General features: G+C 64.6%; 100 protein-coding genes. 35 read left to right on the forward strand and 65 right to left on the reverse strand.

Features of this window, described 5'->3' with window-relative positions:
- The first annotated feature begins 365 nt into the window (after positions 1–365).
- Positions 366–1,382, forward strand: coding sequence for an epimerase (locus BI49514_RS08510; protein WP_101546072.1), 1,017 nt, complete (start codon positions 366–368; stop codon positions 1,380–1,382).
- A gap of 72 nt (positions 1,383–1,454) precedes the next feature.
- On the opposite strand, the gene trhO is transcribed toward BI49514_RS08510, so the two are convergent.
- Entirely contained in the window at positions 1,455–2,366 is a 912-nt protein-coding gene (trhO, locus tag BI49514_RS08515) for an oxygen-dependent tRNA uridine(34) hydroxylase TrhO (protein ID WP_101546074.1), read from the reverse strand.
- A gap of 231 nt (positions 2,367–2,597) precedes the next feature.
- On the opposite strand from trhO, the gene purL reads away from it, so the two are divergent.
- Positions 2,598–4,982, forward strand: a complete 2,385-nt coding sequence (gene purL, locus BI49514_RS08520; protein ID WP_101546076.1) for a phosphoribosylformylglycinamidine synthase subunit PurL — start codon at positions 2,598–2,600, stop codon at positions 4,980–4,982.
- Positions 4,983–5,113: 131 nt separating this feature from the next.
- Here the strand turns inward: purL and BI49514_RS08525 are convergent, their stop codons facing one another.
- Complete coding sequence (locus BI49514_RS08525) at positions 5,114–5,659, reverse strand: hypothetical protein (RefSeq protein WP_101546078.1); 546 nt, start codon at positions 5,657–5,659, stop codon at positions 5,114–5,116.
- A gap of 86 nt (positions 5,660–5,745) precedes the next feature.
- Between BI49514_RS08525 and BI49514_RS08530 the strand changes: the two genes are divergently transcribed.
- The gene (locus BI49514_RS08530) at positions 5,746–6,324 is read left to right on the forward strand and encodes a TetR/AcrR family transcriptional regulator (RefSeq protein WP_101546080.1); all 579 of its coding nucleotides are present in this window, start codon (positions 5,746–5,748) and stop codon (positions 6,322–6,324) included.
- Here BI49514_RS08530 and BI49514_RS08535 read toward each other — a convergent pair.
- Positions 6,318–7,064: a hypothetical protein gene (locus BI49514_RS08535; RefSeq protein WP_101546082.1), complete on the reverse strand. Its 747-nt coding sequence runs from the start codon at positions 7,062–7,064 to the stop codon at positions 6,318–6,320. The genes BI49514_RS08530 and BI49514_RS08535 overlap by 7 nt on opposite strands.
- A gap of 147 nt (positions 7,065–7,211) precedes the next feature.
- On the opposite strand from BI49514_RS08535, the gene BI49514_RS08540 reads away from it, so the two are divergent.
- Positions 7,212–8,441: a cobalamin-independent methionine synthase II family protein gene (locus BI49514_RS08540; RefSeq protein ID WP_101546084.1), complete on the forward strand. Its 1,230-nt coding sequence runs from the start codon at positions 7,212–7,214 to the stop codon at positions 8,439–8,441.
- Positions 8,442–8,526: 85 nt separating this feature from the next.
- Here BI49514_RS08540 and BI49514_RS08545 read toward each other — a convergent pair whose 3' ends face one another.
- The 10 genes from BI49514_RS08545 to BI49514_RS08590 form a co-directional block, all read right to left on the reverse strand.
- Positions 8,527–9,927: a TIGR01777 family oxidoreductase gene (locus BI49514_RS08545; protein WP_101546086.1), complete on the reverse strand. Its 1,401-nt coding sequence runs from the start codon at positions 9,925–9,927 to the stop codon at positions 8,527–8,529.
- A 240-nt stretch (positions 9,928–10,167) separates the two neighbouring features.
- Positions 10,168–11,772: a choline-sulfatase gene (gene betC / locus BI49514_RS08550; RefSeq protein ID WP_101546088.1), complete on the reverse strand. Its 1,605-nt coding sequence runs from the start codon at positions 11,770–11,772 to the stop codon at positions 10,168–10,170.
- Positions 11,769–13,979, reverse strand: coding sequence for a BCCT family transporter (locus BI49514_RS08555; RefSeq protein WP_208634966.1), 2,211 nt, complete (start codon positions 13,977–13,979; stop codon positions 11,769–11,771). Before BI49514_RS08555 ends, betC begins: the two co-directional genes overlap by 4 nt.
- Before the next feature lie 443 nt (positions 13,980–14,422).
- The gene (locus BI49514_RS08560; RefSeq protein ID WP_062239032.1) at positions 14,423–14,737 is read right to left on the reverse strand and encodes a DMT family transporter; all 315 of its coding nucleotides are present in this window, start codon (positions 14,735–14,737) and stop codon (positions 14,423–14,425) included.
- The gene (locus BI49514_RS08565) at positions 14,734–15,093 is read right to left on the reverse strand and encodes a DMT family transporter (RefSeq protein WP_101546090.1); all 360 of its coding nucleotides are present in this window, start codon (positions 15,091–15,093) and stop codon (positions 14,734–14,736) included. The genes BI49514_RS08560 and BI49514_RS08565 overlap by 4 nt, the downstream gene beginning before the upstream one ends.
- Positions 15,090–15,731 (reverse strand): TetR/AcrR family transcriptional regulator, encoded by a 642-nt coding sequence (locus BI49514_RS08570; protein ID WP_101546091.1) that lies wholly within the window; start codon positions 15,729–15,731, stop codon positions 15,090–15,092. The genes BI49514_RS08565 and BI49514_RS08570 overlap by 4 nt, the downstream gene beginning before the upstream one ends.
- 168 nt (positions 15,732–15,899) lie before the next feature.
- On the reverse strand, positions 15,900–16,691 hold the full coding sequence (locus BI49514_RS08575; protein WP_101546093.1) for an ABC transporter ATP-binding protein: 792 nt from the start codon (positions 16,689–16,691) through the stop codon (positions 15,900–15,902).
- Between the two features lie 5 nt (positions 16,692–16,696).
- Positions 16,697–17,680, reverse strand: a complete 984-nt coding sequence (locus tag BI49514_RS08580) for an ABC transporter permease (RefSeq protein ID WP_101546095.1) — start codon at positions 17,678–17,680, stop codon at positions 16,697–16,699.
- Positions 17,681–17,825: 145 nt separating this feature from the next.
- Positions 17,826–18,803, reverse strand: a complete 978-nt coding sequence (locus BI49514_RS08585) for an ABC transporter substrate-binding protein (RefSeq protein WP_101546097.1) — start codon at positions 18,801–18,803, stop codon at positions 17,826–17,828.
- 265 nt (positions 18,804–19,068) lie between these two features.
- On the reverse strand, positions 19,069–21,345 hold the full coding sequence (locus tag BI49514_RS08590) for a S9 family peptidase (protein ID WP_101546099.1): 2,277 nt from the start codon (positions 21,343–21,345) through the stop codon (positions 19,069–19,071).
- A gap of 193 nt (positions 21,346–21,538) precedes the next feature.
- Between BI49514_RS08590 and BI49514_RS08595 the strand changes: the two genes are divergently transcribed.
- From BI49514_RS08595 to BI49514_RS08605, 3 genes are read left to right on the forward strand one after another with little or no spacing between them, the layout of a single operon-like run.
- Positions 21,539–22,576, forward strand: a complete 1,038-nt coding sequence (locus tag BI49514_RS08595; protein ID WP_101546101.1) for a Bug family tripartite tricarboxylate transporter substrate binding protein — start codon at positions 21,539–21,541, stop codon at positions 22,574–22,576.
- The gene (locus BI49514_RS08600; protein WP_101546103.1) at positions 22,573–23,247 is read left to right on the forward strand and encodes a tripartite tricarboxylate transporter TctB family protein; all 675 of its coding nucleotides are present in this window, start codon (positions 22,573–22,575) and stop codon (positions 23,245–23,247) included. The genes BI49514_RS08595 and BI49514_RS08600 overlap by 4 nt, the downstream gene beginning before the upstream one ends.
- 1 nt (position 23,248) lies before the next feature.
- Complete coding sequence (locus BI49514_RS08605; RefSeq protein ID WP_101546105.1) at positions 23,249–24,796, forward strand: tripartite tricarboxylate transporter permease; 1,548 nt, start codon at positions 23,249–23,251, stop codon at positions 24,794–24,796.
- A 163-nt stretch (positions 24,797–24,959) separates the two neighbouring features.
- On the opposite strand, the gene BI49514_RS08610 is transcribed toward BI49514_RS08605, so the two are convergent.
- From BI49514_RS08610 to BI49514_RS08625, 4 genes are all read right to left on the reverse strand, one after another.
- On the reverse strand, positions 24,960–26,504 hold the full coding sequence (locus BI49514_RS08610; RefSeq protein WP_101546107.1) for an MFS transporter: 1,545 nt from the start codon (positions 26,502–26,504) through the stop codon (positions 24,960–24,962).
- A gap of 53 nt (positions 26,505–26,557) precedes the next feature.
- Positions 26,558–29,866 (reverse strand): acetyl-CoA carboxylase family protein, encoded by a 3,309-nt coding sequence (locus BI49514_RS08615; RefSeq protein ID WP_101546109.1) that lies wholly within the window; start codon positions 29,864–29,866, stop codon positions 26,558–26,560.
- On the reverse strand, positions 29,863–31,638 hold the full coding sequence (locus BI49514_RS08620) for an AMP-binding protein (RefSeq protein ID WP_101546110.1): 1,776 nt from the start codon (positions 31,636–31,638) through the stop codon (positions 29,863–29,865). Before BI49514_RS08620 ends, BI49514_RS08615 begins: the two co-directional genes overlap by 4 nt.
- Before the next feature lie 135 nt (positions 31,639–31,773).
- Positions 31,774–32,430 carry a TetR/AcrR family transcriptional regulator gene (locus BI49514_RS08625; RefSeq protein WP_101546112.1) on the reverse strand — a complete coding sequence of 219 codons (657 nt, stop codon included), beginning with the start codon at positions 32,428–32,430 and terminating at the stop codon, positions 31,774–31,776.
- A 162-nt stretch (positions 32,431–32,592) separates the two neighbouring features.
- On the opposite strand from BI49514_RS08625, the gene BI49514_RS08630 reads away from it, so the two are divergent.
- The gene (locus BI49514_RS08630) at positions 32,593–33,114 is read left to right on the forward strand and encodes a TetR/AcrR family transcriptional regulator (RefSeq protein WP_101546114.1); all 522 of its coding nucleotides are present in this window, start codon (positions 32,593–32,595) and stop codon (positions 33,112–33,114) included.
- Between the two features lie 639 nt (positions 33,115–33,753).
- On the forward strand, positions 33,754–34,341 hold the full coding sequence (locus tag BI49514_RS08635; protein WP_101546115.1) for an endonuclease domain-containing protein: 588 nt from the start codon (positions 33,754–33,756) through the stop codon (positions 34,339–34,341).
- Between the two features lie 171 nt (positions 34,342–34,512).
- Here the strand turns inward: BI49514_RS08635 and BI49514_RS08640 are convergent, their stop codons facing one another.
- The gene (locus BI49514_RS08640) at positions 34,513–36,333 is read right to left on the reverse strand and encodes a flavin-containing monooxygenase (RefSeq protein WP_101546117.1); all 1,821 of its coding nucleotides are present in this window, start codon (positions 36,331–36,333) and stop codon (positions 34,513–34,515) included.
- Positions 36,334–36,489: 156 nt separating this feature from the next.
- On the opposite strand from BI49514_RS08640, the gene BI49514_RS08645 reads away from it, so the two are divergent.
- Positions 36,490–37,650 (forward strand): GAF domain-containing protein, encoded by a 1,161-nt coding sequence (locus BI49514_RS08645; protein WP_167443909.1) that lies wholly within the window; start codon positions 36,490–36,492, stop codon positions 37,648–37,650.
- Between the two features lie 3 nt (positions 37,651–37,653).
- On the opposite strand, the gene BI49514_RS08650 is transcribed toward BI49514_RS08645, so the two are convergent.
- From BI49514_RS08650 to BI49514_RS08665, 5 genes are all read right to left on the reverse strand, one after another.
- Complete coding sequence (locus tag BI49514_RS08650; RefSeq protein ID WP_101546121.1) at positions 37,654–38,700, reverse strand: NAD(P)-dependent alcohol dehydrogenase; 1,047 nt, start codon at positions 38,698–38,700, stop codon at positions 37,654–37,656.
- A 124-nt stretch (positions 38,701–38,824) separates the two neighbouring features.
- On the reverse strand, positions 38,825–39,061 hold the full coding sequence (locus tag BI49514_RS16920) for a VOC family protein (RefSeq protein ID WP_244195002.1): 237 nt from the start codon (positions 39,059–39,061) through the stop codon (positions 38,825–38,827).
- Positions 39,061–39,240: a VOC family protein gene (locus tag BI49514_RS16925; RefSeq protein ID WP_244195001.1), complete on the reverse strand. Its 180-nt coding sequence runs from the start codon at positions 39,238–39,240 to the stop codon at positions 39,061–39,063. The genes BI49514_RS16920 and BI49514_RS16925 overlap by 1 nt, the downstream gene beginning before the upstream one ends.
- Positions 39,241–39,447: 207 nt before the next feature.
- Positions 39,448–39,672, reverse strand: a complete 225-nt coding sequence (locus BI49514_RS08660) for a hypothetical protein (protein WP_101546123.1) — start codon at positions 39,670–39,672, stop codon at positions 39,448–39,450.
- Between the two features lie 28 nt (positions 39,673–39,700).
- On the reverse strand, positions 39,701–40,540 hold the full coding sequence (locus BI49514_RS08665) for an urea carboxylase-associated family protein (RefSeq protein ID WP_101546125.1): 840 nt from the start codon (positions 40,538–40,540) through the stop codon (positions 39,701–39,703).
- 166 nt (positions 40,541–40,706) lie between these two features.
- Here BI49514_RS08665 and BI49514_RS08670 point away from each other — a divergent pair, with 166 nt between their 5' ends.
- Positions 40,707–40,946, forward strand: a complete 240-nt coding sequence (locus tag BI49514_RS08670; RefSeq protein WP_101546127.1) for a hypothetical protein — start codon at positions 40,707–40,709, stop codon at positions 40,944–40,946.
- 41 nt (positions 40,947–40,987) lie between these two features.
- Here BI49514_RS08670 and BI49514_RS08675 read toward each other — a convergent pair whose 3' ends face one another.
- From BI49514_RS08675 to BI49514_RS08710, 8 genes are all read right to left on the reverse strand, one after another.
- Positions 40,988–42,517 carry a tripartite tricarboxylate transporter permease gene (locus BI49514_RS08675; RefSeq protein WP_167443908.1) on the reverse strand — a complete coding sequence of 510 codons (1,530 nt, stop codon included), beginning with the start codon at positions 42,515–42,517 and terminating at the stop codon, positions 40,988–40,990.
- Positions 42,514–43,068 carry a tripartite tricarboxylate transporter TctB family protein gene (locus tag BI49514_RS08680; RefSeq protein WP_167443907.1) on the reverse strand — a complete coding sequence of 185 codons (555 nt, stop codon included), beginning with the start codon at positions 43,066–43,068 and terminating at the stop codon, positions 42,514–42,516. Before BI49514_RS08680 ends, BI49514_RS08675 begins: the two co-directional genes overlap by 4 nt.
- A complete protein-coding gene (locus BI49514_RS08685) occupies positions 43,065–43,853 on the reverse strand; it encodes a Bug family tripartite tricarboxylate transporter substrate binding protein (protein WP_180954368.1) in 789 nt (262 codons plus the stop codon). The genes BI49514_RS08680 and BI49514_RS08685 overlap by 4 nt, the downstream gene beginning before the upstream one ends.
- A gap of 413 nt (positions 43,854–44,266) precedes the next feature.
- Positions 44,267–45,553 (reverse strand): adenylosuccinate synthase, encoded by a 1,287-nt coding sequence (locus BI49514_RS08690; protein ID WP_101546134.1) that lies wholly within the window; start codon positions 45,551–45,553, stop codon positions 44,267–44,269.
- 117 nt (positions 45,554–45,670) lie between these two features.
- Entirely contained in the window at positions 45,671–48,220 is a 2,550-nt protein-coding gene (locus BI49514_RS08695; protein WP_101546136.1) for an FtsX-like permease family protein, read from the reverse strand.
- Complete coding sequence (locus tag BI49514_RS08700) at positions 48,217–49,092, reverse strand: ABC transporter ATP-binding protein (RefSeq protein ID WP_101546137.1); 876 nt, start codon at positions 49,090–49,092, stop codon at positions 48,217–48,219. The genes BI49514_RS08695 and BI49514_RS08700 overlap by 4 nt, the downstream gene beginning before the upstream one ends.
- Positions 49,093–49,204: 112 nt before the next feature.
- Positions 49,205–50,020 carry a response regulator transcription factor gene (locus BI49514_RS08705; RefSeq protein WP_101546139.1) on the reverse strand — a complete coding sequence of 272 codons (816 nt, stop codon included), beginning with the start codon at positions 50,018–50,020 and terminating at the stop codon, positions 49,205–49,207.
- Positions 50,017–51,618 (reverse strand): sensor histidine kinase, encoded by a 1,602-nt coding sequence (locus BI49514_RS08710; RefSeq protein ID WP_167443905.1) that lies wholly within the window; start codon positions 51,616–51,618, stop codon positions 50,017–50,019. Before BI49514_RS08710 ends, BI49514_RS08705 begins: the two co-directional genes overlap by 4 nt.
- 198 nt (positions 51,619–51,816) lie before the next feature.
- Here BI49514_RS08710 and BI49514_RS08715 point away from each other — a divergent pair, with 198 nt between their 5' ends.
- The 3 genes from BI49514_RS08715 (at position 51,817) to crcB (ending at position 54,234) form a co-directional block, all read left to right on the forward strand.
- Complete coding sequence (locus tag BI49514_RS08715) at positions 51,817–53,097, forward strand: aminotransferase-like domain-containing protein (protein WP_244195000.1); 1,281 nt, start codon at positions 51,817–51,819, stop codon at positions 53,095–53,097.
- A 337-nt stretch (positions 53,098–53,434) separates the two neighbouring features.
- Positions 53,435–53,860: a fluoride efflux transporter FluC gene (locus tag BI49514_RS08720; protein WP_101546144.1), complete on the forward strand. Its 426-nt coding sequence runs from the start codon at positions 53,435–53,437 to the stop codon at positions 53,858–53,860.
- On the forward strand, positions 53,857–54,234 hold the full coding sequence (gene crcB, locus BI49514_RS08725) for a fluoride efflux transporter CrcB (protein WP_101546146.1): 378 nt from the start codon (positions 53,857–53,859) through the stop codon (positions 54,232–54,234). The genes BI49514_RS08720 and crcB overlap by 4 nt, the downstream gene beginning before the upstream one ends.
- Positions 54,235–54,277: 43 nt before the next feature.
- On the opposite strand, the gene BI49514_RS08730 is transcribed toward crcB, so the two are convergent.
- A complete protein-coding gene (locus BI49514_RS08730; RefSeq protein WP_101546148.1) occupies positions 54,278–55,354 on the reverse strand; it encodes an NADH:flavin oxidoreductase/NADH oxidase in 1,077 nt (358 codons plus the stop codon).
- Positions 55,355–55,496: 142 nt separating this feature from the next.
- On the opposite strand from BI49514_RS08730, the gene BI49514_RS08735 reads away from it, so the two are divergent.
- The gene (locus BI49514_RS08735; protein ID WP_101546150.1) at positions 55,497–55,820 is read left to right on the forward strand and encodes an ArsR/SmtB family transcription factor; all 324 of its coding nucleotides are present in this window, start codon (positions 55,497–55,499) and stop codon (positions 55,818–55,820) included.
- A 251-nt stretch (positions 55,821–56,071) separates the two neighbouring features.
- Here the strand turns inward: BI49514_RS08735 and BI49514_RS08740 are convergent, their stop codons facing one another.
- The 5 genes from BI49514_RS08740 to BI49514_RS08760 form a co-directional block, all read right to left on the reverse strand.
- Positions 56,072–56,533: a DUF3151 domain-containing protein gene (locus BI49514_RS08740; RefSeq protein WP_101546152.1), complete on the reverse strand. Its 462-nt coding sequence runs from the start codon at positions 56,531–56,533 to the stop codon at positions 56,072–56,074.
- Positions 56,534–56,555: 22 nt separating this feature from the next.
- A complete protein-coding gene (locus tag BI49514_RS08745; protein WP_244194999.1) occupies positions 56,556–57,473 on the reverse strand; it encodes a hypothetical protein in 918 nt (305 codons plus the stop codon).
- Positions 57,470–58,549: a glycosyltransferase family 2 protein gene (locus BI49514_RS08750; RefSeq protein ID WP_101546154.1), complete on the reverse strand. Its 1,080-nt coding sequence runs from the start codon at positions 58,547–58,549 to the stop codon at positions 57,470–57,472. Before BI49514_RS08750 ends, BI49514_RS08745 begins: the two co-directional genes overlap by 4 nt.
- A 117-nt stretch (positions 58,550–58,666) precedes the next feature.
- Entirely contained in the window at positions 58,667–59,821 is a 1,155-nt protein-coding gene (locus tag BI49514_RS08755) for an acyl-CoA dehydrogenase family protein (RefSeq protein WP_101546156.1), read from the reverse strand.
- 137 nt (positions 59,822–59,958) lie between these two features.
- On the reverse strand, positions 59,959–60,831 hold the full coding sequence (locus BI49514_RS08760; RefSeq protein ID WP_101546158.1) for a CoA transferase: 873 nt from the start codon (positions 60,829–60,831) through the stop codon (positions 59,959–59,961).
- 202 nt (positions 60,832–61,033) lie between these two features.
- Here BI49514_RS08760 and BI49514_RS08765 point away from each other — a divergent pair, with 202 nt between their 5' ends.
- Entirely contained in the window at positions 61,034–61,660 is a 627-nt protein-coding gene (locus BI49514_RS08765) for a TetR/AcrR family transcriptional regulator (protein ID WP_101546219.1), read from the forward strand.
- Between the two features lie 231 nt (positions 61,661–61,891).
- Here the strand turns inward: BI49514_RS08765 and nagB are convergent, their stop codons facing one another.
- A complete protein-coding gene (gene nagB, locus BI49514_RS08770; protein ID WP_101546160.1) occupies positions 61,892–62,674 on the reverse strand; it encodes a glucosamine-6-phosphate deaminase in 783 nt (260 codons plus the stop codon).
- Positions 62,675–63,137: 463 nt separating this feature from the next.
- On the opposite strand from nagB, the gene BI49514_RS08775 reads away from it, so the two are divergent.
- From BI49514_RS08775 to BI49514_RS08785, 3 genes are all read left to right on the forward strand, one after another.
- Positions 63,138–64,379: an SPFH domain-containing protein gene (locus tag BI49514_RS08775; RefSeq protein WP_244194998.1), complete on the forward strand. Its 1,242-nt coding sequence runs from the start codon at positions 63,138–63,140 to the stop codon at positions 64,377–64,379.
- Positions 64,380–64,546: 167 nt separating this feature from the next.
- Complete coding sequence (locus BI49514_RS08780; RefSeq protein WP_101546162.1) at positions 64,547–65,026, forward strand: MarR family winged helix-turn-helix transcriptional regulator; 480 nt, start codon at positions 64,547–64,549, stop codon at positions 65,024–65,026.
- Between the two features lie 147 nt (positions 65,027–65,173).
- Positions 65,174–65,596, forward strand: coding sequence for an organic hydroperoxide resistance protein (locus tag BI49514_RS08785; protein WP_101546164.1), 423 nt, complete (start codon positions 65,174–65,176; stop codon positions 65,594–65,596).
- Positions 65,597–65,859: 263 nt separating this feature from the next.
- Here BI49514_RS08785 and BI49514_RS08790 read toward each other — a convergent pair whose 3' ends face one another.
- Positions 65,860–67,065 carry an NAD(P)-dependent malic enzyme gene (locus BI49514_RS08790; protein ID WP_101546220.1) on the reverse strand — a complete coding sequence of 402 codons (1,206 nt, stop codon included), beginning with the start codon at positions 67,063–67,065 and terminating at the stop codon, positions 65,860–65,862.
- 797 nt (positions 67,066–67,862) lie between these two features.
- On the opposite strand from BI49514_RS08790, the gene BI49514_RS08795 reads away from it, so the two are divergent.
- Positions 67,863–70,406: an HNH endonuclease signature motif containing protein gene (locus tag BI49514_RS08795; protein ID WP_101546166.1), complete on the forward strand. Its 2,544-nt coding sequence runs from the start codon at positions 67,863–67,865 to the stop codon at positions 70,404–70,406.
- 279 nt (positions 70,407–70,685) lie between these two features.
- Here the strand turns inward: BI49514_RS08795 and BI49514_RS08800 are convergent, their stop codons facing one another.
- The 3 genes from BI49514_RS08800 to BI49514_RS08810 form a co-directional block, all read right to left on the reverse strand.
- Positions 70,686–72,065 carry an MFS transporter gene (locus tag BI49514_RS08800; RefSeq protein ID WP_101546168.1) on the reverse strand — a complete coding sequence of 460 codons (1,380 nt, stop codon included), beginning with the start codon at positions 72,063–72,065 and terminating at the stop codon, positions 70,686–70,688.
- A gap of 142 nt (positions 72,066–72,207) precedes the next feature.
- Entirely contained in the window at positions 72,208–73,056 is an 849-nt protein-coding gene (locus BI49514_RS08805) for a CoA-transferase subunit beta (protein WP_101546171.1), read from the reverse strand.
- Positions 73,053–73,967 (reverse strand): CoA transferase subunit A, encoded by a 915-nt coding sequence (locus BI49514_RS08810; protein WP_101546173.1) that lies wholly within the window; start codon positions 73,965–73,967, stop codon positions 73,053–73,055. The genes BI49514_RS08805 and BI49514_RS08810 overlap by 4 nt, the downstream gene beginning before the upstream one ends.
- Positions 73,968–74,125: 158 nt before the next feature.
- On the opposite strand from BI49514_RS08810, the gene BI49514_RS08815 reads away from it, so the two are divergent.
- Together BI49514_RS08815 and BI49514_RS08820 are read left to right on the forward strand one after the other, a co-directional pair.
- Positions 74,126–75,025 (forward strand): LysR substrate-binding domain-containing protein, encoded by a 900-nt coding sequence (locus tag BI49514_RS08815; protein ID WP_101546175.1) that lies wholly within the window; start codon positions 74,126–74,128, stop codon positions 75,023–75,025.
- 64 nt (positions 75,026–75,089) lie between these two features.
- Positions 75,090–75,743, forward strand: a complete 654-nt coding sequence (locus BI49514_RS08820) for a histidine phosphatase family protein (protein ID WP_101546177.1) — start codon at positions 75,090–75,092, stop codon at positions 75,741–75,743.
- Positions 75,744–75,803: 60 nt separating this feature from the next.
- Here the strand turns inward: BI49514_RS08820 and BI49514_RS08825 are convergent, their stop codons facing one another.
- Genes BI49514_RS08825 through arsB form a run of 3 tightly spaced genes read right to left on the reverse strand, consistent with a single transcriptional unit; the run spans position 75,804 to position 78,689 of the window.
- Complete coding sequence (locus tag BI49514_RS08825) at positions 75,804–77,168, reverse strand: NAD(P)-binding domain-containing protein (protein WP_101546179.1); 1,365 nt, start codon at positions 77,166–77,168, stop codon at positions 75,804–75,806.
- Positions 77,161–77,643 (reverse strand): arsenate reductase ArsC, encoded by a 483-nt coding sequence (locus BI49514_RS08830; protein WP_101546181.1) that lies wholly within the window; start codon positions 77,641–77,643, stop codon positions 77,161–77,163. The genes BI49514_RS08825 and BI49514_RS08830 overlap by 8 nt, the downstream gene beginning before the upstream one ends.
- Positions 77,640–78,689, reverse strand: coding sequence for an ACR3 family arsenite efflux transporter (gene arsB / locus BI49514_RS08835; RefSeq protein ID WP_276526848.1), 1,050 nt, complete (start codon positions 78,687–78,689; stop codon positions 77,640–77,642). Before arsB ends, BI49514_RS08830 begins: the two co-directional genes overlap by 4 nt.
- A gap of 168 nt (positions 78,690–78,857) precedes the next feature.
- Between arsB and BI49514_RS08840 the strand changes: the two genes are divergently transcribed.
- Positions 78,858–79,208 carry an ArsR/SmtB family transcription factor gene (locus BI49514_RS08840; RefSeq protein ID WP_244194996.1) on the forward strand — a complete coding sequence of 117 codons (351 nt, stop codon included), beginning with the start codon at positions 78,858–78,860 and terminating at the stop codon, positions 79,206–79,208.
- A 256-nt stretch (positions 79,209–79,464) separates the two neighbouring features.
- Here the strand turns inward: BI49514_RS08840 and BI49514_RS08845 are convergent, their stop codons facing one another.
- From BI49514_RS08845 to BI49514_RS08860, 4 genes are all read right to left on the reverse strand, one after another.
- The gene (locus tag BI49514_RS08845; protein WP_101546185.1) at positions 79,465–80,208 is read right to left on the reverse strand and encodes a response regulator; all 744 of its coding nucleotides are present in this window, start codon (positions 80,206–80,208) and stop codon (positions 79,465–79,467) included.
- The gene (locus BI49514_RS08850) at positions 80,156–81,889 is read right to left on the reverse strand and encodes a sensor histidine kinase (protein WP_101546187.1); all 1,734 of its coding nucleotides are present in this window, start codon (positions 81,887–81,889) and stop codon (positions 80,156–80,158) included. Before BI49514_RS08850 ends, BI49514_RS08845 begins: the two co-directional genes overlap by 53 nt.
- Positions 81,889–82,317, reverse strand: a complete 429-nt coding sequence (locus tag BI49514_RS08855) for a hypothetical protein (protein WP_101546189.1) — start codon at positions 82,315–82,317, stop codon at positions 81,889–81,891. The genes BI49514_RS08850 and BI49514_RS08855 overlap by 1 nt, the downstream gene beginning before the upstream one ends.
- 112 nt (positions 82,318–82,429) lie before the next feature.
- Positions 82,430–83,056 (reverse strand): TetR/AcrR family transcriptional regulator, encoded by a 627-nt coding sequence (locus BI49514_RS08860; RefSeq protein WP_244194995.1) that lies wholly within the window; start codon positions 83,054–83,056, stop codon positions 82,430–82,432.
- A gap of 372 nt (positions 83,057–83,428) precedes the next feature.
- Here BI49514_RS08860 and BI49514_RS08865 point away from each other — a divergent pair, with 372 nt between their 5' ends.
- From BI49514_RS08865 to BI49514_RS08880, 4 genes are all read left to right on the forward strand, one after another.
- Positions 83,429–83,644 carry a CsbD family protein gene (locus BI49514_RS08865; RefSeq protein ID WP_101546191.1) on the forward strand — a complete coding sequence of 72 codons (216 nt, stop codon included), beginning with the start codon at positions 83,429–83,431 and terminating at the stop codon, positions 83,642–83,644.
- A gap of 125 nt (positions 83,645–83,769) precedes the next feature.
- On the forward strand, positions 83,770–85,173 hold the full coding sequence (locus tag BI49514_RS08870; protein ID WP_101546223.1) for an alpha,alpha-trehalose-phosphate synthase (UDP-forming): 1,404 nt from the start codon (positions 83,770–83,772) through the stop codon (positions 85,171–85,173).
- 23 nt (positions 85,174–85,196) lie between these two features.
- Positions 85,197–85,502: a hypothetical protein gene (locus BI49514_RS08875; RefSeq protein ID WP_101546193.1), complete on the forward strand. Its 306-nt coding sequence runs from the start codon at positions 85,197–85,199 to the stop codon at positions 85,500–85,502.
- Between the two features lie 329 nt (positions 85,503–85,831).
- Positions 85,832–87,118 carry a cation:dicarboxylate symporter family transporter gene (locus tag BI49514_RS08880; RefSeq protein ID WP_244195321.1) on the forward strand — a complete coding sequence of 429 codons (1,287 nt, stop codon included), beginning with the start codon at positions 85,832–85,834 and terminating at the stop codon, positions 87,116–87,118.
- A 162-nt stretch (positions 87,119–87,280) separates the two neighbouring features.
- Here the strand turns inward: BI49514_RS08880 and BI49514_RS08885 are convergent, their stop codons facing one another.
- The 7 genes from BI49514_RS08885 to BI49514_RS08915 form a co-directional block, all read right to left on the reverse strand.
- A complete protein-coding gene (locus BI49514_RS08885; protein WP_101546195.1) occupies positions 87,281–88,234 on the reverse strand; it encodes an alpha/beta fold hydrolase in 954 nt (317 codons plus the stop codon).
- A 92-nt stretch (positions 88,235–88,326) separates the two neighbouring features.
- A complete protein-coding gene (locus BI49514_RS08890) occupies positions 88,327–89,013 on the reverse strand; it encodes a TetR/AcrR family transcriptional regulator (RefSeq protein ID WP_101546196.1) in 687 nt (228 codons plus the stop codon).
- A 48-nt stretch (positions 89,014–89,061) separates the two neighbouring features.
- Entirely contained in the window at positions 89,062–90,084 is a 1,023-nt protein-coding gene (locus tag BI49514_RS08895) for a phosphotransferase family protein (RefSeq protein ID WP_101546197.1), read from the reverse strand.
- Positions 90,081–91,304, reverse strand: a complete 1,224-nt coding sequence (locus BI49514_RS08900; protein WP_101546198.1) for an acyl-CoA dehydrogenase family protein — start codon at positions 91,302–91,304, stop codon at positions 90,081–90,083. The genes BI49514_RS08895 and BI49514_RS08900 overlap by 4 nt, the downstream gene beginning before the upstream one ends.
- Before the next feature lie 36 nt (positions 91,305–91,340).
- Complete coding sequence (locus BI49514_RS08905) at positions 91,341–92,348, reverse strand: NADPH:quinone oxidoreductase family protein (protein ID WP_101546199.1); 1,008 nt, start codon at positions 92,346–92,348, stop codon at positions 91,341–91,343.
- 68 nt (positions 92,349–92,416) lie between these two features.
- Positions 92,417–93,199, reverse strand: coding sequence for an SDR family oxidoreductase (locus BI49514_RS08910; RefSeq protein ID WP_101546200.1), 783 nt, complete (start codon positions 93,197–93,199; stop codon positions 92,417–92,419).
- 14 nt (positions 93,200–93,213) lie between these two features.
- Positions 93,214–93,693, reverse strand: coding sequence for a MaoC family dehydratase (locus tag BI49514_RS08915; RefSeq protein WP_101546201.1), 480 nt, complete (start codon positions 93,691–93,693; stop codon positions 93,214–93,216).
- 178 nt (positions 93,694–93,871) lie between these two features.
- Here BI49514_RS08915 and BI49514_RS08920 point away from each other — a divergent pair, with 178 nt between their 5' ends.
- Together BI49514_RS08920 and BI49514_RS08925 are read left to right on the forward strand one after the other, a co-directional pair.
- Complete coding sequence (locus tag BI49514_RS08920; protein WP_101546202.1) at positions 93,872–94,831, forward strand: phosphotriesterase family protein; 960 nt, start codon at positions 93,872–93,874, stop codon at positions 94,829–94,831.
- Positions 94,832–94,940: 109 nt separating this feature from the next.
- Positions 94,941–96,269 carry an MFS transporter gene (locus BI49514_RS08925; RefSeq protein WP_101546203.1) on the forward strand — a complete coding sequence of 443 codons (1,329 nt, stop codon included), beginning with the start codon at positions 94,941–94,943 and terminating at the stop codon, positions 96,267–96,269.
- 23 nt (positions 96,270–96,292) lie between these two features.
- Here BI49514_RS08925 and BI49514_RS08930 read toward each other — a convergent pair whose 3' ends face one another.
- Positions 96,293–97,099 (reverse strand): SDR family oxidoreductase, encoded by an 807-nt coding sequence (locus BI49514_RS08930; protein ID WP_101546204.1) that lies wholly within the window; start codon positions 97,097–97,099, stop codon positions 96,293–96,295.
- A gap of 148 nt (positions 97,100–97,247) precedes the next feature.
- Between BI49514_RS08930 and BI49514_RS08935 the strand changes: the two genes are divergently transcribed.
- Positions 97,248–98,786: an AMP-binding protein gene (locus tag BI49514_RS08935; RefSeq protein ID WP_101546205.1), complete on the forward strand. Its 1,539-nt coding sequence runs from the start codon at positions 97,248–97,250 to the stop codon at positions 98,784–98,786.
- Positions 98,787–99,135: 349 nt separating this feature from the next.
- Here BI49514_RS08935 and BI49514_RS08945 read toward each other — a convergent pair whose 3' ends face one another.
- Genes BI49514_RS08945 through BI49514_RS08960 form a run of 4 tightly spaced genes read right to left on the reverse strand, consistent with a single transcriptional unit; the run spans position 99,136 to position 102,966 of the window.
- Positions 99,136–99,729, reverse strand: a complete 594-nt coding sequence (locus tag BI49514_RS08945) for a hypothetical protein (RefSeq protein WP_101546207.1) — start codon at positions 99,727–99,729, stop codon at positions 99,136–99,138.
- A 52-nt stretch (positions 99,730–99,781) separates the two neighbouring features.
- Positions 99,782–100,714, reverse strand: coding sequence for a formyltetrahydrofolate deformylase (gene purU / locus BI49514_RS08950; RefSeq protein ID WP_420808551.1), 933 nt, complete (start codon positions 100,712–100,714; stop codon positions 99,782–99,784).
- Positions 100,698–101,606: a methylenetetrahydrofolate reductase gene (locus BI49514_RS08955; protein ID WP_101546208.1), complete on the reverse strand. Its 909-nt coding sequence runs from the start codon at positions 101,604–101,606 to the stop codon at positions 100,698–100,700. Before BI49514_RS08955 ends, purU begins: the two co-directional genes overlap by 17 nt.
- A 4-nt stretch (positions 101,607–101,610) precedes the next feature.
- A complete protein-coding gene (locus tag BI49514_RS08960; RefSeq protein ID WP_101546209.1) occupies positions 101,611–102,966 on the reverse strand; it encodes an aminomethyltransferase family protein in 1,356 nt (451 codons plus the stop codon).
- Positions 102,967–103,079: 113 nt separating this feature from the next.
- Here BI49514_RS08960 and BI49514_RS08965 point away from each other — a divergent pair, with 113 nt between their 5' ends.
- On the forward strand, positions 103,080–104,012 hold the full coding sequence (locus BI49514_RS08965) for a LysR family transcriptional regulator (RefSeq protein ID WP_167443904.1): 933 nt from the start codon (positions 103,080–103,082) through the stop codon (positions 104,010–104,012).
- A gap of 40 nt (positions 104,013–104,052) precedes the next feature.
- Here BI49514_RS08965 and BI49514_RS08970 read toward each other — a convergent pair whose 3' ends face one another.
- The 4 genes from BI49514_RS08970 to BI49514_RS08985 all read right to left on the reverse strand — a co-directional run bounded on the left by BI49514_RS08970 (position 104,053) and on the right by BI49514_RS08985 (position 108,068).
- Positions 104,053–105,063: a VOC family protein gene (locus BI49514_RS08970; protein ID WP_101546211.1), complete on the reverse strand. Its 1,011-nt coding sequence runs from the start codon at positions 105,061–105,063 to the stop codon at positions 104,053–104,055.
- An 18-nt stretch (positions 105,064–105,081) separates the two neighbouring features.
- A complete protein-coding gene (gene ligK / locus BI49514_RS08975) occupies positions 105,082–105,765 on the reverse strand; it encodes a 4-carboxy-4-hydroxy-2-oxoadipate aldolase/oxaloacetate decarboxylase (protein WP_101546212.1) in 684 nt (227 codons plus the stop codon).
- A 72-nt stretch (positions 105,766–105,837) separates the two neighbouring features.
- Positions 105,838–106,860 carry an amidohydrolase family protein gene (locus BI49514_RS08980; RefSeq protein WP_101546213.1) on the reverse strand — a complete coding sequence of 341 codons (1,023 nt, stop codon included), beginning with the start codon at positions 106,858–106,860 and terminating at the stop codon, positions 105,838–105,840.
- Positions 106,857–108,068, reverse strand: coding sequence for a 4-oxalomesaconate tautomerase (locus BI49514_RS08985; RefSeq protein ID WP_244194993.1), 1,212 nt, complete (start codon positions 108,066–108,068; stop codon positions 106,857–106,859). Before BI49514_RS08985 ends, BI49514_RS08980 begins: the two co-directional genes overlap by 4 nt.
- A gap of 214 nt (positions 108,069–108,282) precedes the next feature.
- Here BI49514_RS08985 and BI49514_RS08990 point away from each other — a divergent pair, with 214 nt between their 5' ends.
- From BI49514_RS08990 to BI49514_RS16545, 4 genes are all read left to right on the forward strand, one after another.
- Positions 108,283–108,915 (forward strand): GntR family transcriptional regulator, encoded by a 633-nt coding sequence (locus BI49514_RS08990; RefSeq protein ID WP_101546214.1) that lies wholly within the window; start codon positions 108,283–108,285, stop codon positions 108,913–108,915.
- A gap of 179 nt (positions 108,916–109,094) precedes the next feature.
- Complete coding sequence (locus tag BI49514_RS08995) at positions 109,095–110,444, forward strand: MFS transporter (RefSeq protein ID WP_101546215.1); 1,350 nt, start codon at positions 109,095–109,097, stop codon at positions 110,442–110,444.
- Positions 110,445–110,553: 109 nt separating this feature from the next.
- Positions 110,554–111,783: an MFS transporter gene (locus BI49514_RS09000; protein ID WP_101546227.1), complete on the forward strand. Its 1,230-nt coding sequence runs from the start codon at positions 110,554–110,556 to the stop codon at positions 111,781–111,783.
- A 12-nt stretch (positions 111,784–111,795) separates the two neighbouring features.
- Entirely contained in the window at positions 111,796–112,089 is a 294-nt protein-coding gene (locus tag BI49514_RS16545) for a hypothetical protein (RefSeq protein ID WP_180954369.1), read from the forward strand.
- Positions 112,090–112,400: the final 311 nt, after the last annotated feature.

Genomic DNA, 112,400 nt, shown 5'->3' on the forward strand with positions numbered 1-112,400 from the left:
AGAAAATAAAATGTTCTGGCATCACAACTTGTTCAAACAAACACGCTATTGGATTCTCAAACCACAAACACACACCCATCACCACACCACACAAATACGCAGCATGTTCACTGGGGGTATCAGTTTCATTTTGTGTTACCCACCCGGTGCCCTGACCCTTGGATCAAACCGTGTTTGTCCTGGTCAGACCCGGTGGAAACTTTGTCTCAGTGACCGTGTTTCCGGCGGGGCAACGAGATATAACTCTAGACCACCCCATCCACACCGTGCAAATCCAAAACCGACTTTCTCCACGTGACACCCACCACACAGCCCTCCGTGCCGCATCAACAGCCCCGCCAGTGCGGGGTGCTAACGTCCTGAGTATGAGCACGGAACCCACAGACACATCGCTGAGACGCGCCCAGGCCCCGATCGCCGTCGTCGCCGGAGCATCGGGGTTCCTCGGCGGAGAGGTGCTCGATGCGCTCAGCGCTTGGGGGTACGCGACGCGGACGATCGGCCGCTCCCCAGTCTCCGCCGACGCCACCTGGGACCGTCCCGACCGAATCGCCGAACTCATCGACGGTACCGACCTGCTCATCAACCTCGCCGGCCGCAGCGTCGGATGTCGGTACACGGATGCCAATCGACAGGCCATCTGGGATTCCCGAGTCGATACGACCCGCGCTCTCAATACGGCAGTGGCAGCCGCCTCGGTGCCGCCGCGTCTGTGGATCAACTCGAGCACGGCCACCATCTACCGTCATGCGATGGACCGACCGCAGACCGAGGAGAACGGCGACATCGGCGAAGGGTTCTCAGTCGACATCGCCAAAGCCTGGGAGAAGGAGTTCTTCGCCGGGGACCTGCCCGCGACCAGACGAGTCGCGCTGCGGATGGCGATCGTCCTCGGTGACGGCGCGGCGTTGAACATGTTGGCCACCGCAGCCAGACTCGGCGCGGGAGGAGCTCAGCATGAAGGGCGCTGGTTCCCGCACCGGCGCTATCGCGGGATCGGCCCGGCGGCTTCCGGGCCGACGGTCTGGCGAGGGCACCCGCCGACTCACGGACGACAGCGGTTCAGCTGGGTCCATATCGACGACGTGCTTCGGGCAATCCGGTTCATCGACGAACATGACGAGCTCAGTGGTCCGATCAACGTCTCGAACCCACAGGTCGCGGACAATCGCTCACTGATGAAAGCGCTGCGCAAGGCAGTGCGTATGCCCGTGGGGATTCCTGCACCTAGGTGGCTGCTCGAGATCGGGATGACCGTCCTGCGTCAGGAGTCGGAACTCGTGCTCAAGAGTCGGTGGGTGCTGCCGGCACGACTCGAAGCGGCCGGGTTCGACTTCAAGTGGACCGACATCGAGGCGGCGACGAAGCACCTGCTGCGCTGAAGTGCAGGTACTGCTCTCCCCCGTCTCCGGAAAACGCCTCCCCGGTTTCCGAGGAACGGCAGGATCACACGCTCAGCCGACGGACGCCTCGGCGGAGATTCCCTGCTCGACGCAGTCGGCGCAATAGGGCTGCAGACCCCTGTCCGTGCAATCGGCGCACCGCAGGTACTGTCTGCGGCACTCGAGGTTCGCACAGTTGACGAACTCCGGCGTCTTCCTGTCGCAGGACACGCAATGCCCGATGGATTCGACATTGTCACCGAACTCGACGTGCATGCGCTTGTCGAAGACGTACAGCGAACCGTCCCAGTAGCCGGAGCTGCCGAAGGTCTCGCCGTAGCGGACGATGCCGCCGTCGAGCTGATAGACCTCTTCGAACCCGCGGTTCTTCATGAGCACGGACAGGACCTCGCAGCGGATTCCGCCGGTGCAGTAGGTGACGACGGGCTTGTCCTTGAGGTCGTCGTATTTGCCGGATTCGATCTCGGCGATGAAGTCACGCGTGGTGTCGGTGTCGGGAACGATCGCGTCCCGGAACTTCCCGATCTGCGCCTCCATCGCATTGCGGCCGTCGAAGAAGACGACCTCTTCGCCGCGTTCGTCGAGGAGTTTGTGCAGGGCTCCGGGCTTGAGATGCTGGCCGCCGCCTTGGACTCCGTCTTCGGTGACCGTGACCTCATCAGGAGTGCCGAAGGTGACGAGTTCCTCGCGGACCTTCACGCTCAGTCGCGGGAAGTCATCGCCCTGACCGTTCGACCATTTGATGTCCGCGCCTTTGAACGGGGCGTAGGACTTCGTTGCCCGCACGTACTGCTTCACCCCGAAGATGTCCCCGCCGACTGTGGCGTTGATCCCGTCCTTCGACACGATGATCCGCCCCTTGAGCCCGAGACTCTCGGCCAGGGTGTGCTGCCACAGCTTGACCGCTTCGGGATCGGGCAGCGGGGTGAAGACGTAGAACAGGACGATTTTCGGGGTTGCCATATCCCCCATTCTAAGACGGCGCACGCCAGCGACCTCACCGAGGCGGCCCACCGTGCCGAGCCCCATCATCCGACGGGCCGAGGTCGCGCCATTCGCCGAGGCGGCCCACCGGAACGCTCGCCCAGCACTCACCGAGGCGGTCCGCCCGTGGACGCGCTTCGCCCCCGCGGTGAGGACACGGCTAAGATTGGCCGTGAGTGCCGTGTCGTATGAAAGGGCCCCGAAGAGGACATGACGTCTAACCTCAGCTCTGCGGATTCCACGCAGGTCGATTCCCCGCAGAATGCATCGAAGAAGGTCAAGGAGACGGTCGAGTTCGCAGCGGCGAACCCCGACGTCGAGCAGCCTTTCGCCGATCTCGGTCTCACGGCCGACGAATACGAGAAGATCAAGGCGATCCTCGGACGTCGCCCCACCTCGGCGGAATTGGCCATGTATTCGGTGATGTGGTCCGAGCACTGCTCGTACAAGTCCTCGAAGGTCCACCTGTCCAAGTTCGGTGACAAGGTCACCGAGGACATGAAGAAGCACCTGCTCGTGGGCATCGGCGAGAACGCCGGCGTCGTCGACATCGGGAACGGCTGGGCGGTGACCTTCAAGGTCGAATCGCACAACCACCCCAGCTACGTCGAACCCCACCAGGGTGCGGCCACGGGAGTCGGCGGCATCGTGCGCGACATCATCTCCATGGGTGCGCGCCCGGTCGCCGTGATGGATCAGCTGCGGTTCGGAGCCATCGACCATCCGGACACCGCCCGCGTCGTCCACGGCGTGGTCGCCGGCATCAGCAACTACGGCAATTCCCTGGGCCTGCCGAACATCGGCGGCGAGACCGTCTTCGATTCCGTCTATCAGGGAAATCCGCTGGTCAACGCCCTGGCCGTGGGTGTCATGCGGCATGAGGACATTCGTCTGGCCAACGCCTCGGGACTGGGCAACAAGGTCGTGCTCTTCGGTGCGCGCACCGGTGGCGACGGCATCGGCGGGGCTTCGATCCTCGCTTCCGAGTCCTTCGACGATTCGAAACCCTCGAAGCGCCCCGCCGTGCAGGTCGGCGACCCGTTCGCCGAGAAGGTGCTCATCGAATGCTGCCTCGAGCTCTTCGACGCCGGAGTCGTCGAAGGCATTCAGGACCTCGGCGCTGCAGGCATCTCCTGTGCGACCTCGGAACTGGCCTCCAACGGTGACGGCGGAATGCACATCGCGCTCGACGATGTGCTGCTGCGCGATGAGACCCTCACCCCTGAGGAGATTCTCATGTCGGAGTCGCAGGAGCGGATGATGGCCGTCGTCCGTCCCGACCGCCTCGACGAATTCTTGCGCATCGTCGGCAAATGGGAGGTCGAGACCTCTGTGCTCGGCGAGGTCACTGATTCCGATCGTCTCGTCATCGAATGGCACGGCGACGTCATCGTCGATGTGCCCCCGCGCTCGGTCGCCCACGACGGACCCGTGTACAACCGTCCGTTCACCGCACCGTCATGGACCGCCGAGGTGGCTGCGAACACCGTTGAGGCCGCTGGTTTGGCGAAACCCGAGTCCGATGATGAGCTGCGGTCGACGATGCTGCAGCTCTCGGGGTCGCCGAACCTCGCCTCGAAGTCGTGGATCACCTCGCAGTACGACAAGTACGTCCAGGGCAATACCGCACTGGCATACCCGGATGATGCCGGTGTCGTCCGCGTCGACGAGGAGTCCGGTCTCGGCGTGGCCATCGCCACCGACGCCAACGGCCGCTACAGCTTCCTCGACCCGGCGCGCGGTGCCCAGTTGGCTCTGGCCGAGGCCTACCGCAATGTCTCGACCTCAGGTGCCATTCCGCGTGCGGTCACCGACTGCCTGAACTTCGGATCGCCCGAGGATCCGGAGATCATGTGGCAGTTCGCGCAGGCCGTCGAAGGCCTCGCCGACGCTTGCCAGGACATGGGAATCCCGGTCACCGGCGGCAATGTGTCCCTGTACAACCAGACCGGCGGAGTGGCCATCCACCCGACTCCGGTCGTCGGTGTGCTCGGTGTCTTCGACGACGTCACCCGCGCCACCCCGAGTGGGTGGCAGGAACCGGGCCAGACCATCTATCTGCTCGGCACCACCGACGCGGAGCTCGACGGATCGGCGTGGGCCGACGTCACGGCCGACCACCTCGGCGGGGTTCCTCCGCAGTACAAGCCGGCGGCGGAGAAAGAACTCGGCGAGATCCTCATCAACTGCTCGCGCGACGGCATGATCGATGCCGCGCACGATCTGTCAGAGGGCGGACTGTCGCAGGCGCTCGTCGAATCGTCGCTGCGCTATGGCATGGGTGCCCGGATCTGGCTCGACGAGGTCTGCGAGCGTGACGGCGTCGACGTGTTCACCGCACTGTTCTCCGAGTCGACGGCTCGCGCGATCGTTGCCGTGCCGCGCTCGGAAGAGGTCCGCTTCAAGGACATGTGCACGGCACGCCGGTTCCCGTTCGTGCGCATCGGCATGACCGATGCCGGTGACGGAGCTCCTGCGCTCGAGGTCGTCGACCACTTCTCGATCGGACTCGACGAACTCGGCCAGTCCCACGAGGGTACGCTGGCTGATCGCTTCGGCGGCAGCGTCGCGGCGGTGACCGAAACCGCGGTCTGAGCCACGACCGGCGAGGACTGACATGAGACGGCCTCTCGGCCTCGACAAGACCAGCTGCGGTTGGTCCTCTCGAGGCCGAGAGGCCGTTTCGCTGTCGCGCTGTGTCCGAATCGCCCCGGTGGGCGTGACGGTCACGAAAGCGAGTCGGCAGACTTTTCACCTTGGCGCTTGCTGCGGCGCCAGCGGTCGCGCAGCGGTCCGATTACGCCCCAGGCGAGAGCAGTGAAGACGGCGACGATCGCCCAATAGATCAGCCAGAAGGAATCAGCCAAGCCCGCGATCGCGAACCCCACGACCAGCAGCGCGATGGAGATCGTCGAAGCGGTCAGGCAGCGCAGCCAGTACTCGAGACTGGTGCGGGTCGGCACGGCAGGCAGTTCAGCTTCGTTGAGATCCATATGGCGACGGGCGAACCGACGGTCGACGCGGGCGATGGCCTCCGGACCGAAGACGACGGAGAAGCCGACGTAGAACGCGGCCATACCGTGGCTGAAGTCCGATGCCGCTCCCCTGTTCAGATCGATGTAAGTCAGGACGATGATGACGATGTCGATGAGCGGGGTGGATACGAGGAGAACCGTCGAAACCGTTCTCCAGTGCAGCAGATACCTCGCGCATACTCCGGCGAGCAGAAAGATCCAGAACAGCACTTCACCGGCGATGATGAACAACAGCATCGAGCGACACACCCATTTGAATCGGTGACATACTTTTCTCGCTCGACTGTACCAAAATAGAGTTCGAGGAGGAGAGGAGGAACAGGATGCCGAAAGTCGTGGACCATGACCAGCGCCGCGCCGACATCGGGTGGGCAGTGGCACGGCTCATCGCGACCGAGGGGATCCAGGCCGTGTCGGTTCGCGCAGTCGCCGCCGAATCGGGGTATCAGCCCTCGACCCTGCGGCACTATTTCCCTCTGGCAGACGAGATGACAGCGCATGCTCTAGCCCTCATCAGTCGGCGGCAGCAGCAACGACTGTCGGCGAAGAGATGGCCGGAGGACCCACGTCTGGCAATTCGCGAAGCTTGGTGCGAAGCTCTGCCACTCGATGACGATCGCCGTCTCGAGGCACACGTCTGGTTGGCCTCCAGCATCACCGCGCGATCGGTTTCAGCACGACAGGCACTGGGGTCGATCAACGAAGGACTCGACAGGCTCTGCGCCAACACCATCGAGGTCTATACCGGGCGGGTCGGCGATGCCTCGGCCCGTACAGCTCTTCGCGCCTTCACCGACGGACTCGCTCTGAACGGAATCGTCGATCCGGAACGCTTCACCCCGTCCGTCGTCGAATCGAGCCTAGATCTCTATCTCGACCAGCTGCAGCGACCTGATCAGTAAGCAGGCTGTGCTGGCGCCGGGGCAGTCCTGCCGTTGGCACGGGCGAGCAGGTGGAAGAGTCCGAGGCTCGCAAAGATGAGCGCAAGCCACACGGCTTGAACGAGGACTACGATCATGACGCCGGTCGTGGCGTTTTCGGCCAGTGGTTTGGCAACCGTCATGTTGAGGACGGCGAGGATCGCACCGATGACGACTGCGATGACGAGGATCCACCACCGACGATTGCGGGCGATGCTCCACCCGCAGAATACCGTGGCCAGGAAGAACGCATTGAGCACGCCTTGGATGATGTTCATGGTGAGCAGTGAGCTGCCGTCTTCCGTCCCGACCGAAGTGAGAAGGATCCCTGTCAGGGGCGTGAGGATCAGCAGGGCTGCGCATCCGAGGAAGAAGATTCCGGCACCGATGAGTCGCCGCGCCCAGCTGGTGTTCTTCACCAGCAGGATGGCTGCAGTGCCGAGAACCAGCCGCAGACATGCGCAGATGATCGATCCGAGACTGAAGAGAACAACTGCGCTCGTGCCACCTGTCGTCGCCAGCGGCGTCAGCACCAGGACGGGCAGCATGCCGATGATGAGGGCCGCCCAGAACAGCGAGCGCGCGAGCCATCCGGGATGCTGCGATTCCTGCGCTTTGCGGGGTGCCAGTGCATGCGGTGGGGCCGACGGGTAAGGCGGCGATCCTGCCGCCGGCTGACTCTGCCAAGGGCCGTTGCTGTGACTGCTCTGTCCGTAGCTCATGGTCCTACCCTACGATTCGACCGCCGACATACGTGACCCAAGATGACAGCGAACACACATGCGCAGTCACGAATGTGATTGCCTGAAGGGGACTGCTGCGGCACAACCGTCGCGGCCACACCGCACAATCAACCAGAGGAGCCAACCATGGCAACGATTCGCACATCCCACGCGGGATCCTTACCCCGCACTCCCGAACTCATCGAAGCCAACAAGGTCAAACAGGCGCAGAACACCGCCCGTCTGGCCGGTGAGTCCGTGTCGCAGGAACAGGAGCAGGAATTCGACGAGCTCCTCGCCGCCAGCGTGACCGACCTCGTCAAACGTCAGAAGAATCTGGGCATCTCGCTGCCCAACGACGGCGAATACGGACACGCCATGGCCGCCGAGTTCGACTACGGGGCCTGGTGGCACTACTCGTTCGCCCGCACCGGCGGACTCGAACTCCACGACATCGACCTCTGGGAGATCCCGGCGAACCGTTCGACGCCGGGCAATATCGTGCTCACGAGCATGCCTGACCGTCGCGACCGCAATCTCTTCCCGAACGTCTACACGGACCCGAAGGCCGGAACCGACACCGGGCAGCAGCCCCAGTTCCCGAAGGCCACCGGCCCGATCAGCTACATCGGCCAGGACCAGGTCAACCGCGATGTCGCGAACCTCAAGGCCGGTCTGGCCGCCGCAGGCTACGACGAGCGCGCCGGCTACATCAACGCCCTGTCGCCCGGTTCGGCCTCCCGCATCGCCAACGAGTACTACTCAAGCGATGAGGAGTTCATCTGGGCGTGGGCCGATGTGCTGCGGGAGGAATATCTCGCCATCACCGAGGCGGGGCTGACCGTCCAGATCGACGATCCGTCCCTCGCGGAGAACTTCGACCAGATCAACCCGGAACCGTCCTTCGATGACTACCGCGCGTTCATCCAGGTCCGCATCGATGCACTCAACCATGCGCTGCGCGGAATCGACCCGGCGCAGGTGCGCGTGCACACCTGTTGGGGCTCGTGGCACGGACCGCACGTCACCGACCTGCCGTTCGTCGAGATCGTCGACCAGGTGCTTTCGATCAACGCCGCAGGCATCACTTTCGAAGCCGCGAACGTCCGCCACGAACACGAATGGCGGATCTGGGAAGAGAAGAAGCTGCCCGAGGGCAAGTACATCATCCCAGGAATCGTCTCTCATTCGACCAATGTCGTCGAGCATCCCGAGCTCGTCGCCGAACGCATCGGCCGGTTCGCCAAGCTCGTCGGACCCGAGAACGTCGTCGCCTCCACCGACTGCGGCCTGGGCGGCCGCGTCCACCCGGACATCGCCGTCGCGAAGCTGCAGTCCCTGACCGAAGGTGCGGAGATCGCCTCGAAGCGCTTCTGACCCAGCACTGCAGAAACAGATAGCAACAGCAGAAACACCGGTCCCCTCCGCTCGGCTCACATGCCGAACGGAGGGGACTTCTGTATCACGCCCCGCCGCCGAGCTCCTCATCGAAGCAGTCGCTCAAAGTCGGGTGGGCGAACTGGTATCCGGTCTCCTGCAGCTTCTCCGGCACCACTCTCTGATCCGCCAACGCGAGCTCCTTCGCCCCGTCACGTCCGAGCATGATCTCCGTGATGAAACCGGGCGTCGGGATCCACGCGGGCCTGCGCAGGTGACCGGCGAGAGCCTCGGCGAATTCCGCCTGCGTGACGAGCTCCGGGGCAACGGCATTGACCGGCCCACGCACGTAGTCATAGAGGACGGCGTGCACATACGACCGTGCAACATCGTCCAGGGAGATCCACGCCAAGGCCTGCTCCCCGCTGCCCAAGCGACCGCCGGCGCCGGCGAGGAACAGCGGCGCCTGCAGTTTGAGCAGACCACCCAAGGTGCTCAGGACGACTCCGGTTCGAATCGACACTCGTCTGATCCCGGCATCCTCGACACCGGCCGCAGTCTCCTCCCATTTCTGGCATACCTCGGCGAGGAATCCCTCACCGGCCGGTCCGGATTCGTCGACGGGTTCGTCTGCTTTCGCCCCGTAATAGCCGACCGCGGAGGCGCAGACGAAGACGGACGGACGTTTCGCCTCGGGCAGACCGCGCATCGTTTCGACGAGCAGCCTCGTCGAGTCGATGCGCGACGACCAGATCTCATCCTTCGCGTGCTTGGTGAACCGAGTGGCGATTGGTCGTCCGCCGAGGTGGACCACCGCATCCGCCCATGCGAGATCCCGTGGGTTGAGGATTCCCAGATCCGGATTCCAGTGCACCTCGTACTCAAATTTCGGAGTTTCGCGGACGAGGAGCCGCACGAAATGACCGGCAGTGGAGAACACGGCAGCGACCTGGCGCCCGATCATTCCGCTGCCGCCGGCGATGAGGATGTGCTTGCCCTTCTTCCGCGTCAGCAGGGGCGCGTTCGTGGATTCGAGGAAGTCGATGTCCATGAGCATCCGCTTGCGGCGGGCGTCGAAGGTGGCCTCAAGGTAGTGAGTGAGCCCCCGGTCGATGACGTCGAAGCCCTGCGGAGCCATGGAGAATTCGATGTGGTCGTCGATCTTCGTCCCGCCGGCGACCGAGGTGAACTCGTGCGTGTGCTTCCACTGGCTCAGCGGACCCTTCTTCAGCTCATCGACGAAGGAGAAACGCGACGGCCCCTCCGAGTGCACGGAGCTGAATGGTCGTCGCACGAGACCGTAGGTGCCGGGCACGCTCGTCTTCACCTGCGCCACCGAGCCCGGGGCGATCGGAGGATAGCTCTCTTCAACGATCTCCTGCGCCCAGTGAGGCGAGAGCCGGGTCAGCGCTCCCGGCCGAGCATGCCAATCGAATGTGGTCTCCGCGCCGAGCGGAACTTCAGATGTCGACTCAAAGATGGTCATGGCATCCCTCCTACCTCGAATGATGCCACCGGTTTCTGAGAATGTGATCCGCAACTCACCTAAGTCCACATGAATTGTTCTCGCCGAGGCGGCTCACCCTCCCAGCCGACCTGCCGGGGCCGCCCGGCGGAGTCCGCATTCCGCTTCCGCGGGTTAGAAGTGTGGGCGCCCTGATCGAAATCAGGACGCCCACACTTTGAACCAGCGAGTGCAGCGCGATCCGCTGCAGAAGCCGACGAGTCAGTCGGCGGTTGGGATCTTGCCGAAGCGGAACGCCGACCAGAAGTCACCGCGCACATAGCCGTGCTCGGGCTCCGGATCGAAGTCCCAATGGCGGACCCGGCCGACCTTGAGCGCATCGGCGACGAGCTGACGGCTGCGTTGCGACGCGAGCACATGCTCCTCGAGGTGCTCGAGGTCGTAGCGGGATTCGAGCTCGGCGCGCATCTTCTCCAGCCTTCTGGCGAAGGCCGGGTCTTCGGCGCGGTTGGTCAGCTCGTCCGGGTCGTTGGCGAGGTCGAACAGGAGCACCGGATCCCCAGGGCACAGCGTGAGTTTGAGATCGCCTCGGACCAGAGTGACCTGCGGCTTGTACGTGCCCTCGGCGAAGTATTCGATGACGACATCCCGGTTCTCAGACCCGAGTTCGCCGGCATTCTCCCGCCGCGCAGTCTCCAGCAGGGACGTTCCGACCAGTCCTACCTCGATCTCCGAGACGGGCTCGGAGTCCGCACGACGCACCGGCAGAAGCTTCGCCAACTTGGATTTCGCGTCCTCCGGCTTCGGTCCCTGGGCGATCTCCACCAGTGTCGGCGCAAGGTCGACGAGGCTGACGGGGTTCGCATACCGGCCGGGGGTGACGACCTCGGCGGGTCCGTTGATGATGAGCGGCACCCGGGAGGACTGCTCGTAGGGGGACATCTTGAACCACAGCCCCTTCTCCCCCAACATGTCGCCGTGGTCGCTCGTGACGATGATGACCGTATTGTCGGCCAGGTCGAGCTCCTCGAGCTTGCGCCGAATCGCCCCGACGTGATCGTCGATGTAGTTCACGGCCGCATAGTAGGCCCGGCGGGCCCGACGCACGTCCTCGATTCCGGGTTCGCGCTCATCGAAGCCGCACATCGTGCGCAGACGGTGGCTGTGCGGATCCACGGCCGGGTCGGGAACCTCGGGGTGGGCTGGGTCCGGGATGGCCACCTCGGCGAATCGGTCCCAGTTGGCCTTCGGCGGCTCATACGGGTCGTGCGGGTGGATGAACGAAGTGACCATGAGGAACGGCTGATCGGACCCGGCGGCCTGGTTCGCGCGCTTGCGGTCGTTGAGGTGGCGCAGGGTCTTGAAGATCACCTCGTCGTCGAAGTCCTGCTGGACGTTCGCGGTCGCGGCACCGGCGGTGAACACCGGATCGGCTTCGTGGTACCACTGCAGCTTCTGCTCCAGGGGACGCTTCCAGTCCGGGACCATATCGAGGTCGGCCGGGTACACATCCGTGGTCAGCCGCTCCTCGAATCCATGGTGCTGATCAGGGCCGATGAAGTGCATCCGCCCGATCAGCGCAGTGTGGTACCCGAGCTTGCGCAGTCGGTGCGCGAACGTCGGCACGGAGGCTGCGAAGTCATCGCCGTTGTCGAGGACATCGATGTCCGAAGGCATCCGCCCGGTCATCATCGACGCCCGCGACGGCGAGCACAGCGGAGTGTTGCAGTACGCGCGGTCGAACACGGCACCGTCGGCCGCCAGAGCATCCATGTTCGGCGTCAGCGCGGCCGCATCCCCATAGGCGCCCAGGGCCTGGGCGGCCATCTGATCGGCTTGGATGACGATGATGTTCGGGGCGATCATGAGCGGTCCTCTCTGCTGTCGGGGCCGGAGTCTGCTTCGGAATCGGTCGCTGAATCCGGGTCGGATTCGCTCGCCGAGGCGGTCCCGGAATCCGCATCGGTCGGGGAGGCGGCTGCCACCTCGGCGGCAGCGGACTCCTCAGTCGATGCGGAGTCTGCGGGGTTCGCGGAATCGTCGTCCGCTGTCCACCCGTCGGCCCATTCGCCGGTCTCGTAGTCGAAGCCGACGGGATCACCGTTCTCGTCCGTGCGCTGGTACCAGTCGGTGTAGTCCCCGTGCTCGGAGTCGATTCCGCCGTTCGCACCGTCACCGGGGTCGGTGGGCACGACCTGCAGGGCGAAGTCGTCACCGAAGGCATCGGCACCAGCGACCACGGCGTTGTCGACCGCGTTGAGCGCGTACTGACGGCGCAGGGCCAGCGGATCCGTGCGCAGCTCCTTGAACCAGGCGACGATGATGAAGAGCATGACGAGAGCAAACGGCACCGCGGTGACGATGACGAGCTGTTGGAGTCCCTCGAGTGCGCTGGCGTCGCCGAGGAGGAGCATCACCACGGCGATTCCGGACATCACCAGACCCCAGAACACGACGACCCACTTCTTCGGCTCCTGATCGCCGCGGCTGGTGAGCATGCCCATGACCACCGAGGCGGAGTCCGCGGAGGTGATGAAGAAGATCGCCAGGACGATGATGACGACGAACGGCAGCCATTCGACATAGGGCAGATTGTCGATGAGGGTGAAGAACACTTCGGGGGCCTCCATGCTGTCGGTGAAGCCCGATGCTCCGGACCTGTACATCCAGATCGAGGTTCCGCCCATGATTCCGTAGGCGACGAAGAGCAGAGTCGAGGGGATGAAGATCGTGCCGAGGATGAACTGGCGGATCGAACGGCCGCGGGAGATGCGAGCGATGAAGGTGCCGACGAACGGCGACCAGGAGATCCACCACGCCCAGTAGTAGACGGTCCACAGGGACTGGAATTCCTGGGTCTCGGCGCCCCAGGACAGGGACCGGCCCATCATGTCGAACATCGAACCGAGATATTCCATGAACGCCGAAGGCAGCAGGTTGAGCAGGTAGAGGGTGGGTCCGAGGAACAGCACGAGCGCGACGATGCCGACGGTCAGCACGATGTTGATCGACGACAGGTAGCGGATTCCGCGCGATACGCCGGAGACCGCGGAGATGATGAAGCCGAGGGTGAGGACGAGGATGATGACGACGAGCATATTGTTCGTCATCGGTCCCGCACCGGCGACGATGCTGACACCGGTGCCGATCTGCATGGCCGCGATGCCCAGGGCTGCGGCCGTGCCGAAGAGAGTGGCGACGATCGCGAAGATGTCGACGACCTTTCCGGCGAATCCCTCGGTCTGGCGTTTGCCGAACAGAGTCTGGAAGATCGAAGACAGCAGCAGCGAACGACCGCGACGATAGGCGGCATAGGCGATGGCACCGCCGACGAGCGCGTACATCGCCCAGGCGTGGAAGCCCCAGTGGAAATAGGTCTGCGCCATCGACCCGTGGAGCGCCTCGGTCGTCTCCGGATCATTCGTCAGCGGAGGCGGCGAGATGAAGTAGGTCAGGGGCTCGGAGGGCCCGAAGAAGAGGACGCCGATGCCGATGCCCGCCGCGAAGAGCATAGCGACCCAGGAGAAGGTGCTGAATTCTGCCTTCTCCCCATCCTTGCCCAAGGGGATCTTGCCGTAGGAGGAGAACGCGAGGATGAGCAGGGAGACGAGGATGATGATCGCGACGAGGTTGAACAGCCATCCGACGTTGAGCGTCGCCCAGTCATACGCCGCCTGAGCGACGCTGGCGACGCTGGACGGACTGGAGATCCCCCAGATGACGAAGGCGACGGTGAGGCCGCCGGCGATGGCGAAGATGATCTTGTCCAGCGAGTACTTGCGCCGCTGTTCGTCGATGGCGATTCCAGGCACGAGGATGGGATGGGTGTCGTGCGGATAATGTCCGTGCGTATCTTCGAGATCGGCCTTCACGGGGCCGCGCGGGCGGCGGTAGTCGAACTGGCCGAGGTTGCGTCCGGTCTCGCGCCCCACGCGTTTGGCATCGTCCCGCACCCTGCGGGCATCGGCCATGATCCGTTCGCGAGGTGCACGGCGAGCCGCCTCGGTGGTGGCAGCGGGCTGCTGGTCCGGTCCCGGATCCTGTTCATCGTTACGGGTGGGGTCATCTGTCATGTGTCGGTTCACACTCTTTCGATTGTTGCGGAAACTGCCGTAATCGATCGGTGCCGTGCACGGAGGCAAACGCATCATGGCCCGATGGCGTGAACGCACATCGGGTACTCGTCGGAAATCAGGTGATGCGACCGGCCGGCGGTCGTCGATCAGGCAGGAGGTCTGCGGATCGGCGATCAGTGACTAGGGCTCGCCGCCCCACCAGCCGATGGCCACGGGTTCCCAGGAATCATTGGCGAAGCCGCAGCTTGGGCGCTCTCGATTCGGGGTCGACCATCCACAGCGGTGGTGGTCGTCGAATCCGAGAGGGGTCATGTCTTCGGACGATAACAGCTTCCTTGACGCTTCACAATAAATTCTCAGCACGAGCAGGCGAACCGCTGATCGTGCCGCGCCCTCTCGGATTGGCTTCGTCGGGGACGTGTCAGACTCGTATCGCCGGGTCAGCCGATTTCGACGAGGATGACTCCGACGGTGATGAAGCCGATGCCCAGCAGCGCCTTCCGTGTGAGCGGATCCTTCCAGATCACGCGGGAGAGCAAGCAGACCAGGGCGACTCCGCAGGCCGCCCACAGACCATAGGCGACGCCGAGCGGCATCCCCTCAGCCAGGGTGCGGCCGAGGAAGAAGAAGGCCGCGGTGTAGCTGATCGCCACAGGGATGAACCAGATCTTGCGCTGCAGTCCGGCGCTTGCACGCAGGCACAGGGTGCCGGCGACTTCGCTGAGGATCGACAGGGCCAACCACAGCCAGCTCATTCGGTCACCTCCGCACCGACGGTCTCGGACTCTTCGGGAGTGCCGGACTCGACGAGGATGACGCCGGTGATGATGAGGGCGATCCCGATGATGGCGCCGATGCTCAGGAGCTCACCGAAGAACACGACGCCGAGCACGGCGACGAGCGCGACCCCGCTGGCAGACCAGGTGGCGTAGACGGCACCGAGCGGCATGCCCAGACGCTGGGTGAGGCCGAGAATGAAGAAGGCTGTGGCGTAGAGGACGACGACACCGGGAATCCACACGGGATCGGACACCGATGCGCGCAGCATCAGGGTGGCGGCCACCTCGGCGAGGATGGCTGTGACGAGCAGCAGCAGACGTTTCGAGTTCATTCGCTCACCTCCGTTTCGGTGACATTCGACGTTCCCTCCGCGGCATCGCTGGTTGTTTCGGCCGGAGCGCCGGCCACTTCAGCGGCATCGCTGGTCGCCTCGGCGGCATCGATGAGCGCGAGGGCGTGTCGGCACACGGCCGCGAGATCATCGGAGGGGAACACTCCGGTGGCTTCGGACATCCACGCACCGTCGGCGCAGAACCGGGCCGCGGTCAGCAGAGACACCGCGCGTGGGTCGAGTCCGGCGGTGTCGAACCACGGGCCGAGGTGCTCGCTCCACGCCCGCGACAGCTTCGGGTGGTAGAGCGCATCCGAGAAGATCCAGTAGTCAGCGCGGGAGACCTCGGCGGTGGTGGCCACGGTGACGTAGGCGCGGTACCGTTCGAAGCTCGTCAGATCCTCACTCGCGCGGCCGGTGTGTGCGCGCAGTCGCTGCGCCCAGTCTTCGGCTGCGTGGCCGACGAGCCCGAGCATGAGGGCTTCCTTGGACGGGAAGTGATACATCAGTCCCGGCTTCGTCAGACCCGCCTGCTGCGCGACCGACCCCAGCGAGATCGTCACGCCCTGCACCGAATCATGGGATTCGGCCAGAGCCTTCGCCGCCTTGAGAATCCGCGTCCGTCCATCATTCGTCATACCTTCACTTTACCAACCGGTTGGTAAAGTACGCCAGTGCGGAAGAGAGGGCGGTCCGCACCCTGTCGGTGCGGACCGCCCTCCCATCCCGGTCTGCAGACCGTCGACCTGCCTGCAGACCGTCGGCCTGCCTGCGAGCCGTCGCCCGGCTTCCGGCGAAGTCGCGGTTCAGTTCAGCAGTGCCCGGTCGCCCAGGGTCGCTCCCTTGAGTTTCGAGAATTCGCCGAGCAGCGCCTCGACGGTCAGATCCTTCTTCTCCTCGGCCGAGGCCTGGTAGATGATCCGCCCCTCGTGCATCATGATCAGCCGATTGCCCAACGCGATCGCCTGCTCCATATTGTGGGTGACCATGAGCGTGGTCAGCCCGTCGGCCTCGACGATCTTCTTCGTCAGGGCCGACACCAGGGCTGCGCGCTGCGGGTCGAGGGCGGCGGTGTGCTCGTCAAGCAGGAGGATCCGCGGCTGGGTGAATCCGGCCATGAGCAGGCTGAGCGCCTGCCGCTGACCGCCGGAGAGCAGCCCGACCTTCGTCTTCAGCCGGTTCTCGAGACCGAGTTCGAGCGTGGCGAGCTCCTCCTTGAAGTGCTCGCGTCGCTCCGAGGTCGTCCCCCGCCCCAGCCCACGCGGGTTTCCGCGCTTGAGCGCGAGCGAAAGGTTCTGCTCGATCGTGAGGTCCGGAGCGGTGCCGGCCATCGGATCCTGGAAGACGCGGCCCAGGTATCTCGCCCGTTTGTACTCGGGCATCCGCGACACTTCGGCGCCGTCGATGGTGATCGAACCGGAGTCGATGGGCAGACGGCCGGAGATGGTGTTGAGCAGCGTCGACTTTCCGGCTCCGTTGGAGCCGATGACGGTGACGAAGTCGGATTCGTCGAGTTCGAGCGAGAGCCCTTGGAGCGCCTTGCGTTCGTTGACGGTGCCTGGGAAGAAGGTCTTGGAGATGTTGTCGATCTTGAGCATGGGTCTCAGATCTCCTTCCCGGTTCGGGCGCCGGTCGCACCGGCGGGGATGTCGGCGATCTCGGCGGGGTCTTTCATATCGGTCGTTCCTGCCGGCACCGAGGCGACCGCGCGGTTTCCGCGTCCGCGCAGTGAGGGGATCCGTTTGAGGAAGCCCCACCTTGGCAGCAGCAGTGCGATGACGACGAGCAGCGCGGTCGTCAGCTTCATATCGTTCGTATCCAGGCCCGCACGCAGGGCGAGGAAGATGATGAGTCGGTAGACGACCGATCCGAGGAGTGCACCGAGGCTGGCCATGAAGATGTTACGGCTGCCGAACACTGCCTGACCGAGGATCACCGAGGCGAGTCCGACGAGGATGAGGCCGATGCCCATGCTGATATCGGAGAACCCCTGGTACTGGGCGACGAGTGCGCCGCAGAGTGCGACAAAGCCGTTCGACAGCGCCAGGGTGAGCATCGTCGAGTTGTCGGTGTTGACGCCGAGGCTGCGGATCATCTCCTTGTTGTTGCCGGTGGCCTGGATGGCCAGCCCGAGATCAGTGGTGAGGAACCAGTCGATGGCGAACTTGAGGATGAGGGCGAACACAAGCAGGATCGCGATCGATGCCCAGGTGCCCATGAGCATGTTCTCCCGCAGCGGGGTGAATACGGTGTCTTCTCGCAGGAGCGGCAGGTTCGCCTTCCCCATGATCCGCAGGTTGATCGACCACAGGCCGATCATGGTGAGGATTCCGGCGAGCAGTCCGTCGATGCCGCCCTTCGTGTGGAGCAGACCGGTGATGTAGCCGGCGATGAGTCCGGCGCCGATCGCCGCGAGGGTGGCCAGGAAGGGGTTGACCCCGGCGATGATGAGGGAGGCTGCGGTGGCACCGCCCGTGGTGAAGCTTCCGTCCACGGTGAGGTCGGGGAAGTTGAGGACCTTGAAGGTCAGATAGACCCCGAGCGCCATCGCGCCGTAGATGAGCCCGAGCTCCAATGCTCCGAACATGGGTTTCCGTTCATTTCTGGTGTGTGGTTCTTGGTGGCCCCAAGGCCGTCGGTTTCAGTGCCGACGGCCTCGGGGCCGGTGACGTCGGTGCGATGGGAGAATTCAGGACTCCGCGCACCTGGTCACAGGGTGTTACAGGCGCCGATCACTCGATGACTTTGTCGGCCTCGTCGACGAGCTTCTTCGGAATCTCGACACCCTGGGCCTTGGCGGCCTTCGGGTTGACGACGAGCTCGAGGTTCGAGCTGGTCTCGACGGGCATCTCGGCGGGCTTCTTTCCGTCCTGGAGGATCTGCAGAGCCATTTCGCCGGTCTGTTCGCCGAGCTTCGTGTAGTCGATGCCGCGGGTGATCGCCGCACCGGATTCGACCTGGCCGGCTTCCGACCCGACGAGCAGGGCCTTGTTCTTCTCTGCCGCCTGGACCATGGTCGACACTGCCGAGACGACGTTGTTGTCGGTGGGCACATAGTAGGCGTCGACCTTGCCGAGCGAGTCCACGGCCTGAGCGAGCTCGCCCGAGTTCGCGATCGTCGCTTCCTTGATCTTCACATCGAGGTCCTTGGCGGCCTTCTTCGCGAGATCGACCTGGACCTGCGAGTTGACCTCACCGGAGCTGTAGACGATGCCGACGGTCTTCGCATCGGGCTTGACGTCCTTGACCAGCTTGAGCTGCTCTTCGACCGGGTTGAGGTCGGAAGTGCCGGTGACGTTGCCGCCGGGCTTGTCATTGCTGTCGACGAGGCCGGCCTCTTCGGCGTCGGTGACGGCTGTGAAGAGCACGGGCTTGTCGGTGATCGCCTGGGCTGCGGCCTGAGCGGCCGGGGTGGCAACGGCGAGCACGAGGTCGAGGTCGTCGTTGGCGAACTGCTGGGCGATCGAGGTTGCATTGGCCTGTTCTCCCTGGGCGTTCTGCACATCCCATTCGACGTCGACGCCTGCATCTTCGAATGACTCCTTGAAGCCTTCGGTCGCGGCGTCGAGTGCCGGGTGCTGCACGAGCTGGGAGACGCCGATGGAGAACGAATCGCCCTCACCGCCACCGCCTTCGCCGCCTCCGCAGGCCGAAACCGCAAGAATCGAACCGACTGCCACCATCGCTGTGGCCACTTTCCTGAGACGCATTCTTCTCCCTTTCGGAATTTCGGTCCGCCGGTGCGGATCCGTCACGATTTCTGCATTCGACCCCGTCGTTTCCTCGCGCGCAAGGAAACGACGGCAATGCAGAAGAATGATGCGCCGCCGTCACTCAGACCGTTCTGAGATCATGACGCGCATCACGTCGAATGTGATGATATCCACTGTATGGCCCGGCACTGACGCCGGGTGCCGAATCCGGGTTTTGGAGACAATCGTCCCAGTATCGTTATCTGCGGCGACAGCCGTCCCCTCAGGGCTCTATTTCGACATCCGATCGTCCCAGCACATCGAGGATCCACGCGTACTCGAACGCGATCTCCTTCCACGCGTCATAGCGCCCCGATGCTCCGCCGTGCCCGGCGAGCATTTCGGTCTTGAGCAGGGCGTTCGCACCGACTTCGCGGAGTCGGGCGACCCATTTCGCGGGTTCGACGTAGAGGACTCGCGTGTCATTGAGCGAGGTCACGGCCAAGATCTGCGGGTAGGCCGCCTCGGTGACGTTTTCGTAGGGAGAGTACGAGCGCATGTACTCGTAGACTTCCGGATCATGGAGCGGGTCGCCCCACTCCTCCCATTCGATGACGGTCAGCGGCAGCTCGGGCATGAGGATCGAGGTCAGGGCGTCGACGAACGGCACTTCGGCGCTGATTCCGGCGAAGAGCTCGGGTGCCATGTTCGCAATTGCGCCCATGAGCAGACCGCCGGCCGATCCGCCGCTGGCGACGAGCCGATCCGGACTCGTCCACCCGGTGTCGATGAGGTGGCGGGCGACATCGATGAAGTCGGTGAAGGTGTTCTTCTTCGCCGTCGTCTTGCCCTGGTCGTACCAGTGTCGGCCCATTTCGCCGCCGCCGCGCACGTGGGCGATGGCGAAGACGACGCCGCGGTCGAGCAGGGACAGCCGGGAGACCGAGAAGTACGGGTCCATGCTCGCTTCGTAGGAGCCGTATCCGTAGAGGAGCAGCGGTGCCGGCTCTCCCTTCGCCGAGGCAGCCCCGCCGTTCATCTCGTCCGCACCGTCGCCTGTCCCCGCCGTCGCCGAGGCAGTGCCGCCGTCGAATCGGTGAAGATCCTTGCGGAATACGACCGAGACCGGGATATCGGTGCCGTCTGCGGCCTTCGCCCATAGGAGGGTTTCGGTGTAGTCGTCCAGATCGACCGATCCGAGAACTGACTGACGCTTGAGAACCGTGTCAGTGCCGTCTGCGACCCTGTGGGAATAGATCACGGCGGGTGTGGACATGGAGGTGAAATGCAGTCGGATGCTCGCCTGCTCGAACTCGGGGTTGTTGCCCACATAGAGTGACCCGGTCTCCCGGCCGAAGAGCAGCTCCTGCAGCGGAGCGAACGGAGAGGAGGAGTCCCCCAAGCGAATGATGCCGACGCGTGCGAAGCCGCCGCGACGGTAGCTGAGCACGATGAAGTCGGCGAAGGCGTCGACGTCTTCGATCCGCAGGTCGTCGATGCGCAGCTCGCCGTCAGTGCCTGCACCGGATTCGGTGACGATGACGTCGCGGCCGGGTGCGGTCGGGTCGGCGACGGGAACGTCGACGAGGTCGAAGTCGGCGCGGTTGCGATTGTGGGTGATGAAGAATCGGTCTTCACCGCCGATGACGGCGTGCTCGACGTTGTATTCGACTCCGTCGACCCGGGGCCAGATCTCCTGCGGTTCGGCTTCAAGATCGTCGGCGCTGATGCTCCAGTATCCGGTGGTCGTCTTCGATCCGGTGACGACGAACATCATCCGGCCCGAGCGCGAGAAGCCCGATCCGACGAAGAAGCGCTCATCGGGTTCGTGGAAGATGCACACATCGTCGCTGCTGTCGGTGCCGACGACGTGGCGCCACACTTTCTCCGGTCGCCAAGCGTCGTCAACGGTGGTGTAGAAGACATAGCGTCCGCTCGGGTCGAGCGAGGCTCCGGCGAAGGTGCCGTCGATCGTGTCGGCGAGATCGTCTCCCGTGATGAGGTCGCGGACATGGAGGGTGTAGCGTTCGTCGCCGGTGGTGTCGACGCCGTAGAGGAGTCGGCTGCCGTCGTCGGAGAGTGAGAAGGAGCCGAGGGAGAAGAACTCCTGACCTTCGGCGGCGATGTTCGAGTCGAAGACGACTTCCTCTCCGGGCAGAGGCTCTTCGCCGACCTCCGGCGGGGTCCAGTCGTCGGGGTCCGAGATGGGGATCCGGACGCTGATGCCGTAGTCGAGTCCGGCCTTCGTGCGGGAGAAGTACCAATAGTTCCCGCGCCGGTTGGGCACGGACATGTCGGTCTCTTTGATGCGCGTTTTGATCTCGGTGAAGATCGAGTTCTGGAGGCCTTCGAGGTGAGCGGTCTGCGCGCTGGTCCAGGCGTTCTCCGCTTCGAGGTGGGCGATGACCTCGGGCGATTCCTTCTCACGCATCCACTCGTAGTCGTCGATGAAAGTGTGGCCGTGATGAGTGCGCTCGAACGGGACCTTCTTCGCCACCGGCGCCGATGTCGGAGTCGCGGTCGTCGAGGTTGCGGAGTCGTTGCCGGAAGTTTCGCTCATGACGCCAGCCTATCCGCCGTCCCACGAACACCCGCACCTCGTCACTGCCTCACCCCTCGACACCACCAGGTGAGCAGAATGCACTCAACGCGCGCAATGCGCAGAAAGCGCAGAGTGAGCACAAACACGCCGTTGACACTCAGCAACCTCTAAGGTGAGTCTCACATCACACCTGCCTTCAAAGGAGAAGTCCGTGCCAAAGGCGCCACCTCCCGAAGATTCCGTGTCGGAATCCTCTCATCCTTCGCGACGAACCTTCGGTCGCATCGCCTACGGGGCGATCGCCTTGGCGGCGATCGGAACGGCGACGACCTATTCGGTCAAGGCCGCCTCGGCGAAGGGTGACCTGTCATCGAATCTCACCCTCATCGCTCCGGCCGGCGCCGGCGGCGGCTGGGACGGGTTCGCTCGCGAGACCCAGCAGGCCATGCGCGTCGAGCGGCTCGCGAACAACGCCCAGGTCGTCAACATCCCGGGTGCCGGCGGCACCATCGGGCTCGGCAAATTCTCGACCATGCACGGTCAGGCGGACACGATCCTGGCCACCGGCACCGCCATGGTCGGCGGAATCGCCCTGAACAAGTCACCGGTCGGCTTCGACAACACGACTCTGCTCGCCCGAGTGGCCGAGGACTATGACGTACTCATCGCCGCCGCCGATTCTCCGCACAACACGATCGACGATGTCATCGGTGCGTGGAAGAAGGATCCGAAGGGATTCGTGTGGACGGGCGGTTCGGCCGGCTCGGTCGACCATCTGACCATCGCTCAGCTGGCGCTGCTCGGCGGGATCTCCGCCTCGGACATCACCTACATTCCGAAGTCCGGCGGCGGTGAAGCCATCCAGACTCTGCTTTCGGGCACCACCGATTTCGCCTCCTGCGGTTTCAACGAGGTCTCCGACCAGATCGATGCCGGACGCGTCAAGGCCATCGGCGTCGCCGCCCCGAAGCGGATCAAGGGCTTCGAGGATGTGCCGACCATGTCCGAACAGGGCTACGAGGTCACGCTGACGAACTGGCGCGGCTGGCTCGGAGCGCCGGACATCACCGGCGACGAATCCGCTCAGCTGCTCGACGTGCTGACGAAGACCCGCGACAGCGCCGCATGGAAGGACGCCCTCGGTCGGAACAAGTGGACCGACGTGTGGCAGACCGGCGAGGAATTCGCGGAGTTCATCAAGGAGGACACCTCACGGGTGGAGAAGCTGCTGAAGGAGTTGGGACTGTGAGCGCACAGACGACGGCGAAGACGGAGCGGACGGGCCACCTCGGCGCGGGCACCTGGTGGCAGGGACGGTCAGGGCTCATCGTCCCCCTCATCATGGGGGCGTTCTCGACCTATCTGCTCATCGGCATCCTCACCATGGAGGTGCCTGCGGATGCGGACAAACCTGGCCCGCAGTTCTTCCCGACGATCATCATGCTCGTCGGCTACGCGCTGACGATTCTGCTGGTCATCGCCTATATCCGCAATCCCGAACCCGTCGATGTCGACGATGAGCTGCCGGCCGCGGCCGAGGAGGACAAGGCGTTCTCGACTCCGGTCACGTCGGCGGTCTCGGCCTCTCGACTCTCTCCTCACGAAGAAGACGAGCCGGAAAAGGATCGAGCAGCTCTGGCCGCGGCGCGCAAAGCAGATGCGAAGCATCGCACGCACAGTGACTTCGTGTCCCTGGCCTGGGGCGCCGGCGGGTTCGCGGCGTTCGCGCTCCTCCTCGAATTCGCCGGATGGATCATCGCCGCAGCCCTGCTGTTCTGGTGCGTGGCCCGGTCGATGGGCTCAAAGAAGCCGCTGTTCGACCTCACTCTGGCACTGACGTTCTCGTCCCTGGTCTACATCGCCTTCGCGGTGCTGCTGGGGCTCAATCTTCCTTCGGGAATTCTGGGAGGTGGCTTCTGATATGGACGCCCTCATGTCCCTCTTCGAAGGGTTCACACACGCTCTGACGCCGATGAACCTGCTGTGGGTCCTCGTCGGCTGCTTCCTCGGCACCGCCGTCGGTGTGCTGCCGGGCCTCGGGTCGTCGATGGCCGTGGCACTGCTGCTTCCGATGACCTTCGCTCTGGATCCCACGGGTGCGTTCATCATGTTCGCCGGCGTCTACTTCGGTGGGCTCTTCGGCGACTCGACGATGGCCATCCTCATGAACACACCGGGCCAGGCCTCTGCGATCGCCTCGACGTTCGAAGGCCACAAGATGGCCAAGTCAGGGCGCGCCCCACAGGCTCTGGCTACGGCCGCGATCGGCGCGTTCATCGGCGGGTTCATCTCCTGCTTCCTCGTCGTCTTCGTCGCACCGGCTCTGGCCGACCTGTCGACGAGCTTCGGCCCGGCCGAGTTCTTCGCCCTCGCGCTCTTCGCCTTCGTCGCCACCTCCTCGGTGGTCGCCGATTCGGTGCTCAAGGGGCTCACGGCTCTGGTGCTGGGCATCGGCATCACCGTCATCGGCATCGACTCGGTCTCGGGCACGGAGCGGTTCACGCTCGGCGTCCCCGAGCTCTTCGACGGCGTCTCCCTGGTCACGGTGACCGTGGGTGTGCTCGCCCTCGGCGAGGTGTTCTTCATCGCCTCTCGCATCCGCCGTCAGACCAAGGACAACACGATCAACTCCTCGGGTCGTCCGTTCCTCTCGCGCAAGGAGGTCGGCGAGGCGCTGCCGGCATGGCTGCGCGGAACCGCGATCGGTCTGCCCTTCGGCGTCATCCCCGTCGGCGGTGCCGATGTGCCGACGTTCATGGCCTACGGTCTGGAGCGCAAGCTCGATTCCCGCCGGAAGGATCCGCAGTTCGGCAAGGGTGCGATCCGCGGTCTCGCCGCCCCCGAGGCGGCCGGATCGGCGACGACGGGCATTGCCATGGGAGCCCTGCTGGCTCTGGGGCTGCCGATCTCGGCGACGGCGGCGATCATGCTCGCGGCGTTCCGTCAGTACGGCATCCAGCCCGGTCCGCTGCTCTTCGACCGCTCACCCGAACTCGTGTGGGGTCTGCTGGCGAGCTTCTTCGTTGCGATGATCGTGCTGCTCATCATCAACCTGCCGTTCGCTCCTTTGTGGGCGAAGCTGCTGAAGATCCCGGACCCGTACCTCTACGGCGGCATCGCGGTCTTCTGCGGACTGGGCATCTATGCGACGTCCGCCTCGACGTTTGAGCTGCTCATCCTGCTGGGCATCGGCGTGCTGAGCTTCGTGCTCAAGCGCTACGGTGTGCCACTGGCTCCGCTGATGATCGGCATGGTGCTCGGCCCCCTGGCCGAGTCGAACCTGCGCGACTCCCTGCTGGCCTCCGGCGGTGATGCGTCGACTCTGGTGTCGTCGCCGATCACGATCGTCATCTACCTCGTGCTCATCGCCGCTCTCGTCTACACCGGCATCGGCCGAGTGCTGGCCCGCAGGCGGCAGAAGCAGACGACGCAGGAGATGCTCTCCCCGGCGAACTCGTCGCAGGGCTGATCCCGGGGTCGCTCAAGCCCAAGCGGGGTTCGCCAGCCACCGAGCCGTCGTTCAAGCCCAAGCGCGGATATCGAGACGTCTACGTCCCGATATCCGCGCTTCTGCTTGATCGAGGGTTGTCGGGCCAGCCACCAGCCGCCCGAGGGCTCGCTGAGCAGCCCAGTCAGCGGTCGGAGTCAGCACCGGCGGCAGCTCCCGGCAGCAGTCGCCCGGCGCCCTTGAGACCGAAGCTGGTGAGCACGGCGGCCACGAGGACGAGGACGACGGCCGCACCGGCGGCCCACTGCACGCCGAAGTCGAAGGCTGACACCGCCGCCTCGGTGATTCGTTCGCCGGCTGCACCACTCAGCCCGGACGCGTATTCGAGCGCGGAGCCGAGCGTATCGAACTGAGCTCTGTCCGCTTTGTCCCCGATCGCGGACTGCAGCGCGGATCCGTACATGAAGGTCGAGAGTCCACCGAGCACGGTCGTTCCCATGACGGAACCGAATTCGTACGCGGTTTCCGATATCGCCGAGGCGGCTCCGGCCTTATGTGCGGGGACCGCAGCGAGGATGAGGTCGTTCGTGATGACCTCGGCGGTGCCGAGTCCGATTCCGAGGATGAGGAAGGCCAGCAGCATTCCCATCACGGAGTGTTCGGAGGTGAAGGCGATGATGCCCATGCCGATGGCGTTGAGCACGAGCGCACAGGGCACGACGACGCGAGGTTCGAAGCGGGCGATGAGCGGCACTGCCAGGTAGCCGGCCGCGACCGAGGTGATCAGTCCCGGGATGAGCACGAGGGCGGCGTCGATCGGAGAGAGTCCGAGCACGAGCTGGAGCAGCTGGGTGCCGAAGTAGAGGAACCCGGCCAGCCCCATGACGCTCAGCAGGTTCGACACCACCGCCGAGGTGAACACGGAGTTCGCGAACAGACGGACGTCGAGCATCGGGTTCGGTGTGGCGAGCTGGCGGAGGACGAAGCTGGCACCGGCGACGGTTGCCACGGACAGGGTGAACCAGAAGAGGAGGTCGGCGCCAGAGGCCATGCTGTGTTTGATGGCGAAGACGAGCGGGGCCAGTGCGAGCATCGACAGGATGATGGAGAGCGGGTCGAAGCGGCCGGGGTTCGGATCGCGCGATTCGGGCAGCAGGATGGCGGCCGCGGGGATGAAGAGCACGATGAGCGGCAGGTTGATGAAGAAGACCGAGCTCCAGTGGAAGTGCTCGAGCAGAAAGCCGCCGACGATCGGACCCAGAGCGGCACCGCCGGAGAACATCGCGGCCCAGGTGGCGATCGCGATGCGGCGATCTTTGTCATGATCGAAGATGTTGCGGATGAGCGACAGCGTCGAGGGCATGAGGGTGGCGCCGAAGAGGCCCAACAGTGCGCGGGCGAGGATGAGCATCTCGGCTGAGGTGGAGAACGCTGCGAGCAGCGAGGCCGCGCCGAAGCCGACGGACCCGATGATCAGCAGCTTGCGACGTCCGACCCGATCACCGAGGCTGCCCATGGCCACCAGCAGACCGGCAAGCATGAGCGCGTAGATGTCGACGATCCACAGCAGCTGCGTGCCCGTCGGATGCAGGCCGGTGCTGATGGCAGGGATCGCGAATCCGAGGACCGTGTTGTCGATCGAGATCAGCAGCACGGGGATCATGAGCACCGCGAGTCCGGCCCATTCGCGCCGGCCGGCACGCAGCTGTGGAGTCAGTGTCGTCGCCATGCCCACTACTGTACCGTCTGGACGGTACAGTTGAAAAGCGGGGAGTGGAATGCTCAGCGATGGGTCAGGGTACGTACCCACTCTCGCGTCACAGCCGGGTCGATGACGTCGTCGATGTCGAAGATCATCGCCGCACTCATCGCCTTGCCCTGCTCGTATTCGGCCGCGATGAGCTCCTCTTCGCGTGAGGCTCGTTCGTCCTCGTCCGCGATGGCCGCGAGCTCCTTCGCGTAGCCCAGACGCACCGAGCCTTCGAGCCCCATCGGACCGATCTCGCCGCTGGGCCAGGCGATCGTGAATGCGGTGGAGTCGAATCCGCCGGTCGCCATGGCCATCGCTCCCAGGCCGTAGCCTTTGCGGATGATCACGGCCCCTACCGGCACGCTCAGCGCTGCGCCGGCGACGAAGAGGTCGCCGAAGGCTCGCACTCCGGGTTCGCGCTCCGCTTCGGGACCGACCATGAAGCCGGGGGTGTCGATGAGCGAGAGCACCGGGATCCCGTGATCCTCAGCCAGCCGCAGATGCTGGGTGAAAGAGCGTGCAGCATCGACATCGATAGCCCCGCCGAGGTGGTGGTTGTCGTTGGCGATGACGGCGAAGGCCACGCCGTCGACGCGGATGAAACCGGTGACGGCGCCGGGCGCGAACCGCTCGCGCAGTTCCGTGAACGTCCCCTCGTCGGCGATCGCCGCGATGACGTCGCGGATGGCGAAGGTCCGCAGTCTGTCGGCCGGGACGATGGTCCGGACGCGCTCGGCCCGGTCGTCGTCAGTTGCGCTCTTACCCGTCGGCTCGGGAACCGCACTCCTGGCGGTCGGCGTCGTGCCAGACAGGATGCTGAGCACTTCTTTGGCGTGATCGACGGCGTCGGCCTCGTCTGCGGCGACGATGTCGATGACTCCGTTGGCCGTGTGCACCGGGACCGGGCCGATGTCCTCGGGCCGGTACTTTCCGAGGCCCCCGCTTTCGATCATGGCCGGACCGCCCATGCCGATGTTCGCCTCCGGGGTGGCGAGGATGACATCGCAGACTCCCGCCAGAGCGGCGTTGCCGGCGAAGCTGCGGCCGGACACGACGGCGATGAGCGGCAGCTTCCCCCGCAGTCTGGCCAAGGAGGCGAACGTCGGCACCTGCAGACCTGAGGTCGGTCCTCGGTCGGTGTCTCCGGGCCGACCTCCCCCGCCTTCGGCGAAGAGGATGATCGGCACCTGTTTGGTCTCAGCGAACTGGATGAGCCGGTCGGTCTTGGCGTGGTTGCGGGTGCCCTGCGTTCCGGCGAGCACTGAGTAGTCGTAGCTGATGACGACGACGTCATGGCCGTCGACCCGGGCGGGCCCGCCGATGAGTCCGTCGCCTGAAGTCTTCGCGATGAGGTCCTCGAGGCTGCGCCTACGGGTCTGGGCGGCGATCGCCAACGGCCCGTATTCGACGAAGCTGCCCACGTCGACGAGGTCGGCGATGTTCTCGCGTGCCGTGCGGCGTCCGCGTGCGCGGATCTTCGCCACCGCGGATTCACGTGCCTCATCGCTGATGGCGGCATGTCGCGCCTGGACTTCGGCGACTCCCGGGTGCGGTTCGACGGTGTCAGCCACCTCGGCCTCGGCGTCATCGGATCCGCTGAGCACGGCGATCGGCTGACCGGCCGTGACTTGGTCTCCTTGCTCGACGAGGTGTCTGATTCCCGTGGAGGCTGGTCCGGCGACGGGATGGTGCATCTTCATCGCCTCGATGACCACGTACTCGCGCGGATCCTCACCAACGGACACGACGGCGCCCGATACGGTGGCACGCAGCAGCGACTCCCCCGGTTCGAGGTCGCCCTCGTCCACGGTCGCTCGGCTATCAGCTGCCGGGCTGCCGCTCTGTCCACCGCCACCGCCGATAGTGTCGTCGGCACGAGCACGGTCGGCGCGGATCCCTTCTGCTCGGCGCGCGAGCTCTCCCGCGTGGTCGTCGAATGACTCGGTCGTCGCTGCACCCGGTTCGAGGATCTCGATGATGGCCTCCAGCAGCGCCGTATTGGTCTGCACTCCGTTCACTGTGGTCTCGGCGAGTGCCTGTGATGCGGCGGCCACTGCCGCCTCGAGGCTCGAGGCGCTGACGGTGATCTTTCCGAGCAGTGGGTCGAAGGATCCCGTCACCTCGATGCCGGCGGCCACCCAGGTGTCGATGCGCACACCTGGTCCTGTCGGCCAGGTGAGTGCGTCGATCCGACCGGTGCTCGGGGCGGGTTCGCCGGAGTCGAGCATCGTTTCGGCCGAGACGCGCAGTTCGATCGCCGTACCGGCAGGCGACGCGACGCCCCCAGATGGAGCCGTGCCGCCAGTCGCCGCGGTGCCGATACCCTCGGGCACATGACCAGCGGCGACGTCGAGCTGAGCGGCGACGAGGTCAAGGCCGGTGACCGCCTCGGTGACGGTGTGTTCGACCTGGACCCGCGGATTGACCTCGAGGAGGTAGTAGTCATCCTGTGTGACGAGGAATTCGACGGTCGCCAGCGACGAATACCCTACCGACTCGGTCAGTCGGGCGGCATCGGCATGCAGGCGAACGCGCATCTCGTCCGACAGACCGGGCGCGGGGGCGATTTCGATGAGCTTCTGCCGGCGGCGCTGGATCGAGCAATCGCGATCGCCGAGGACCGCGATGCCTTCGGCAGTGCCGATGACCTGGACTTCGATGTGCCGGGGTCCGGTCACTAGCGCCTCGGCGAAGATGCGGTCATCACCGAAGCCCGCGGCTGCCTCGGCCGAGCACGCCCGCAGTGCCGGCCCGAGCTCAGCCTGATCGGTGACGATGCGGATCCCGCGTCCGCCGCCTCCGGCCAAGGCCTTGACGGCGATGCCGGCGGGGTTGGCGGTCAGCAACGAGCGCGCGCTCTCGAGCGCGGCAGCGGAGGCGGTCTCATCGGTGAGCTCGAGCAGCTCGGTCGCAGGCGGGGTCGGGATGCCGAGCTCGTCCGCGCGCAGCCGTGTCGCACGTTTGTCACCGAAGAGCTCAAGCGCTTGGGGATCGGGACCGATCCAGGTCAGCCCCGCCTCGGCGCAGACCCGTGCGAGCCGCGATGACTCGGAGAGGAACCCGTACCCGGGGTGGACGAACGTCGCCTGCGCGGACGTCGCCGCCGCGATGATCGCATCAGGTTCGAGATAGGCCGAAGCGCCCGCGCCGGGCAGGGTGACGACCTCGTCGGCGAAGCGCAGGTGCAGCCCCGCGGCAACGCCGAGGCTCTCCTCGCTCTGCGATCTCACCGCGATGGTCCGCAGCCCGCGAGCCTTGGCCGTGCGGATGATCCGGCAGGCGATCTCACCACGATTGGCGATGAGGACCGCAGGAGACTCCGGGAGGGAACGCGCGCTCACTGATCGCCCTCCAACAGCTCCTCGAGGAGGACGGTCTTGCGGATCTTTCCGGTCGCGGTCATCGGCATGCCGTCGACGATGACGAACTCGGGGATTTTGTACACGGCCATGTTCTCTTTCGCCCAGGCGGTCAGGGAGCCTCTATCGACGTCGGCGCCTTCGGTGGTCGTGATGAAGGCCACCGGGACCTGTCCGCGGTCGACGTCATCGCGCGGGGCGACGGCGACCGTGTCGATGCCGGGGTGGGAGCGCAGCAGGGATTCCACCTCGGCGGGGAAGACGCTCATGCCGTTGACCTTGATCATCTCCTTGGTGCGGGCGAGGTAGGTCAGCGCTCCCTGATCGTCGAAGCGGCCGGTGTCACCGGTGCGCAGCCACCCGTCGATGAGGGTGTCCGCGGTGGCTTTCGCGTTCTTCCAATAACCGGTGGTCACCGAGGGCGAGCGCACGAGGATCTCGCCGATCTCGCCGACAGGAACCGGGTTGAGATCGATGTCGACGATGACGATGTCGGTGCCGGGCACCGGGAAGCCGCAATAGACGGGTTCGGCTTGGAGGTCTCGGTCGCCGCCCTGCAGGCCGAGGGTGAACGAGTCAGAGGTGTGCGTTTCGGTCATTCCGTACGAGGCTTCACGCAGAATGGTGCCGGTCGCCTCTCGCCACTGGCTTCGCAGTTCGGTGTCGAGTTTGCGCACGAAGGACACGGCTTGGCAGACCTCGAGGGAGGACAGGTCGGTGTCGACGAATTCGTCGGTCTTGAGCAGGTCGATGAGTTCGACGTATCCGTCGGCCGGGGACACGATCTGGGTGACGCCGCGGTCGGCAATGGTGCGCAGTGCGGCCTGCGGGTGCCACCTGGCCATGATGGCGACTTCCCCGCCCGCGTAGATCGGCAGCAGGAGGCCGAAGTTCTCACCAGCGACCCAGAACATCGGGAGGAAGCCCAGGCACACGGTCCGGTCGCGGCCCGGGGCGGTGGCGAGTCCGGCCATCGCGGAGACCGCTGTGTACGCGAGGTGGCCAAGGGTGTGTTCGCAGCCCTTCGGCAGGCCGGTGGTCCCACCGGTGTAGTTGAGGGAGGCGAGCCGGTCGGGATCGGCGGGGACCGATTCCAGCGGCTCCGAGGCGAGCACGCGCTCCCAGTCCCCCGCTTCCTCGGGCGCGGGGACCGGATGGGGCAGGTCCTCCGAGGAGGTGACCGCCGGCTTGGATGCATCGTCGGACACGGCATTCGACGTCGGTGCGGCGAAGACCGCAGCCGGATCGGTCCACGTGACATCGATGGTGTCGTCGATCTGTGATAGGGCGGCCTCGACGAGGCTGCGCGACTGAGGATGGGCGATGAGGTGGGAGGCGCCGGAGTCGGCGAGCTGATGCCGCAGCTCCTCGGTGCGGTACATCGGATTGACGGGGACGTAGACCGCCCCGAGCCACGCGATCGCCAGAAACGCCTGCACGAACTGCGGGCAGTTGCCCATGAAGACGCCGACCCGCGAGCCCTTGCGGACTCCGCGACCGGCCAGCCACCCGGCGGTCGAGGCGACATCACGTTCGAGCTGCGCCCACGACGAGGTCCACCCGTAGTAGCTCATAGCGGTGGAATCGGGGCGGGTCGCTGCCCAGTGGGAGAGAGTCTCGGCGAGTCCGGGCCCGGCTGCGGGGTCAGGTGCCTGGTGCGGAACTTCCTTCGGCCAGAGTGTTCGCAGGCTCGCGAGCTCTGCGGCGGCATCGTCCCATGAGGCAGGTGCGGAGTCTGTGGCAGTACCGGACATGAATGCTCCTTCTCAGCGGTCTGCGATGACCACCGACTGATTGACGACCGTGTCAATCACAGTTCTATTCGACTTGAGCCTCTTGTGCAAGTGGTGAAAACGGTCGCAGCGGACCGCTCGAGCGCGAGCAATCTGTCACTGGTCAGTGAGAACGTCGAGCGACCTATGGAACCCGATGATGGCGAAGTAGACGCGGGTGGCTTGCTCGACGTAGAAGTTCAAGCTCTCCGGATCCTTGCGGATTTGCGTGGCGGCGTCGACGATCACCGTGTCCATGAGTCGTGCAGCATACTCTTCATCCACCAAGGGAGCAGCCAGTCCCGCATTGCGCACCTCAGTGATCTGACGCAGAATCCGCCGTCGCGGCCTGCCGACGATGACAGCGTGGAGCTCGGCCACCTGCACATCGGTCGCCGCCCGCTTCTCGATGACGGCGAGGAGTTCGAGGCTGTCGACGTAGATATCGATGAATGCTTCGATCGACGCCCGTGCCACCAGCACCGGATCATCGGCGAGCGGCTTCTGGTAGTGGTGCGCTTCGAGGATTTCGTCTTTGAGCACTGTGGCAACGGCGAGGAATACTTCGGCCTTCGTCGCGAAGTAGACGTAGAAGGTGGGGCGCGAGACCTGCGCCGCCGAGGTGATGTCGCCGATGGTCGCGGAGTCGAATCCCTTGACCGAGAAGACGCTTCGGGCAGCGGCGATGAGGGCGTCCTTCGTCTCCGACTCGAGCTCGCGCCGGACGTCTCGGGCGCGCGTCCACTCCAAATCGCGAATCGGCTGCTGGTCCATCAACGCTCTCCTCGACGATTGGACTCGTGACACCCTGAGGGGAGCACCGCACCGATGGCCCCGTGTCCGAGCATTGCGTTCATCCTATCGGCGAGTCACACCTCGCAGGCGAGTCGCGTCCTATCGGCCGGTCACCCAGCGACGTCGACTAGGCTCGACGTCATGGCACGCAATCCGACCGCAACCAAGGAGAAGCTGCTCGACGCTTTCGATACGCTCCTCGACGAGCACGGCACAGCGGGAGCTACTCTGGACGCAGTGGCTGCGAAAGCGGGTGTCTCCAAGGGCGGCCTGCTATACCACTTCGGCTCGAAGGCAGCACTTATTGAGGGAAGCCTGGAGCGCCTGAGCCGACTCGTGGCCGAGGACGTCGAGGAGATGAAGGCCGCCGGCGAACGCCTCCACTACTACTACCTTGAGACCTCAGCCGAGGTCGGCACTCCCTTGGACCGCAGCCTCATCGCCGCCGGCTGTCTCGCGCTCGAGAACAAGAATGCCAAGGCAGCACTGCGCAAGACCCGGGAAGCTTGGTTCAACGTGCTCAACGACCACCTCGGCGATGCTGATCTGGCGATGATGATCCAGCTCATCGGCGACGGAATGTACTTCAACCAGAACTTCGGTCTCTCGCAGGACGAAGCCCTCGACCACGTCAAGCGGGTCTTGGAGCGCCTGGGGCTCTAGAACTCCTGCCCTAAAGCTAGGGCCTCCGGGCGGAGAATCTCGCCTTGCCTGCAGCTCCTCGATTCGCCCGAGAAGTCTCCTACGAACCTAAAGCTCCGGACATCTCGTGCGGGATCTTGCGTCAGTCTCCCGCACAGATCATCCGGAAGTCGGCGCGCCGCCGCAGTTCCACTCGCACGTAGGTGACTGTGGATAGCGATTCTTTATCCACACGCCGGTTTCTCGCCATTCCCTTTCCGTGACGAGCGGACGAGGCTGGCACCTATGTACGCTGACACCCGCTGGGTGATGCACGATTTTCCTGAGGTCTTCCGAACCCGGGACTACATCGAACGAGGCATCACAAGGCACAGCCTCTATCATTCGAAGCGCTATAAGCAGGTGCTCCCCGGCGTACGGATGGACCGCGAACGGTTCGACCGTCGTCCGGTACCTGCATAGGCTGATACCAGCTGGCTGTTTGATGCGCAGAGGCTCCGAGCCGCACTCCTTCTCTACCCAGACATTGCTGCTGGCCACGCCCTTGCCGCGCGGCTCTATGGCTGGCCTCTTCCGTCCAACTGGATGACGTCGCAGCTCCATGTCTCAGTCACAAATCCCAATTCCCGGATCAGACTCCCTGGAATCACACTGCGCCGAATGACGAATATGACGGTCACACAATGGTTCGAGTTGCCCGTTCTCGCTCCTGCAGAGGTCGTCATCGGCATCGCAGGCGACCTGCTGCAACGCGACCTCGTGAAACTCTGCGACGCGGCCGTTGGTAACTGGCACGGACCGCCGCAGATCGGTCTCGACGAACTGCGTGACTGCGTTCGCACACGTCCTTTCATCCGGGGTCGAGAACACCTCTCCGAGGCGGTCGGTCTTGCCCGTCAAACTGTCGACTCACCACCGGAGACAGACCTGCGGCTATGGGCCGTCGAGGTCGATCTCCCTGAACCCGTCGTTCACCCTCAGATCCTCAGCCGCATCCTTGGGCGCATAGTCGAACCTGACCTCGGCTATCCCGACGCGCGGCTCGCGCTGGAGTACGAAGGCGGTCACCATTTCGAGTCGAAACGCCAGAGAGAAAGCGATCTCAGACGCGACGAAGCGCTTCGGGCTGAGGGATGGACGGTCCTCCACGTGACGAGCAACACCAACTACATCTTGTTAGAGGCACAGATTCGTGATCACTTGGGACTCGAACCTCGCCCGGGACATCACAGCCGCTATCGAAGATGACGATTGCCTACGACCGACTCCGCTTGGGACTGTGAGTTCCGGACTATCCGTGCTGAGTACCGAGGTCTGAGTCAGCACGGATCGTCCGAAAGTCCCAGAGCTTCCCGCGATGAAAGCAACAACCAAGCGCGGGCCACCCCGAAACCTGAGAACTTCTCAGGCTTCTCAAGCTCACCTCAGGTGATGAACCTCCTGCAGCCCGTACACCGGAGTCTCGATGCCTTCGTGCCGGGCCTTGAGCTGCAGCGCCAGGTACAGCGAGTAGTGACGGGCCTGGTGGAGGTTGCCGCCCATGAACCACAGGTTCTCCTGCTGGGTGGGCTTCCACATATTGCGCTGCTCGCCTTCCCACGGGCCTGGGTCCTTGGTCGTCTCCGACCCCAGTCCCCAGCATTTGCCGACTTTGTCTGCGGTCTCCTGGTCGACGAGGTCCGCGACCCAGCCGTTCATCGAACCGTAGCCGGTGGCATAGACTACGAGGTCGGCTGGCAGCTCCGTGCCGTCCGCCAAAACAACCGAGTCAGAAGTCAGGTGGTCGACCTGGCCTTTGGCCAGCTTCACTTTGCCGTCGGCGACGAGCTCGGCGGCTCCGACGTCGATGTAGTAGCCCGAGCCGCGGCGCAGGTACTTGAGGAACAAGCCGGACTCATCGTCGCCGAAGTCGAGGTCGAACCCGGCATCTTCCATGCGCTGGTAGAAGTCCTTATCTGCGTCCTTGATCTGGTCGTAGAGCGGGATCTGGAACTCGTGCATGATCCGGTACGGCAGCGACGCGAAGATGAGATCCGCCTTCTCCGTCGTCACCCCGCTCTCCAGAGCGCGTTCGGAGTACAGGTCCCCCAACGCGATCTCCACGAGCGAGTCGCTCTTGACGATGTGCGTGCTCGAGCGCTGCACCATGGTGACGTCGGCGCCGTGCTCGTACAGAGCTCCGCAGATGTCGAAGGCCGAGTTGTTGCTGCCGATGACGACGACCTTCTTACCTGCATAGGCATCGGGACCCGGGTGCTGCGAGGAGTGCTGCTGCTCACCTTCGAAGATGTCCGAGCCCGGGAACGTGGGGATGTTCGGCTTGCCCGACATGCCCGTGGCCATCACCAGATGGGTCGGGTGCAGAGTGACTTTCTCTCCGTTCCGGTCGACCTCGACCGTCCACCGGCCTTCTGCTTCGTCATAGGTCGCCGAGGCAGCGGTCGTCGATGACCAGTACGGAATCTCCATCACCTTCGTGTAGAACTCCAACCAGTCAGCGATCTTGTCCTTCGGTGCGAACACCGGCCAATTGTCGGGGAACTTCAGGTACGGCAGGTGGTCGTACCAGACCGGATCGTGCAGGCACAGCGACTTGTACCGCGACCGCCACTGGTCACCCGGCCGCTCCCACCGATCGATGACCAGGGAGGGCACCCCGAGTTGGCGGAGGCGAGCGCCGAGGGCGATCCCGCCCTGCCCGCCACCGACGACGAGGATGTACGGGTCGGCGGTCTTACCCCAGGCGGCGTCCTCCTCGGCGAGTTTCTCCGACCAGCTCTTCCGCTCGGGATCGACGCCGTGTTCTGCACCCTTGACCCGGCGATTGCCGCGCGGCTCCTCGTGTCCGGCGATCTCCTGCAGCGAGGTGAGCATGGTCCAGGCCTTGATGCCGTCTTCGTCGATGAGGCGGACCAGCCCTTTGCCGCGCCCCACCGAGGTGGTGAAAGTGAACCATGCTTCCGTCACTCCGTCGGCGGTTGCCGCCGGTTCGGCCAGTTCGAAGTCTTCCGGTGAGACCCGGTCGAGATTGTGGGTGAGCAGGTCGGTGACTCCGTCGGGGTTCTCCACCGTTTTGAGATTCCAGGTGAAGGATACGAGGTCCCTCCAATAGCTGTCGGTGGCGAACAGTCCGGCTGCGGCAGGGATGTCCCGGCGGCTGAGCGCCGATTCAAAGTCCTGCAGCCACCTCATCGCGATGTCGTCGGCGGTCAGCTGGGGACGGTCGAGCGTCGTTGTCATGTCACTCCTCCTCATTGAGTTCAGTGACTCCAAACTAAGCCGGGCACTCCCCGCTCGGAAGAGTTGCATCGGATTGCATGGTCCACGCCGTGCCGGGATTCTCACCGACGCCTCGCCCCCATGGTCAGGGGTGCGTTCCCGTCTTATACTCAAGGCATGCTTCAGCCGGATCTGGCGCATCTCGCCAGAGACCTGACACGCATTCACGATGCTGTGATCACCGGGGCTTCGCCGCCGGTGCAACCGCGCGCGCTGGTCAGGCGCTCGTGGGATCGGATGCTGCGCTTGGGGCTGGACCCGGATGGCGCGAATGCGCGGATCGTCGCCGATGAGGCTGAACTGGAGACTCGACGCCGGAAGTCCCAGTTGCGACTGGTCGTCGATGAGATGCGCTCAGTACTGTTGCGGGCTCCCGACGCCGCGCCGTTCATCCTCGTCGTCACCGATGCCGACGGCGTCATTCTGTGGCGAGACGGTGCGGCATCGGCCAGACGGCAAGCCGATGAGCTCGGATTCGTCGAAGGAGCGCATTGGTCCGAAGTCAAGGTCGGCACGAATGCCATCGGCACGGCGCTGACCGAGGAGGCACCCGTCCAGCTCTTCTCCGCCGAGCACTTCGAAGCCTCGCAGCATCCCTGGTACTGCAGCGCCATGCCCGTCCACGACCCGCACGATGGGGCCCTGTTGGGCGTCGTCGACATCAGCGGCCCGGCGATGACTCTTCACCCGGCCGTGCAGTCCTTGGTGATGACGGCGGTGCGGCTGGCCGAGGCGCGGCTGATGATCGCGCAGCAGGAAGCGCTGAACACTCTGCGCGATCGGATGTCGGCGATGCTCGCCGGCACGTCCGGCCCGGCCCTCGTCGTCGACGAGGCCGGATGGGTGGCCTACCAGCAGGGAGTGCGCAGCCGCGACCGCATCGAGGCCCCCGCTGCCGACCGTTCGATCCTCATTCCCGGTGCTGGTCTGTGCCTGCCGGAGAAGATCACCGGCGGCTGGCTGCTGCGGCCCACCGGCGACCGTCGAGCCTCGGTGACTCTGCGCATGAGGCAGGATCCGCCCGTGCTCGATGTCCATTCCGGCACCGAGCCCCTGGTCGTTCCGCTCACGCCACGGCGGGCGCAGATTCTGGCGGCGGTCACCTCGGCGGGTGTTGCAGGGATCAGTGCCGCCGATCTCAGCCAGCGCCTCTACGGGGACGGTGACCATGTGGTCACCGTCCGCGCTGAGGTCTCGCGTCTGCGCCGATCCGTCGGTGCGCTGCTCGCCACCCGCCCCTACCGGTGGGCCGAAGGAGTCGACGCGCGGGTGGACTAGGTGTCAGCTGCCGTGCGGAACGACGACCGCTCGGCCGGAGAGCTCACCGGCCTGCAGCTTCCGATAGGCTTCCAGTCCGTCGTCGATGCTGTAGCGTTCGACTTCCGGCATGATCTGACCAGCCCGGTACATGTCGACGACCTCATGGAGGTCCTCGATCGTTCCCCAGTAGGTGTTCGTCAGCGTCGCTTCGTAGGGATTGGTGAAGAAGGACCATTCAAACGTTCCGCCGGCAATGCCGACGATTGTGCAACGACCCATGCGGGCCATTGATTGCGCGGCGACCTTGACTGTCGAGGAGGCACCGACGAAGTCGAACGCGGCATCGACGCCCTTGCCACCAGTGATCTCACGGATTCGTTCGACCTGACCTTCTCCTCCACCCACGGTGATAGCCCCGGCCGCTTCGGCCTTCGCCATCGCCTCGGGCTTCATATCCGTGGCGATGACCGTCGCACCGGTGAGAGCCTTCAAGATCTGCACTCCGATTTGGCCCAGCCCGCCGAGACCGATGACCAGCGCGTAGCGTCCGCCTCCCGCGAGATTCGGCAGCGAGTTCTTGATTGCGTGGTAAGGGGTCAGGCCTGCGTCGGAGAGCGGTGCTGCCGCAATTGGGTCGGCATCGCCAAGCGGGACGAGGTTCCGTGCGGGAACGGTGACGTATTCGGCCATCCCGCCGTCGCGTCCCAGCCCGACTCCGAGATAGGGGTTGGTCGCGGCGTTCTCACAATAGGTGTCCTGCCCACGTGAGCAGGCTCGGCAACGACCGCATCCGATCGGGCCGTAGACGAGGTAGGCGTCACCCTTTTTGATTCCTGACACGCCGGGGCCAAGGTCTTCGGCCCACCCCGAGTTCTCGTGTCCGAGGACGAATGGCGGCGGTACTGCTCCGGGGGTGCCCTCTTCGAATTCGTTGTACACGGCAACATCCGAGTGGCAGGCTCCTGCTCCGGCAACCTTGAGCAGAACCTCACCTGGTCCTGGTATGGGCTTCTCAACGTCTTTGAGCGTGGGAAAGGTCTTGAAGTCTTCGAATACGATCGCCTTCATGGTGCGAGTTCCTTTCGAATAGATTGGGACGGTGATCTCCGCTCCGAAGCCCACGTTAGGCCCGCGCAACAGATAATTACCCCTTGTACCACCTGGTGAAACCCTATTTTCCACAAACGATCAGCTACTTCGGGCCGGCCCCGCGGTAGCTCCCGACCGACCACAGCACACCCTCGGGGTCGTGGATGGCGAAGTCGAGCGATCCATAGTCCTGCTCGGTCAGTCCCATGACCTCGGTGGCGCCCGCAGCGAGCGTACGCTGGTGGAGCTCACGGACGTTGCCGGAGGCCAGATACACCGACCCCGAGGCGACTCCCGTCTTGGTCAGGACCCCGCCGTCATCGCGGACGGACCCGAGCATCACTCCCCCCCCCCGCCCTCGGGCCAGTCGAGTTCGGCATGATCGACGCGATCCGGATCGTCGGCGTTCGTGTATTCGGCGATGACGTCGAAGCCGAGCGCCTCCTGCAGGAAGGCGCTCGCGGCTTTGGCATCGCGGTAGCGGGAGGTGGGCCAGACGTTGGCATGGTTCTCGGACATGGTCACTCCTGAGTTCGTCGCAGTTGGAATTCCATCATCGACGCATACCCACCATCAGGTCTTGGACAAATGGGAACAGGTCATCCCCTCGCCGAGGCGGCCCCCCACCGAATCTGTTCCCTCAGTCCGGGTGCGGGCCACGGCATCGGCGGCAAGCCGCGTGTTCATGGCAGCCGCCGCCGCGGCCGGCCTCCAAGAGCTTCGTCGTCAGTGAGTCGAGGTCGGTGGGAAAGCCCCTCGACTCCCTGCCGCGCGTGCGGCGATGACGTCGAGGCTCTCGAAGCAGATGGACCTGACATGTGCGACCAGCAGCTCATCGATGAGGTTGATGACCTCGTCGGTCGTCCGCTGTACCCGACGTTGCAGCTCATTCTCCGAGTTTTCGAGGCCAAGCCGGTCGGCGTACCGTGTCACGAGCGTTGACGCTGCCATTGCAGGTCCTTTCCGCTCTGGTGCTTGCTTACGCCCACGGTTGGGGTCGGAGTCCGTGGGCTCCTCGATACCTCGGTGAGCTCGGCTGCTCCCACTCGCCGAGGAGGTCCTCGGGGAGGCGATAGACCGTGACCTTGAGAGGGTGGCAGTTCTCCACCGGATCGGACGAGCCGTCACCGAACATCGGTGCGGACAGATCTCCGCCCGGGCAGGTGGACAGGGCCGCGAGCAGGTCCTGCTCGGCGAAGAATTCGAAGTGGTCGCCCGGGCGTGCCGGGCAGGTCTTCATGAAGTATTCGTCGTTGTCATTCAGCCCCGTGCATTGGAAGACGTTGAGCACATCGTGGACGTCGAATTCGGTGAGGCCGTAGGGCAGGATCGCGCGGACGAGGTTCGAATGGCAGTGGTAGTCGAAGTCGACGCCGCTGAGCATCCGTGACACGTATGGGTCGCATCGGGTGCCCAAGGTGTCGTGCACGCGGCCGCCCTCCGGGTCGGTGCCGTAGTCGGACAGTGTGTCGCCGACGATGGTAGCCATCGGCCGCAGAAACGGAAGCGTCGACCACAGGCGGTCGAATGTGGACACGTGCGCGGCCTGGAGTTGTCGGGTCCGTGCCGCCCAGAATCGCTCCCTGGGGTCGTGGCGATTCCACAGATTGAGGTCGCCGACCTGCGGGCCGTCGACCGTGGAGATACGGCAGATATGACCGGCAGGGATGTCCCAGGCCTGTCCGGAGCGAATGGGGATGGTGAATTCGTCGATGACTTCCCGAGAGCGCACGTCTTCGCCGATCCGTGAGTAGAAGTCTCTGTCGACCTCGAGCGCAGGTCCCTGATAGGCGGCTTCCTGCAGGCGGCTCTGAGCCATTGGACGCATCCTCCTCCATAGTCGGGTTGCCTGCAACGATGCCAGCTTCGGACCGGATGTCCAAGCGGGTGTTCGTCGGGTCTATGCTGAAATCACAGAGCCGACGCAGGTAAATCAGCGTCGTCGTATGCGCCGAACCGCGTGGACCGAGCAGTGGGAGGTTGGAATGGCTGCAGAGAGGATCGACGTCGAGATGCAGGACACGGGCGAGTTCTTGGCCGGCATCCACACGGCGACGGGAACAGATGAGATCGTTCTGAAGTTCGACGACGCCGAACAGGTCTCCGACCGGGTTTTGGACAATGACGAGGCCACTGCCCGCGCGACCGTGGAATTCCTCCTCAGCCATCAGCCTCCCGGGGACCTGCCGGACCGAATCGACCTCGTTGACATCGCCGTTGCCTAAGACGACGCGATCAAGTCCGTCCGGAAGCTGCGGGGTTAGCACTACCTGGGCTGAGCGCCTCCGGCACCGACTTCTGCGTCAGCGTTCTCCTTCCCTACCCAACGCTTCCAAGGCAGTGCCGACACGAGGGCCAGCAGTGCGATGATCAGAAACACCATGGCCAGTGGGTCGGTAGCGACCGCCCAGAAGTCTCCGCTGGTCAGGCCCAGTGCCTGCTGGAGGTTCCGTTCGAGCATCTCTCCCAGCACAAGACCGATCACCAGCAGGGCCGGTGCCATCCCGACCAGGCGCATCACGTAGCCGAGTACGCCGAATGCCAGTGCGATGTATACATCGGTCACCGAGTTGTGGATGCTGTAACAGGAGATGAGTGCGAGAATGAGAATGACCGGGGCCATGAACGGCATCGGAATGGCCAGGATCTTCGCGAGCAGTGGAGAGGCGCCGATGTTGATGACGACGCCGAGGATCGCGCTGAATAGCAGTGCCCCGATGATCGTCCACCCGAGTTCTGGGTTCGCATCGAAGAAACCGGGGCCGGGGTTGAGGCCGTACATCATCAGGTAGGCGAGCAGAACTGCCGTCGTGCCTGATCCCGGGATTCCCAGGGTCAGAAGAGGCACCATCGAACCCGACACTGCAGCATTGTTCGCGGACTCCGGCGCGACCAGTCCACGGACAGCGCCCTTGCCCATACCCGCAGACGCCGGAGCGAGTCGCTTCTCCAATCCATATGAGAAGAAGGCGGCGATCGTCGTTCCTGCGCCCGGGAGCACTCCGGCAACGAATCCGATGACCGATCCTCGCAGGCTGGGGAGGGTCCCCTGCTTGAGGTCGGACTTTGTCGGAAGAAATCGTCCCGACAACTTCGACATCACCTGGGAGTCCTTGCCCATCGTGGTGCTGGCCAAGATCTCACCGACGCCGAAGACGCCGATGATCGCGACGATCGAGTCGACCCCCTCCAACAGGGTGAAGCTGCCGAAGGTGAAGCGAGGAAGCCCCGACTGAAGTTCGATGCCGACGGTCGAAACAGCCACTCCGATGGCGACTGCTGTCAGCCCCAGCATCGGTGCCGAACCGACGAGGGTGGCACTGAGCACCAGCGCCATGACGACGACCGCGAAATAGGCGCCGGGCCCGAACGCAAGTCCGAGTTCCGACATCGGCCCGGCAATGAAGGCCAGTCCAAGGAACGCGAGCACACTGCCGACGAATGATGCGAGAGCAGAGATGGAAAGCGCGGTGGCCGCCTTGCCTTTCAATGCCATCGGGTGGCCGTCGAGTGTGGTCATGATGGCGCCAGGGTCACCCGGGATGTTCAGCAGGATCGCTGAGATCCTCCCGCCGTATTCTGCACCGAGATATAACGAGACCATCAGTGGAAGCGATATCTCGGCCGGAACCGTGATCGCGACCGGAAGGAGGAGCGCAATGGCAGTCGACGGACCGATGCCGGGCAGCAGACCGGCGATGGTTCCGAGGACGACTCCGCCCAAGATGACCAGCAGCAGAGTCGGCGATGCCGCGATACCGTCGAGAGCCGAGAGGAGATCGTTGATAGTGCTCACAGCTGCAGACCTCCGAATACCAGGTACTCCAGCCAGCCGACAGGCAGAAGCACATTGAGCCAGATGTCGAACACGAGGAAGAGGATCATCGCGATCGCAATGTTGATGACGAAGAGCCCGAGGGCTCGTGCCACGCTGAGTCGGATTCCAAACACCGTCATTGAGACCAACATCGAGAAGATGACTGAGGCTTCGACAAATCCGATGAGGAAGATCGAGGCCGCATACAGACCGAAGAGGACGATGCACCAGACTACCCGCAGAAACTCCCGTCCTTCGATCGGCCGGACGTCGACATAGCCGCGCAGAATCGCGATGATTCCGAGAGCGGTTGTGCAGAACAGGACGATGCCGACGACCAGCGGGAACGTCTTCGGACCGATTCCATCTTCTCCGGCTGCATCCGGCAGAAGAAAGGCATTGATGAGGTAGAAGATCGCGAGGAAGCCGAGCACAATGCTCGACAGCATCGCCGAGGTGGTCCGACTTCCGGGTTCTTGGTGTCGTTCGTCGGCCGATCGAGGTGCGGCCGGATCTGTGTCCGCGCTCATTTCACCAACCCCACTTTCTCCAGCACTTCGGTCGATTCCTCTTGTTCGGGGCGTATCACTGTGTCGAGCCATTCGTCACCGGCGACGTATTCTGGGTTGATCCCGAGTGCCTCTGCCTGCTTTTCGAACTCTTCAGTCTCCACGGCTTTCTTCAATGATTCACGCCACCAGTCGACCGAATCCTGAGGCATATCCTTTGGACCGAATACTCCCCTCCAGTGGTTGATCGTGATGTCCATTCCGAGGTCGTGCCATGTCGGAACACCTGGCGCCGAATCGACCGGCTCCGGAGCCGAGACTGCGATGATTTCGACGTCACCGCTGTCGACGAGTTCCATCGCTTCCGACATTCCCGTCGACGCCACATCGATACGTCCGCCCAAAAGTTCGTTGTTGAGATCGCCGCCATCGGAGAACGCGACAAGATTGATCTTGGACAGATCGTCCACTCCGTATTCGCTGGCAGGACGAAGCACGTTGAGCTGGTCGTCGCTGGGAACGGTGCCGATTCCGAAGTTGACCGAACCCGCATTCGCCTTGATGTCTTCGAGCACCTTTTCTGCGGAGTCGTACTTCGACCCGGATTTCACGATCCACACTTCATAGTCGGTTGTCAGCTGAGCCAGCGGTGTGAAGTCGTCCAGGGACATATCGGTGGTTCCCGTGACATTGGAGAGGAAGATTCGGTTGGACTCGAATACGACGGAGGTTCCGTCGTTTTCTCGTTGGAGGACGGCGGCACGAGCCGGATTGCCTCCGCCGCCTCCCATATTCTCGATCGACATGAAGGTGTCGATACCCGCGGCTTCGAAGCCATCGTTCGTAATGCGAGTCGTCAGGTCGAGCCCACCACCCGGGGAGCCTGCAGCGATCGCGGTGACCCGCGGAGGGGGGAAGCCATCGTTTCGTTGAATGTCGGGCATACATGCTGTCGTGGACGCTGCAAGTGAAAGGCCGGCAGACGCTGCGGCGACCCACAGAAGAGTTCGCATCAGGGAGGATTTTCTCGCCGCTGGGAAGCCGAAGTGAAGCATGACCGGCACGTTACCCGCCGGAGCCTTCAAACCTCAACAAATCCTGCAAGAATGAGACAAGACGCCTGGGTACTTTCCCTTGTGTCCCGGATGGCGGGCCCATGCCGAATGGCGGAACCGACGCACTGTCGGTTCCGCCCTCAGCTATTCAGTTCTGGTGGATCTCAGTCCAGCAGGTCGTGACGCACGATCGACTGTTCGCGATCGGGGCCGACGCCGAGGACCGACATCCGGCAACCCGAGAGCTCCTCGAGTGCGAGCACGTACTTCTGCGCGTTCTCCGGCAGATCGTCGAAGGTCCGAGCCTTCGTGATGTCCTCGGTCCAGCCGTCGAAGTACTCGAAGATCGGCTTCGCATGGTGGAACTCGGTCTGCGACACCGGCATCTCGTCATGACGCTCGCCATCGACCTCGTAGGCCACGCACACGGGGATCCGGTCGATGCCGGTGAGCACGTCGAGCTTCGTCAGCACATAGTCGGTGAAGCCGTTGGTGCGAGCGGCGTAGCGAGCGATGACAGCGTCGTACCAGCCGCAGCGGCGCGGACGACCGGTATTGACACCGAATTCTCCACCGGCCTTCTGCAGGTATTCGCCCATCTCATCGAAGAGCTCGGTCGGGAACGGGCCGGCGCCCACACGCGTGGTATACGCCTTGACGATGCCGACGACGCGGTTGATCCGGGTCGGGCCGATGCCCGTGCCCACGCAGGATCCGCCGGCAGTCGGGTTCGACGAGGTGACGAACGGGTAGGTGCCGTGGTCGACGTCGAGCATGGTCGCCTGACCACCCTCCATGACGACGACCTCGCCACGGTCGAGCGCCTCGTTGAGCATGAGCTCGGTCTCGGCGACATAGGGGCGCAGTCGCTCGATGAAGGGCTCGAAGTATTCGACGATCTCCTCGACCGAAACGGCCCGACGGTTGTAGACCTTGACGAGCAGTTCGTTCTTCTGCCGCAGCGATCCTTCGATCTTCTGACGCAGGATGGACTCGTCGAAGACGTCCTGGACTCGGATGCCCAAGCGCCCGATCTTGTCCATGTAGGCCGGTCCGATGCCGCGGCCGGTGGTGCCGATGGCCCGCTTGCCGAGGAATCGCTCGGTCACCTTGTCCAGGGTCTGGTGGTACGGAGCCACGAGGTGGGCATTCGCCGAGATCCGCAGCTTCGACGTGTCTGCGCCGCGGGATTCGAGGGCGTCGATCTCCTCAAAGAGCGCCTCGAGGTTGACGACGACGCCGTTGCCGATGACCGGGGTGACATTCGGTGAGAGGATGCCCGCCGGCAGAAGCTTGAGTTCGTACTTCTCTCCTCCGACGACAACCGTGTGGCCGGCGTTGTTCCCACCATTGGGCTTGACCACGTAGTCGACGCTGGTGCCGAGGATATCGGTGGTCTTACCTTTACCTTCGTCGCCCCACTGAGCGCCGACGACAACGATTGCTGGCATGAGAGTGCTTCACCTCGAAGTGAAAAGGGGATGTCATTACTCGCTAAGTCTACTGGGTCACACCGACACGGCCGCGAACGGGAGGCCTCAACCTCCCGCCCGCGGCCGAATCAAGCCTCACTCCATGCTCATCCCCTTTGCCGGGGCGATCCGAGACATCGACCTCGCCGGAATCGCCGAGGCGAGCACCGCAGCCAGCACCGCGGCGACGCCGATCAGCCCGATCTGCGCCCACGGCACCGACAGCACGGGATCCGCGGATGCCGGCATCAGCGACGCCGTTCCGACCCATCCGTAGAATGTGCCCACCCCGGCGCCGGCGACCAGGGCGATGAGTGTCATGAGCAGCGATTCGATTGTGATCATCCGCGACATCGCCGACCGCGTGAAGCCCAGCGCCCGCAGCAGCGCACCTTCCCGGCGCCGGTCAATGACCGAGAGCGTGAGCGTATTGCTCACTCCGATCACCGCGATGACCACCGCGGCCGCCAGCAGTCCGAGCACCACAGTCAGAGCGACCTGGAACATCGAGGCGAACTCCGCCCGAGTCTGCGCCGCCGAAGCGTCGCTCGTCGCCCCCGAGGCACCGAGTTCGGAGGTCAGCGCTTCGATCTGCGAGGTCGAGGCGTCGTCGGCGACCTTCGTCCAGGTCTGTTCCTGGACCTTCCCGCCGGCGGCCGCATCAATGGTCTTTGCATCCGCTCCGCTGACCAGTGCCGTCCCCGCGGGGACGTCGTAGGACGCCTGGATCGTCAGGTCGATGTCCTGCCCGCCGAGGCGGATCAACGCAGTCTTGCTGTCGACGTCCGAATCGTCGTCGACTCCCACCGAACTCGGGTCGACCAGGATCGTGCCTTCATCGACGTCGTATCCGTCGCTGCGCATGACCGGGGAGTCGGCGGCCGCCTCGGCGCTGGCGATCGCAAGATCACCGGAGCTCTTCGTTCCCTCGACCGTCACCGAGGCGGTGGGCGCGGGAACGCTCACCCGATCCTCGACGATGGGCGAGTCATCGAGCACGGATCCGATCCCCTCGGCGCTGCTCTCCCCTGCCGAACCGCTTCCAGCTGCGGAGACGACGAGATCGACGGGGGTGTCCGCGGCGGTGGCGAGTTCGAGGGTCCGCTGCAAGCTTGCCGACCCGACGACGACGGCTGTGACAAGGGTGACGCCGATGAGCAGCGCCCCCGTCGTCGAGGCGGTGCGTCGGCCTGCCGTGCTCGCCGATCGTCCGGCCAGCTTCACCGCGGGCGAGCGCCGGGTGAACAGGCCGACCAGCCCGGCCAGCAGCGCCACCAGCGGCGGGACGAAGACGCGGGCGCCGATGAGGAGGGCGACGAAGAGGGCGAAGCAGCCGGCGATGCCCGCCAGCACGTTATGGCTGGTGGTGCCGAGCAGGCACAGGCCGATTCCGGCGATGCCGAGCACGAGCGCCAGAGTGAGTCGCACCCAGCGGATTCGCGGTGCGGCGGCAGGCACGTCGACCGGGCGCATGGCCTCGATCGGTGAGACCCGGGAGGCGCGGATGGCGGGAATCAATCCCGCCGCGAGGGTGACGAGGATGCCGACGACCGGACCGACGATGAACGCCGCAGGGGTCAGGGACATCTGGGCGAATTCCGGCATCCACAGGGCTCGGACAAGGGTAGACAGTCCCCAGCCGATGAGGAGGCCGAGCCCGACGCCGAGTACGGAGCCGACGATTCCGAGGCTGAGGCTCTCGACCACGGCGGCTCCGCGCACCTGTCGGCGGGAGGCGCCGACGGCGCGGAAGAGCGCGAGCACACGGATGCGGGAGGCGACGAGGACGTTGAAGGTGTTCGAGATGACCAGGGCTGCGACTCCGGCGGCCAGCAGTCCGAAGGCGATGCCGATCGTTGAGAGGATGTCCGAGCCGTCGGAGAGCGATTCCATCTGCTCGTCGACGACCTGGTCGACGGTCTGGACCGTCACGTCCTGCTCATCTCCGGTGTCGGCGAGCGCCGATTCGACCGCCTCGGCGAGTGCCGTGCGATCGCTGCCGTCGTCGGCGACGATCCGGATGGAATCGGCCATGAGCTCACCCGGTGCGGTCTTCAGCCCGCCGTCGGTGAGGTAGAGGTTCATTCCTGCGGCCGAGGAGCCGGGCATGATGCCGGAGACGGTATAGCTCGGCCCGTCGCCGGACGGGCGACCGGCCCCGTCGATTTCGTCGAGGCTGATGGTGTCGCCGACTCCGGCCCCGAGGGTCTTCGCGTCGGCTTCTCGCAGCATGAGTTCGTCAGCCGCGGTCGGGACTGCGCCCCCGATGGTCTCGACGTGTCCCTGCGGGAGGTTCGTCGCCGATCCCGTCACCGAGGTGGCCCCCGAGGAGACCGAGACGAAGGACGATTGCGTGAGCTGGGCGGATTCGACCCCGTCGACCTCGGCCACCGTCTTCGTCAGGGACTCCGTGAGAGGTGAGGAGGCAGAGTCGTCGGCGGCTGCTGGGTCGTCGGGACCAGTCGCGGTGACGGCGACGTCTGCTCCGGCCCATTCGGCGCGGACCTGGTTGCGCAGGGTGTCGCCGAAGGCTTGGGAGAACAGGAGGGCCGCGACGATGAAGGCCACGGATACGGCGATGGCGATCATCGCCGCACTCAGGCGCCCGGAGGCGCTGCGGAGGTTGGACCAGGCGATGCGGATCATCGGGCACCTCCGTGAGACTGTGCAGCGGTGTTCCCAGCATTGCCCGGCGATGCCGTGACGTTCATCAGTGCGGCGGCCACGGATTCCGGGTTCGGCTGAGTGAGTTCACCGGCGAGGCGACCGTCGGCGAGCAGGACGACTCGGTCCGCGCGGGCTGCTGCGCGGGGGTCGTGGGTGACCATGACGACGGTCTGGCCGAGTTCGTCGACGGAGGCGCGCAGGATGTTGAGGACCTCTTCGCCGGCGTTCGAGTCGAGGTTGCCGGTGGGTTCGTCGGCGACGAGCACATCGGGTTGGGACACGAGGGCGCGGGCGACGGCGACTCGCTGCTGCTGTCCGCCGGAGAGTTCGTGGGGTCGGTGTTTGAGGCGTCCGCGCAGTCCGAGCAGGTCGACCATGCGGTCGAATACCCGGCGGTCGGGCTTCTGCCCCGACAGCTGCGAGGGCAGCAGGATGTTCTCCTCGGCGTTCATCGCGGGCACGAGGTTGAAGGACTGGAAGACGAATCCGATGCGGTCGCGGCGCAGCGCCGTGAGTTTGCGATCGCTGAGGCGCGAGATCGCCGTGGAACCGATGTAGACCTCACCGGAGTCCGGGGTGTCGAGTCCGGCGAGCATGTTGAGAAGCGTCGATTTGCCCGAGCCGGAGGGTCCCATGATGGCGGTGAAGCGCTCGGCTCCGACGTCGAGGCTGAGATCGTCGAGCGGCCTGACCTGCGCGTCCCCTTTTCCGTAGGTCTTGCGCAGTCCGATGGCCTGGATGGCCAGCCTCGGTGCGGGGTTCGAACCCTGCCCGCGGGTCGAGCCCTGTGTGGGGTTCGGCGAGTAGTTCGGGGACGGATGGGCGTCGGTGTGCGTCGCTGATGTGTTCATGCCTCCAGCTTCACCGCCGACCCCACCCTCGCACATCGGACCTGAGGATGGTCTTGTTCCCCAGCGCCGAGGCGGCCGTGACCCGGCCGTCATACCTGAGGATGATCTCGGTTCAGCGTCCGTGCCCGACGAGGCCTGCTTCGTAGGCGAGCACGACGGCCTGCACGCGATCACGGGCCTCGAGCTTCATGAGGATGCGTCCGACGTGGGTCTTCACCGTCGGCTGCGCGAGGAAGAGCCGTTCGCCGATCTCGGTGTTGCTCAGGCCGGTGGCGATGAGCACGAGGACCTCCCTCTCCCGCGGGGTCAGAGATTCCAGCCGCCGGGCTTCGACCTCACTGAGCCGGCTGCCGCCCACCTCAGCCGATGCAGATGCCTCAAAGTCGGCCCCGGCCCCCGAGGTTGCCGGAGCCTCCCCGGCTGAAATCTCCCCGGGATGAGACGAGCCCTCCTCGCCGGGGTGGGGCAGCAGTCGGGTGTCGAGCAGACGTTTCGTCGTGGTGGGGGCGATGACGGCGCCGCCATCGACGACGGTGCGGATCGAGTCGAGGAGCACCTCGGGCAGGGTGTCTTTGAGGAGGAACCCTGCCGCACCGGCCCGCAGCGCACGCAGAGCGTATTCGTCATCATCGAAGGTGGTGAGCACGATGATCTTCGGTGCCCGAATCGTCCCCGCGTCGGCGAGGGCAAGGATCCGCTGAGTCGCTTCGATTCCGTCGACGCGGGGCATCCGGATGTCCATGAGCACGACATCGGGTTCGTCCCGGGTGACGATGTCGAGGCCCGCGACACCGTCGCCGGCCTGGCCGACGACGGTGAGGTCCGGCTGAGAGTCGATGACCATGGCGAACCCCGCCCGGACGAGGGCCTGGTCGTCGACAAGGACGACACACAGCGGCCCGGCCCTCGTCTCATCACGATCGCTCATGGGCTGCCTTCCTCGACCTCGGGGTGCGCCGCCTCGGCGAGGTTCCCCTCCGCAGCGGAATCCGCCCGTGCAGCGGAGTCTGGCCGGCCGGCGGAATCCGCCCGCGCCGCAGATCCCGCCCGTGCACCGCCCGTTTCCGGAGCAGGCAGCGGGAGTCTGGCCTCGACGAGGAATCCCGTCATCGATCCGAAGGCGCTGCCGGGGACAGCACCGGAGGAGAACCCGGGCGTCGCATCATCACGCTTCTCGGTCCGATCGCTCAGGCCCGTCGACCGGATCGGTCGCGCGGTGAGGGTGCCGCCGTAGAGGGCGACGCGTTCCTGCATGCCGACGATGCCGTGCCCGCGTCCGTCCTTCCGCGTCGAATCATCGTTTCCGCAGACCGCGGCTCCCCCGCTGCCCCGTCCGGTCCCGCTGCCCGCGCCGACCCTGCTGCCGCGCCCGGTTCCGTTGTCGCTGATACGTGCGACGAACTCCTCATCCTCGACCCGCAGTTCGACATGGGCCCGCGCGCCGTCCCCGGCGTGCTTGAGCACATTCGTCAGCGCCTCTTGGACGATGCGGTAGACGGCGAGAGAGGCACCCTCGGGCAGCTGTCCGCGTTCGAAATCGTCCACGCCGGCGACCGAGACCGGAAGCCCCGCCGCGCGCACATCGGCGATGAGGGAACCGATATCAGAGAGTCCCGGCAGCGGCGACGGGGACCGGTTGTCATCTCCCTCGGCGCGGAGGAAGCCGAGCAGGGAACGCGTCTGTGCCAGCGCCTCCCGGCCCGTGTGCGCAATGGTCTCGAGCGCTCCGGCTGCGACGGTGGGATCGGTCTTCGCCGCGTAGCGTCCCCCATCGGCCTGGGCGATGACGACGGACAGGGAATGGGCGATGACATCGTGCATCTCCCGGGCGATGCGCATGCGTTCGGCATCGGCGGCCAGTCGAGTCTCGGATTCGCGTTCGCGTTCGAGCAGCCGGTTGCGCTCCCAGATGTCCTCGATCCTGCGGCGACGGCGGTAGCCGGCGCCTCCCCACAGCCAGGCGATGAGCACGATCGCAGCACACAGCGCCACGACCACGGCCATGAGCACGTATTCGCCGGTCTCCATGGGCCGCGGATCGGCCCCGATCGTCGTCTGCAGGAAGATGAGGTAGAGCCAACCGCCGAGGAGGACTGCTCCGACCAACCCCAGACCGAGCACGATGCGGCCGTGGAGGCGAGTGCCCCACGCCGTCGTCGAATACACGGTGATGGGCACAGCGATCATCCCGAAGGTCGGTCCGATCATCGTGAGCACGGTGAGCAGACTGCCGATCGCGATGAGCGAGGAGCTCAGCAGCGGAGCCGTGCGTCGCAGGCCGAGCGGCAGGGTCTGGAGCAGAACGATGCCGATCTGCACCCAGGTGGGCACGAGGGCGAGCGCGTTGCGCTCAGCTTGGGAGGCGGTGAAGACGACTGTGAGATAGGTGATCGGCAGGGCCCAGAGCAGAGAGTCGACGATCCAGGGTCGGGCGGTGACGTAGCGACGGAGGCGATCGAAGCGGTCGGGGGTGCGCAGCTGTGGGTCTGGCCGTCCGCCCACTGCCGCAGTCGATCGATTGCTCATGCCAGCCATCGTAGTTCTGTGCCGGCGGGGCCCACATCATACTCAGGGCTGATCCCACGCTGAGCGCCGCATCCTTGTTCGGCAGGTCACCCGGCCCTATGCTGAAGTCACCCACGTATTCCGTCGTTCGGGCAGGAGCCTTCTGAACGTCGCCGGAGCAGTCGACTTCAGGGCAGCACCGCTCTTAGGAGGTTGCTCATGTCCACCACCTCAATGCATCCGGCCGCGAATTCCCCTCAGGGTTCGACGCAGAATTCTCAGCAGGCCCCCGCGCTGCCCTATGCCAGCCGCCACGACCAGCTCATCGGATCCGTCATCGACGCCTCCACCACGCTGCTGGCCGCCTACGATCACGACATCGTCAAATTCGGCATGGGTGCACCCGCCCCGGACATGCTGCCGTCGAAGGACTTCGCGCGCATCGCCGGAGACGTCTTCTCCCCGGAGAACTTCACCTACGGGGAGACGAAGGGCGAGCCGATCCTCCTCGACGCCCTCCACGAGTACCTGTCCTCGACCGGTCAGATCCCGCCGGAGCAGCAGGGCAATCTCGACCGACTTCTCATCACCTCGGGTGGCATGCAGGGCCTCGACCTCGGGTTCAAGCTCTTCGTCAGCCCCGGTGACCTCGTCGCCTGCGAGTCCCCCACCTATACGAATGGTTCGGCCACGGCCATGAGCTATGAGGCCGAGATCCTCGAGGTCCCCGTCGACGAGGACGGCATGCAGGTCGAGGTCCTCGAAGAGCACACCGCCCGCACCGGCCGCGCACCGAAGGTCATCTACACCGTCCCGACCTTCCAGAACCCAGCCGGGGTGACGATGTCCCTGCCTCGCCGCGAACGCCTGCTGTCCTTTGCCCACAAGCACCGGTCAGTCATCATCGAGGACAATCCGTACGGCATGCTCCGCTTCTCCGGTGAGTCCCTGCCGGCGCTGAGCGATCTCAGCCCGAATGATCCGCTCATCTTCGGGGTCCGCACGTTCTCGAAGTTCGTCGCCCCCGGTCTGCGGGTCGGCTGGATCGACGTCGACCCGGAGGTCCGTGAGCTCGCCGTCAATGCGAAGCAGACGATGGACTCGTGCGCGGCCGTGCCCAACCAGCACCTCATCGCCCGGTGGCTGGCCGAAGGCGGTGCCGACTCCCACGTCGAAACCCTGCGCGTGGCCTACCGGGAGAGGAAGATGGCCATGTCGGCCGGTCTTGAGCGGCTCTTCCCCGGAGAGATCAGGGCCACCGACCCCGACGGTGGGTTCTTCCTCTGGGTGACCTTCGAGGACGAGACGATCGACACCGAAGACCTCATGCCCACCGCCCTGGAAGAGGGTGTGGCCTACATTCCGGGGCCCGCGTTCTCGCCGGCCGGGAACTTCTCGAATGCGCTGCGCCTGTGCTTCGCCTCGGCGACGCCCGACCGCATCGACGAAGGTCTCGAACGCCTCCGCCGCGCCGTCGACCGGTACCGTTCCGAACGCTGACCGAGCACGGCGACACAGAGTACAGACCCCTCGCCGAGGTGGCCCGCCCTGGCCGCGCCACCTCGGTGATCGTCGGCGACCGTCCCAGGGACTGCGATCCCATCAGCGATCCTCAGCGGCCCCCTCGAGCAGGTCCCTGCTGGCGGTCGCTGGTCCCGCCGGGAACGTCCCTGCCGGCGATCACTGTGTCCGTGGCCTGTGACAGAATTATGCTGACGCTCATCCGTCACGGTGGTGGGGCTCACCGTTCCCAACCTCGGCGCGGACCTCTTGGCCTGCGAGCGGCAACAGTCCCTACCTCGACCGGCGTCAGCATGCCCGAAAGGTAGGAGAGTCCATGGCCGAAGCACGCCCCCTCCATCTGCGTTTGCCCTATCTGGGCCTCGCCGTCCTCGGCGGCACCTTCGGCACGGCCGCACGCGAGGCGATCAGCCTCTCTGTTCCCGACCTCGCTGGAATTCCGGTTGCGATCCTCGGCATCAACATCCTCGGTGCGTTTCTGCTTGGTGTGCTCCTGGCCGGCCTGTCACGGCTGGGTCCCGATGTGGGAGTTCGACGGCGGGTGCGGATCATGCTCGGCACGGGTTTCACGGGCGGATTCACGACGTACAGTGCCCTGGCCGCGGATACGGCGGGCCTCCTCGGCGAGGGGCGGGTAGGTGCCGGAGCGCTCTACGGTCTCGCGACCGTGGTCATCGGCGGCCTCGCCACATGGGCAGGGATCGCGACCGCGTCGGTGCTCGTGAAAAGGGGTGCGAGGTGAGTCCGCTGCTCTTCATCGCCATTGCTGTGGCCGGTGGCCTCGGAGCCGGTGTGCGCATGCTCTTCGACGGCGCCTATAAAGCGTGGAGCCCAAGGGCAACGCCGTGGTCGACTCTGCTCATCAACGTCTCGGGTTCGCTGGTGCTCGGGTTCCTCACCGGCCTGGCCGGCGCGCAGCTGCTGCCCGAGACCTGGCATCTTGTTCTCGGCACGGGTTTCCTCGGCGGGTACACGACGTTCTCGACGGCCAGTTTCGAGACCATCAGCCTCATCGAGGAACGCAAATGGGGATCGAGCCTGCTCAGCGGCCTCGGCACGCTGGTCTTCGCGACTGCAGCGGCCGGACTGGGACTGTGGCTGGGTGGACTGGGCTGAGTATCAGCCGATCCGCCCAGCCACATTCGCCTCTTCACGGAGCTCAGTTGTAGGCGCGGTGGTATTGAGCCGGGCGGTAGTCGATGTCGAAGCGCAGCGCGTCGGCGGCGCGGAGTGCGAAGTTCGGGTCGCGCAGGTACTCGCGGCCCACGAGGATCGCATCGGCCTGGCCGGTGGCCAGAATGTGCTCTCCCTGGAACGGCTCATTGATGAGCCCGACTGCCGCGGTCGGCAGACCCGATCCTTCCCGCACGCCTGCGGCCAGCGTCGTCTGGTAGCCGGGACCTACCGGGATCTTCGCCATGACGTTGCCGCCGGACGAGACGTCGATGAGGTCGACGCCGCGCTCCTTGAGCCAGCCGGCGATCTCGACGGTGTCCTCGAGCCTCAGCCCGCCCTCGGTCCAGTCCGTCGCGGACAGGCGCACGAACACGGGTACGTCCTCGCCCACCTCGGCGCGGGTGGCATCGACGATCTCGAGCAGCAGACGGGCCCGGTTCTCAGGACTTCCGCCGTACGAATCGGTGCGGGTGTTGCTCAGCGGGGAGAGGAACTCGTGGAGGAGGTAGCCGTGGGCGGCGTGGATCTCGACGAAGTCGAACCCGGCCTCGATCGCCCGACGAGCCGAAGCGCGGAAGGCCGCGACCACCTCGGCGATCTCATCTTCGCTCAGTGCGTGAGGTTCGGCGAGTCCGTCGAAGGCCAGCGCCGACGGGGCGACGGTCTGCCAGCCGCCTTCGCTTTCCGGCAGGCTGCCGGACTGGTCTGTGCCCCATTCTGGGTACGTCGAGGCCTTGCGGCCTGCGTGGGCGAGCTGGATGCCGGCGGCCGCGCCCTGGGTATGCAGGAAGTCGACGATGGGGACGAAGGCATCGCGCTGCTCGTCGTTCCACAGGCCCAGGTCCTTCGCCGAGATCCGTGCCTCCGGGGTGACTCCGGTGGCTTCGACGATGACGGCGCCCGCTCCCCCGCGGGCCATCGCACCGTAGTGGACGGTGTGCCAGGGTGCGGGAACGCCGTCGAGGGATTCGACGGAGTACTGGCACATGGGCGGAACCCAGATGCGATTGCGGAACGTGAGTCCGCGCAGGGTGAGCGGCTCGAACAGCAGATGAGACATAAGCCCTCGTGATCTCGTCGAGAATGGTCGTTCGGAAGTATGAGATTCTTCGTACTTCGGGTTCGAACTTTACTACGCGATATTTCGTACTACCAAATGTTTCGTACAATGAAGGGAGACGACAGCGAGAGGAGGACAGCGGATGCGCAGACTCGAACACCCCAGCCGGGAAGAGATGAGACTCGACACCGTGCTAGCCGCCCTTGCGGACCCCGTCCGTCGCTCTGTCGCCTGCAGGCTCAATCATGCGTTCGGCGATCACGCCTGCGCGACCTTCGAACTGCCCGTGTCGAAGTCGACGGCGACCTATCACTTCCGCACCCTGCGCGAGGCCGGAATCATTCGCCAGGAGTACGAGGGCACGAAGATCATGAACACCCTGCGCAAGGACGACCTAGACGCCCGGTTCCCGGGCCTGCTCGACGCTGTCTTCGCCGCCCAGGACATCGAACTCGGCGAATCCTGAGCTCGGATACAGCTTCTGCCCGCATCAGCTGAACACAGCCCCCGCATCAGCCAAAGATAAGTGGGGCCAGATTGCCCATCTACTCGCAAGCAGCGGGCAATCTGGCCCCACTTAATTCGCTTTCAGTCCGGCCGCCGACTGCGGCGCCGTGAGCACGGGCAACGGCCGTGAGCTCAAGCCACAGTGCCGTCACCTCATCGAGAGTCGGAGCGTCCCATGCCCCGCCCGGCCCTCACGCCCTGCGGAGCGTCTCACTCCCCGCGGCCGATAGCTTCCACAGCCGTTGAGTCAGAGGAGTTGAGGAACTCCTCGATGCGTGCGGCCTCTTCGCCTTCGCCGATCGCTCCGGCGGCACGGCCGAGCGCGTAGAGCGCGCGGAGGAAACCGCGATTGACCTCGTGCGAATACGGGATCGGCCCAGCGCCGCGCCATCCGGCCGCACGCAGGGCGTCCAGTCCGCGGTGGTAGCCGACACGGGCGTAGGCATAGGCGTCGACGAGGCGGCCTTCCCGGTGCGCTTCATCCGCGAGTTCCGCCCAAGCCAGGGACGAGGCCGGCAGTGCGGCCGCCACGTCGATGGGCTCTTCACCTGCGTCGATGCGCTTGCGAGCGTCGACGTCCGGGTGGTCATCGGGCAGGTATGTCGGCTGCGGGCCGAGCTGGCTGGCATCCAGGTTTCCGATATGCGATGGGTTGCCGATGGGCTGGGTCATTGCGTCTCCTTCATAGTCGGGGTCAGTTCTTCTTCACTTCGGACGGCAGCACCTTGTACGGGTTCGCACTCAGTGCTCCGGTGGCCCCGGCGTCGGCGAGCTTCTCGAGCTGCTTCTTGTCTTTGACATCGGTGGCCCAGACAGCCAGGTCCGTTTCGGCCCAGGTCGACGCATCATCGGCGCGAACCGCCATTGCCGTGTACCCGCCGGAATCGAGGTCCTCAGCCGAGCTCACCGTGTAGTCCCCGGTGAACATGGCGCCGACGCCGGCATCGGCGGCGGCACGGGCCACCTCGGGGTCATCGGTGCGCACGAGCGTCGAGTCCTCGAGCCCCGCCTCGGTGACGGTCTTCAGGGCCGGGGTGGCCACCTCGGCGGAGTCGATGGCGGGCATGAAAACGGTGTCCCCGCCGAACTCGTCGACGATCTGATCCCAGGTCATCGGGTCGCCGGGGCTCGTGTTCTTACGTGCCGGATTGATGGTCTGGTCGAGGAATTCGTCGGCGTCGAGTTCGTCGAGGCCCTTCTTCAGGCCCATGTCCTCGGCGGCGGTCTCCGGGTTCGCGGCGACGACCGTGCCGTCGCCCAGGGCGGTAAGGGTGGGCGCCGGCAGGTAGCCGAACTTCACGTTCTCGGTGAAGGCGAGCTTCGAGTTCGCCGGGTACACCGAGGATCCGCCGTCGAGGGCGCCCACGGCCGGCGGGTTGAGCGAATCGACCGTCAGCTGGTCGTCGGAGCCGAAGATGTTCATCGCGAACACACCCGCGACGAGGAGGACGACGATGGCGCCGGCCCACAGGGGTGCGTTGAATTTCTTCGGCTCGGGACGTTCGGGCACGGGAATCCGCTCGCGGGATTCGGGGTCGACGCTCGGCAGCGGATCAGTGGTGCCGCGACCGTAGCGATCTCGGTGGGCCGGGCTCGGCTTCTTCTTGCTCATCGGCTGCTGTCCTTCGTCGTTCCGGCTCCGGTGACGAGTCCCCGGAGGAACCCGGCACCCCAGCACAGGTGCATGGTCGGCAGGACGATGCCGAACCAGAAGCGCTCACGTCGTCCGCAGTCCTTCGCCGCCGAGGCGGTGGCCAGGATTCCGGCGATGTAACCGAAGCTGGGGAGGTGGACGAGGGAGGTGAAGCGGCGGAGGAACTTCGGCCACCGCTTCGTCGAACCCGACAGTTGGAGCAGGGTCTCGATCACGGCCGCGCTTATGCCGAGCACGAGCAGCGGCGGGGCGAAGTAGCGGATGGAGTTCTGCGATCCGTAACGGCGGATGAGTTCGGCCCGCCAGATTCCGGTGGCCCAGAACTGCTGCGCGATCTTCGACCAGGTGCCGCGCGGCCAGTAGGTGACTTCCATGTCCGGGTTGAACCAGATGCGGCCGCCGGCGGAGCGGATGCGCAGGTTGAGTTCCCAGTCCTGACCGCGTTTGATGCCTTCGTCGAATCCGCCGAGGTGGTCGAACACCTCCCGACGGTAGACGCCGAGGTAGGCAGATTCGGCTTCCTGCGCCTCGTCGCCGGAGTGGTAGGCGGGACCGCCGAGGCCGACCGGGGACATGTATGCCCGCGCCACGGCTTTCTGGAAGGAGGTCTTGCCGCGGGCGAGCATGAGCCCTCCGCAGTTCGCGGCCTTCGTCTCACTCAGAGTGTCGATGGCCTGTCTGGTGTAGTCGGACCTAAGTCCGGAGTGCGCGTCGACGCGGATGATCACCGGGTGTCGGGTCGCGGCGATGGCGAGGTTGAGCCCGATCGGGGTCGCGGCCTGCGGATTGTCGACCGTCTGGATCCGCGGATCACGCGCAGCCATCGTTTCGATGATGGCGTTCGTGTCGTCAGTCGAGGGGCCGAGGGCGAGGACGACTTCTTTGTCCCCGTCATACTCCTGACCGAGGATCGTGGTGATCGCCTGCTCGATGTGTTCGGCCTCGTTGAGCACCGGCATGATGAAGGAGACACCGGGCTTCTCGTTAAGCGGCGGCAGCCCGTCCGGGGTCAGGATCTCAAGTACTTTCGACACGCTGTCAATCTTCCCATACCCGCGCGCACTCGGTCTTGAGGGGGCATACAGGTGGAGCCCGGCACGCGCCGGACGCCCCGTCGGCACCAGACGCCTCGTCGGCGCCGGAGCCCGGCTTCACAGGCCCCGAGCGATGAGCTCCTTCATGATCTCGTTCGTACCGCCGTAGATCTTCTGCACCCGGGCATCGGCGTAGAGGCGAGCAATCGGGTATTCGACCATGTACCCGTAGCCGCCGAATACCTGCAGGCAGCGATCGACGACCCGGTTCTGAGCATCCGTGGCCCAGTACTTCCCGGCCGACGCCTGCTCTGTCGTCAGCGTTCCCTTGATGTGTTCGCTGGTGAGGTGGTCGATGAAGGTGCGGACGGACAATGTCTCGGTGGCACATTCGGCGAGGACGAATTTCGTGTTCTGGAAACCGAGGATGGGCCTGCCGAAGGCCTCCCGCTCCTTCGCATAGGCGACGGTCTCCCGGACGGCGAATTCCGCGGTCGCGGCACCGCCGACGGCGATCGCCAGTCGTTCCTGAGGCAGCTGCTGCATGAGCTGGATGAATCCGCGGCCTTCGGCTCCGCCGAGCACGTTCTCGGCCGGGACGCGCATGTCCTCGAAGAACAGCTCCCGCGTGTCCTGCCCGTGCAGTCCGACCTTCTCCAGCACACGTCCGCGCGAGAACCCCGACAGATCATTCACCTCGGCCACGATGAGCGAGACACCCTTCGCGCCGGGCTCGTCGCTGGTGCGAGCCACGATGATGACGAGGTCGGCATGGGACCCGTTGGTGATGAACGTCTTGGCGCCGTTGATGACATATTCATCGCCGTCACGCACCGCCCGGGTCGTGATGTTCTGCAGGTCCGATCCGGTGCCCGGTTCGGTCATGGCGATCGCCGACACGAGCTCGCCGGTGGCCATGCGGGGCAGCCACCTGCGCTTCTGCTCTTCGGTGCCGAAGGCGTTGATGTAGTGGGCGTTGATCGTCGAGTGGACGCTGTTGCCCCAGGAGGTGTCGCCGACGAACCCCTGTTCCTGCAGGAGCACCGCCTCGTGGGCGAAGGTGCCGCCACCGCCGCCGTACTCTTCGGGGATCGAGATGCACAGCAGACCGGCGTCGCCGGCCCGGGTCCACGTGTCACGATCGACCTGCTTCTGCTCGGCGAAGCGGGCTTCGTGCGGCACGATCTCCTTGGCGAAGAATCCGCGTGCCAGATCGCGCAGGTCATCCGTCTCCTGGGTCTCCCAGGCGCCGCGGTATCCGTCGAGAATCATTGTGAGGTCTCCTGAATCTGCTCGTCGTGTTGGTTCCGAAGGGCCGTGCCGGCCCCAGAGAGGTCAGTGGTGATGCGGGGTGCTGGTGCGGTGATGCGCTTTGGGTGATCATGTGGGGGTATTCGTGTGCGCGATGTTCAGCCGAGAGCGACTCGTTCAATGGGCAGATCATGCTCGGCTGCGAAGTCGATCCAGTACGCCGTCGGCTCGGCGGCGAAGGCCTTCTCGAGTTCCTCGTGTTCGGACCCGACGAGGGAGGCCAGCGCCTTCGCGAAATGAGGCTCGAGGCAGGCGACGGCGATATGACCGTCAGCGGTCGAGTAGGTCCGATAGAAAGGCGTTCCCCCGCCGAGGGGACCTCCCGGTGTGCTCATTCTGTGCCGTGCCGGTGCCGCCGCCCATTCGGCCGCCTCGTCGAGGACGACGCGACGGACGATTCCGCCGCTGTGCTGACCGTTCGCGTCCTGATCACCGGCACCCTGGGCAGCAGTGCGTCGGGTCTCGAGTTCGTGCAGCCCTGCCAGAGCCTGGAGTGCCGCGTGCTCGCCGCCGAGGACATCAGCGACGGGCACTGTGGGCATGGTTCCGGGGAGGAGGGTGGAGTGCGCTGCCTGATAGGTGAGGTCGTGGCCGGGGACGTCGGCGCGGTCGCCGGCAAAGCCGACGATCTCGACGTGGACCAGCCCGTGTTCGTCGACGAGTTCCGGCAGGCCGAGAGCGGCGGCTGCGCGGGGACGCATCGAGGTGAGCAGCAGGTCGGCCCCGACCAGGAGCGTCCGGAGCTGTTCGATTCCCTCATCGTCTTTGAGGTCGATGGTGCGGATCTCCTGGCCGTCGGTGAGCTCCTGGTAGTAGGCGGGGAACATCAGGTTCAGGGGATCGCCGACGGGCGGTTCGACCTTGATGACCCGGGCACCGAGAGCATGCAGGCGCGCTGCCGCCAGCGGTCCCGGCAGATTGACGGCAAGAGAGATCACCGTGACTCCGCTGAGCGGTTGAGAGGCGGTCATTCGCGGATCCCCCGGTCGAGTCGAATCAACTTTCCTGAATGAATGTATAGGATATTGAAAGCACGTTCAATACTATGACGAGAAGTTTCCGGTTTCCAGGTACGAACACCGACACGAGCACAAGCATCGGCAGGAGAAAGGGCAACAGCATCGGTCTGAGAGAATGGCCGCGGACGACAGAAGTGAGGACATGGATGTGCCGATGAATGCGGAGCGCAAGAGCAGGAACGCCGACGCCGGCGAGTCCTCGGCGATAGATCTCACGAGCCGTGCCCGGATTCGCAATGCCGGTCTCCATCAGTTCGCCACGACCGGATTCGCTGGCACTCCCCTGCGCGCGATCGCCTCCGAGGCGGGAGTGGCCATCGGCCTGATCTCACACCACTTCGGCTCGAAGGACGGACTGCGGGCGGCTGTCGAGAGTTGGATCGTCGACCAATTCGCCGCAGCGATCACCGAAGCCGATGCCGCAGCTCCGGACTCCGTCGCGGATACCGCCGGGCGCGATGCCGCGGTGGCTCAGATGCTCAAGGCGAACCCGCTCATAGTCGGGTACCTGCGCCGCGAACTCCTCGAAGGCTCTGCCGGTCGCACTCTCATCACACGCCTGGCCCGGCTCTCACTGCAGAGCGTGGATTCCATGCGCTCGGGAGGCGTCGCCTCGACGGACAGGAGTCGCGTCGATCAGGTCGTCACAGTCATGATCCGGCAACTCGGCAAGCTGTTCCTCCAGCCGCTCGTCGATCAGGTCGTCGACTCGTTTTCCGCTGATGAACGCCCGGCGGCGAAGCCGGAGCTGACGATCACCGTGCGCACACCGCAGAATTGATCCAGCTCAACTGCACCCTCCCTCGCCTGCGCGGATATCACGCCGTCTGCCCTCCGGGTGGTAAGGAGGGAGCATGGACGCTCCGGGGCACTGCGACCTTCCAGCACGCCTTCGCGGCAGCTCTGGCCGGATCCCACAGCGTCACCCTCGACGGAACACGGCGTGAACGACCCGACGGAACGAGCCCGGCCGAGACGGTCGAAGGCTGCGAGCTCCCTGCAGGCGAGGCCCTCAGAGGCTCTGCCACTCCGGCTTGTTCTCGTACGCGTGGCGGTAGTAGTCGCCGAGCTGCAGCCTCGACGCTGCAGCATCGTCGAGCATGACCGTGACGTGCGGGTGCATCTGGAGCACGGTCGCCGGCCACATCGCGGAGATCGGTCCCTCGACCATCTGATGCACTGCCTCGGCCTTGTTGCCTCCGGTCGCGACGAGCACGAGATGCTTCGCCTCCATGATCGTGCCCAACCCTTGGGTCAGGCACAGTTTCGGCACCTGCTCGACGTCGCCGTCGAAGAACCGCGCATTGTCGAGCCGCGTCTGATGCGTCAGGGATTTCACCCGTGTCCGCGAGGCCAGGGATGATCCGGGTTCGTTGAACGCGATGTGACCGTCGCTGCCGATCCCGAGGATCTGCAGGTCGATCCCGCCCGCCTCGGCGATCTTTCGCTCATAGTCCGCCGAGGCGGCCGCCAGGTCATCGGCGGATCCCTCGGGACCGTGGACGGCCCCCTCGGCGAAATCGACGCGAGTGGCGATCTCAGCGTCGATGACGTTGCGATAGCGCTGCGGATGCTCGTCGGCGATTCCGACGTATTCGTCGAGCATGAACGCCTGCGCGCGGGCAAAGGACAGACCCTCGTTCTCGTGGCGAGTGGTCAACTCATCGTAGATGCGCAGCGGGCTCGACCCGGTGGCCAGGCCGAGGACGGGTGAGGCTTCGGTGCGCAGCAACCGCTCGATCGCGTCGGCGGCGAGCTCCGCCAGCGTGTATTCGTCGGCGATGACGACTTCCATGTTGTCTCCTTCTGCGTTCAGTCAATCATTTCTGTTCGAGGGCGCGCATGATCGGCTCATAGTGGGCGGTGATAGCGGCGCGGAAAGCCTCGACACGCCGGATTCCGCCGCTTCGAGCATGAGGCCGTGGGCACGTGCGGTCTGCTCCAGGTCGGCGGCCACGGCCACATTGAGTTTGGGCAGAACGGCAGTGTGCACTGACCATCGGAGAGAATGAGATCCTTGATTCTGTCGGAGGTCGTCACTTTCCGTCCGGTCTCTGTCGGATCCGCCATGATCACCTGCCGGTGGTCGTTCCACGCTGAGCCTCCAGTCTACGTCTGACATCAGATGTATCGGTGACGAGCTCCCCCTCGAGACGAGAACCAGCGGCCTTGTCATATACGCGGCACTCGATGACTACTAGAGTGATAGGCGTCAGCGGTCGTCGCACGGCCGACATCCACGACCCATTGGAGGAGTCATGAGTGGAGTGGCGGTCACCATCGCCGTTGTCATCATCATTCTCGTCGTCGCCGTCCTGCTGTTCGGGAAGCTGCGCACGAGCGTGTTCTTCACGGTGAAGACGCAGGAGAACGTCATCGTCGAACGATTCGGCAAGTTCAAGAAGGTCGCGCGGCCGGGGCTGAACACGAAGGTGCCGTTCATCGAGACGACGAGCAGGCCGATCTCGCTGCGCGTCCAGCAGCTCGAGGTCAACATCGAGTCGAAGACGAAGGACAACGTCTTCGTCACGGTGCCGGTTGCGGTCCAGTACGTCGTCGAAGAGGACAACGTCGCCGATGCCTATTACCGTCTGGCGAATTCGGAGGAGCAGATCCGCTCCTATGTCTTCGACACCGTCCGTTCAGCACTGTCGGGACTGACGCTCGACACCGCGTTCGAGTCGAAGGACGACATCGCCGAAAACGTCGAGCGCCGACTGTCGGAGTCGATGAAGCGCTACGGCTTCAAGATCGTGAGCACTCTGGTCACGGACATCACCCCTGATCCGCGCGTGCGGGATTCGATGAACTCGATCAACGCCGCGCAACGGGACAAGGTCGCCGCGCAGTCGCTGGCCGAGGCGGACAAGATCAAGCGCGTGACTCAGGCACAGGCCGAATCGGAGGCGATGCGCCTGCACGGTGAAGGCGTGGCCGCTCAGCGGAAGGCGATCGCCAACGGCATCGCCGAACAGTACGCATTGCTCCAGGAGGTGGGCATCCACAAGACTGCCGAGCAGCTGCTGATGATGACCCAGTACTTCGACACGATGCAGAACGTCGCGCAGGAGGGCCGGTCGAACGTGCTGTTCATGCCGTCGAACCCGGGCGGCCTGGGCGAGATGGGCCAGGAGATCCGAAACGCACTGTTCGCCGCCAATGCCGCCGACGAAGGCTCGCATCTGCCCGCACCGCAGGGCCGCGACGATGCGGGCGGCGATTCCAGGAGCAGCTCCGGCAGCGGCGCCGACGGCACGAACGTCCCGCCGCAGCCGACGACTCCCCCGGCAGATCGGTCCGGGCAGTATGTCGGCAGACAGGGCCAGGGCGGCTCCGGACAGGGAACGGACGGACAGGGCCAGCCGGGCCAGGGCCGCCCGGGACAGGACCAAAGTCAGCACGGCGGGGAGGGGCACTCGGATCCGCGCTCGGCGGCCCAGTCGGCCGTTCGCGCCGCCGCCGAGCAGTGGCGCAACCGCCGCGGCGGCAACCAGGGCTGAGCCGGCATCGCTGGGCCGGCAGAGCTGTGCCGGCAGAGCTGTGCCGGCAGTCATCGCTCAGCACACACCGCCGAGGGGCGGGTGAAGAGAGATCTTCGCCCACCGGAACTCTACGCCTCCCGGGATTATTGGTTGTGCACAATTGAATTGTGTGCAATCATTTTCGTATGAACGCGCTCGACCTCGACCGGCAGCTCTGCTTCGCTCTCTATTCGGCGTCACGAGCGATGACCGCGTCGTACAAGGATCTGCTTGCCGAACTCGGCATCACCTATCCGCAGTATCTGGTGATGCTCGTGCTGTGGGAAGAGGGCTCCGACGACGAGGGTGTGACGGTCAAGCGCCTCGGCGAGCGTCTGCAGCTCGACTCGGGCACGCTCTCCCCTCTGCTGTCACGCCTCGAATCGCTCAGCTTCGTCACCCGCCATCGTTCCGCCGAGGATTCGCGCAGAGTTCTCGTCCGCGCCACCGCCGAGGGCGCAGCGGCCAAAGAACGCGCCGAATGCGTACCGGCCCGGATCGGCGAGCGCACGAATCTCGACCCCGCGTCGATGCCCGAGCTGCTGGAGACTCTGCGCGCGCTGACGAGGAACCTGCGCGCGGAACCCGCGCCCGTCGAGTCCCCCGACCCCCTGCCGCACCTTTGAACTCGCACCGCGCCTCTGGATTGACAGCGCGCCACTGAACCCGTACTGCACCTCTGATCCCACCAATCACCACTGATCCGACAATGCACCACCGACCCCACCGATCACCACTGATCCGACAATGCACCAACAACGGAAGGAAACATCATGAGGGCTCTCTACACAGCAGAGGCACTGGCCACAGGCGAAGGCCGCGACGGCCACGGACGCACGAGCGACGGAAAGGTCGATGTCGATCTCGCGACTCCGACCGAGATGGGCGGCAGCGGCAACGGCACGAATCCCGAACAGCTCTTCGCCGTCGGCTACGCGGCGTGCTATCACTCAGCGCTGCGCCTCGTGGCCGGTCAGGCCAAGGCGAACGTCGACGATTCCACGGTCGGCTCACGCGTGAGCATCGGCAAGGACAATGAGGGCGGGTTCCAGCTCGCCGTCGAACTCGAGGTCACCCTCCCGCACCTCGAGAAGGCTGAGGCCCAGGCGCTGGCCGACAAGGCCCACAAGGTGTGCCCGTACTCCAACGCCACCCGCGGCAACATCGACGTCACCATCACCGTCACCGACGACTGATCGGCAACGCGGCCGCCGACAGTCGGCGACAGGCCGCCAGCAGCTGACCGACACCGGCGCGCCGGCGCGGGCCGCAGCCTCCAGGCGCAATAACAACTGTGGGGCGGGTGAAGATCTTTCTTCACCCGCCCTCAGTACCGTTCGGATTCAACAGCCGGCCCGCAGGCCCTGCCCCACCCAAACCTCCGCTGACGTCAGCGGACGCCAGCTGACATCAGCAGAGACCGGCGGACGCATGCGAACCTCAGCGCGACGCTGAGACCTCAGCGCTTGGCCATGGCCTCGAGCGCGGACTTCTCGACCGCCTCGGCGACGGCCGGAGCGACACGCGAATCGAGCGCACCGGGCACGATATAACCGGGCTCGAGGTCATCGCCGACGAGATCGGCGATCGCACGAGCGGCGACGAGCTTCATATCGTCGGTGATCTCGTTGGCATCGGCGTCGAGCGCGCCGCGGAAGATTCCGGGGAACGCGAGGACGTTGTTGATCTGGTTCGGGAAGTCGCTGCGCCCGGTAGCCACCACGGTGGCGTACTTGGCGGCGACGTCGGGGGCCACCTCGGGGTTGGGGTTCGACAGAGCGAAGATGATCGCGTCGTCGGCCATGTTGGCCAGGTGAGCCTCGTCGATGGTGCCGCCGGAGACGCCGATGAAGGCATCGGCACCGTCGAGGGCCCCGCCGATCCCACCAGCGATTCCGCGCGGGTTCGTCGACTCGGCGAGGAACTGCTTCGTCTCGGTCAGATCTGAGCGGCCGGACTCGACGACGCCCTTGGAATCGAGGACGACGATGTCGTTGACACCAGCGTCGGCGAGGATCTTCACCACGGCCACACCGGCAGCTCCGGCACCGGAGACGACGACGCGGACGGATTCGAAGGACTTCTTCACCACGCGCAGAGCATTCGTCAGCGCGGCGAGGACGACGACGGCGGTGCCGTGCTGGTCATCGTGCATGACGGGAATGTCGAGGGCCTCCTTCACCCGGTCTTCGATCTCGAAGCAGCGCGGAGCGGAGATGTCCTCGAGGTTGATCGCTCCGAAGGTCGGGGCCATGCGGACGATGGTTTCGACGATCTCGTCCGTGTCATTGGTGTCGAGTACGATCGGAATCGCATTCAGCCCGGAGAAGGACTTGAACAGGGCGCACTTGCCCTCCATCACCGGCAGCGAGGCGGCCGGACCGATGTCACCGAGGCCGAGCACAGCCGACCCGTCAGAGATGACCGCGACGAGTCGGCCGGTCCACGTGTGCGTGCGCGCCAGCTGCGGTTCGTCCTTGATCGCGGTGCAGACCTTGGCCACGCCGGGGGTGTACGCGATCGAGAGGTCGCGCTGGGTTTGTAGCGGTGAGGTGAGCTCGGCGGAGAGCTTGCCGCCTTCGTGTGCCTCGAAGATCTCGGCGTCGGTGATCGGGCCCTTCGAGCCCTGGTCGGAGGCGGTTGAGTTGTGAGCGGTGGTCGTCATGGTTGATCCTCGTGGTTGATGCGGCGGCGGTTGGTGAGCCTGCTGGGCTCGTGAGTTCTCGGTCGAGCGAGCACTCCGTTCGATGATCGGATCATCGGTGCAGCCGGCAGTGATCGTCTGGCCGTCGGCCGGCGCGGACACGGTCGACCGTGAGCGCAGGCGATGGTCTGGGCGAAGAACTGGTCACCAGTGAAGGATGGCGCGGTGACGTCGACGCGGCCCGCGACATGACCCTAGGTGAAGGGCTACGCGGTTGCGCGCAGTGCGGATACGGCTCGCATGAGGCGAGTACCGACCTCATGGGTCGCATCCGACAACTCGATCATCATAACCGATGCTGTGACCCGTTTCACTCGAAAACCCGGCCCCACCGAGGCTGTCCCGCCGTTCCGGTGGCATGTTCTCCAGACCTTTGGACCAATCGGGAACGTCGTCGTTGTCGTCGCCGAGGAGGCACGCCCCCGATGGCCGACTCATTCTGCAGCCGCGACGGGTCAGTACCGAGGAGGCGTATTCTCCCCCGAAATCGCGGCAGACCTTCCCCGCAATCCCCACCCAGGAACCGCACTCATCCAGAAACCGCGCCTGACCTGCATGGATGAAATCCAACACTCTCATGTCAGTGCCGGATGCAAAGATGATGGGGGAATCAGAACCTCTTCGATCTCTCATCGACAAATATTCGAATACTTTCTTTGTTTTCTATTGTGAATGTCCGTTTGAGCGCTTAAGATAGAGTTAAGCTTTTCCAATCAGCACCACTCCCGACAACGAAGTCCGAGGCAGGTGAAAACGCAATGAAGGGCACCACCAACCGTTCGACCCCCGGTCAGGCCGAAGAGCCGGGCGCAACACAGACGTCACCGCGATTCGCCGTCCGCTTCGAATCCAGCATGTCTCGCTTCGCCGAGAATGCCGTCGCTTCCGACCGTGCGCATTTCTCGCTCCTCGAGTCGGTCTCTTCGGTCGTGCTCGAACAGGTTTTCATCGAATTCGAACTGCCCATGCCAGAGGGGTCCGAGCCTTTCCGCTGCGAGACGATTGCTGCAACCTTCGAACGTCGAGCCGAAGAGTCCGAAGACACCGTCTTCGGCGCTGCGGATATGCCGGAACCCTCACCCAAGGGCGCGTCTTCGCCCGACATCGTGTCGTCGCCCACTGACGACACTCCCGTCACCCGCGGCTCCCCTTCCGCGACAGTTGTGCTCTATGACGCTGACTTCGCCCGCGAACAGTTGCGTAAGGCGACTGGGTCCGAGGCGAAGGTGCTGCCCGAGTTCCCCGAGCTCGATGAGGGCATATGCTTCTCGAAATGGGTCTATGACTATGTCGACGCCGAGGATCTCGTCGAGATCTCGACCGTGCTGGGGACCAATACTGCACGCACCTACCGTCAGCTGACCGGCGCGATGACGATCTTCTATGGTCTTCCCCGCTTCGCCGACCGGGTCCGCGCCGGAGAGTTCACCCAAGCCCATGTCGACGTGGTTGCCCGCCAGTGTGCCGACGTCGCTTTCGCCTTCCTTCCGAAACTAGATATCTTCCTGGCAGCCCGGCGCACCGACATCACCTGCGAGACTCTGCGCCGTGATCTGGCCAAAATGATCGCCCTGCTCATTCCGCCGGTTGACAACACCGAGCTCGCCACCAAGCGTCGTCGCATCGATGTCGACGGCTACAAGGACGGCTCGGCCTGCCTGACCGTCAGCGGACCCTCGGCGGAGATCTTCGCCTGCTACAACCGGATCCAAGGCATGGCTCTTGCCGTGCATGGCAAGAACAAGTCCGCATTCAACCTGCCCGTGGGCGTTGAGATCAGCGATGACCGCTCCATCTCCCAGCTCGAGTACGATCTGTTCATCCGGCCTGTCCCGGAGCTCAAGGTCAAGGTCGTGTCGGTCGATCCGATCACGGGAATCCAAACAGCCAAAGACACATCGCTGCTCGACGCCGACGGCGAACTCATTCCGGATATGAACTCCGACGACGCCGTCGCCGACTTTGCGAAGCATGTTGCTTCGGGCTCAGCCGACGATGCAATGGAGTCGTCCGACGGAAGTTCAGCCGGCGGCGACGGGGTGTCGTCCGACGCCTGCTCTGCTGCCGACCAGTCATTCGGTTCGGCGTTCTCCCCCGACGGCGAGGACGCTGATGGACCCGTTGAGTATTTCGTCAAGCTGCGCATGCCCACCAATTCGTGGTGGCTGTCGCACCAGGCCGCCACCGTGGTGACCGTTCCCTTCCTCACCCTCACCGAAGATTCGGACCTGCCCGGCACCTTTGCCGATGGCTCGCCTGTACCCGCCGAGGTGGCCCGCACTATCGCCGGCCGCTCGAAGAGCATCCAACGGATCCTCACCGACCCCGGCACCGGCACTCCTGTCGACGCCAAAGCGACGACTTACCAAGTCCCCAGGGATCTTCGGAAGACCCTGGTCGAGCAGTGGACGGTGTGCACCGTTCCCGGCTGCTCGCGTCGGGCCGAGAAGTCGGAGATCGACCACGTCGTTCCGTTCTTCCACCTGAATCCGCTCAAGGGCGGTCTCACCCGGTTCGGAAACCTGCATCCTCTGTGCAAGAAACACCATGCGTTGAAGACCGCCGGTCGCCTTCGGGTCACTATGCCGAAATCCGGTGAGCTCGACTACGAGTTCAAGCACGGGATCACGACTACTGTGTCGGCGCCCGGCCAGCCGATCAATGTGGCCCAAGCGCTCGAATTCGATGCATTGGGACGACTGGGTCTCAAACGGTGGAAACTGCCCTGGTCGATGGTCCCGCCAGCGCCAAGGGTGCTCGAACTCATGCCCGGTGAGTCGACGATCCGCCGGCGCGACGAAGAGAAGCGCCGGCGCGACGAGGAGAGGCGTCAGCGAGAGGAACGCGAAGCCCGACAGCGGCGACTGTCGGAGGCGTATCGGGAGCAGCAGGCAGAAAACAGGCGGCTGCGGCTTGAACGCTGCCTCAATTGGGAGAAGTCTGCCCACCAGCTCAGTCTTCCCGCCGGCACCGACCCAGCTGCAATGAAGCAGCTGACTGGGAACGCCAAGTATGCAAAGGCAGTTAAATGGTCGCGTCTCGCGGGTCTCGCCATCGACGACATCACCGTCGACCCGAGTGTTCCCGAGGAAACCCGCCCGAGCACCGCCGAGGGATCCAGTCCCCGCGGCTCCTCTGAATCCAACACCGCACCTGATAGCTCCGCTGACTCGGGCGGCACACGTTCGCCAGGCCATGGGCGGCCCGAGGGCGACCGAACCGACGACCCCTGGAGCCACCGATTCGCCTCCCGGAAGGTGAACTGGAACCACGACCTCGAGGTCGATCCGCCACCGTTCTGAGCTCTCGCACCGCTCGGTTGCACCGGTCTGTCCGAACACAGAGCCCACTCCTTAGCGAAGCCGGGCAGCGAGGTCCACAGCATTGGCGGCCGTGCGCCTCCCCACCGTAACCGCAGACCCCGATTCGGCGGAAGCGCCATCGCCGACCGCAGTGAGCCGGTCGCCGTCCACCCCACAGGAGCAGCCTCCGTCCATCTCACAGGGCCATCCACCCCACAGACGCAGCCTCCGTCCATCTCACAGGCCCGACCATCGCCTACGCACGGGCCCGGCCGCCATCTACTGCAGCGGGAGCCGTTCGTCCACTGCATCGGCTTCAGTCGTGAGGTCGCGACCACGGGTTTCGGGTGCGAAGAGTGCACCGAGCAGACCGCAGCCTGCGAAGAGGATGAGAACGATCGCGACGGGCCACCAAGTGTCGGTGATCACCGCGACGAGCGAGGCGGCGACCACCGGTGCCAGACCGCCGGAAACGACCGAACCGACTTCCTTGATCGTGGTCATGAACGTATACCGGTGCTTCGATCCGAACAGTTCGACCAACCAGCTCGACTCAACTCCGTACAGGTTCGGCAGGGGGCCGCCTACGAAGACCGCGAAGACAGCGACGATGACAATCGGGTTGCCGGTCTCGATGAGCAGCATGGCCGGAATCGCGAAGAGGATCTGGAAGAGCGTGAATCCCAAGAACACCGGCCGACGGCCCACCTTGTCGCTGAGCTTGCCGAAGTAAGGCACGGTCGCGAAGCCGATGACGGTTCCGATCATGATGCCGGTCGTGACCACTGCGGAATCGAGGCCGGTCGTAGTCACGACCCATCCGACCATGAAGCCTTTGACGAGGTAGACCGCAGAGTTCTCGCCCATTCGGATGCCCAAGGCGAGCAGGAACGACTTCGTCGACCGGCGCGCCTCGACGAGGATGCTCGGCTGCTCAACCTTGTGCGCTGCGACCTCCGCACGGCGTTCCTTGGCTTCCTCGAATACCGGGGATTCCCTGACCTTCGTGCGAATCACCAGTGCCACGAATGTGGTGACGATGCTGAGCAGGAAGGGCACCCTCCAACCCCAGCTCAGGAAGGCATCGTCCGGCAGCAGGGTGAGCAGGGTCCACAGAACTGTGGCCACGAAGATTCCGCTGTTGGTCCCCATCGCCACGATCGCCCCGAAGAGCCCACGGCGACGCACAGGTGACGATTCGACCAAGAGCACCGACGCTCCGGCCAATTCGGCTCCGGCCCCGAACCCCTGCACGAGTCGGAGAACGACCAGCAGTGCCGGTGCCCAGTCGCCGATCTGCGCATAAGTCGGCAGAAGCCCGATGCCCATGGTCGCGATGCCCATCATCGAGAGGGTCACGATGAGGACGATCCGGCGTCCGTGTTTGTCACCGACTCGGCCGAAGACGTACCCGCCGATCGGTCGGACGACAAACCCGGATCCATAGACACCGAGACTCGAGATCAGCGCGACCGCAGGAGTCTCATTGGGAAAGAAGAGCGGCCCGAAAACCAAGGCTGAGGCGAGTGTGTAGAGGGTGAAGTCCATGTACTCGAGCGAACTGCCGAGCCAGGATGACCATGCGGCACGGCGCAGCTCGGGACGAGTCACGTTCGGATCAGGAGGGGAGGTGACCTGGGCTCTTGTCTTCATTGACATGATTTCAACTTTCTTCGATTCGAATTCTCGCGTGTTCGGCAGGGGGCCTCAGTGGGCGGGGCCTCAGTGGGCGGGGAGCCGCATTGGACGGCTGTCGCCGACAACTGCCCGTGGAGATGGGTCGGCGGGTGAGGCTTCCCGTTCAGCGCAGGTAGATGCGGGCGGGATCGAGCGTCTCTCGCAGCAGCGCCAGCTCACCCGGAGTCGGCGGCAGCGTCGTCTCCAGGTCGGGCGAGACCTGCAGGCTCCACCCGGTCTGGCGCACCACTTCGGCAGGGTCGACACCGGGGTGAACGGCCGTGAGTGTGAGTTCTTCGTCCTGAGCGAAGCGCGTCATGAGTCCCATGTCAGTGATCACATGGGTTACGCCAGCGCCCGCCGGCATTGACCCGACCGCAGCCTCAGCGGCCTTCTTCGGCCCCGGGGAGGTGACGAAGTCCAAGGATTCGACGAAGGTACGCGGGGTATGTCGGCGCATGACGAGGAAGATCTCGGCCGCGCCCGCCATGGCCTCGATGGCTCCGCCTGAGCCCGGAAGTCGGCTGTCGGGGTGCTCCCAGTTCTCACCGATGAGGGTGGAGTTGAGGTTCCCGTATTTGTCGACCTGGGCGGCGCCGAGGAATCCGACGTCGATGCGCTGACCCTGCAGAACGTAGTTGAACAGGTGCGTCATCGGCATCACCGAGGCGGCTCCCGGGACGAGGATCGAGTCCGAAATGCTGCGCGGCATGGCCGGCGGCCTGGCTCCGGTGACTCCCGACTCGTAGACGATCTCGATGTCCGGTGCGACGGTGTGCTGGGCCAGAGAGACGGCCAGTGTGGGCAGGCCGTGCCCGGCGAAGACCACGTTGCGTCCGGCCAGCGCCCGCGCCGAATGGACGGTGAGAAGTTCGCTGCTCGTGACCTCGTCGCCAGCGGCCTCGCTGCTTGTGGTCTCGCTGAGCTCGTCGCGGGACCGGGTCTCAGTGGTGTCGTGAGCACTCAGTGTCATGCTCGCCCTCCATAGTTCACAGGCGTCGAATATGCGTCGTGGATGGCCATCCGCTCGAAGTGGTCCGATCCGAGGGTGGCAAGGAACTCATCGTGATCGCTCGTGCCGCGGATATTGATCTCGAGCCAGTTCTGGACCGCCGCCGCGTCTCGAGCGAGCGCGGACCACTGTCTCGAGAATTCGTCGTCGCGGTCGTAGTAGCCCTGGACCGAATGAGGATGCGACCCGCGTGGCACGGCGACGACGGCATCGACGACGTGCGCGGGAACGATGGTGCGGTTCGGGTCGGAGCGGACGACAGCCTCGTCGACGATCTCCTCGACGGTGACGATGAGTCGGCGACCGGCGAATGCGGCCTCGGTTTGGATTCCGAGCATCCCCCAGGCCTGCACGTTTCCGTGTATGTCGGCGCGTTGGGCATGGATGATCGTGAGGTCGGGATTGAGCGCGGGGACGACGTGGATGTCCGATCCACCGTAGGGATCGGGAACGGACCTGATCCGCGGATTCTTCGCCGCCAAGTCACTGCCCCGGTAGGAGGCGATGGGCTGGAACGGCAGCTTCGAAGCGCCGGCCTGGTAGCGAGCGACCATTCCGCCGTGACTGTATTCGTCGAACCACAGCGGCTCCGGGTCCGACTTCTCAATGCGTCGCCGCAGCTCGTGAAGGGAACCGGCCGAACTGTTGGCGATGAACGAGGAGATGAGACCTTTCAGGCAGTTCGCTCCGAGCATCTGGTCGACGATGACGTCGCAGGACATGCGTGCGAGGACCAGATCTGTGAAGCCTTGCCGGATGATCTCGTGCGCGGCGGCGACCGGCACGATATGCCCGAATCCCTCCAGCGCGACCGTGTCTCCATCGCTGAGATAGGTGCTGATCGCTTGGCGAAGACCCATCGTCTTGTCCATCGCGTTCCTCCTCGAACCTCGAATGACTGTGACCCCAGTCATCCTTTCAAAGTCATTGATACCCGTCCAATACTTATAATGGAGACGATTAATGCACTTGCTGCACGAATATCGCCCGATCCTCACTGGGCGGCCGCATTCACGATTGAGACACCGATATGGACACAAAGCACATCCGCGCATTCCTCGTCCTCGCTGAGGAACTTCACTTCGGCAGAGCCGCCGAACGACTGCATATGACCCAACCGCCCCTCAGCCGACTCATCCGAGGTCTGGAGTCCGACATGTCGGCACAGCTGTTCGAACGCAGCACTCGGTCCGTGCGCCTGACTCCGGCAGGACAGGCGCTCGTCGAACCTGCGCGCGACATCCTCATGAGTCATCGCCTCGCCGACTCAGCAGTGCAGGCAGCCGGGAAAGGCGAGGTCGGACATCTGCGCCTGGGATTCACCGGCATCGCGACCCACAAACTCATCGGACGGCTGCTCAAACTGGTCCGCGGGACTCATCCGGGAATCCACCTCAGCCTGCAGAGCGCCTCCTTCGGGATGCCGGCCATCGACAACGTCGCCGACGGCTCAGTGGACCTCGTCTTCGGCTATTGGCCATTCGTGCCACAGTCGGTCGATACTCGCGTCGTCGCCCAGGAGTCGCTTGTCGTCGCCATGCACAGTGAGCATGCCCTAGCAGGCCGCGAGTCGGTGTCGATGAGCGAGCTCGAGGGAGAGGAGTTCATCACGGTGCCGCCGAATCCGGGGTCGACGACGATCGAGCGGCTCTACGAGCTGTCGCAGGCCGCAGGTTTCAACCCCACCGTCATCCAGGTGGCTCCGGACACGTGGACGATACTCTCGCTCGTCGGCGCGGAGATCGGCTGTTCGGTCACAGTGGCGTCGGTGCCGAAGAACGCCTCCTTCCCCAATATCGCCTTCGTCCCCCTCAAAGACCCGAAGGGGCCGTTTCCGCTGCTCATGGCATGGCGCAGAGATGACGTCAGTCCTGCCCTCGCCGAGGTGCTTCGACTGGCCGAGCAGCTGTTCCCCGCCGCTGTCCCGTAGACTCGTACCAGTAAACGATCGCTCGAACAGTACTTCGGGCTTCACGACGAGGATGTGGTGATTCATGAGTGTGCTCTATCTGGTCCGGCACGGGCAGGCGTCGTTCGGCACGGATGACTATGACCGGCTCTCCGATCTCGGCAGGAAGCAGAGCCGCACCACCGGTCGCTTCCTCGCCTCACAAGGACTCGAACCCGATCGCATCATCCACGGTGAGATGCTGCGGCAGCGCCAGACCGCAGAAGGCCTCCTCGCAGGACTCGGCCGCGATATGGACGCCCACGTCGACGATGGCTGGAACGAATACGCCGCATGGGAGCTCACCGGCGTGCTCACGGATCTCGATCCGCGCGCTCAGCACGATTCGAAGATCTTCCAGGGCGAACTCGAGCGCGGTGCCGCCCGGTGGGCCTCGGGTGAGCACGACGAGGACTACACGGAGACCTACAACCAGTTCACGTCACGCGTCGATCGAGCCCTCGACGAGGCGACCGGTGCGATGAGCTCGGGACAGTCGACGATCGTCGTCTCAAGCGCCGGCGCCATCGCGTGGACCGCGGCCCGACTGATCGGCGGCGGCTTCGATCAGTGGATGGCCTTCAACCGAGTGACCATCAACACCGGCATCACGAAGATCATCACCGGCCGAGGCGGAACCAGCCTCATCTCGTTCAACGACCACGGCCACCAGGATCCGAAGAACGCCACCTACCGCTGAGGCGGCGAGGGCCGAACCGGCGAGTCAGCCCGCCGTGGCGACGTAAGCCGAACCGGCGAGTCAGTCGTTCCTGCTCTCTCCTGATCGCCCGTGTTCTGTCCCCGTGGGGATCCCGATCACTACCGGTTCCGCAGGTCCGCAGCATCCGCCTGCGTCCGATGCGTCAGTCGAACACACGCCGGTCTCAGGCAGGTCGAGCTCGACTCGGTCCGCAGCTTCCAGGTCCCCCGCGATCGCTGCGACGACGGAACGGACCTGCTCGTAACCGGTGTACATGAGGAACGTCGGGGCCCGCCCGTAGGACTTCATGCCCACGATGTAGAAATTCGGCTCCGGATGCCCCAACACCCGGGCACCATGCGGAGGGACCGTTCCGCAGCTGTGATACTCGGGATCGATGAGCGGCCCCAACTGCTGCGGAGCTTCGACAACCGGGTCGAGGTCCAACCGGATCTCGCGCAGGAATCCCAGGTCCGGACGGAAGCCGGTGGCGGGAACGACCCGATCGGCGTGGAGCGTCACCGACTCACCGCCGGTCTCGGCAGCCACGGTGCCACCACCGTCGGCGGCGAACCCGGTGATCGTCGTGGAGGCATGCACATCGATGGCCCCGTCTTCGACAAGACGGCGGAGCCGCGCGCCCAGGGCTCCGCGAGCCGGCAGACCGTCCTGGTCCTCCCCACCGTAGACGGATGCCGGGTCTGCGCGCCTGAGCACCCAGCCGATTCGCGTGCCCGGCACTTCCGCGCGCAGCTCCGCCAGTGCCAAGAGCGTGTTCGCCGCCGAATGCCCTCCACCGACGACAAGAGTCCGCCTCCCGGCGAAATGCTCACGGTCACGGCCGGTCACATCGGGCAGAGGCGAGGTGACGAACCCGCTGCGACGAGCCTCGACTTCGCCGGGCGCTGCGAGCCCGGACTGCCCGATCGGATTCGGGCTCTCCCATGTCCCCGAAGCGTCGATGACCGCCCTGACCTGGAAGTCCGCCGTAGTTCCATCGGAGTTCTGAGTGCGAACAAGAAAGGGAGTCGATTCACGCTGCGCGGTGCCGGTCCGGTCCAGTCCGACTCGGCTCACTGCCACAACCCGGGTATCGGTGAGGATGGCGTCCCGGAGTCCATCTGTCTCGGCCAGCGGAATGAGATAGTCCCGGATGAGTTCGTCTCCTGTGGGCAGGTGCTCGCCGTCGGGTTCCTGCCAACTGGTGGACGCCAGCAGGCTGCGGGCCGCGACGTCGATGTTGTATTTCCACGGAGAGAACAAACCGATATGACCCCATTCGGCCACTGCCGCCGCGACGGACGATCCCACTTCGAGGACGAGCGGTCGGATCCCACGTCGGACCAGCTGGGCCGCGGCCGCGAGGCCGACGGGACCGGAACCGATCACGGCGACCGGCAGATCTGCGAGCGCGAAATCAGTCATTGGGAGCCGCCTCGGCGATGGGGTTCGACGTGGTCGTCGACTGTGTGGATTTCGTCCCTGCATCGGGGGCGAGATCGACGATGAGGGCTTCGACTCGTGTCCGGATCTCATCACGGATTCGGCGCACCGATTCCAGGCCCTGACCTGCGGGATCGTCGAGAACCCAGTCTTCGTATCGTTTGCCGGGGAAGATCGGGCACGCATCGCCGCAGCCCATCGTGATCACGACGTCCGAGGTGCGCACGGTATCTGCGTCGAGCAGAGTGGGGCTGTTGCGGGTGATGTCGATGCCGAGCTCCCGCATAGCATCGACTGCGACGGGATTGATCGACTCGGCCGGTGCGCTTCCGGCGGACCGCACTTCGATGTCTCCCCCGCCCAGTTCCCGAAGGAATCCGGCCGCCATCTGGGACCTGCCGGCGTTGTGCACACAGACGAAGAGGACACTCGGCTTTGGCGTTGGTGTGAGACTCATGCTCGATTCGCTCCTTGAACAGAGGGTGAGGGGAAGAAACGGGGTCGCGCCCAAAGCGCGACATAGACGAGGGCGACGAGGATGGGCACCTCGATGAGCGGGCCGACGACTCCGGCGAGCGCCTGCCCCGAGGCGACGCCGTACGTCCCGATCGCCACTGCGATGGCGAGTTCGAAGTTGTTGCCGGCAGCGGTGAATGCCAGGGTCGTCGTCTTCTCATAGCCCAGGTTCAGGGCTCTGCCGATGACCATCCCGACAGCGAAGACGACGATGAAGTAGACGAGCAGAGGCAGGGCGATGCGGGCGACATTGCCCGGGTGAGAGGTGATCTCGTCACCTTGGAAGGCGAAGAGCACGACGATAGTGAACAGCAGTCCGTACAGCGCCCACGGCCCGACCTTCGGGAGGAAGCGATCTTCATACCACTGACGCCCCTTCGCCTTCTCCCCCACCGTGCGTGTGAGGAAGCCGGCGAGAAGCGGGATTCCGAGGAAGACGAGGACGCTCGCGGTGATCGCCCAGAAGGAGAACTCGCTGCTCGTCGTCGGCAGCCCCAGCAGATTCGGCAGCCACTGCAGATAGAACCAGCCGAGGAGACCGAATGCGAGAACTTGGAACACGGAGTTGACGGCCACGAGCACGACGGCGGCCTCGCGGTCGCCACACGCGAGGTCGTTCCAGATGAGGACCATGGCGATGCACCTGGCCAGCCCGACGATGATCAGTCCGGTGCGATATTCGGGCAGGTCGGGAAGGAAGAGCCAGGCGAGCGCGAACATGAACGCCGGAGCTGCCAACCAGTTGATGACCAAGGAGGTGATCATGAGCTTCTTGTCGGCCAGCACGTGCCCGGTCTCGTTGTACCGGACCTTGGCGAGCACCGGAAACATCATCACCAGGAGGCCGATGGCGATCGGCAGGGAGACGTCGGCGACCTTGACCGAGTCCAGAGCCTCGGCGAGACCGGGCACGAGCCTGCCCAACACCAGGCCCAGGGCCATGGCACCGATGATCCACAGCGGCAGGAATCGGTCCAGCGTCGACATCTTCGCCGCCACCGGTGATTCAGCGTTGGAAGTCTCCGTGGAATGCATGGTCCCCCTCGAGGTGCGAGTCGGTTCTGCGCCGCGCTGACATGCCGGCGCATTGAAGTTCATCGATACGATAGGACCACAAGGCATCGACAAATGTCAATGTATGGGCATAATGGAGGAATGACCACACAGCCCGCGCTCTCTCCGACCGAGGCGGACGTCTGCTGCCCGTCGCTGACTGTTTCGCCGTTGAGCCTCGATGATGCTCAGGACTTTGCGCGCATTCTCAAGTCACTGGCCGACCCGACCCGGTTGCGTCTGGTCTCCCTCATCGCCGGGCACGAGCAACAGGAAGCATGCGTCTGCGATCTCACCGAACCCGTCGGTCTCGGACAGCCGACCGTCTCCCACCATCTGAAGATCCTCGTCGACGCAGGAGTCCTCCGGCGGGAGAAGCGCGGCGTCTGGTCGTACTACTCCCTCGAGGCCGCCACATTGAACCGTCTCTCCGAATTCCTCTCCCCCGGCTGAGGCGGCGCACGGGTAGGACTCTTTCGCCGAGGCGACCTGGCCCTACCGCTGCCGGTGGACGTGCGCCACGGCTTCGGCGCGACTGCGCACGCCGAGCTTGCGGTAGAGCGCGGACAACCGGTTCTTCAGCGTCCCGGACACCACTCCGTGTGCTCTCAGTCAGCAGCTTCGCCGCTATCGACGCACGCCCCTGGAAGACATAGTGCAGGCTGCGCACGACGTCGGGGCGCCACCTCAGCCGGACTGACACGGCCCCTCACACCCACCGATACTCGTACTCGGGCCGCCCCGGAGTCCCGTGCCGAGGTTGCTTGATCGCCTGCTTCGTCGAGACGAGGTGCTCCAAGTACCGACGGACGGTGACCCTGGACAGTTCAAGCCGACTCCCCACCTCGGTGGCGGAGACCGGGACTGCGGAATCGCGAACGAAGGCAGACACTGCCTCCAAGGTCTCGGCGATGAGCCCTTTGGGCAGGGTCGTCGACGACACCGACCGCAGAGCTGAGAGCGCATTGTCCACCGAAGCCTGAGTCGCCAACGAACCCGATCCGCTGAGTCCGCGCCGGAACTCCCGCTGGTTCTCCAGCTTCTCCCGGAACGACGCGAAGGTGAATGGCTTGATGAGGTATTGCGTGATACCCGACGAGATCGCCGACCGGATGACCTGCAGGTGCCGCACCGCGGTGATCGCGATGATGTCGACGTCCTGACCGCGCGAGTTCAGCCGCCCCGCCACCTCGAGGCCATGAGAATCCGTGAGGTTCATATCGAGTAAGACGATATCGACTGGCGTCCCGGCCGCGGCGAGTTCGTCGAAGCGTTCGATCGCCTCGTGCCCACCCAGGCACGTTCCGCCGACCTCGAACCCAGGAATCCGGGCCACGAAGTCCGCATGCGCCTGCGCCGTCGTCGGGTCGTCTTCGACGATGAGGACCCGCAGCGCGGCATCATCGCTCACGTGAGTCTCCTTCGGCCCGATCCTGACTCGAATCCTCACCATCAGTGGTGTGGTTCTCCGAAGAATCGTAGTCGCCGACCGCGGCGATGTCCCGCAGCGGAAGCGTCACCGTGAAGATCGCACCGCCATCGGAATCGACATCGATATGTCCGCCGAGGCGGCTCACCGCCTGTCTGACCAAGACGAGCCCGAATCCGTGCCGTCCCACACCCCCGACCTCAGGTTTCGCCGAGGCGCCGAGGTGGAAGAGCGCATCGACGTCCTCCCCCACAACTCCGGCTCCGGAATCCGCGATGGTGATGATGAGCTCCCCGTCAGCGGCGACGAAGTCCGCCCACACATGCTTCTCAACCGAGTCCGCGACCGCGTCGAAGGCATTGTCGAGGAGGTTGCCGGCAACGGTGACGAGGTCGCGAGCGTCGAGTCGTTCGGGAGGGAGTTCGCCGGTGGCCGTGACGGTGAGTTCGATGCCGCGCTCATTGGCCTGCGCGGCCTTGCCGATCATGAGCGCGGTGATGAATGGTTCGTCGAGGGAGGCCACGAAGGAATCCGTCAGCCGCTGTGATTCTTGCTCATCCTTGACCGTGAAGTCCAGCGCCTCCTGCACCCGACCGAGTTCGATGAGCGTGGAGACCGTGTGCAAACGGTTGGCATGTTCGTGGGTCTGGGCGCGCAGGGCTTCGGACAGAGTGGTCATCGTCGCCAGCTCCCCGGTGAGCTCCTGGATGTCCGTGCGATCGCGCAGGGTCGCGACCGTTCCGCCCTCGTCTCGCCCGCCGCGCGGCTGACGCGCCTGTTTCTGGCTGATGACGAGGACGCGATCCTCGGTGAAGTGGATTTCGTCGACCGCGACCCGACCGGTCGCAAGAAGGTCGCGGACGGATTCGGGCAGGGCCACCTCGGCGAGGGAGATCGGCGTCGATTCCTCCACCTTGGGCAGACCGAGCAGGGACGCGGCCTCATCGTTGTAGAGGACGAGCCGACCGGAATCGTCGGCGAGGATGAGACCTTCGCGCAGGGAATGCAGAGCCGAATCGTAGAACGCGAACAGCCGACGCAGCTCCTCGGGACCGTAGCCGAGGGTGACTCGGCGCAGGTAGCGGGCGAGCAGCCAGGAGCCGAGTCCGCCGAGGGCGAGCGCGGCCAGGCCGACGAGGATGATCTGCGGCAGGGAGGCCGCCTGCGCGACCGACAGGGTCTCGAGAGTCACGCCGACGGCGACCATGGCAGTGACCTCGCCATCGGCGTCCGTGATAGGCACGATCGCGCGCACCGAAGGCCCGAGCGTGCCCACGTACTCTTCAGTCTGGGTCTGCCCTGCCCGGGCTTTTGCAGTGCTCCCGAGGTAGGTCTTGCCCAGCTGATCTGGGTCGGGGTGGGTGTAGCGGGTACCGTCGCGGTCCATGATCGTCACGAAATCCACCTCGGCGAAATCGATGACGGTCAGTGCATATGGCTGCAACCGAGCGGAGGGATCGTCCCCGGTCACAGCCTCGGTGACAAAGGGATCGTGGGCCAGCGTCTCGGCGATGGACAGCACCCGTTCGCCGGCAGCGTGCCGAATGTTGTTCAGCGTCGTCACGTAGCTCGTCACCGACAGGGCGGTGCAGACCATGACGATGAGGACGAGCTGGACGAGGAAGAGTCGCCTTGCCAGGGTTCCGCCTCGGCGAGCCCGGAATCGCCCCCGGCCCCGCCGTGGAGGGGCCGGGAGGGACGCCATTACTTCTTAACGCTCTTCTTTTTCTTCTTGCTGCCGCCGGAGATGAGGAGGGCCAAGCCGATTGCGGCCAGCCAAGTGTCCTTGGCCACTGCGGTGCCGTCCTCGGACGGGCGGATGCCGTCGTCCTTGGTCATCGAATCGATGGAGAAGTAGTTCGCGACGAGGCCGGCGGCGAAGGTCGTCAGCGCGGCACCGGCGATGCGGGTAGGCACGAACGGCAGCAGCAGGGCGGAGCCGACGGCGATCTCACCGTAGGACAGGAACTTCCCGAACTGGGCGGGGGTCATGTTCTCGACCATGGGCACACCGTTGGCGGCCATCTGCTGGAGTCCGGCCGCGGATTCCTCGTCGAGACCGAGCTTGCCGATGCCCGAATTGAGGATGAATGCGCCGGGAACTGCGCGCAGAAGTGCGGTGCTGAGTTTCATATCCTGCTCCTTTGTAATCGGATCGTCACTGAGCCAAGACTATCCGTGAGGGCGCAGGCACGCCACAGCTCACGCCCCGCAGCGTGGATCGGGAACAGCCAGAGGGGAAGATCTACTTGTCTCTGCTCGTGCGGATGCGCTCGATGAGGTCATCGAGCGCATCGTCGAATTCGCGCTGCGTATGGTCTTCCCTCAGAAGATCCTGGAGACGCTGGACCGTCGGGTACTGCCCCAGATCCGTCTCCGATGACGCTTCACCGTCTTCGTCCCCGATGGCTTCCGGGGTCAGAGAGGCGGCATGGAGGAGGAGCGCTCCGACGAGGAAGCTCGTGAATGACTTGTACGCAGCCACGGCGTCCCTGTCAGAGAAGCCGAAGCGCTGCAGCGACGACAGGAATTCCTCGACCCAGCGCACGCTGCGCAGCGGCGGTCGAAGCCAGGGAGCCGCGGGCGGTTGAGTGGCGATGAGCGGGAAGATCCGCGGGTGGCCGATGGCGAGCTTGCGCGTGGCATTGGCCACTCGCTGCAGGTACTCTTCCCAGGAGTGAGCGTCCTCGGTCATGAGTTCGTCGTCGAAGAGACCGTCGATGAGCTCGTCGACCATGGCTTCGAGAAGATCCGCACGTCCGGAAATGTGGCGATACAGCGCCATGGCCTCTACTCCCAATACCGTTCCGAGGCGGCGCATCGTGAGCTCGCCGAGACCGCAGGCATCAACGAAGGCGATAGCTGATTCCACGATCTGGCTCCGGTCGAGTCGCTGCTGAACCACTTGCACCCTCTTTCCCTCGTCTGAGAAGTCGCGGCTGGGGAGGCGTCTTGCGACATTCTACGCGTTGCACCTGACGAAGCGAGAGGTATTTCCGAAGGACGATTACAGTGTAAACATCTCATGAATGAATAAGCTATCACCCTACGCTGACCTCGCCGCACAAGGGTAAGCCCTCAAACCTCAGGTACTGCCGAAGCGGCACCGCAGAGTTCTGATGCGTCCGAGTCGCCCGATCTGTTGCGGAGCGAAAGCCCGGTCTGCTAGGTTGATTACGCCGTAAACATGAATAGCGCTCGACAGAGCAGTACGTCCACACCGATCTCTACGAAAGGACGAATCATGGATTCTCACGACAAGACCGACAAGGTCTCTGACAAGGCTGAAGAGCTCAAGGGCAAAGCGAAGACCGCTGCAGGCAAGGTCACCGACGACAAAGGCCTCGAAGCCGAAGGCAGGACGGACGCGGCCAAGGGCAAGATCAAGCAGGTCGGCGACGACACCAAGGACTCGCTGAAGGGCGTCAAGGACTCGCTCAAGGACTCACCGGAGGACTGAGGGACGCGGCTGGAGGGCGGAGGCATTGTCCGCCTCCGCCCTTCGGCCATGCTTTCAGATCTCATGCCCCAGAAGTCGGCGTGCCGGTACGATCCGTCCCGGCGGCACGAGAAGAAGAGAAGATGATGGGAACTGACCGCCATGCTTTCGTCGTGGTAGCCAATCGCCTCCCCGTCGACCGCATCGACGGGGCGTGGGAAGCCTCGCCCGGCGGGCTGGTCTCAGCCGTGGCTCCCGTGGTGCGCGAGCAAGCCGGAGCCTGGGTCGGCTGGGCGAACACACATGACGACAGCCTCGAGCCCTTCGACTTCGACGGGATGAGCCTCGTCCCCGTCTCGCTCAGCCATGACGAACATCAGCAGTACTATGAGGGATTCTGCAACGCTACTCTATGGCCGCTGCACCACGACCTCATCGTCGCGCCGCAGTACCACCGCTCATGGTGGCGGGCCTATCGGGAAGTCAACGCCCGATTCGCACAGGCCGCGGTCGAGGCCGCCGAGACTGGGGCGACAGTCTGGGTACACGATTACCACCTCCAGCTCGTACCGGCGATGATCCGCGCTCAACGACCGGACATCCGGATCGGATACTTCTGCCATATTCCGTTCCCTCCCGTCGAGCAGATGGCCCAGCTGCCCTGGCGTGACGAGATCCTCCGCGGCCTGCTCGGGGCCGATGTCATCGGTCTCCAGCGAGAGGCCGATGCCGCTAAGGCCCGCCAGGCTATGCAGAAGCTGCTGGGCATGGATCCCGAGGAACTTCGCGGCCGCGTCGGCTCGTACCCGATCTCGATCGACGTCGAGGAGATCCGGGCCGCGACCGAATCCCCGGCGGTACAGGAGATGGCCCGATGCTTTCGCCGTGACCTGGGCGACCCCGCCACCCTCATGATCGGGGTGGATCGCCTCGACTATTCGAAGGGAATCCTGCACCGGCTGTGGGCTTTCGAGGAGCTGATCGACGACGGACTGCTCGATGCGCAGGGAACCTGTCTCGCGCAGATCGCAGTCCCCTCTCGCGAAGGCGTGCGCGCCTACCAGGACCTGCGCGACGAGGTCGAACATACGGTCGGGCGCATCAATGGGAGGTTCTCCACTCTCGGCGGCGATGTCATCCACTACTCCCACCACTCACATTCGACAGAGGAAGCCGTCGCCCTGTACCTGGCCGCCGACATCCTGCTCGTCACCTCCCTGCGGGACGGGATGAACCTCGTGGCCAAAGAATTCGCCACTGCCCGCCGAGGCAGGGGCGGTGCACTCGTCCTCTCCAAATTCGCAGGAGCCGCCGAAGAACTCGACCAAGCCATCATCGTCAATCCCTATGATCGGGCCGGCCTGAAGGCGGCCATCCATCACGCGGCCACGCTCAGCGAAGACGAGGCCCGGAGTCGCATGGATGCGATGGCCGACACTGTCGCCGCCTTCGACGTCCGCCGCTGGGCGCAAGCTTTCCTCCATGACCTGCGAGACCCAGCATCGGCGGCGGCTCTGTCGCCCAGCGACTGGTGGCACCGACCATTCTGACCGACCTACTCCAGGAGACCACTATGTACACGATGCTCAACAACCAGGAATCCTCGAAGTACGACCTCTACCTTCCCGGCAGACTCGTGGCCGCGCTCCATTACAAACTCGAGCCTGATGCCAATGAGGTCATGTTCATCTACTGCGAAGCTATCGAGCCTATGCAGGCGGATCAGCACCGCCGAGAGCTCATGCGGCGCGCTGTCGAAGACGCGAAGAGCCGACGCCTCAAGCTCACCATCACCTGCCCCATCGGCCTCAAGGCCCTCGAGCAGCGGGCACCGCGTGCCGATGCCGATCACCAGCACGCGGAGGAGCCGCAGGCCTGACTCTCGCCGGCCCGACCTTCGCCGACCCGTCCTCCCTGGCCATACTCCTGCCTCGGCGCGTCTCACTCCTCCTGTGAACACTATGAACGCAACCGAGACACCGATCACATCGGCTGGCACAGTTGTCGGGTACATCACCACCGCGGCCAGCAGTCGCGCGCAATCCCATCCACCGACGGGTGAGGTTGCGAACAGCATTTGGAGGAATCATGGCAATGTCGCCACAGCAGAAGGGCGGCTCCTTCGACAAGGGGATCGCCGCCGCAGCGAACGCTCCTGAACCGGGCGCCCCGCAGCGGAAGAAGGATCGCACCCACTGGCTCTACATCATGGTCATCGTCGCCGTGTTCGCCGGTGCGGCCATCGGGCTCATCGCCCCGGAGGCGGGAATCGCACTCGAACCGCTGGGCAAGGCCTTCGTCGCGCTCATCAAGATGATCATCGCCCCGGTCATCTTCTGCACCATCGTCCTCGGCGTCGGCTCCGTGGCGAAGGCGGCCACCGTCGGTAAGGTCGGCGGACTCGCCCTCGTCTACTTCCTGGTCATGGCGACCTTCGCCCTGGTCATCGGCCTCGTCGTCGGCAACTTCATCCACCCCGGCGACGGACTCCACCTCCAGCCGTACGAGGAAGCCTCCGGCGGTGAGGAAGGCGGCATGGTCGGCTTCCTCATGAGCCTCATCCCCGGTGACATCCCGGTCCTGCCGACCCTCGTGCTCGCACTCCTCGTCGGCTTCGCCCTGCAGTCGATGGGCAAGGCCGGCGAGCCCGTGCTCACCGGAATCAAGCACATCCAGGCTGTGGTCTTCAAGCTCATGATGATGATCATGTGGGCCGCTCCGGTCGGTGCCTTCGGTGCGATCGCCGCGGTCGTCGGCAAGACCGGCTGGGCCGCGATCGGTGCGATGGCGACCCTCATGGGCGCCTTCTACCTCACCTGTGCACTGTTCATCGTCATCGTCCTCGGCGGTCTGCTCAAGATCGTCACCGGCCTGAACATCTTCCTGCTGCTGAAGTACCTGGCCCGTGAGTTCCTGCTCATCTTCTCCACCTCGTCGTCCGAGTCGGCCCTGCCGCGCCTGATCGCGAAGATGGAGCACGCCGGTGTCTCGAAGCCGGTCGTCGGCATCACCGTGCCCACCGGCTACTCGTTCAACCTCGACGGCACCGCCATCTACCTGACTATGGCCTCGCTGTTCGTGTCCTCGGCCATGGGCATGCCGATGTCGATTCCCGAGCAGATCTCGCTGCTCGTGTTCATGATCATCGCGTCGAAGGGCGCCGCCGGAGTCACCGGTGCGGGCCTGGCCACCCTGGCCGCGGGTCTGCAGTCGCACCGTCCCGAGCTGCTCGACGGCATGGGCGTCATCGTCGGCATCGACAAGTTCATGTCCGAGTGCCGTGCGCTGACGAACTTCACCGGCAACGCCGTGGCCACGCTGCTCATCGGCAAGTGGATCGGCGAGATCGACATGGACCAGGCCCGCGCCACCCTGTCGGGTGAGAACCCCTTCGATGAGCTCTCGCTCGAACCGGATGCTCACGGTGCGCCCGCGGAGTCGTCAGCCCCGGCTGCTCGCGCCGAAGGCGAAAAGGAGAAGGTCGCCGTCAGCTGACCTTCGGACAGCCCCGAAACACCACCACGGGTGCCGTCGTCCTCATCGTGAGGATGCCGGCACCCGTGGTGTTTCGTCTCCCCTCGCCGAGGCGCCTGTGTAGTCGGGACAGCTGTGCAGTCGGGACGCCATCTCCAGGTCCACTTCGGCCACGAAACGCAGTCAATCGGCAGATTCTCGAGCCATTTCGATCACCGTGGCCGCAATGTCCTCCGGATGCGATTCCGGCAGCCAGTGGGAGGCCCCTTCAAGCGGGACGAAACGATAAGGACCCTCGACGTAGCGAGCGCTGAGCTCTGCGGTTGCGCGGGAAAAGGCAATATCCTCGCTGCCCCAGATGAAGCTCGTGGGCACCGTGATGGGAGTGCTCGGCGTCCGATCGCTGCCGTCCATCGCTTGGTAGTACTTGAGCACGGACAGAAAAGCCCCTGGCTCACTGAATCGAGCAACATAGGAGGCTGCGAGGTCGTCGGGGACGGCTCCGCCGTAGAGATCGACCAGTCTCTTCCCGTCATCGCGCAGCAACGTTCGAGCCACTCCTTCCGGGTGGTCTTGGATCGACCGCATATAGCCCATGCGTTCGTACTGGTCGTCGTCCGTCTTCAGCTGTTTACCCAGTGCTCTGGGATGTGGAGTCGACACGATGGTGCAGGTGTGCAGGCGCTGCGGGTGGTTCGCGGCAAAGGGCCAAGCGACCAGCCCGCCCCAATCATGACCGACGAGGTGGAATCGTTCGAGCCCCGCCGCGCGGGAGACGTCGTCAAGGTCGGCGACCAGGCGCGCAATTGCGTACTCCCCCACCGATTCGGGGCGCACTCCTGGCGAATATCCTCGTTGGTCATAGGCGAACACCCCCATCCCCTGTGCGAGGAGCAGGTCAGCAGTCCTCTCCCAGCAGGAAGCGTATTCCGGCCACCCGTGCAGAAGGATCGCCTCACCGAGGTCGGGTTCCGGGTGCGTCGGCGTCGCCCGGAAAGCGGCGAACTCCCCTTGGTCGGTGGTCACCGTCAGCGCCTCGGCGTCGGCGGTCTCCGGCAGCTCTGCCAAGCGCGCGGCCACCGAGGCGTTGTCGAACGGGGCACCGCTGAAGGGCTGGGAAGTCGTTGATGCTGTCATGGGTCAGCCTCCTCGTTGATTGAGATCCATTGATTCTCGGTCCCGGTCATTGGACACAGGTCAATGCTGAGCCCCCGGCGGCCCGGAGACTGCTATTTGCGACGTGAACCGTCAGTGGGGATGCCCAGCGCGTTGACCCACAGTTTGGTCGCGGTCTCCACGAGCAGTTCGTCGCTGCCCCAGTCCGGTTCCTCGACCGCATATTTGAAGTACGCCATCCGCCCGACCATCGCTGACAGCGCCCGGGCGGACATGAGGGGGTCGAGACTCGGGTCGACATACTCTTCGTCCTGAAGCTTTCGGATCCACCGGCAGTTGCGTCTGGAGAAGGCCCGCGCCCGGTCGAGGCGCAGTCGACGGAAGTTCGCGTCGATCGCGGCGACCTGTTCGAGCAGGAGCATCAGCTTCGCGTTGCGCTTATACGACTCGATGTAGGCACGGTGTCCGGCTCGCAGCTGCTCGATGACGGTACGCACTTCGTCGCCGCTGTGCGGCGGGCCCGGGTGGAGCATGTCCTCCTGGGCTTCGCTGAGCACAGCAGCGAAAGCCTGCTCCTTGCTGTCGAAGTAGGTGTAGAACGTGCCCGTGGAGCACTTGGCCTCTTTGGTGATGTCGGTCAGCCGGGAATCGATGAAGCCATCACGTTCGAACACGACTCGGGCGGCGGCGACCAGAGCCGCCCGAGTGCGGGTTCCCCTCGTGGTCGTCGGGAGATCGCGCAGGAGCGCGGTATCCACGAGCGTGGGGAGATCCTCAGCTGAGCCTTCGGTCGTCGACATGGCAGCCAATCCTACAATCCATTTCTCGGGCACGGGCAGAGTGCAAGCTCATGAGGTCAGCCCGCTCTCCCGCGCAACAGCCCATCCCTGATCGATGATCGCCTGGACGTCGCGGGCCGTGGGCACGCCGTGGGCAGCGGCGTTCGCAGGGTTGTCCGCGACGCGGCGACGGACGCCTTCGGCGATGATCGCGATCTTCCACAGCCCCAGTGTGTGCCAGAAGCCGAGCGTTCGCTTGTTGCGACCCGAGACAGCCAGGTATTCGGCAGAGATCTCGTCGCGGGTCGGGAATCCGTCCACTGCAGTCGGGGCGCCGTCGGGCACCTCGCCGGCCTGCGTCCAATACGCCAAGGAGCTGCCCACATCGGCCAGCGGGTCACCCAGTGTCGCCAGTTCCCAATCGAGCACTGCTCGGATGTCACCGGTGGCGCTGTCGATGATGACGTTACGGATGTGGAAGTCACCATGGACCAGAGTGATCTCGCCAGGCTCAGGCAGGTGCTCGGTCAGCACCGTCGTGAGAGCGTCGAGATCGGGGCGGTCTTGGGTCCGGCTCTCCTCGAGTTGGCGGCTCCACCTCTTCAGCTGCCTCGGCGCATAGGGCTTCCGAGACGCCAGGTCGCCCAAGCCGACAGCGTCGATGTCGACGGCGTGGATCTTCGCCAGGGTCCGAGCGAGTTCGAGGCCGAGACGTCTGCGCGCCTCGGTGCTGAGCTTTCGGGCGGCCTCCTCGTCGTCGATGACGGTTCCCTCGACGTGTTCCATGATGACCACGGGGACATCGGCGACTGCGGGATCCTCACAGACACCGAGGGTGGCTGGGACCGGCACTCCGGTTGCCTGGAGTGCGGAGATGATCCGATGCTCCCGGGCCACGTCATGGGCCGACGCGAGGAGGTGCCCCAGCGGGGGACGACGGGCGATCCACGACCGCCCCGCCTCGTCGTCGATGCGGTAGGTGAGGTTCGACTGCCCCTGCCCCACACGGGCTCCGCGGAGCGAACCGGTCACCGGCTCGCCAGCGTCCCGTATCCATCTCGCCAGGCTCGGCAGATCGAGTTCGACGCTCATCGGGACTCCCGTGCGTTCTTCCTCCGTCGCAGTTCACGCCGCGCGATCGACCGTTTGTGCACCTCGTCGGGACCATCGGCCAAACGCAGTGTGCGCTGATGGGCGTAGAAGCTGGCCAACGGAAAATCGTCGGTGACCCCACCGCCGCCGTGGACCTGGATCGCCCGGTCGATGATCGTCAGCGCCATGTTCGGGGCCTTGACCTTGATGGCCGCGATCTCCGTGGCCGCTTCCTTGTTGCCGACGGTGTCCATCATCCACGCAGCCTTGAGCACGAGGAGGCGGGTGGCTTCGATCTCGACGCGTGCCTCGGCGATCCAATCCTGGATGTTCGCCCGATCTGCCAGCGGCTGACCGAAGGTGACTCGTTCCTGGGCACGATCGATGAGCAGGTCGAGTGCCCGTTCGGCCATCCCGATCGAGCGCATGCAGTGGTGGATGCGGCCCGGACCCAGCCGGGCTTGGCTGATGGCGAATCCGTCGCCCTCGCCGGACAGCAGCGCAGTCTTCGGCACTCGCACATCGTCGAAGATGATCTCTGCGTGGCCTTCCCGGTCGAGGTAGCCGAACACCGGCAGTCCCCGGACCACGGTGATGCCCGGAGTGTCTTTGGGGACGACGAGCATCGACTGCTGTCGGTGGGCCTCGGCGTTCGGGTCGGTCTTGCCCATGACGATGAAGACCTGACAGTTGGCGTGCAGAGCGTTCGAGGCGAACCATTTCCGCCCGTTGAGCACATAGTCGTCTCCGTCGGAGGCGATGCTCATCTCGATGTTCGTCGCATCGGAGCTCGCCACCGCCGGTTCGGTCATGCAGAACGCTGAGGCGATCTCACCGTTGAGCAGCGGTTTGAGCCACTTCTCCTTGTGTTCGTCGGTCCCGAAGAGCGCAAGGACCTCCATATTCCCGGTATCGGGTGCGTTGCAGTTGATGGCCTCGGGGGCGATCTCCGCACTGCGTCCTGTGATTTCGGCAAGGTGCGCGTACTGAAGGTTCGTCAGTCCTGCTCCCCATTCGTCGTACGGCAGAAACAGGTTCCACAGTCCTTGGGATCGAGCCTCACGCTTGAGGTCTTCGAGGACGGGCGGGTGGAAGTTCGGGTCCCCAGCCTCGGCCCGTTGCCGGTGGTAGACCGGTTCCGCGGGGTAGACGAAGTCGTCCATGAAGGCGTTGAGTCTGGATTGGTAGTCGCGGGTCGTCTCATCTGGTGCGAAGTCCATAGTTCCTGCTTTCTCGGTGAGGGGGTGTATGCGGTGTCAGCTCTGGTGATCATGGGCACCGGCGCCGCCGGTCTCTCCTCTGACTTCGAGGACGACCTTGCCGCGCACGGATCGGGAGTCGATGAGCTCGAGGGCCTCCTGCGCCCTTTCCAACGGGAGCACGCTGTGAATGACGGGATCGAGTGCCCCTGAACTCAGATGCGGCCACAGCGTGTCCCACTGGGTGGCGACCATCTCCGGTCGTCCGGCCAGTGCCGCGCCCCACCCCACTCCGGCCACGGAGATGTTGTTCAACAGCAGACGGTTGACCTTGACTTCGGGGATGGATCCTGCGGTGAATCCGAGGACCAGAAGAGTGCCGAAGGTCTTCAGTGTGCGCAGGGAATCGGTGAACCGGTCACCGCCGACCGGGTCGGCGACGAGGTCGACACCGCCAGGGAGCAGGTCCTTGACCGTGTCTTTGAACCTTTCGGCCAAGACCACATGAGAAGCGCCGAGGCTGCGCACCGTCTCCGCCTTCTCCTCGGTCGAGACCACGCCCACGACTTCTCCGCCGTAGGCGCGGGCGACCTGGACGAGGGCGCTGCCGAGTCCGCCTGCGGCGCCGTGGACGAGGACCGTCTGACCCGGTTCGAGTCTCCCGCGCACGCGCAGCGCGAAGTCCGCGGTCAGGAGGTTCATCGGCATTCCTGCTCCTGCGGTCAGCGATACGGACTCCGGAAGCGGGAGGACGCTGGCGGCCGGGACGGCGATGGACTCCGCGTAGGCCCCCGTGTTCGCCACCCCGACGACGCGGTCGCCGACGCTGAGACCGGTGACGCCTTCGCCCAGCTCACGCACGGCTCCGGAGATCTCCGACCCCACTGTGTAGGGCAGCGGCGGCTGCATCTGGTACTGCCCGCGAGATTGGAGCAGTTCGGGGAAGGTCACGCCGGCATAGGCGACGTCGATGAGGACCTCGCCAGGCCCGGGTGTCGGAGTCTCGACGTCGCGCAGTTCGAGGGAGCCGGGGCCGTCGGTGGCTCTCAGCTGCATTGCTCTCATGATGGTCGGGGGTCCTTTCGTTTGGGTTCGCCACGTGGGTGATGCTGTCAGGGCGGTCGTCGAGGACGTCAGAGAGGAGACGAGGCGACGACACCGCCGTCGACGGCGATCGTCTCTCCCACGACGTAGTCGCCGGCCCGGGAGGCGAGATAGGCCGCGACTCCGGCCATGTCCTCACTGGTGCCGATTCGTCCTGCCGGGATCTTCGTCTTCACCTCGTCGCCGTGATCGCGAGCGTCCTTGTTCATCTTCGTGCCGAAGGCCCCGGGAGCGATGCCGCTGACGATCACTCCGTCCGGGGCCAGCCGGGAGGCCAAGCGTTTGGTCAGGTGGATCACCCCGGCCTTGGACGCGTGGTAGCTGTAGGTCTCAAGCGGATTGGGTCGGATACCGTCGATGGAGGCGACGTTGATGACCTTGGCGAGGTGGCTCCCCGAGGCCGCGGCGGCCCGCAGGTCGGGCGCAAGTGCCTGTGTGAGGAAGAACATCGCCTTGAGGTTGAGGTCCATGACCTTGTCCCACCCGTCCTCCGGGAACTCGTCGAACGGCGCACCCCAGGCGGCACCGGCGTTGTTGACGAGGATGTCCAGACTCGTCTCGTGCTCACGGAGCCGGGCCACCACCGAGGCGAGTCCCTCTTTCGTCGAAATGTCTCCGGGCAGGGACACGCAGGTCCCCTGTTCGGACAGTTCGGCGGCGGTCGCGTCACAGGCCTCGGACTTGCGGGCGGTGATGTAGACGCGCACGCCCGACTGCACGAATCCCTCGGCGATCATCCGGCCGATTCCGCGCGAGCCGCCGGTGATCAGCGCACTGCGCCCTTTCAGCGCAAACAGTGTCGACATGTCCATGGAAACTCCCTTGTTCAGATGTCTGCGTCGTGTTCGGTGAAGTAGCCGATCGATTCGGCGACGCAGATCGGCTTCTCGATCCCCTCGGCTTCGAAGATCTGAGTGGTGGTCACCTGTGCGGACCCGGTGCCGCGTGCATCGACGGCTGAGACCGTCGCCCGCATGCGCACCTTTGAACCCACTGGTCGAGGCTGCGGGAATCGCACCTTGCCGTAGCCGTAGTTGAGACTGTGCGCGAATCCGTCGAACGCCATGAGCTCCTCCATGAACCCCGGCCCCAGCGACAGGGTGAACAGTCCATGACCGATCGTGCCGCCGAAGGGACCAGCGGCAGCACGTTCCTCATCGACGTGGATCCACTGGTGGTCGTTCGTCAGGTCGGCGAATGAGTTGATGTCGTTCTGGATCAGCGTGTGCCAGCTGGTCGGACCGAGTTCCTCACCGACGAGCGATTCAAGGTCGGCGATGGTCGTGGGCCTGATGGGAGTCGTCATTGTCTGCCTTTCGGTGGGTGCGACGGGTCACGCGCGGTCCGTGAAACCCGAATCATCATCGTATTTGAAATTGAGTTCAGATTCATTACTCTGAGACTAGCCGTGTGCGCTGGGTCACTTCAAGGTGGAACCGAAACATGCCTCACGGCAGGGACATCTACGCAAAGGAGCGGCACCCATGGCAGAAGTCCAGACCGTCACCGGCACCATCGACAGCAGCGAACTCGGCCGAACCCTCGTCCACGAGCACATCTTCGTCCTCAGCGAGGAGATGCGGCAGAATTACGACACGGCCTGGGACGACGAAGAGAAGATCGCCGATGCCGTCGCCAAGCTCAATGACCTCAAAGACGCGGGGATCGATACGATCTTCGACCCGACGGTCGTGGGTCTCGGTCGCTACATCCCTCGGGTCCAGAGAGTGGCCGAGCAGACCGACCTCAACATCGTCGCAGCCACCGGCCTCTACACATTCACCGACCTCCCCCACCAGTTCGAGCATCGCGGCCCGGGTCTCCTCGTCGACGAACCGGAACCGCTCGTGAAACTGTTCGTCCGCGACCTCGAGGAGGGCATCGCCGACACCGGAGTCAAGGCCGCCTTCCTCAAATGCGCCATCGAATCCCCCGGGCTCACTGAGGGCGTCGAGCGCACGATGCGGGCGGTCGGTCAGGCGAGCGCTCAGACCGGCGCCCCCATCACCGTCCACACCAATCCACGCACAGGCTCCGGCCTGGTCGCGCAGCGAGTGCTCAAGGAAGAGGGCGCGGATCTGGGGAAGGTCATCATCGGCCACTCGGGCGACTCGACAGACCTCGACTACCTGTCCCAGATCGCCGAGAACGGATCGTTCCTGGGCATGGACCGGTTCGGCATCGACGCCTATCTGCCGACCGAACCGCGCGTAGACACCATCGTCGAACTCGTCCGTCGCGGCTATGCCGACCGCATCACCTTAGCCCACGATGCAGCGTGCTACATCGACTACTTCACTCAGGAAGAGAAGGCGCAGATCCAACCAAACTGGCACTTCCGCCACATCAGCGACGACGTCATTCCGATGCTGCTGGACAAGGGCGTGACCGAAGACGATATCGACACGATGCTGGTGAAGAACCCGCGCCGTTACTTCGAGTAATACCCATCGGCCATATGCACTGAGGGACCATTTTCGACGATGAAGGGAATCCCATGTCAGTCCACGCACAAACCATCAATCCGCAGGTGAAACGGACAAACACGCTGGATTGAGAACTGCCGGCCTCGTCGGCTCCTCGATCGAATGGTACGACTTCTTCCTCTACGGCACAGCGGCGGCACTGGTCTTCCCGCAGGTCTTCTTCCCTGATACGAGCGGAGTCACCGGCACACTCCTGGCGTTCTCGACCTTCGCCACCGGTTTCATCGCGCGGCCGGTCGGCGGGCTCGTCGCCGGCAACTTCGGAGACAAGATCGGCCGCAAACCCATGGTGGTCATCGCCCTACTGGGCATGGCCGTCTTCACCTTCCTCATCGGCTGCCTGCCCTCGGCCGGGAGCATCGGCCTCATGGCCCCGGTCCTGCTCGTCACGTGCCGATTCATCCAGGGCATCGCCTGCGGCGCCCAGTGGGGCGGGCTGGCGCTGCTGCTCAGCGAGTCCGCCGGGCCCAAGCACCGAGCATTCTCGGGCTCGTTCATGCAGGTCGGCGTTCCCACTGGAGCCCTGCTCGGCAATCTGGCCTTCGTCATCGTCTCGTCCGCGGTCGATGAGGCGGCCTTCGTATCGTGGGGCTGGCGGATCCCGTTCTGGGCCACGGCGCTGCTGGTGCCGATCGTCATGTACATCCAGCTCAGAGTCGAGGACTCCCCCGAGTTCAGACAGCTCGAGAACGAGGTGTCTGCGGCCAAGCCGAAGGTCGTGCAGGCACCGCTGTGGCAGGCCATCAGATCGCACTGGAAGACGATACTGCTGGCCGCGGGCACACTGTCGGGAACGAACTGCGTCTTCTACATCACGATCGCCGGAGCCCTGTCCTACGGCACGAGCTACCTGGGTATGGACTACGGGCAGATGCTCATCGCCGCCATGCTCTCCTGCGTGTTCGGCATCGCCACCATTCTCATCGGCGGCAGGCTCGCCGACCTGATCGGTCGCCGTCCGGTCATCATCATCGGTGGCGTCGGCCTGCTGGCGTGGGCGTTCCCCTATTTCACCCTGATCAATACGACGGACATCGTCCTCTTCGCGGTCTCGATCAGCGTGGCCAGCGTGTTCCAGTCACTCATCTACGCCCCGATCGCCGCGTACTTCGGCGAATTGTTCGCCCCGCAGATCCGCTTCTCCGCGGTCTCTCTGGCCTATCAGCTCAGCGCGATCGTCGTGTCGGGCTCGACGCCCATCGTCATGACGTGGCTGATCGCGAAGATGGACGGATCAACGCTGGGGATCACGCTGTTCGTGTGTGCGATGGCCCTGATCACCGTCGTGTCAACGCTGGCACTGAAGGAGACGAACCCGAAGTCCGTCAGGCAGTCTCCGACGGCCGTACCAGGTGAGCATCTTCGCGCGGAGGCCGTCGAGGTCCATCCTGCATAGTCGGCCCAGCCCGCGTAGTCGGCTCAGCTCGCAGCGCCGCTGCCACGCAGCTTTGCCTGGTAGCGGCGCATCCCGCGGATCCACCGGTCGTAGTCGGAGCCTTTCATCCGGTGCATGTCGAGGACCTCAGGATGGGGCAGAATGAGGAAGGTCTCGGCTTCGACGGCGGCCATGACGGCCTTGGCGACGTCCGCCGGCTCGAGAACGGTACCGGCCTCGGATACGGCACGTTGGGCGGCGAGTTCCTCTGCGGTCAAGGAACTGGGGTCTTCTCCCCATAGGATCTTGGTGTTCACCCCCATCGGGGCGAGCACGGAGACGCCCACTCCCTCGTCGCCGTAGGTCACCGACAGCCATTCGGCGAAGGCGAGCGCGGCGTGCTTGGTCACCGAGTAGCCGGCCTGGCCGATCTGCGTGAGCAGTCCCGCCGCCGAGGCGGTGGCCACGAAATATCCTTCCCCGCGGGTCTGCCACCGGGGTACGAGCCGTTCGGCGGCGCGGATGTGCGCCCGCAGGTTGACGTCGAGGATGCGGTCCCAGTCGTGTTCGCCGCCGATTCTGGGGGCTCCGGCAATCCCGGCATTGGCGAAGTAGAGATCGATGTCGCCGAGTTCCCGGCTCGCAGCGGCCAGCAGATCGTCGACCCCGGCCGCCGTGGAGGCGTCCCCGATCCAGTGCGGCTGACCCAGTTGCGCCGCAGTTTCCGTGACCGCCTCGGCGAGGTCGGCAAGCAGCACCCGGGCTCCACGCTCATGCAGTGCCCTGGCCAGCGCCGCACCGATCCCCGATGCTGCCCCGGTGACGACGGCAGTGCGTCCCTCGATCTCCATAGTCCTCTTCCTCTCCGGCGCACCCCGTTGTGTCCGAAACGCGGCCGACCTATAGTTGAACCTGTACTCAGTTTCAAGTATTTCAGCATCCACATATTGCTGTCGAGCCCCGCGCGGGCCCGTCCACGTCGTGATCCGAAGGAGTTTCATGACCACGAAGTCGCGCACATCGATCATTGATCTGCTCACCCCTTGGGCGGAGAAGGACCCAGAGTCCGTCGCAGCGGCCACGCCGCCGGGACCAGATCGGGTGACGCTGTCGAAGGTGCGCCTCCTCGGCGAAATCGGTGCTGCGCGTGACCGCTACCTCACTGCGGATGTCCGCACCGGCGACCGGATCGTGCTCATTGCGCCCAGCTGCCCGGAGTTCCTCATCGAGTTCTTCGGTGCGCACGCTGCCGGGCTGGTGGTCGTCGCAGTCAATCCGCTCTCGACGGTCAGGGAGCTCGACTACATCCTCACCGATTCCGAAGCCCGCGTACTCGTGGCTCATCCAGCCTCGGCCGAGGCGGGGAAGGCTGCGGCCGCACAGCATGACGTCGAATTCCGCACTCTGCCCGTCGTCGGCGACGAGGGCCCCCGCGCCGAGGTGGGCGCCGAGTCCGATGTCACCGTCGATCGTGCCGATTTCGCGTGGGACGACGTCGCCGCACTCCTCTACACGTCGGGCACGACGGGCAAGCCGAAGGGGACGATGCTGACCTTGGGAAATTTCATCTCGGCGACCGATATCGTCCGGGAGATGATCGAAGCCACGCCCGCCGACCGGTCCGCGACCGGCCTGCCGCTCTTCCACGTGTTCGGTCTGGCGGCCGTCACCCTGCCGGCGATGAGTGCCGGTGCGCCGGTGACCCTTTTCCCCCGCTGGGATCCGCAGATCTTCATCGATTCGCTCGCCGAGGACGAGACGACCATCGTCTCCGGCGTACCGACGATGTGGATGTCGGTGCTGGCGAAGGCCCCCGAGGGCGAAGCACCGGACCTGCGCATCATCAGCTCGGGTGGGGCCTCGATCGCCGCCGAGGTGGTCCGTCGGGTCGAAGATCGCTTCACGGCACCGCTGGCGGAGGGCTACGGGCTCACGGAGACGTCCGGACTGGGCACATTCAATCCGCTGCATGGGACAAGGAAGCCCACGAGCGTCGGTCCGGCGGTGCCCGGGTTCGAGGTCAAGACCGTCGACCCCACCAGCGGCGATGAGCTGCCTGCCGATGAGGTGGGTGAGGTGCTGCTGCGTGGGCCCGCGGTCATGGCCGGCTATTGGAAGAAACCCGAGGCCACCGCCGAGGTCCTCGATGCCGAGGGCTGGTTCCGCACGGGCGACCTCGGCCGGGTGGATGAGGACGGATATCTCTTCATCGTCGACCGCATCAAGGACCTCATCATCCATGGCGGGTACAACGTCTACCCGCGCGAGGTCGAGGAGGTCCTCTATGAGATTCCCGATGTCGCTCAGGCCAGTGTCGTGGGTACTCCGGATGAGAAGTATGGTCAGCAGGTCACCGCTGTCATCGCCCGCACTCCAGGGTCCGACCTCGAGGTCGCTGACGTCGAGCGGATCTGCCGGGAGAATCTCGCCGCCTACAAGATCCCCCGGATCATCGAATTCCTCGACGAACTTCCCAAGGGGCCCAGCGGCAAGATCCTCAAGCGGGAGATTGTGCGCATGTACACTTCGAGTTCGTGAATGCTCACGCTGGGGTGTCGTCCGGCGGTCACCGGATGGGCCAGCCCAACCGGTTGCGGACTTTCACCGCCATGACGCGGACATCGTCGTGTTCGAGCGTGCGGGAAAAGCTCGGCGTTGCCGGAAACGCCGAGGCGGCCCGGGTGAACAGCACGACCGCCGGGTCGCCCACAACCGCAGAGGGGACCCAGAGACCGTCTATCCAGTGACCCAATTGGTCGTGGATAGCCGCGGCCCACTCCCGGCGTCGTATGGATTCGCCACACAGCCCCGGTGTGCTGGTGAACGGTTTCCGGAGGAAGCGTCAGCGGTACCTGAGGGCTGCGGGGGCTCTTCTGCCGAGTCGGGCTCACTCGTATCCCAGTTCAGCAACCAGCGAGGCCACAGCTTCGACGGCACCGCCGGCCGTCAACCACTCGACAGGCGTCCTGCCGTCGAGCCCATCCTTCTCCTCTGTCATGAACTGCTGAATGGTCAGCGGGTGCACGTACTGCGGGAAGTTCGGGATGATCGTCCGCAGCCCCGGAACCATTTGGTTGTCTTCGAACTGCCATGCCGGAAACAGCGTGGTGCGTCCGTTGCTGGACGGCAGGGCGTACAGGTCACCTGCCAACTTCGAGCGACGGATACTGGCGCCTTGTCGTCCCAGCAGCTCGGAGACCTCACCGGTTGTCAGGGCAGAGTCACGCGCCTCCTTCTCCGCCAGCACTCGATCCTCAGCGACCTGGATGCGCGCGGCTTCATGAGTCTGCGGGGTCAGATCCTCTTCCGTCAGGTCGGTGGTCTCGAGCAGAAAGGCACGCTCACCCGTAGACAGGGGCTCCGAAGATGGGTCGCTCATCTCGCGGAGGATGTCCATAAAGGCATCGACGCTCATTGGATCGCCCCGACGGTTCAGGGCCGACTCCAGACGCGACGTGTGGTCGAAGGCGTCAGTGCTCATGCACACCATGTTACGGAACAACGCATCGCAACATCACGCGGCCCGGCCACCGTCACCTGAAGACGATGGTGTGGCTGCCGTGTCTGATGACCCGGTCCTCCGCATGCGCCTCCACCGCCCGGGAGAGGACCGCGCGCTCGACATACGCCCCGCGCTTCTGCAGATCGACGTGATCGAAGGTGTGATCGATCGACGCCACGTCCTGCTCGATGATCGGACCGGCATCCAGCTCCGGCGTGACATAGTGAGCGGTCGCGCCGATGAGCTTGACTCCCCGCTCCCACGCCTTCCGATATGGGGCGGCCCCGATGAAGGCCGGCAGGAACGAATGGTGGATGTTGACGATCGGCACTTTCACCGCTTCAAGAAACTCGGGCGACAGGATCTGCATATAGCGGGCGAGAACTAGGAAGTCCGCCTGCCCCTCGATGAGCTTGAGGATCGTCATCTCGGCCTCGGACTTGTCCGCGCCCTTCGCCGGGACATGGTGGAAGGGTATGCCGAAGAAACCGACTTCCTCCTCCACATCCCGATGGTTCGAGATCACCATAGGAATCTCGACGTTCAGTTCTCCCCTCTCATGCCTCCACAACAGTTCGAGCAGGCAGTGATCGGACTTCGAGGCGAAGACGATCATGCGCTTCGGGACAGCCTGGTCGACGAGTTCCCAGGCGAGCCCGAGTTCGGGAAGCGTCGATGCCAGATCCGTTTCGAGGCCTGGCAGCGCCTCGTTGAGGTTCTCGATTTCGAATACGAGCCGCTGATAGAAGGTCGGCTCCTCCGCTCTGCTGGAGAACTGATCGCTCTTGAGGATGTTTCCCTCATGGCGTGCGACAAGGGAGCCGACAGCGGAGACGATGCCTCGGCGCTCGGGTCCGGACACTATAAGGCACGCATGGTCGAGCGCGGCCGGCTCAGCAGGCTGGCTGAGCCGGTTGTCCTGGCTGAGCCCAGTGCTCTTGCTGTACTCAGGAGGCATCGGCATCTGACTCCCCCTGGCTCAGAGATCGGCTCTCGCGGCGGCCGGAGTCGGCGAGGTAGTCCCGCGTCCAGCCGGCCGTGGCGACGAGGCCGCCGAAGGTGTAGAAATGGATACGCACATCGCCGACGTTCTCCCGAGCGAACTCCTCGGCAGCACGTTCGATGAACGTCGCCGGCGTCGACTTTCCCAAGAGATTCGTCACCGAGGCACCGTACTTCTTGAGCAGCGCCGCATTGGCTGAGACTCCCAGCCTGCGCGCGAATCCGAGAAGACGCTTGATTCCGGCAGGGCCTGGCACCCCGACCCGAATCGGAACCTCAATACCCCACCCACGCACCTCGGCGATCCATTTCGCGACCGCCGTCGAATCAAACGAGACCTGCGTCGTCACCGACGCCTCGATACCCGCTCGGTCGAGAGCGGCAAGCTTCTGCTCGAGCGCATCCCACAGGGTCGCCTCGGCGATATCCGGATGCCCTTCCGGGTACCCGGTGATGCCGACCTCGCGAACACCGAACTCTCCGAGTCGACCCGACCGGATCACCGAAAGCGCATCGGGGAACGGACCCACCGGCGTGCTGGGATCTCCCCCGACCAGGAACAGCCGCTCGACAGCGCCGACAGCGGACAGCCGCTCCAGATAGTCGCGCAACTCATCTGCACTGGTGAGACGTCGTGCCGAAATGTGCGGAACTGCGCTGAGCCCGGCATCGACGATCGCCTGCGCCGCTTCGATGCGCATCTCGGTGGTCTCATTGGCCAGGTACGTGAGGTTGACTGCAGTCCCCGCCGGGATCGACCTCGACGCAGTCTCCAGTGACTCGGTGTCCTTCGCCGTCATCTCGAGGGAGAAGTTCTTCAGCAGCTCTCGTGAGCCGATGGTCAGCAGTGTCATCGTCTCAGTTCTTCCGGTAGTTCTCACGGGCGAAGGACGAATACGGGGCCGGCTGGACCACGGCCTTCACTGAGACCTGGCGGTGCTTCTCCACGGCAGGCTTCGAGGAGACGGGTTCTTCACCCCACAGCAGCTCCACCTCGGTGTCGGGAGCAGCAAATTCCTTATCGATGCTGGCCAGAGAGATGAACGCCTGTTCGTTCGTGATGTACCCGGCATCGTGGGACACGCCCACGGTCGTGCCATTCACCTGCACGGCGTCGACTTGGAAGAGTCCGTAGCGGGCCTTGGGGAATTCGATGTACTTGGCGGGGACACCCTCTTCGTAGAGTGTCTGCTGGGTCGCGGCGAGGTCCTCGGGGTCCCAGACCAAGGTGACTTTTTCGCGGTTGTCACGCTCGGCGATCTGCTCGAGGGCCTCGCGGCCGATGAAATCGTGATCGAACTTCACAGTGCGTCCGTACCCGATGTCGTACGGGGTGTTGTAGAAGTCCTCGATGTTCTCCGAGGCGAAGCTGCCGGCCAGAGAGCCCATGCGCGAAGCGGGAAGCCAATCGAGGTACTCTGCCATCCGGTGCCCGGTGAAGATCGCCGGCGTCGGCGAAGGAACCCACGCCGATTCCAGATTCGCCGTCGAATAGGCCTTGGCACCGGCCCGGACGAGGTTGAACTTCTCCCCGCGCTCGAGGATCGCCGCCCGCACATCATCGCCCTCACTCCAGGGTCCGAAGAGTTCGAATCCCGGTTGTCCGGCCATTCCGTGACGAAGCGAGCGCACGGTGTGTCCGGCGATCTCGAAGTCTGCCATGCCGAAGAACTTCGTCTCGGGCACCGGACCGCCGATGACGTCTTCGAGGAGGGCCAAGGCGTTCGGCCCCTGGATCTCATAACGGTAGAGGACAGGATCACCGGATTCGCGCATGATCGAATTGCTGTCGCGCTCGAACGAGACATCATATCCTCCGGTTTCGGCGACGAACTGCACCCAGTCGATGACCATGTACCAGCCGACCAAGTCGAAGGAGTTCTCCTCCAGGTAGAACAGCACGGCATCGCCGATGAGGTAGCCCTCGTAGTTGACGGCGACGAACTGCTTGGCCTTCCCGGGGGCGAACTTCGCAAAGCTGTTGACACCAGTATCGGTGAGCAGCCTGAGAGCGTCGGGGCCCTTGATGAACAGGTCGGTCATGTGATGCGACTGGTCGAGGAAGGCAACGGATTCGCGCCAGGACTTCTGCTCTGAGCGCCAGTTCGTGAACTCCGGGGTGACGGGGAAGATCGCGGGCATCGCCTGAGCGTTGCGCAGGGCGGGGATGACGCCTCCTGCGGCAGAGATGGCCTGGGCTGCGGAATATGACATTGATAGCTCCTTCACTACGGTTTCTCACCACTTGCAGACAACGCTACTTAACCGCAAGCACCCGTAGAATTAGCAGTGCTTATACAACGGTGAATCTTTCGGAAAGGGGGTCCATGACAGCAATCGACCTCAACCTGATCAGGGTGTTCGTCATCGTTTACGAGACTCGCAACCTCACCCTGACCGCCGAGGAACTGTATGTGACGCAGTCGGCGATCAGCCAATCACTGGGCCGGCTGCGCAAGCATTTCGGTGACCCCCTGTTCGAGCGAGTAGGGCGACGGATGGAGCCGACCCCGGTGGCCCAGGACGCCTACCTTGATATGCGTGCCGCCCTCGACAACATCGACACTGCCCTGGGACGGGTGCAACGCTTCGACCCGAGCACCTCGGACAAGGTCTTCCGCATCGCCCTCTCGGAGCTCGGGGAGATCGGGTGGATGGGCAACATCCTCGACGAGGTGAGGATGACGGCACCGAATGTGCGCATCGAATCGATCGCCCTCGACCAGAGCCGTTTCGTCGATTGGCTCGAGCGCGGGTTCGTCGGTGTGGCGGTGGCGCCCGCTGACCTCTCCGGCGGGTTCGTCCGCACTCGAGTCAAAGACCAGACCTATATCGCGGTGATGTCGCGGCAGACCCCAGGAGGAGAGGAACCGCTGACTCTCGAGCGCTTCTCCGCACTTCCGCGGATCTCGGTCAGCGGGGATTCGGCGGCTGATCTGCTCGAAACCGCTGAACGTCAGGCCGGGGTCTCCCGTAACCCGGCCGCGACGGTCGAGAGATTTGCCGCGCTGCCGAGCCTGCTGCTTTCGAATCCGGGACATATCGCGGTGATCCCCCGCCCGATCGCCGAAGGGTGGGCACACGTATGGAACCTCGAACTGCATGATCTGCCGTTCGAGGTTCCAGCGGTGCGCCTGCACGTCTGCCGTCGCAGCACGGCGCAGGGTCAGGGCGCGCTCGACTGGTTCTATGCCACGGTCATCCGCGCCGTGGTGGCGACACCGGCCGACTTCGGGTCGATCCACATCGACGGCAGCTGAGTGCACGACCAACTCGGTTACCCTCGCCGAGGATATGCGACTATGCCTTCGGAGTGTATGGACGGCCTTCGATGGCGGCCCGGTCGATCTCTTCCTGATCCTCGACATAGGGTGTGCCGTGGGTGTGGAAGGTGGGGACGGTCTTCATTCCCCAAGCCTGACCCTTCGCGCGTTCGGCTTCGCTCCATTCCACGACCGGCCAATCCGGGTCGAGGATGAGACGAGCGCCGGCATTGGCGAATTCGATGCGATTGCCGCCCGGCTCCCAGACGTAGAGGAAGAAGGTCTGATTGATCGCGTGCTTGTATGGACCGTACTCGATGAAGATGCCGTTCTCGAGGAAGATGTCGGCGGCCTTGAGAATGTCCTCACGAGTATCGGGAGAGAAGGCGAGGTGGTGGAAGCGACCGCGCTCCTTGGTCCAGTCATTGGAGTAGACGACGTCGTAGGATTTCTGCTGGAAGCGGTACCACCAGGCACCGTAGCCGCCATCATCGAGGGCGACGCGTTCGGATTCGCGGGCCATCATCACATCCCGCCAGAACTCCCCGGACGCGGTGACATCGGCGGCAAGGTAGTTGATGTGGTCGAGACGGCGGGCGTTGACCCCGCGGCCGGGGAACTTCGCGGCCTGGTTCTTCAGGGCCGGTCGGTCGGCGTCGGCGGGCACATAGCGTTCGGTGTCGTAGTAGATCGCCATCAGGTGACCGTCGGGGTCTTCGAACTCATAGGAGGCGCCGACGCCGACCTCGGGGTCCTTCCACCCGTGGCCGAGCCCGGTGGCTTCGATCGCGGCGACCCGGCGGTCGAGGGCTTCTCGGCTCGAGGCGCGGTAGAGGGTGCGTCCGACGCCGTTGGTGTGCGAGGCGGTGAGCTTGATGGTGTAGAGCTCGTACTCGTCCCAGCAGCGCAGATACGCGGAGTCGCCGATGCGGGCGACCTCCTTCATCGCCAGCAGGTCGGTGAAGAAGCTCAGGCTCTCGTCGAATACCGGAGTGAAGAGTTCGACGGCACCGAGGTGGGAGACGTCGAAGTTCTCATAGTTCGTCATGGTGGATTCCTTTCGTCCTCAGTCGAGGTAGGTCAGGCCGGCGGCGGCCAGGGGTTCGCGCATTCCGTAGAGGTCGAGTCCGAGGACTCCTTCGTCGAACTCTCGGCGTTTCTGCGCTTCGCTGTCCTCGCGTTTCTGTGCGGCATCGGCCACAGCGGACACGCGGTCCTGGGGCACGACGACGACTCCGTCGTGGTCGGCGACGATGACGTCACCGGGGTGGATGAGTGCATTCGCGCAGACGACGGGTACATTCACAGACCCGAGAGTGGCTTTGACGGTGCCTTTGGCGTTGATGGCGCGGGAGAAGACAGGGAAGTCCATCTCTTCGAGCTCCGCAGTATCCCGGCAGCCGCCGTCGATGACGAGGCCCATGGCCCCACGGGAGCGCATCGAGCTGGCGAGGAGCTCACCGAAGAACCCGTCCTCGGATTCAGTGGTGCAGCCGGCGACGACGACGTCTCCGGGTTGGACCTGTTCGGCGGCGACGTGGAGCATCCAGTTGTCACCTGGCTGCAGGAGCACGGTCACGGCCGGCCCGCACAGCTTTGCGCTCGGGTAGATCGGGCGGATGTAGGGGCGCATGAGGCCCACGCGTCCGAGTGCTTCGTGGACGGTGGCCACGCCGAAGGCCCGGAGCCGGTCGATCTCGACCGGATCGGGGCGGGTGATGGAGGTGTGGACGATGCCGAGATCGAACATGCTGCCTTCTTTCTGTGATGATGGTTGTGGAATCAGTGGGGCACGGACGAAGCAGCGTCCCCGAGTAGTGCCTCAGCGCCCCTGAGAGCGCAGGAGCGCATCGAGTCGCGGATAGACCCGGCGGACGTTGTTCTCGAAAATGGCGGCGCGTTGATCAACGGTGATGTCAGCGTCTGCGATGTAGCGGACAGTGTCATCGAAGTAGTGACCGGTGTCCGGGTCGACGGTGCGCACCGCGCCGATCATCTCCGAGGCGAAGAGGATGTTCTTTGTCGGGATCGCGGTGAGGAGTTCGTCGATGCCCGGCTGGTGGTAGACGCAGGTGTCGAAGTACAGGTTGCCCAGCAGGTGCTCGTTGAGGTCGGGTTTGCCCAGTGCCGCCGCCAGACCGCGAAAGCGTCCCCAATGGTAGGGGGCTGCCCCGCCGCCGTGAGGAACGACGAGCCTGAGTTCCGGATAGCGTTCGAAGAGGTCGCCTTCGACCAGCTGCATCACCGCAGTGGTATCGGCGTTGAGATAGTGGGCGCCCGTGGTATGGAAGGCCGGGTTGATCGAGGTCGACACGTGGATCATGGCCGGCAGCTGGTACTCGATCATCGTCTCGTAGATGGGGAACCAGGCGGGATCCGTCAGCGGCGGCGAAGTCCAGTACCCGCCGGAGGGATCGGGGTTGATGTTGACGGCGACCGCATTGTTCTCCACGACGCTGCGCCGAATCTCCTCGACACAGTCGGCCGGGTCGACTCCCTGAGACTGTGGAAGCATCGCCGCGGATGCGAAGCGATCCGGGTAGAGTCGGGCAACGCGTGCACACAGATCGTTGCACACACGTGCCCATTGCGTGGAGACCGCGGCATCGCCGAGGTGGTGCGCCATGAACGAGGCACGCGGGGAGAAGATCGTGAGATCGATTCCGCGCTCGTCCATGAGCCGCAGCTGGTTGGCCGCAAGCGATTCGCGGATCTCATCGTCGCTGATCGTCGGCGCGGTCTCCGGCAGTGCGCGGCCTCCGTCGAATGCGGCGAGCTGTTCATCCCGCCACTCACCCAGCGGGCTCGGTGCGGTGGTGTAGTGGCCGTGGCAGTCGATGATCATGCGTTGCTTCCTTCTGGCTGAGCGCGGATGGTGCCTGTGGGTGAAACGGTGGAATCTGAGTCGCATCCGGTCCACACGCTGCGGGGCACGAAGACCGACCCGGCCATGAGGGTACGCGCGGTGCGGGTGAGGCCGGAACGGGTGACGGTGTCCCCGTCGAGGCGCAGCTCGACAGGGAAGCTTCCGCTGGGATGGTCGATGTGCAGCGTGCGTTCGCTCCCAGTGCCGGGCTGGGAGATCTCGGCGGCGACGGTGTCGTCCATGCAGGCGGCGGTGGCGACGGTGAGTGCTGCGAGGACGCCGATGGAACGGTGGACGGTCTGCGGGATGAAGCTGCGCGTCGTCAGGGCAGCACCCGAGCTCGGCGCGGAGACGAGAGTCATCTTCGGATAGCTCTTGTCGCTGACGTCGCCGAGTCCCATGAGCTCTCCGGCCTGCAGCCGGAGGTGCTCGATGGTGCTCGTGAGTCGGGTATCCGCTTCCAGTGTTTCGGGTGTCTCTGTGCCCTCGAGTCCGAGGTCGGAGGCACGGAGGATGACGACGGGCTGACCGTTGTCGATCAGTGTGACCTCTATGGTGATGCCGTCGGGCAGGGAGAGTTCGTCGCGTCGCCGGCCGGTGGGCAGCAGCGATGGGGCGATCGATCCTGCTGTGTCGCGGAAGAGGATGGAGATCGGGCTGCCGGTGCCGTTGACTCCGTCGATCGCGGTGTCCCCTTCGAATTCGACGACTCGATCTCCGTCCGGGCCGGGCGGCGTGCGGATCGTGATCTCTGCGACGAGGCCGGTGTTGAGCGTCCTCACCGTCACTGTCATGAGGTCCTCGACGGGAGTGATGAGGCCGATTTCCACGGCGAAGGGAACGACGGCGGCGAGCATGTTTCCGCAGTTCGCACGGGTCTGGACCTCTGTGCTCTCCGGTTGGAGTTGGGCGAAGGTGAAATCGAGATCGACGTCGTCGGCGTCCGATTCGGAGACGATGCCGACCTTGCTCGTCAGCGGGTGTCCCCCGCCGAGGCCGTCGACCTGCAGGGGGTGAGGGCTGCCCATCACCCCCAAGAGGACGCGGTCGCGCAGATCGCTGTCAGCAGGAAGATCCGAGGCATGGAAGAAGGCGCCCCGGGACGTACCGCCACGCATGAACAGCGCGGGCAGGACGGTCTGGGAACTTCGAGGGCCCGTGCAGTGGGAGATGACCCGATCGTGCATCCTTGCAATCCTTTCGACGGCGATGACCTCAGCATAAATGTTAACAATAGTGTTCTCAATCCGGAACGGCATCGCCAAACTCGGCCCACCTCGGTAGCCTGAACGAGACCGAGCCTGACCGACGACGGAGCACTTGAGAATGCCAGACTCCCCCGCGACCTCCCCTTCCCCCGCCGCCGAGACGCCCCCTCACCCCGTCGGCCGGAACCGATCGATGCCCGCCGGTCGCCTGCGCGACCGATTGCGAGAGAAGATAATGGCAGGAGAACTCGTGCCCGATCAGCGCCTGGTCGAGGCCGATATCAGCGAAGAGTACGGGTCCTCCCGCGGCAATGTGCGCATCGCACTGGCCGATCTGACCGCCGAAGGACTGGTCGAAAAAGTGGCCAATCGCGGCGCCCGGGTCCGCGCGGTCTCGCTCGATGAGGCGATCGAGATCACCGAGGTCCGCGGAGCACTGGAATCACTGTGCGCCCGCCGCGCTGCAGAGAGGGTCGGCCCCGGCCAGGTCGCACAGCTGCGAGACATCGGCCGGCGGATGACCGCGGCGGTCAGCGAGGGTGATCGCGAAGCGTATTCGGGATGCAATCGCGAACTCCACGCGCTCGTCATCGAGATCAGCGGTCAGCGCACCGCCGCCGAGACGATCAGGCGCCTGCGCGGCCAGGCGGTGCGCTACCAGTACCGGATCGCCCAGCAATCCGGGCGGCCGGCAGAATCGCTGCCGCAGCATTTGGCCATCATCGAAAGCGTCTGCGCCCAGGACCCGGATGCGGCCGCCGCGGCAATGCAGGCTCACATCCGCAGCGTGGCCCGGTCGATCGAGATGATCGAAGCAGCGAAATAGAGCGTACGCAAGCGCACCGAGAATATGCACTTCGGCCCCCCTGAAGGACTCCTCAGGCAGAGTGCTTCGAAACTATTGTTGATCATATTGTTGACAATGAGAGATCTCGGCTGGTTCACTCGGAGTTGTCGGCTCGAACCGAGCCACTCTCAACGACGAGCTCGAACTGAGGATTTCATATGGTCTCTGCACCCCTCTCCCAATCCGCGACGAGCAGACGCGGAGTCACGATCGTCCTGTTTCTGTCGTGGCTGGCCGTCTTCTTCGACGGCATCGACACATTCATGTACGGCGCGACCATTCCGTCCATGACCTCCGATGCGAGCTTCGGAATGACAGACCTGCACGCGGGCAACATCGGCTCCTATGCGACCTTCGGCATGCTCATCGGTGCACTGTGCGCGGGGATGATGACCGATGCGATCGGACGCCGTCGGGGCATCATGGTGTGCACGATCGTCTTCTCCGTGGCATCTGCCGGATGCGCTCTTGCTCCGTCTGCAGCCGCATTCGGCATCTTCCGCACGATCGCCGGGGTGGGCCTCGGCGGGCTCCTGCCCACAGCGATTGCGATGGTCTCCGAATTCGCCACCGACAAGCGGCGGAACCTGTCCATCGGCATACTCATGACCGCGCACCAGGTCGGCGGCATTGTGGCCGGGCTGCTGGGAATCAGCCTGCTGGAATCGGCCGGATGGCGTTCGATGTACTGGGTCGGTGTCATTCCCTTCGTGCTGCTCGTGCCGCTCATCTATGCGTTCCTCCCGGAGTCGTTGAGCTTCCTCGTCGCCAAGGGCAAGATGGACAAGGCCAGAGCTACAGCTGAGAAGCTCGGCATGGCATTGCCGGAGCTCAATGCCGACGGTTCGGGGCCGAAGGGGTCGTTCCTGCGGAACTTGGGCCGTCTCTTCCAGCGTCGGAACGCTGTCCTCACCCTGCTGTTCTGGGCGGCCTCGTTCGGCGGTCTCCTCCTGGTCTACGGAGTGAGCACCTGGCTGCCGAAGCTCATGGCGGCCGAAGGCTATGCGCTCGGGTCCTCGCTGTCCTTCCTCATCGTCATCAACCTCGGCGGGGTCTTCGGGCTCCTGGTTGCCGGCCGGACCTCGGATTCGCTCGGACCGGTGAAGGTGGCCATGCTGTGGTTCTTGGTCACGGCCGTCGCCGTGTGCCTGCTCAGCGTCAAGATGCCGGTGATCGTCACCTACCTGATTGTGTTCATCGCCGGATTCTTCCTCTTCAGCGCCCAGACGATGGTGTACGCGGCAGTCGCACACGTCTTCCCGACCCGGACACGGGCTTCGGCCATCGGTTGGACGACCGGCATGGGAAGATTCGGTGCGGTCTTCGGTCCCTGGATGGGTGGGCAGCTCATGGCTCTCGGACTGCATGACTGGGGTTTTGCCGCCTTTGCTGCTTTCGCAGTGTCATCGATGATCATGTTGCTGCTCATCCTCGTTGTGACGAAGTCGAGCGCAGGCCGTGCCGTCGACTACTCGACACCGGCCCGCGAATCGCGCATCTCCGCTTGAGGCCGCCGACCCTGCGACGGCTCGTTGGTACCGCGAGCTGGCCGCGGGGTTCCACCGCGAGGCGGCCGCCGGAGTCCAGAAGGAGAACGTGAAATCCGTGCGCAGCTCGATGCACTCGCCCCGAACTGCTGAGCGGAACGCCGTTCGCAGTCGTGCATGGATAGTCCTTCTCGGGTGCGGCATCGTCGCCGCAATGCATGTGTGGAAGCTCCCCGGAGCACTCACATTCATCCGCCAGGACCTGGGCATGAGTCTGGTCCAATCGGGTGTCCTGCTCGGCATTGTCCAGGTCGGTGCGCTGCTGCTCGGTCTCAGCGGGTCGCTGGTTTCGGAGAAGGTCGGGCTGCGCACCACGATCGTCATCGGTCTCACGATGCTGGCGCTCGGCTCACTGGTTGGGGCGCTATCTCAGGAAACCTGGCAGCTGATGGTCACGCGAGCGTTCGAGGGAATCGGCTTCCTTCTCGTCACCCTGGCCGCACCGCCGCTCATTCGTGTGACCACCGAGCAGGGCCGGGTGTCCCAGGCGATGGGCTGCTGGTCGGCGTTCCAGGGCATCGCGGTCTTCCTCGCGGTGCTCGTCTCCACCGTGCTGTTGCGCGGCCTCGAGTGGGTGAACTGGCAGATGTGGTGGTTGCTCATGGGAGTCGTGTCGGCTCTCATGGTGGTCATCGTCATCCGGACCGTCCCGGTCGATCACGGGCGTGCCGTGGACTTCAGGTCGACGTTCAGGGCGATCGGGACGACTCTGCAGACGTCGATGCCGTGGGTCATCTCTGTCATCTTCGCCTGCTACACGCTGCAGTGGGGCGCGATCATCGGTTTTCTGCCCGACATTGTCGGGGAGCAGGATGGATTCACCGTCGGGATCGCCACCGCGGTGGTCGGCGGAGCCAATGGGGCCGGCAACGTCATCAGCGGTCAGCTGCTCAAGCGCGGGTTCTCTCCGCGGCTGTTGGTGATGATCGGAATGGTCAGCATGATCATCACGACCGTGCTGATCTTCGCTCCTGATTGGGGCAGCGTCGTCGGCGGAGAGTGGATTCAGCTGACGATCGCTGTCGCCTTCTCGGGCATCGCGGCCCTGATCCCGTCGACGATCACGAGGATCGCCGTCGACGTCGCACCGCCGGGTGGATCTGTCTCCGCGGTGATGGGACTGATGATTCAGGTGTACAACGCGGCGAACTTCGTCGGCCCGATTGTGCTCACTGCGATCGCGACCGCGGTCGGCGGCTGGCACCTGTCCTGGCTGATGACATCGGCGGCGGCTCTCCTCGGTGCCGTCTTGGGAGCGGTGTTCCTCAGTACGCGACGGCTGCGGATGTCATTCGCCTGATGAGGCTTCTTCATGATGAAGTCCGTCGCCGAGCTGCCCGCAAGTTTTCGGGTCGATGTGCCTCTCGCCTGTCGACTTGTCCAGTACGACGAAACTCGCTCCCGCCGCTTTCCAAGCGCAGATGATGTCCTTGTGGTTTCTCGCGCGGTCGCAGCTTCAGGAATCAACGCCCAGCTCGTCCAACTGTATGGACCGGGGACGGAAGCTAGTTACTTCCTCGGTGTGGGTCTCGCGGTCATCGCCGTCGGCGGGTTAACGATACTTGTTGGAAAATGGTCACGCCGCCGCATGATCGGAATCAAGTAGTCGCCGACTCCCGTACTGAGCTTCAGACAGCTCTCAACCTGAATCAACGACCCCAGAACCCGGGCCGAAAGGAATATGGCTCTTCGTAATTGAGAGTGTAGATCGGTGATTCCAGGATACGGCGAGTCGCTGCGCGGATAGACGTCGAGGTCTTCCGATGATGGAAGTTCTCACACAATCCATCCGAAAGACCTCGACGTGGCCAAGCCTACTTTCTCGACCCCTGACCTCACGACATTCTGCCGACTCGACACCCTCGATCTGACCTGCACCGGCCAAAACATCACCGGGCACAAGGCGATTCTGGAATG

It is taken from the genome of Brevibacterium iodinum ATCC 49514, assembly GCF_900169265.1.
Classification (GTDB): domain Bacteria; phylum Actinomycetota; class Actinomycetes; order Actinomycetales; family Brevibacteriaceae; genus Brevibacterium; species Brevibacterium iodinum.

Excerpts from the sequence above, each read along its gene's own strand:
- BI49514_RS08510 (WP_101546072.1), top strand. The coding sequence starts at position 366 with ATGAGCACGGAACCCACAGACACATCGCTGAGACGCGCCCAGGCCCCG.
- trhO (WP_101546074.1), bottom strand. The coding sequence starts at position 2,366 with ATGGCAACCCCGAAAATCGTCCTGTTCTACGTCTTCACCCCGCTGCCC.
- purL (WP_101546076.1), top strand. The coding sequence starts at position 2,598 with ATGACGTCTAACCTCAGCTCTGCGGATTCCACGCAGGTCGATTCCCCG.
- BI49514_RS08525 (WP_101546078.1), bottom strand. The coding sequence starts at position 5,659 with ATGCTGTTGTTCATCATCGCCGGTGAAGTGCTGTTCTGGATCTTTCTG.
- BI49514_RS08530 (WP_101546080.1), top strand. The coding sequence starts at position 5,746 with ATGCCGAAAGTCGTGGACCATGACCAGCGCCGCGCCGACATCGGGTGG.
- BI49514_RS08535 (WP_101546082.1), bottom strand. The coding sequence starts at position 7,064 with ATGAGCTACGGACAGAGCAGTCACAGCAACGGCCCTTGGCAGAGTCAG.
- BI49514_RS08540 (WP_101546084.1), top strand. The coding sequence starts at position 7,212 with ATGGCAACGATTCGCACATCCCACGCGGGATCCTTACCCCGCACTCCC.
- BI49514_RS08545 (WP_101546086.1), bottom strand. The coding sequence starts at position 9,927 with ATGACCATCTTTGAGTCGACATCTGAAGTTCCGCTCGGCGCGGAGACC.
- betC (WP_101546088.1), bottom strand. The coding sequence starts at position 11,772 with ATGATCGCCCCGAACATCATCGTCATCCAAGCCGATCAGATGGCCGCC.
- BI49514_RS08555 (WP_208634966.1), bottom strand. The coding sequence starts at position 13,979 with ATGACAGATGACCCCACCCGTAACGATGAACAGGATCCGGGACCGGAC.
- BI49514_RS08560 (WP_062239032.1), bottom strand. The coding sequence starts at position 14,737 with ATGAGCTGGCTGTGGTTGGCCCTGTCGATCCTCAGCGAAGTCGCCGGC.
- BI49514_RS08565 (WP_101546090.1), bottom strand. The coding sequence starts at position 15,093 with ATGAACTCGAAACGTCTGCTGCTGCTCGTCACAGCCATCCTCGCCGAG.
- BI49514_RS08570 (WP_101546091.1), bottom strand. The coding sequence starts at position 15,731 with ATGACGAATGATGGACGGACGCGGATTCTCAAGGCGGCGAAGGCTCTG.
- BI49514_RS08575 (WP_101546093.1), bottom strand. The coding sequence starts at position 16,691 with ATGCTCAAGATCGACAACATCTCCAAGACCTTCTTCCCAGGCACCGTC.
- BI49514_RS08580 (WP_101546095.1), bottom strand. The coding sequence starts at position 17,680 with ATGTTCGGAGCATTGGAGCTCGGGCTCATCTACGGCGCGATGGCGCTC.
- BI49514_RS08585 (WP_101546097.1), bottom strand. The coding sequence starts at position 18,803 with ATGCGTCTCAGGAAAGTGGCCACAGCGATGGTGGCAGTCGGTTCGATT.
- BI49514_RS08590 (WP_101546099.1), bottom strand. The coding sequence starts at position 21,345 with ATGAGCGAAACTTCCGGCAACGACTCCGCAACCTCGACGACCGCGACT.
- BI49514_RS08605 (WP_101546105.1), top strand. The coding sequence starts at position 23,249 with ATGGACGCCCTCATGTCCCTCTTCGAAGGGTTCACACACGCTCTGACG.
- BI49514_RS08610 (WP_101546107.1), bottom strand. The coding sequence starts at position 26,504 with ATGGCGACGACACTGACTCCACAGCTGCGTGCCGGCCGGCGCGAATGG.
- BI49514_RS08620 (WP_101546110.1), bottom strand. The coding sequence starts at position 31,638 with ATGTCCGGTACTGCCACAGACTCCGCACCTGCCTCATGGGACGATGCC.
- BI49514_RS08625 (WP_101546112.1), bottom strand. The coding sequence starts at position 32,430 with ATGGACCAGCAGCCGATTCGCGATTTGGAGTGGACGCGCGCCCGAGAC.
- BI49514_RS08630 (WP_101546114.1), top strand. The coding sequence starts at position 32,593 with ATGGCACGCAATCCGACCGCAACCAAGGAGAAGCTGCTCGACGCTTTC.
- BI49514_RS08635 (WP_101546115.1), top strand. The coding sequence starts at position 33,754 with ATGACGAATATGACGGTCACACAATGGTTCGAGTTGCCCGTTCTCGCT.
- BI49514_RS08640 (WP_101546117.1), bottom strand. The coding sequence starts at position 36,333 with ATGACAACGACGCTCGACCGTCCCCAGCTGACCGCCGACGACATCGCG.
- BI49514_RS08645 (WP_167443909.1), top strand. The coding sequence starts at position 36,490 with ATGCTTCAGCCGGATCTGGCGCATCTCGCCAGAGACCTGACACGCATT.
- BI49514_RS08650 (WP_101546121.1), bottom strand. The coding sequence starts at position 38,700 with ATGAAGGCGATCGTATTCGAAGACTTCAAGACCTTTCCCACGCTCAAA.
- BI49514_RS16920 (WP_244195002.1), bottom strand. The coding sequence starts at position 39,061 with ATGCTCGGGTCCGTCCGCGATGACGGCGGGGTCCTGACCAAGACGGGA.
- BI49514_RS16925 (WP_244195001.1), bottom strand. The coding sequence starts at position 39,240 with ATGTCCGAGAACCATGCCAACGTCTGGCCCACCTCCCGCTACCGCGAT.
- BI49514_RS08660 (WP_101546123.1), bottom strand. The coding sequence starts at position 39,672 with ATGGCAGCGTCAACGCTCGTGACACGGTACGCCGACCGGCTTGGCCTC.
- BI49514_RS08665 (WP_101546125.1), bottom strand. The coding sequence starts at position 40,540 with ATGGCTCAGAGCCGCCTGCAGGAAGCCGCCTATCAGGGACCTGCGCTC.
- BI49514_RS08670 (WP_101546127.1), top strand. The coding sequence starts at position 40,707 with ATGGCTGCAGAGAGGATCGACGTCGAGATGCAGGACACGGGCGAGTTC.
- BI49514_RS08680 (WP_167443907.1), bottom strand. The coding sequence starts at position 43,068 with ATGAGCGCGGACACAGATCCGGCCGCACCTCGATCGGCCGACGAACGA.
- BI49514_RS08685 (WP_180954368.1), bottom strand. The coding sequence starts at position 43,853 with ATGTCGATCGAGAATATGGGAGGCGGCGGAGGCAATCCGGCTCGTGCC.
- BI49514_RS08690 (WP_101546134.1), bottom strand. The coding sequence starts at position 45,553 with ATGCCAGCAATCGTTGTCGTCGGCGCTCAGTGGGGCGACGAAGGTAAA.
- BI49514_RS08695 (WP_101546136.1), bottom strand. The coding sequence starts at position 48,220 with ATGATCCGCATCGCCTGGTCCAACCTCCGCAGCGCCTCCGGGCGCCTG.
- BI49514_RS08700 (WP_101546137.1), bottom strand. The coding sequence starts at position 49,092 with ATGAACACATCAGCGACGCACACCGACGCCCATCCGTCCCCGAACTAC.
- BI49514_RS08705 (WP_101546139.1), bottom strand. The coding sequence starts at position 50,020 with ATGAGCGATCGTGATGAGACGAGGGCCGGGCCGCTGTGTGTCGTCCTT.
- BI49514_RS08710 (WP_167443905.1), bottom strand. The coding sequence starts at position 51,618 with ATGAGCAATCGATCGACTGCGGCAGTGGGCGGACGGCCAGACCCACAG.
- BI49514_RS08715 (WP_244195000.1), top strand. The coding sequence starts at position 51,817 with ATGTCCACCACCTCAATGCATCCGGCCGCGAATTCCCCTCAGGGTTCG.
- BI49514_RS08720 (WP_101546144.1), top strand. The coding sequence starts at position 53,435 with ATGGCCGAAGCACGCCCCCTCCATCTGCGTTTGCCCTATCTGGGCCTC.
- BI49514_RS08730 (WP_101546148.1), bottom strand. The coding sequence starts at position 55,354 with ATGTCTCATCTGCTGTTCGAGCCGCTCACCCTGCGCGGACTCACGTTC.
- BI49514_RS08735 (WP_101546150.1), top strand. The coding sequence starts at position 55,497 with ATGCGCAGACTCGAACACCCCAGCCGGGAAGAGATGAGACTCGACACC.
- BI49514_RS08740 (WP_101546152.1), bottom strand. The coding sequence starts at position 56,533 with ATGACCCAGCCCATCGGCAACCCATCGCATATCGGAAACCTGGATGCC.
- BI49514_RS08745 (WP_244194999.1), bottom strand. The coding sequence starts at position 57,473 with ATGAGCAAGAAGAAGCCGAGCCCGGCCCACCGAGATCGCTACGGTCGC.
- BI49514_RS08755 (WP_101546156.1), bottom strand. The coding sequence starts at position 59,821 with ATGATTCTCGACGGATACCGCGGCGCCTGGGAGACCCAGGAGACGGAT.
- BI49514_RS08760 (WP_101546158.1), bottom strand. The coding sequence starts at position 60,831 with ATGACCGCCTCTCAACCGCTCAGCGGAGTCACGGTGATCTCTCTTGCC.
- BI49514_RS08765 (WP_101546219.1), top strand. The coding sequence starts at position 61,034 with ATGAATGCGGAGCGCAAGAGCAGGAACGCCGACGCCGGCGAGTCCTCG.
- nagB (WP_101546160.1), bottom strand. The coding sequence starts at position 62,674 with ATGGAAGTCGTCATCGCCGACGAATACACGCTGGCGGAGCTCGCCGCC.
- BI49514_RS08775 (WP_244194998.1), top strand. The coding sequence starts at position 63,138 with ATGAGTGGAGTGGCGGTCACCATCGCCGTTGTCATCATCATTCTCGTC.
- BI49514_RS08780 (WP_101546162.1), top strand. The coding sequence starts at position 64,547 with ATGAACGCGCTCGACCTCGACCGGCAGCTCTGCTTCGCTCTCTATTCG.
- BI49514_RS08785 (WP_101546164.1), top strand. The coding sequence starts at position 65,174 with ATGAGGGCTCTCTACACAGCAGAGGCACTGGCCACAGGCGAAGGCCGC.
- BI49514_RS08790 (WP_101546220.1), bottom strand. The coding sequence starts at position 67,065 with ATGACGACCACCGCTCACAACTCAACCGCCTCCGACCAGGGCTCGAAG.
- BI49514_RS08795 (WP_101546166.1), top strand. The coding sequence starts at position 67,863 with ATGAAGGGCACCACCAACCGTTCGACCCCCGGTCAGGCCGAAGAGCCG.
- BI49514_RS08800 (WP_101546168.1), bottom strand. The coding sequence starts at position 72,065 with ATGTCAATGAAGACAAGAGCCCAGGTCACCTCCCCTCCTGATCCGAAC.
- BI49514_RS08805 (WP_101546171.1), bottom strand. The coding sequence starts at position 73,056 with ATGACACTGAGTGCTCACGACACCACTGAGACCCGGTCCCGCGACGAG.
- BI49514_RS08810 (WP_101546173.1), bottom strand. The coding sequence starts at position 73,967 with ATGGACAAGACGATGGGTCTTCGCCAAGCGATCAGCACCTATCTCAGC.
- BI49514_RS08815 (WP_101546175.1), top strand. The coding sequence starts at position 74,126 with ATGGACACAAAGCACATCCGCGCATTCCTCGTCCTCGCTGAGGAACTT.
- BI49514_RS08820 (WP_101546177.1), top strand. The coding sequence starts at position 75,090 with ATGAGTGTGCTCTATCTGGTCCGGCACGGGCAGGCGTCGTTCGGCACG.
- BI49514_RS08825 (WP_101546179.1), bottom strand. The coding sequence starts at position 77,168 with ATGACTGATTTCGCGCTCGCAGATCTGCCGGTCGCCGTGATCGGTTCC.
- BI49514_RS08830 (WP_101546181.1), bottom strand. The coding sequence starts at position 77,643 with ATGAGTCTCACACCAACGCCAAAGCCGAGTGTCCTCTTCGTCTGTGTG.
- arsB (WP_276526848.1), bottom strand. The coding sequence starts at position 78,689 with ATGTCGACGCTGGACCGATTCCTGCCGCTGTGGATCATCGGTGCCATG.
- BI49514_RS08840 (WP_244194996.1), top strand. The coding sequence starts at position 78,858 with ATGACCACACAGCCCGCGCTCTCTCCGACCGAGGCGGACGTCTGCTGC.
- BI49514_RS08845 (WP_101546185.1), bottom strand. The coding sequence starts at position 80,208 with ATGGTGAGGATTCGAGTCAGGATCGGGCCGAAGGAGACTCACGTGAGC.
- BI49514_RS08850 (WP_101546187.1), bottom strand. The coding sequence starts at position 81,889 with ATGGCGTCCCTCCCGGCCCCTCCACGGCGGGGCCGGGGGCGATTCCGG.
- BI49514_RS08855 (WP_101546189.1), bottom strand. The coding sequence starts at position 82,317 with ATGAAACTCAGCACCGCACTTCTGCGCGCAGTTCCCGGCGCATTCATC.
- BI49514_RS08865 (WP_101546191.1), top strand. The coding sequence starts at position 83,429 with ATGGATTCTCACGACAAGACCGACAAGGTCTCTGACAAGGCTGAAGAG.
- BI49514_RS08870 (WP_101546223.1), top strand. The coding sequence starts at position 83,770 with ATGGGAACTGACCGCCATGCTTTCGTCGTGGTAGCCAATCGCCTCCCC.
- BI49514_RS08875 (WP_101546193.1), top strand. The coding sequence starts at position 85,197 with ATGTACACGATGCTCAACAACCAGGAATCCTCGAAGTACGACCTCTAC.
- BI49514_RS08880 (WP_244195321.1), top strand. The coding sequence starts at position 85,832 with ATGGTCATCGTCGCCGTGTTCGCCGGTGCGGCCATCGGGCTCATCGCC.
- BI49514_RS08885 (WP_101546195.1), bottom strand. The coding sequence starts at position 88,234 with ATGACAGCATCAACGACTTCCCAGCCCTTCAGCGGTGCCCCGTTCGAC.
- BI49514_RS08890 (WP_101546196.1), bottom strand. The coding sequence starts at position 89,013 with ATGTCGACGACCGAAGGCTCAGCTGAGGATCTCCCCACGCTCGTGGAT.
- BI49514_RS08895 (WP_101546197.1), bottom strand. The coding sequence starts at position 90,084 with ATGAGCGTCGAACTCGATCTGCCGAGCCTGGCGAGATGGATACGGGAC.
- BI49514_RS08900 (WP_101546198.1), bottom strand. The coding sequence starts at position 91,304 with ATGGACTTCGCACCAGATGAGACGACCCGCGACTACCAATCCAGACTC.
- BI49514_RS08905 (WP_101546199.1), bottom strand. The coding sequence starts at position 92,348 with ATGAGAGCAATGCAGCTGAGAGCCACCGACGGCCCCGGCTCCCTCGAA.
- BI49514_RS08910 (WP_101546200.1), bottom strand. The coding sequence starts at position 93,199 with ATGGACATGTCGACACTGTTTGCGCTGAAAGGGCGCAGTGCGCTGATC.
- BI49514_RS08915 (WP_101546201.1), bottom strand. The coding sequence starts at position 93,693 with ATGACGACTCCCATCAGGCCCACGACCATCGCCGACCTTGAATCGCTC.
- BI49514_RS08920 (WP_101546202.1), top strand. The coding sequence starts at position 93,872 with ATGGCAGAAGTCCAGACCGTCACCGGCACCATCGACAGCAGCGAACTC.
- BI49514_RS08930 (WP_101546204.1), bottom strand. The coding sequence starts at position 97,099 with ATGGAGATCGAGGGACGCACTGCCGTCGTCACCGGGGCAGCATCGGGG.
- BI49514_RS08935 (WP_101546205.1), top strand. The coding sequence starts at position 97,248 with ATGACCACGAAGTCGCGCACATCGATCATTGATCTGCTCACCCCTTGG.
- BI49514_RS08945 (WP_101546207.1), bottom strand. The coding sequence starts at position 99,729 with ATGAGCACTGACGCCTTCGACCACACGTCGCGTCTGGAGTCGGCCCTG.
- purU (WP_420808551.1), bottom strand. The coding sequence starts at position 100,714 with ATGCCGATGCCTCCTGAGTACAGCAAGAGCACTGGGCTCAGCCAGGAC.
- BI49514_RS08955 (WP_101546208.1), bottom strand. The coding sequence starts at position 101,606 with ATGACACTGCTGACCATCGGCTCACGAGAGCTGCTGAAGAACTTCTCC.
- BI49514_RS08960 (WP_101546209.1), bottom strand. The coding sequence starts at position 102,966 with ATGTCATATTCCGCAGCCCAGGCCATCTCTGCCGCAGGAGGCGTCATC.
- BI49514_RS08965 (WP_167443904.1), top strand. The coding sequence starts at position 103,080 with ATGACAGCAATCGACCTCAACCTGATCAGGGTGTTCGTCATCGTTTAC.
- BI49514_RS08970 (WP_101546211.1), bottom strand. The coding sequence starts at position 105,063 with ATGACGAACTATGAGAACTTCGACGTCTCCCACCTCGGTGCCGTCGAA.
- ligK (WP_101546212.1), bottom strand. The coding sequence starts at position 105,765 with ATGTTCGATCTCGGCATCGTCCACACCTCCATCACCCGCCCCGATCCG.
- BI49514_RS08980 (WP_101546213.1), bottom strand. The coding sequence starts at position 106,860 with ATGATCATCGACTGCCACGGCCACTACACCACCGCACCGAGCCCGCTG.
- BI49514_RS08985 (WP_244194993.1), bottom strand. The coding sequence starts at position 108,068 with ATGCACGATCGGGTCATCTCCCACTGCACGGGCCCTCGAAGTTCCCAG.
- BI49514_RS08990 (WP_101546214.1), top strand. The coding sequence starts at position 108,283 with ATGCCCGCCGGTCGCCTGCGCGACCGATTGCGAGAGAAGATAATGGCA.
- BI49514_RS08995 (WP_101546215.1), top strand. The coding sequence starts at position 109,095 with ATGGTCTCTGCACCCCTCTCCCAATCCGCGACGAGCAGACGCGGAGTC.
- BI49514_RS09000 (WP_101546227.1), top strand. The coding sequence starts at position 110,554 with ATGCACTCGCCCCGAACTGCTGAGCGGAACGCCGTTCGCAGTCGTGCA.
- BI49514_RS16545 (WP_180954369.1), top strand. The coding sequence starts at position 111,796 with ATGATGAAGTCCGTCGCCGAGCTGCCCGCAAGTTTTCGGGTCGATGTG.